We start from the raw sequence: 113,319 nt of genomic DNA on the forward strand, positions 1-113,319 counted from the left end.
CGTCGTCGCCCGGAGGGCGGCCCGGCGGCGTCATGGGGGTGCCCCCTGCTCGAGCGAAGCCGAGAGCTCGGGGGAGCGTGCTCTCGGCGTGCCGGCCCCGGGCCCGCGTACTGGATGTACTCGGGTCTGGGGCCGGTGCGGCGAGAGGGCGTGCATGGCGTCGCCGGGCAGACGGGAATGGTCAGGCAGGCCCTAGGCGCCCGCACCGCCCGAGCCGGGGAGTTCGACCGAGACGTGCGGGGACAGAGCGCGCAGGAAGTCCGGGGCGTCGAAGATCTCGCCGGCCGAGGCGACTCCGACGGTCCTGGTCCGGCCCGTGAGGATCCGGTCGAGCGCCTCGACCACGAGCGGCGCGGTGACGGCGTAGATGTCCCGGCCGCGTGCCACCGCCCGCCGCTCCTCCCCGTCCGAGCGCACCACGACGTCGACGACGAAGGTCTGCCCGGACCGCCCGCTCGCGTCGGCGGCGCTCGGGGCCGGGGTGTCCGGGGCAGCCAGCTCCCCGGCCGCCTCGACGGTCATGTAGGTGCACACCTCCCCGACGGCGAAGTGGCTGGGCACGGTGACCACGTCGGCCATGGAGAACTCGCCGAGGACGGCACGCGGGCCCAGCGGGCCGGGGAACGGCCACTCCAGGGCGGGCAGGGCGCCCTCGACGTACTCGAGCCTTCCCCCGGTGTACCGGACGCGCCGGCCGCCGCGCCGCTCCCGGGACACCGCGCCCGCCGCCCGCGTCCCCGCCGTGGGGTGCCAGCCGCTCAGCCCGTAGGCGACGTGGACCTCCTCGGCCGCGGTCCGGTCGCCCATCGCGGCGGTGACCAGCAGGTCGCCGAAGCCGCCGTAGAAGGCCATCGCGGGGACGACCACCGCTCCCGCCGCCTTCGCACGCTCCGCGAAGCGCGTGAACGTGTCGAGGTTGGCCTCGATCTCGGCCGCCACGTCCAGGTACGGGATCCCGGCGCGCAGGGCCGCCTCGACCACCGGGGCGGCCGTCGTGGCGAAGGGCCCGGCGCAGTTGACCACCGCCACCGACCCGGCCAGCGCGTCGTCCAGCGCGGCCGGGTCGTCGACCGCCGCCGGACGGACGTCCGCGCCCGGCAGGGAGGCCGCCAGGTCCTTCAGCTTCCCCGCGTCCCGGCCGGAGAGGACCGGGGTGAACCCGCGCCGCAGCAGTTCGGCCACCACGAACCGTCCGGTGTGCCCGTACGCGCCGTACACCGTCACTGCCTGCCCCGACTCCATGGGTTCTCCCCCACTCGAAGTGAACTGCCTTGATCCGTCAGGGACATCCTGGCGAGGACAGGCTCCCCGGACGAGTGTCCGGAACGACGTGCCCCGTACAATTCCGGACATGCCCTCTGTCGCCCTGGCCGTCACCGACGGGATGCTGCACTTCGAACTCGGCCTGGCCTGCGAGGTCTTCGGACCGGCGCCGGACGCGGTGCGGGTCCCCTGGTACGACCTCGCGCTCTGCGGACCCGAGCCCGTGCGCGTCGGCCCGTTCCGACTGGAGCCCGGCCACGGCTTCGACCGGCTCGCGCGCGCCGACACGGTGATCGTCCCGGGCTGGGCCGACGTCGACCGGGAACCGCCCGCGGCCCTCGTCGACGCGGTGCGGGCGGCCCACGAGGCGGGCGCGCGCGTGGCCTCGCTGTGCACCGGCGCGTTCGTCCTGGCCGCCGCGGGCCTGCTGGACGGCCGGCGCGCGACCACGCACTGGGCGCACACCCGGGCCCTGGCCGCCCGGTATCCCCGGATCGACGTGGACCCGGACGTCCTCTACGTGGACGACGACGGCGTCCTCACCTCCGCGGGCAAGGCCGCCGCCATGGACCTGTGCCTGCACCTGGTCCGCCTCGACCACGGCTCCTCGGTCGCCAACACCGTCGCCCGCAACCTGGTCGTGCCCCCGCACCGGGACGGCGGCCAGGCCCAGTTCGTCAGCACGCCCGTGCCCGCGCCCGGACAGCACCCGCTCGCCGACCTGCTCCCCTGGGTCGTCGAGCGGCTGGACCGTCCGCTGACCGTGGAGGACCTGGCCCGCCGGGCCGGGATGAGCTCGCGGCACCTGGGCCGCCACTTCAGGGCGGTGACCGGCACCACCCCGCTCCAGTGGCTGCTCGTCCAACGGATCCGTCACGCCCAGGAGTTGCTGGAGACCACCGACGCGGGCGTCGACACCATCGCGGCGGCCACCGGCATGGGTACGGGCACGACCCTGCGCCGGCACTTCAACCGCACGGTCGGCGTGCCGCCGGACGCCTACCGCCGCACCTTCCGCGCACGGACCCGCCCCGGCCCGGCCGACGACGGGGAGCCGCACCCGGCGCACTCCTGAGCGGGCACGGCCGGCCGGCGCTCCTGAGCCGGCACCGACGGCCGGCGGCCTTGGCACGGCGGGCAGCTCCTGAGCCGGCGGGTCGGCGAGCGGCCTCGGCGCGGCGGACCGCACCTGGGCCGACACCGTCGGCGATCGGCCCGGGCGCGGCGGGGACAATGGCTCCATGGCAGCAGAGAGCACCCGCCACCCGGCCCGCGCGGAACTGACGAAGCGCTGGGAGGACACCGTCGCGGCCGCACGGGACGACGCCGAGGGGTCCGGCCCGGCGCCGGGACCCTACGCGGACAACCTCCTGGACCGCTGGGCCGAACCGCAGCGCCGGTACCACACGACCGACCACCTCCTCGCGGTCCTGGACCGCATCGACGAGCTGGAGGCCCACGGGGAGCGCGCCGGGGATCCGGCCGCCGTGCGCCTGGCCGCCTGGTTCCACGACGCCGTCTACCTCCCGGACCGCTCGGAGAACGAGGAACGCTCCGCCCGGCTCGCGGAGCGCGCGCTGGCCGAACTCGGCGTCGCCCCGGACCGCACGGCCGAGGTCGCCCGGCTCGTCCGGCTCACCGTCACCCACGACCCCGCCGAGGGCGACGGCGACGGCGCCGTCCTGTGCGACGCGGACCTCGCGGTCCTGGCCTCGCCCCCGGCCGCGTACGCCGCTTACACGGCCGCCGTCCGCGAGGAGTACGGGTTCGTCCCCGACGACGCCTTCCGCGTCGGCCGGTCGGCGGTACTGCGCCAACTCCTCGACCTGCCGCAGCTGTTCAGGACCCCGTACGGGGAACGCACCTGGACCGGCCCGGCCCACCGCAACATGGAGGACGAACTGAGGGCCCTGACCGGCGCCTGACGCTCCGGCGGCCTGATCCCGGCGCCCGGTTCCCGGCGCACGGATCCCGGCGGCCGGCTCGGCTCCGGGCGCGGCGCTCCGGCGGCGCGTGGGGGGCCAGGCGCTGGGCTCCACCGGCACACCGGACGGCTGTCCGCCGGCATGACCGGCGGGCGGGAAGGCCGTCCGCCGCGCAGAAAGCCAGACACCGCGGACCACGCCGGACACCACGCACCGCCCCCGCCCGCCCGCGCCGCCGACCCGCGGGAAGGCCAGGCACCGCGCACCGCCGGCCCGCCGGGAAGGCCGGGCGCCGGACGCCCATGCCGGCCGCGTGGGAAACGCGTTGGACGGCGGGCGTCCGGGCCCGTACCAAGGAGGCATGCCTCCGAGTCCCGGACCCCTGAAGCCGGACATAGCCGCAGCCCGCCGAGCCTCCGGCCCTCCCTCCCCCGCCCCGGCCGCCGCCGGCCCCGGCCCGGAACCCGCCGACTCAGGCTCCGCGCCGGAACCCGCCGACTCAGGCTCCGCGCCGGAACCCGCCGGCTCAGGCTCCGCGCCGGAACCCGCCGGCTCCGCCGAGGGCAGCGCCGACTTCGGCCCGGACGGCGTCGAGGACGGCGGGCGGCCCCGTATGCCGCTGGCCGTGCACGTCCTCGCCCTGTCCGTCTTCGCCCTCGGCACCAGCGAGTTCATGCTGTCCGGGCTGCTGCCGTCCATCGCGCGGGACCTGGGGGTGACGATCCCGCGGGCGGGCCTGCTGATCTCCGCGTTCGCGATCGGCATGGTCGTCGGCGCGCCGCTGCTCGCCGTGGCCACCCTCCGGCTGCCGCGGCGGACCACCCTCGTCGCCCTGATCGCGGTCTTCGGACTCGGCCAGGTGGCCGGGGCCCTCGCGCCCGGGTACACCGTTCTGTTCGTCTCACGGGTCGTCAGTGCTCTTGCCTGCGCGGGGTTCTGGGCGGTCGGGGCGGCCGTGGCCGTCGCGGCGGTGCCGGTGACCTCGCGGGCGCGGGCGCTCGCCGTGATGATCGGCGGGCTGTCGGTCGCGAACGTGCTCGGGGTGCCCGCGGGCGCGTTCCTCGGCGAGTCGCTCGGCTGGCGGGCCGCGTTCTGGGCCGTCGCGGCGGCGTCCGCCGTCGCGCTCGTCGGCATCGTGACCCTCGTGCCGCCCATCGCACCCCCGCGCGAGCGGCCGCGGCTGCGCCGGGAGCTGCTCGTCTACCGCGACGGCCGGGTCTGGCTGTCCGTCGTCACCATCGCGCTCACCGCGTCCGGGGTCTTCTGCGCCTTCAGCTATCTCGCCCCGCTGCTGACCGAGGTCTCGGGCCTCGACGAGAGCCGGGTCCCGACCGTGCTCGCCCTGTTCGGGGTGGGCGCCATCGCCGGGACGGCGCTCGGCGGGCGGTTCGCGGACGCCCATCCGTTCCGGGTCCTGCTCTGGGGGATGGCGGCCGACATCGTCGTCCTCTGCGCGTTCGCCCTGCTCGGCCGGTACGCCGTCGCGACCGTCCCGCTGTCCTTCCTGCTCGGGGTCGCCTGCTTCAGCACCGCCCCGGCCCTGAACGCCCGGATGTTCCACCTCGCCGCGGCCGCCCCGACCCTGGCGGGCGCCACCACCACCGCCGCCTTCAACCTGGGCAACACGGCCGGTCCCTGGCTCGGCGGCGCCGTCATCGACGCGGGGCTCGGATACCCGGCGACCGCCTGGGTGGGCGCGGCGCTGACCGGCGCCGCCGTCGCGCTGACCCTCGTGGCCCTGCGGACGCACCGCCGCGGCCCAAACGCGCGGGCCGCCGGAAGGGCCGACAATCCCGTACGTTCCCGGGCGTGATCCGTCCTATTCTCGGCGGCATGACTGACATGGGCGGGGACCGGGTCGAAGAGGCCGTCGCAAGCTGCGCCACGCTGCTGCGGGCGGCGGCCGAACGCGACTGGGAGGGGACGCGGGCGGGAAGGCTGGAGTGGAGCTGCCGGCGGACCGCCGAGCACGTCGCCAGTGATCTCATCGCGTACGCGGGCCAGTTGGCGGGGCGGGCGAAGACGGCGTACGTGCCGTTCGAGATCACGCTGGACGAGGGCACCGGCCCCGCGGGGGTGGTCCAGGTGATCGAGACGACCGGCGCCCTGCTCGCCGCCGCCGTCCGCACGACCCCGCGCGAGGTGCGCGCCTTCCACCCGTACCCGTTCCGCAGCGCGAACCGCGAGGGCTTCGCCGCGATGGGCGTCGCCGAGGTCCTGCTGCACACGCACGACATCGCGGAGGGGTTCGGCCTGCCCTACGAGCCGCCGACCGGGCTGTGCACCTGGGTGCTGGCCCGGATCTTCCCGCACGTCCGGCCCGAGCCCGACGCCCCCTGGCGCACGCTTCTGTGGGCCACCGGGCGCGGGGACCTGCCCGGCCGGGAGGCGGTCACCGGGTGGCGCTGGAACAACAACCTGGTGATCGGCACCGAGCGGCTCACCCTCCAGGGGGTCACCCCGGCCGCGGCGGCGGATCTGCGCGCGGGCGGCACGGGCGGCTTCGAGTGGATCGAGGGCGGCCCGTTCCACGGCACCCGGGACGCCGCCGGATCGGTCGTGAACGCCTACGAGAAGGGGGTGCACCGGCCGGAATGGGGGATGTTCGTGCTCGTACGGCGCGAGGACGGTCTCGCGGTCGGCGCGATCGGCTTCCACGGCGTTCCCGACGACGAGGGACGCGCCGAGGTCGGCTACGACCTCGCGGAGAACGCCCGCGGCCGGGGCTACGCAACCGAGGCCCTGCGGGCCCTGGCCGAAGCGGCCCTCGCCCGCGACGACGTCAAGCTGCTGTTCGCCGCCATCGAGCAGGAGAACGCCCCCTCGCAACGGGTCATCGCCCGCGCCGGTTTCACCCGGGCGGGAGAAGAGGTGGAGCGGGTCGCCCACGAACTGCACGGCCTGGAGCCGTCGTTGAGGCTCTACTCCCGCGAGGCCTGAGCCCGTGCGGGGGCCTGAGCCCGGGCGGAGGTCCGAGCCCGTGCCGGGGTCTGCGCCCGCACGGGGACCTGAGCACGTGCAGGCGCCTGACCCCGTGCCGGGGCCGGGCTCCGGAAGCGGCCGCGTCCGGTCACCGCGCCGCACGCTTGCGGCGGCGCAGTCCCGCTCCGTGCAGCAGCCGGACGACCTCCCGGCTGCTCACCTCCACCGCTCCGGCGGCGACCGCGTCGGCGTAGCGGTGCGAGGGGATGTCGTAGTGGTCGCGTTCGAAGGCCCGCGGGGGCGCGCCCAGTTCCTCGGCGAACGCGTGGAGTTCGTCGTAGGAGACGTCGCTGATCAGATGGGACCAGACCCGGCCGTGCCCCGGCCAGGTGGGCGGATCGATGTAGACGGTCACGAGGGCGGGTTCGTGCCGGTCGCCGAGCCGAGGGAGCCCACCGGGGAGATCTTCACGCCCGCCTGGTGGCACACCCAGTGCGGATCGGGGCCCAGTTCGGGCTCGACCTCCAGGGCGTGCGGGTCACCGGTGGAGCACACCGGGCACAGCGGCCACCGTCCGTGCCGCTCCAGGAGCGCGTCCTGCACGTCCTGGGCGACGAGCCCGGCGACGAACTCGGCGCCGTCCGGCCACTGCTCGACCCACCAGCGGCGCTGCACCACCGAGTCCTCGACCAGGGAGACGACGTCCGCCTCGGCGACCCGGCCCGCGACGAGGTCGGCGAGCACACGGGCGCGCGCCGCGTGCAACGCCTGCTCCAAGGGGCTGAGGGGGGTGCCGGAGGGGTCCATGTCCCCATTGTGCGCACCCTTGACCGTGCACCCCAAAGGAAAATATCTTTCATAATGTGACCCAAGACGTGAAGGAAATTTTCGCCGGTGGGGCGCCGCCCGCCCCCGCGGCCCTCGCGGCCAAGGTGCGGACCCTCGCGCCCTCGATGACGCGTTCCATGCAGCGGGTCGCCGAGGCCGTCGCCGGTGACCCGGCCGGCTGCGCGGCCCTCACGGTCACCGGTCTCGCCGAGCTCACCGGCACCAGCGAGGCCACGGTCGTGCGCACGGCCCGGCTCCTCGGCTATCCCGGGTACCGCGACCTGCGCCTCGCGCTCGCCGGGCTCGCCGCCCAGCAGCAGTCGGGCCGGGCGCCCGCCGTCACCGCCGACATAGCGGTGGACGACCCGATCGCCGACGTCGTCGCCAAACTCGCCTACGACGAGCAGCAGACCCTCGCCGACACCGCCGCCGCGCTCGACACCGCCCAGCTCGGCGCCGCCGTGGCCGCGATAGCCGCCGCCCGCCGCGTCGACATCTACGGCGTCGGCGCGTCCGGGCTCGTCGCCCAGGACCTCGTCCAGAAGCTCATGCGGATCGGGGTCATGGCCCACGCGCACAGCGACCCGCACCTCGCGGTGACGGGCGCCGTGCAACTGCGTGCCAAGGACGTGGCGATAGCCATCACGCACTCCGGCTCGACCGGCGACGTCATCGAACCGCTGCGGGTCGCCTTCGAGCACGGCGCGACGACGGTGGCGGTCACCGGCCGTCCGAGCGGACCCGTCACGCAGTACGCCGACCACGTCCTCACCACGTCCGCCGCCCGCGAGAGCGAGCTGCGCCCGGCGGCCATGTCGTCGCGCACCAGCCAGCTCCTGGTGGTGGACTGTCTGTTCGTGGGGGTCGCCCAGCGCACCTACGAGACGGCGGCGCCCGCGCTGTCCGCCTCGTACGAGGCCCTGGCGCACCGCCACTCCCCGCGCACCGGGCGATAGCCGCGCCGCACGACCGACCTCATCGGAAAGAGCCGCCTCTCCATGACCTCCATGTCCGACCACGGCGATCTTCGAGCTGAGCTGGAGACGCTGACCACCGAGGCGTTCCGCCCCGAGCTGTCGGAGATCGACCGGCTGCCCACGCTGGAGATCGCCCGGCTCATGAACGGGGAGGACACGACGGTGCCGGCGGCCGTCGCCGCGCAGCTCCCGCTGATCGCCGCCGCGATCGACGGCATCGCGGACCGCATGGCCCGCGGCGGCCGGCTCATCTACGCGGGCGCCGGGACCGCCGGCCGCCTCGGTGTCCTGGACGCCTCGGAGTGCCCGCCCACGTTCAACACCGATCCCTCGCAGGTCGTCGGGGTGATCGCGGGCGGCCCCTCCGCCATGGTCGCCTCGATCGAGGGCGCCGAGGACTCCCGGGACCTCGCCGCGGCCGACCTGGACGCGCTCGCGCTGACGCCCGACGACACCGTGGTCGGGGTCTCCGCCTCAGGCCGCACCCCGTACGCGGTCGGCGCGGTCGAGCACGCCCGCAAGCAGGGCGCGCTGACGGTCGGGCTGTCCTGCAACGCGCACAGCGCGCTCGCCGCCGCCGCCGACCACGGCATCGAGGTCGTGGTCGGCCCCGAACTGCTCACCGGCTCGACCCGGCTGAAGTCCGGCACCGCGCAGAAGCTCGTCCTCAACATGCTCTCGACGATCACGATGATCCGGCTCGGCAAGACGTTCGGGAACCTGATGGTCGACGTCCGGGCCTCGAACGAGAAGCTGCGGGCCCGCTCCCGCCGGATCGTCGCGCTGGCCACCGGCGCCTCCGACGAGGAGATCGAGCACGCGCTCGCCGCCACCGACGGCGAGGTGAAGAACGCCGTCCTGACGATCCTCGGCGGGGTGGACGGGCCCACGGCCGCCCGCCTTCTGGAGGAGTCGGGGGGCCATCTGCGCGCGGCGCTGGCGGCTTCGGCCGGCTGACCAGCACGCTCGGGGAGTGCGCACACCGGACTCCACCACAGCAGCGGCGATCCTCCCCCTCGTGGGCGGACCCGAGAACGTCCTTTCCGTCGCCCACTGCATGACCCGGCTCCGGCTGGTTCTGCGGGACCCGGACGCGGTGGACGGGGCGGGCCTGCGGGCCCTGCCCGCCGTCCTCGGCCTCGTCGCGGACGGCGGCTCGTGCCAGATCGTGCTGGGCCCCGGCACGGTCGCCCGGGTGACCCGGTCGTTCGAGGCCCTGCTGACCACCGTCGGGCCCGCCCTCCCCGACCCGCCCGCACCCGGCGGAGCGCCGGCCCCGGCTCCCCTCGTCCCGTCCGGCGGCGGACCAGGCACCCCGCCCGGCGCCGGACCCGCGGACCGTTCCGCCCCGCCCGGCACCCGCCCCGGGGCCCAGGAGCCGCCGGCCGCCCCGTTCGGTGCCGGACCCGCGGACACCGCGGGCCTGCTCGCCGCGCGCGGGGCCGAGCTGAAGACGGCCCGAGCCCGCCGCAACGCCACCCCCCTCAAACTGTTCCTGCGGCGGATCGCGGACGTCTTCGTACCGCTGATCCCCGCCCTGATCGGCTGCGGGGTGATCGCCGGCCTCAACGGCCTGCTGGTCAACCTCGGCGTGCTCAGGGGCCTCACCCCCGCCCTGACCGCCATCGCCGCCGGGTTCATGGCGCTCATCGCCGTCTTCGTCGGCCACAACACGGCCAAGGTGTTCGGCGGCACCCCGGTCCTCGGCGGCGCGGTGGCCGCGGTCGTCGTGTACGCGGGCGTCGCGAAGGTCACCGTCCTCGGCGTCACCCTCGCCCCCGGCCAGGGCGGCGTGCTGGGCGCCCTGGCCGCCGCCCTGCTCGGGACGTACGTGGAGAAGTGGTGCCGCACCTGGGTCCCGCCCACCCTGGACGTCCTGGTCACCCCCACCCTCACCGTGCTGCTGACCGGCCTGGTGACGCTGTACGCGCTGATGTACGCGGCCGGCCGGCTCTCCGCCGCCATCGGCACCTCCGCCGCCTGGCTGCTCTCGACCACGGGCGCCTTCGCCGGGCTCGTCCTGGGCGCCCTGTTCCTCCCCCTGGTGATGCTCGGGCTGCACCAGGCCCTCATCCCCATCCACACCACGCTCATCGAGCAGCAGGGCTACACCGTCCTGCTCCCCGTCCTCGCCATGGCGGGCGCCGGCCAGGTCGGCGCGGCCCTCGCGGTCTACGTCCGGCTGCGCCACGACACCTCGCTGCGCACGACGATCCGCTCGGCGCTCCCGGCCGGTCTCCTCGGCGTCGGCGAACCCCTGATCTACGGCGTCTCCCTGCCCCTCGGCCGCCCTTTCGTGACGGCCTGCGCGGGCGGGGCGGCGGGCGGCGCCTTCATCGGCTTCTTCTCGATGCTGGGCGACCGCGTCGGCTCGACGGCCATCGGCCCCTCCGGCCTGGCCCTGTTCCCCCTGCTGTCCGGCAACCGGGGCCTGGCCGTCAGCGCCGCGGTCTACGCGGGCGGCCTGCTGACCGGGTACGCCGTCGGGTTCGCGGCCACCTACCTCTTCGGCCTCCGCGGTATCCCCGCGGACGGCCACGGCGGCGCGCCCGACGGTGACCCGGACGGCGGGTCCCCGGCCCGCCGGACGGAACCGACCGCCGTATAGCCGTGCTGTCGGCGGCGCGTGCGAGGCTGGGGGCATGAACCACGCACAGCTGACCGCCCTCGGCCGCGCCCTGCGGCTGCTCGGGGAGCACGGCGACGCCCTGAACGCCGACACCCCCGACGCCAGGCTGCACGAGGTCAAGGCGGATCTGAAGCGGGCCCTGGACCTGCTCGACGAGACGGTGACGACGGCCGCGCCGACCACCCGCTGCGCCGAGCACCCGAACGGCCCGGTGGACGAGAGCGCCCCCGACCGCTGCCTGCTCTGCGAGACGCGCCGCCGCACCGCCCGCCGCACCGAGGTCAACGACGCGTACGGGCACGGCCGGACCCCGGCCCCGGACGAGGTGCCCGACCGGACGATGTCCCGCTACGGAGTCCGCGGCGACCGCCCCCAGCCCCAGCAGCGCTGGCTCCCGGAGGTCTGGAACGGCCAGACCTGGAACCTGTGCGGCACCCCCCGGCGCGACCGCCAGGAGGCCGAACGCTACCTCGCCGCCGAGCGCCGGGCCCCCCGCCCCGGCATGGCGTACCGCCTGGTCCACGAGTTCACCGACTACGAGGTGCTGCGCATCTGGGGCACCCCGGTCAAGGTCGACATCGAACCGATGGGCAACCTCTAGGCGGGCGGCCCGCGCGGCTCCCCGGTCCGGGACCGGGTCACGGCAGTCGCCCCTCCGCGTTGATCCGCCGCACCCGGGCCCGCAGCACCTCGCCCGGCGGTGCCTCCCCGAGGGCATCCGGCGGACAGTCCCACTCCAGTCCGCCGCCGGGCGGCCGCAGTTGTACGAGGCCGCCCTCGCGTCCCATCACCTGTCCGAGCCGTCCGTCCCGCACGTCGATCGCGTACTCCTCGCCCGAGGTCATCCGCACATCACCGGTCCTTTCACGCTGAGTGTTCCTCATCACCACCCAGCGTGATCGGTGCGCCTGTAGCCTGGCCAGGGTCGGCGCTCCAACAACCCCATCTGTTCGACAGGGAGTCGCCATGCCCGGCCCCAAGGACCTCGACCCCTCCGCCTCCCCCCGCGCGATGATCGGTGCGGAGCTCCGGCACGCCCGGGAGAACGCCGGTCTCAGCCAGTCCGAGCTGGGCGAACCCCTCTTCGTGAGCGGTTCGTTCATCGGCCAGCTGGAGTCCGGGACACGGCGCCTCCAGCTGGAGTACGCCGTCCAGATAGACGGGATTCTCGGGACCAAGGGGTTCTTCGAGCGCAATTGCAGGGCCCTGGCGAGGTCGAAGTACCCGGACCATTTCGTGGAGGCGGCGGAGGCGGAGGCCTTGGCGGCGGCGATCAGGGAGTACGCGACCCTGCTGATTCCAGGGCTGTTGCAGACCCGGGGGTACGCGGAGGAGATCTTCCGCGCCTACCGGCCGACAGCACCGGAGGAGGAGATCGAGGCGCTGGTGACAGCCCGGTTGGATCGCGCGCGACTCATCGGCAATCCAACAAGGCCGTTGTTGTGGGTGGTTCTGGACGAGGCGGTGCTCCGGCGCAGGGTCGGTGGCGGTGCAGTGATGTCCGCAGCCCTCAGGCACATCACGGAACTTGCCCATCGACACCGGATCATTGCTCAGGTGCTGCCGTTCCGCTCTGGAGCCCACGCGTCGATGACGGGCCCGCTGAAGTTGATGGAGTTCGAGGACGCTCCGCCGCTGTCGTTCGTGGAAGGCCCGGACATGGGGAAGCTGCTGGACGATCCGGCAACCGTCGCCCGCCACAACCTGACCTTCAACCTCCTTCAGGCCGCCGCCCTTTCACCGCAGGACTCGCTGGCCCTGATCGAGTCCGTGGCGCAGGATTGCGAGCATGGAGACCAACACCCGTGAGAACGACCTCGCCTCCTTCACCTGGCGCAAAGCCAGCTACAGCGGGGGCGAGGGCGGGAACTGCCTGGAGGTCGCCCAAGGCCACCCCACGCTCGTCCCCGTCCGGGACTCCAAGAACCCGGGACCGGTGATCGCCTTCGGCGCCACCGCCTGGGGTGCCTTCGTCGCGCATCTCGGCTGAGCGCAGGAGCGCAAAAAGGGACGGCGCCCACGTCACGGCGGGCGCCGTCCCTCCCCCGTTCCCCCCGGGGTCACCGGGAAGCCTTGGTCAGCTCAGCGTGCTCAGCGCCGCCGCGTCGTAGGGGGCGAGCTCGTCGAAGCGGCCGGCCAGGACCTTCGCGGCCCACTCGGGGTCCTGGAGCAGCGCGCGGCCGACGGCCACGAGGTCGAACTCGTCGCGCTCCAGGCGGTCGAGGAGGTCGTCGATGCCCTTGACCGGGGAGCCCTCGCCGACGAACGCCTTGATGAAGTCGCCGTCCAGGCCGACCGAGCCGACGGTGATGGCGGTCTTGCCCGTGAGCTTCTTGGTCCAGCCCGCGAGGTTCAGGTCGGAGCCGTCGAACTCGGGCATCCAGTAACGGCGGGTGGAGGCGTGGAAGGCGTCCACACCGGCCGCGGCGAGCGGGCTGAGGATCGCCTCCAGCTCCTCCGGGGTCTCGGCGATGCGGGCCTCGTACGCCTGCTGCTTCCACTGCGAGTAGCGGAAGATGACGGGGAACTCGGGCGAGACCGCGGCGCGCACCGCGGCGACGATCTCCGCCGCGAACTTCGTACGGGCCACCGGGTCGCCGCCGTAGGCGTCCTCGCGGCGGTTGGTGCCGGACCACAGGAACTGGTCGATCAGGTAGCCGTGGGCGCCGTGCAGTTCGACGCCGTCGAAGCCGATGCGCTCGGCGTCCGCCGCGGCCTTGGCGAAGGCCTCGACGACGTCGTCGAGGTCCTGCTGGGTCATGGCCTTGCCGGTGACCTGCGCGCCCTCCTTGTAGAGGCCGGAGGGGCCGACGGGCGGGGCGTCCGCGAAGGGCGGCTCGCCCGCCTTGCGGACCATGCCTATGTGCCACAGCTGCGGGACGATCGTGCCGCCCGCGGCGTGCACGGCGTCGGCGACCCTCGCCCAGCCGGCGAGCTGGTCCTCGCCGTGGAAGCGCGGCACCGCGTCGCTCTGACCGGCGGAGTCGTGGCCGACGTAGGTGCCCTCGGTGACGATCAGACCGACGCCCGCGGCGGCGCGGCGGGAGTAGTAGCCGACCACGTCGTCGCCCGGCACACCGCCCGGCGAGAACATCCGGGTCATCGGGGCCATGGCGATCCGGTTGGGGACGGTCAGGCCGTTGATGGCGACGGGACGGGACAGGATCTCGGCGGCGCGGGACGCGGCGTCAGCGGTCACGTGGGGGCTCCTCGAAGAGGTGGTCGTCAGGGCGTCGAGCGGTCTGCGAGGCAGGAGATCCCGCGCGGTATGTGCACGTGCATCCACTGCTCACCGGGGTCAACCGCTCCATCGGGCGCCGCATTCCGCCGCCCGCGCCCGAGCCCCTGTGATCCGGGCCACCCTCGGTATCCCGCGCGCCCTCCGGCCGCGCCGGACCGGAGCGGGAAACGCCCGAGGGCGGCACCCTCCCCTGGGGGAAGGTGCCGCCCTCGGAACGTCAGGACGGTGATCGACCGGGGTCGATCAGAAGTCCATGTCACCGCCCGGCATGCCGCCCGGAGCGGCCGCGGCGGCCTTCTCCGGCTTGTCGGCGATGACGGCCTCGGTGGTGAGGAACAGCGCGGCGATGGAGGCGGCGTTCTGCAGAGCGGAACGCGTGACCTTCGCCGGGTCGATGATGCCTTCGGCGATCATGTCGACGTACTCACCGGTCGCGGCGTTCAGGCCGTGGCCGACGGGAAGGTTGCGCACCTTCTCGACGATGACGCCACCCTCGAGACCACCGTTGACGGCGATCTGCTTGAGCGGGGCCTCCAGGGCCAGACGCACGGCGTTGGCGCCGGTCGCCTCGTCGCCCGAGAGCTCGAGCTTCTCGAAGACCGAGGAAGCCTGGAGCAGGGCCACGCCACCACCGGCGACGATGCCCTCCTCGACGGCCGCCTTCGCGTTGCGAACGGCGTCCTCGATGCGGTGCTTGCGCTCCTTGAGCTCGACCTCGGTGGCGGCACCGGCCTTGATGACGGCCACGCCGCCGGCCAGCTTCGCCAGACGCTCCTGGAGCTTCTCGCGGTCGTAGTCCGAGTCCGAGTTCTCGATCTCGGCACGGATCTGGTTCACACGGCCGGCGACCTGGTCGGCGGAGCCGGAGCCGTCGACGATCGTGGTCTCGTCCTTGGTGATGACGACCTTGCGGGCGCGGCCCAGCAGGTCCAGACCCGCGTTCTCCAGCTTGAGGCCGACCTCCTCGGAGATGACCTCGCCGCCCGTGAGGATGGCGATGTCGCCGAGCATGGCCTTGCGGCGGTCACCGAAGCCCGGGGCCTTGACGGCGACGGACTTGAAGGTGCCACGGATCTTGTTCACGACCAGGGTCGACAGGGCCTCGCCCTCGACGTCCTCGGCGATGATCAGCAGCGGCTTGCCCGACTGCATGACCTTCTCCAGGAGCGGGAGCAGGTCCTTCACGTTCGCGATCTTGGAGTTCGCGATCAGGATGTACGGGTCGTCGAGGACGGCCTCCATACGCTCCATGTCGGTGGCGAAGTACGCCGAGATGTAGCCCTTGTCGAAGCGCATACCCTCGGTGAGCTCCAGCTCCAGACCGAAGGTCTGGGACTCCTCGACGGTGATGACGCCTTCCTTGCCGACCTTGTCCATCGCCTCGGCGATGAGCTCGCCGATCTGGGTGTCGGCGGCGGAGATGGAGGCCGTCGAAGCGATCTGCTCCTTGGTCTCGACATCCTTCGCCTGCTCCAGCAGGGCACCGGAGACGGCCTCGACGGCCTTCTCGATACCGCGCTTGAGGGCCATCGGGTTGGCACCGGCGGCGACGTTGCGCAGACCCTCGCGGACGAGCGCCTGGGCGAGGACGGTCGCGGTGGTCGTACCGTCACCGGCGACGTCGTCCGTCTTCTTGGCGACTTCCTTGACCAGCTCGGCGCCGATCTTCTCGTACGGGTCCTCGAGCTCGATCTCCTTGGCGATGGAAACACCATCGTTGGTGATCGTGGGCGCGCCCCACTTCTTCTCGAGGACGACGTTGCGGCCCTTGGGGCCGAGGGTGACCTTGACGGCGTCGGCGAGCTGGTTCATCCCGCGCTCGAGACCGCGCCGTGCCTCCTCGTCGAACGCGATGATCTTGGCCATGTGAAGTGGTCCTCCCGGACGGGGTGGATTGCTCCGGATCGCGCCCGCGCCCGCGACGGACGGCCCCCGAGCCCTGTGGTTCCTTGCCCCACAGGCCCGTGGACCTCGCCGGCCCGATCCAAGTTCTGTCACTCTCACTCGGAGAGTGCTAACGCCAATGATTAGCACTCGACCCCTCCGAGTGCAAGGTGCGCTCGCGAAGCGAGCCCGTTGTGGGGTGGTGGTCGGGCGACGGGCGGGCGCAAGGTGCGCTCGCGAAGCGAGCCCTCCGGAACGCACGAGGGGCCCGCATCCCTGGTGGGATGCGGGCCCCTCGTGCGTGAGTGAGTCGGTGGTCGTTCGCGCCCGATCAGACGGCGAGTTTGACCATGTCCGCCTGCGGACCCTTCTGGCCCTGCGAGATCTCGAACTCCACTCGCTGACCCTCTTCAAGGGTGCGGTAGCCGTCCATCTGAATCGCGCTGTAGTGCACGAAGACGTCCGCACCACCGTCGACCGCGATGAAGCCGTACCCCTTCTCCGCGTTGAACCACTTGACGGTGCCCTGAGCCATGCCTAACTCCCCTATTACTGGCCCTTGCACAGATCCACACTTCGCGGATCCGGGTCAGACCTCACCCCCCAACGGTTGGGGGTGTGCGCCGGAACGCGTCGACCGCGGCTGAATGTATCTGTCCAACTGCCCTCTGCAACAGGTCAATCGGACGAGAATTCTGGGCATGGCCGATCATTGATATACGGAGAACCCGCAAGAATACGGGGCAAGTCGGGCCCCGCAAATGCCATAAAATGCCCAAAAAGGTGAGCCAGTTTGGCTACTTCTTGTCGGCGCCCGAACGGTCACTCATATGCGTCCGGCATGAAACCAACATCGAAATCGAAGCGGCTTCCCCAACTCTAGCGCGTTCAACCCTACAGAATTGCCCCCTCCGTTTCTCTCACGGAGGGGGCAATTCGATGAACTCAGCGTGTTCGGCATTACCGAGGGTAACGATCAGCCTCCGGCGACGGCCGGAATGATCGAGACGCCCGCACCGTCCGGGGTCGCCGTCTCCAGGCCCTGCTCGAAGCGCACGTCGTCGTCGTTGACGTACACGTTCACGAAGCGGCGCAGCTTGCCCTGGTCGTCCAGGACGCGCGCGGCGATGCCCGTGTGGTTCTTCTCCAGGTCGGTGATGACCTCGGCGAGGGTCGTGCCCTCGGCCTTCACCTCGGCGGCGCCGCCCGTGTAGGTGCGCAGGATGGTGGGGATGCGGACGTTGACGCTCATGATGCGAGGCCAGCCTCTCGGAAGGAGTCGAGGTTCGGGCGGATGGTCGCGGTCAGTCCGGTGTCGGAGGCCACCGCGTCCAGGGTCTTGAGGCCGTCGCCGGTGTTCAGCACGACCGTCGTCAGGGTCGGGTCCAGGAGACCGTTCTCGATCAGCTTGCGGGTCACGCCGACGGTCACGCCGCCGGCGGTCTCCGCGAAGATGCCCTCGGTACGCGCGAGCAGCTTGATCGCGTCGACGATCTGCCCGTCGTTCACGTCCTCCACCGCGCCGCCGGTGCGCCGCGCGATGTCCAGCACGTACGGACCGTCCGCCGGGTTGCCGATGGCGAGCGACTTGGCGATGGTGTCCGGCTTCTGCGGCCGTACGACGTCATGGCCCGCCTTGTAGGCGACGGAGACCGGGGAGCAGCCCTCGGCCTGGGCACCGAAGATCTTGTACGGCCTGTCCTCGACGAGCCCGAGCTTGATCAGCTCCTGGAGCCCCTTGTCGATCTTCGTGAGCTGGGAGCCGGAGGCGATCGGCACGACGAGCTGGTCGGGGAGCTTCCAGCCGAGCTGCTCGCAGATCTCGTACGCCAGCGTCTTGGAGCCCTCGGCGTAGTAGGGCCGCAGGTTGACGTTGACGAAGCCCCAGCCCTCGCCGGCCGGGTCGCCGATCAGCTCGGAGCAGAAGCGGTTCACGTCGTCGTAGTTGCCCTCGATGCCGACGAGCTCGCCGCCGTAGACAGCGGCCATGACGACCTTGCCCTGCTCCAGGTCGTGCGGGATGAACACGCAGGAACGGAAGCCGGCACGGGCCGCCGCCGCGCCCACCGCTCCGGCGAGGTTGCCGGTGGAGGAGCAGGAGAGGGTGGTGAAGCCGAAGGCGCGGGCCGCCTCGAGGGCCTGGGCGACGACGCGGTCCTTGAAGGAGTGCGTCGGGTTGCCGGAGTCGTCCTTGACGAAGAGCTTCCCGGCGTCGACGCCCAGCTCGCGGGCCAGGTTGTCGGCCTGGACGAGCTTGGTCCAGCCGGGGTTGATGTTCGGCTTGTCCGCCACGTCCGCGGGGACGGGCAGCAGCGGCGCGTAGCGCCAGATGTTCGCGGGTCCCGCTTCGATGCGCTTGCGGAGTTCCTCGGTGTCGTAGGCCGAGAAGTCGTAGGCGATCTCCAGCGGGCCGAAACACTCCTCGCAGGCGAAGAGCGGGCCGAGCGGGACGCGGTGTCCGCACTCGCGGCAGGAAAGCGCCGCGGCCGGACCGAGATCCACCGCGTCGGCGGAGTTCGTGGTGCTTGCAACTGTCTGCGCAGCCATGGAGGCGAGGCCCTTTCTCCTCATCTTCCTCACGACGCACTTCGCCGTGAGACGGATTTGGCACCTTCCCTAGCCGGGAGCCTCGCGACGCGATCGACATCGATCGGTACGAGACCGGCTGGAGGGTTGCCGGGGCTTCATCGGGCCGTATCCCTCTGCCCCTCTGGATGAGCGGTATTTGATTGTTGAACTGTTGAACACGATACGCGCCGACGATCCAGGACATGCGATGGTCATGCGCGTTGTTCAAGACTGTAACCGAAGGCCAGGACAGTTGAGATAGTCGTCCGAACCGCGAGACGAGCCAATCGATCTGCCGCCGGCCGCGGCGGGCACGCCGATGAGAGCGTGAGATCAGACAGTGAGGAGCCGCAGACGGTGCTGAGAGAAGTCGAAAGCTGGCTGAGCACACGCTCCTGGTCCGCGACCGACCGCCCGCTCCACAAGCTCATGGCAGCCAAACGCGTCACCGGGTCGACGGTCAGCGTGGTGCTGCCCGCGCTCAACGAGGAGGAGACGGTCGGCGAGATCGTCTCGATCATCCGGCACGACCTGATGCAGCAGGTGCCCCTCGTCGACGAGATCGTCGTCGTCGACTCCGGTTCGAGCGACCGCACCTCCGCCGTCGCCGCCGCCGCGGGCGCGCGGGTCGTGCACCGCGACGACATCCTGCCGCGGATCCCGGCCGTGCCCGGCAAGGGCGAGGTGCTGTGGCGTTCGCTGCTCGTCACGAGCGGGGACATCGTCTGCTTCGTCGACGCGGACCTCAAGGAGTTCTCCTCCGACTTCGTCTCCGGGATCGTGGGCCCGCTGCTCACCGACCCCGGCGTCGACCTCGTCAAGGCCATGTACGACCGCCCGATGGCCGGCACCGGCGGCCAGGGCGGCCGGGTCACCGAACTCATGGCCCGCCCCCTGCTGAACATGCACTGGCCCCAGCTCGCGGGCTTCGTCCAGCCGCTCGGCGGCGAGTACGCCGCCCGCCGCTCGCTGCTCGAACAGCTCCCCTTCCCCGTCGGCTACGGCGTCGAGCTCGGCATGCTCGTCGACGCCCTGCACCTGGTGGGCCTGGACGCCCTCGCCCAGGTCGACGTCGGAGTGCGCAAGCACCGCCACCAGGACGGCCAGGCGCTCGGCCGCATGGCCGCCGCGATCTACCGCACCGCGCAGCTGCGGCTCGCCCGCGGGCACCTGATCCGCCCCTCCCTCACCCAGTTCGAGCGCGACCGGGACGGTTTCCGGCCGCGCACGTACTCCGTGGACACCGAGGAAAGGCCCCCGATGACCGAAATCTCCGAGTACCAGCGGCGCAAAGCCGCATAGCCGGGCGCCGACGGCCGTCGATCGCATACGGCCGAAGGGCGCGTTTGAGCGTTTCGACACGGGGCTAGGTTTCGAGGCATGGCTTCAACGCATGGCGCCCACAGGATTCTGGTCGCCTCCAACCGCGGCCCGGTCACCTACGAGGTACGGGAGGACGGCTCGCTGCACGCCCGGCGCGGCGGCGGCGGGCTCGTCTCGGGACTCTCGGCGATCGGGCCGGACGCGGGCGCCCTGTGGGTCTGCTCGGCCCTCGGCGACGGCGACCGCGAGGCCGTGCGGCGCGGAGTCGGCGAGGACGGCGTGCGCATGCTGGCCGTCGACGCCGAGGTGCACGCCGACGCCTACAACGGCATCGCCAACTCGGTCCTGTGGTTCGTCCACCACATGCTCTACCAGACCCCGCTGGAGCCGGTCTTCGACGCGGAGTTCCGGCGTCAGTGGGAGTCGTACCGCGCCTACAACCGGGCCTTCGCCGAGGCGCTGGCCGAGGAGGCGGCCGACGGCGCGTCGGTGCTGGTCCAGGACTACCACCTGTGCCTGGTGCCCGGGATGCTCCGGGAACTGCGCCCCGACCTGCGCATCGGCCACTTCTCCCACACCCCCTGGGCGCCGGAGGACTACTTCCGGATGCTCCCCGACGACATCCGTGCGGAGCTGCTCGCGGGCATGCTCGGCGCGGACCGGGTGGCCTTCCTGACCTGGCGCTGGGCCGATGCCTTCCAGCGCTGCGCGGAGACGACGGACCCCGGCCGCTACGTCGCCAGGGCCCCCTCGGGCGGCACCCGCGCGATCGAGCACCTGGACGGCGCCCGGCCGCCCGTGCGCGAGACCCGCATCGGGGTGCACGGCCTCGGCGCGGACGCCGAGTTCCTGCGCGAGCGCTCGCACCGGGAGGACGTCGGGGAACGGATGGCCGCGCTGCGCGAGGAGATCGGCGCGGACCGCAGGACGATCGTGCGCGTGGACCGGACCGAGCTGTCCAAGAACATCGTGCGGGGGCTGCTGGCGTACCGGCAGCTGCTCGACGACCACCCCGAGTGGCGCGAGCGGGTGGTCCACGTGGCCTTCGCCTATCCGTCCCGGCAGGACCTCGCCGTGTACCGGGACTACACGGCCGAGGTGCAGCGTCTCGCCGACGAGATCAACTCCGGTTACGGGACGCCCGGATGGACGCCCGTGGTGCTGCACGTGAAGGACGACTTCGCGCGCTCGCTCGCCGCCTACCGGCTGGCCGACGTCGCCCTCGTCAACCCGATCAGGGACGGCATGAACCTCGTCGCCAAGGAGGTCCCGGTCGTCTCCGACGAGGGCTGCGTGCTGGTCCTGTCCCGGGAGGCGGGCGCGTACGAGGAGCTGGGCGAGGACGCGATCACGGTGAACCCGTACGACATCACCGGCACGGCGCGGGCGCTGCACGAGGCCCTCGTCATGCAGCCCGGCGAACGGGCCGAACGCACCAAACGCCTGACGGCAGCGGCCACGGCCCTCCCCCCGACCCAATGGTTCCTGGACCAACTGCACGCACTGGAGTCCTGAGCAGGAGCGCACGCCGGTTCTCGGGTCCGGGTCCGGTGGGTGGGTCGGGGCCGTGCCGGTGCATCAGCCCGTCGCCGTCGGACAGAGATCTGAACGTTAGTGGCGACGGGCATCGATGTACCGCCACGGCCCCTCGCGCCGAATCCCGGCTGCCGGTAGATCGTGGCTGAGGGTCAGCCCCTCCGGCGTTTGAGGAGCGGGGTCTGGGGCGGAGCCCCAGGTACGGGAAGGGTAGGGGCGGAGGGGGCGAAAAAAATCCCGCCCCCGCCCCGGCCCACGGGTCACCCGGTCCGGCGTCAGGCGATGCGCGCCGCCAGGGCGGCCAAGAGGCGGACGACCCCCGCCGGGCCGTCGACCACCAGGTCGGCCCGTTCGGCGAGCTCGGCCACCTCGGAGCTGCCGCTGCACACCAGGAGCCCGGGAACCCCGTCGGAGCGCAGCTTGTCGACGGCGGCGAAGGCGGGCAGATCGCCCAGATCGTCACCGGCGTACAGAACGGCCTCCGCACCGGTCTCCCGGACGTACTCCGACAGGGCGACCCCCTTGTCCATGCCCGGCGGCCGCAGCTCCAGGACCATGCGCCCCGGCTCGACGATCAGACCGTGCCGGGCGGCGAGTTCGCCCAGCGGCTCCCGCAGCGCCTCGAAGGCGGCCTGCGGATCGTCGGCGCGGCGCGTGTGCACGGCGACCGCCCGCCCCTTCTCCTCGATCCACGTCCCCTGCCAGGCACCGATCCGGTCGAGGAAGCCGGGCAGTTCGGCGCGGACGGCGGCCACACCGGGGTGCGGGGCGGGCGCGGTGACCGTACCGCTCACCGCGTCCCAGCGCTCGGCGCCGTAGTGGCCGAGGACGACGAGGTGCTCCAGTCCGGGCACGCCCGCGAAGCCGCCGTGGCGCACGGCCACACCGGCGGGGCGTCCGGTGACCACGGCGACGGAGGCGACCTCGGGGGCGAGCGCCGCGAGTGCGGGGACCGCGTCGGGGTGCGCGCGGGCGCGGTCGGGGTCGGGGACGATGGGGGCGAGGGTTCCGTCGAAGTCGAGTGCGACGACCGTCCGGGCCGGGCGCGCGAGGATCGCTTCCAGAGCGTCGCGTCCGGCGGGGGTCACCGGGGCCGGCAAGGAGTCCTTGGATTCGGGGTGGCTGCCCATGGGGCGACCCTATCCGGGCGGGCGCGGCCGCACCCGCGACTCATGCCCCGCGGGCGTCCCCGCGGCCGGAATGCCCGGATCCCGCCGCCCGGGCTCACCGCCCCTCCCGGCGGGCCTCCCGCACCCGGCGGAGCCGGTTCACCGTGACGGGGTCGTGCGCCAGCGCGCGCGGGTCGTTCAGCAGCGCGTTGAGCAGCTGGTAGTAGCGGACCGGGGCCAGGCCCAGCTGTTCGCGTATGGCGCGCTCCTTGGCGCCGGGACCGGGGAAGCCGCGGCGCTCCAGGGCGAGAATGCTCCGTTCGCGGGCGGGCAGCTCTTCCATGGACAGCACGGTAGTCCCCGGCACCGACAGCCGCCGGGGGCGGGGCTGGTGGTGCCGGCGGACGCCGGGGGCGGGGGCTCGGACAGGGGCCAAGAGCCGGTGCCGGCGTCCGCCGGGGCGGGAGCCGGAGGGCCGGGGCGGGCGCGTCCGTCCCGGAATGCGGGACGCAAGGCCCTCTATCCCGTGAGTGGACTAGACCTTTCCGTGGTTGAAGGGCGACACTGTCCCCCGTGAGACACGTCATCGCCCTCGATGTGGGCGGCACCGGGATGAAGGCCGCCCTCGTCGGGGTGGACTCCGAGACCTCCCCGGACCGCCCCGACGCGCCGCTGCCGGAGGCCCCCGGGCACCCCGCGCTGCTGCACCAGGCCCGCCGGGCGACCGGCCGTGAGCGCGGGCCCGACGCCGTCGTCGAGGAGATCCTCGACTTCGCCGCCGAACTGCGCGCCTACGGCGAGGAGCGCTTCGGGACGAGCGCGCTGGCCGCCGGCGTCGCCGTCCCCGGCATCGTGGACGCCCGGAACGGCGTCGCGGTCTACGCCGCCAACCTCGGCTGGCGCGACGTCCCGCTGCGCCGGCTCCTCGGCGAGCGGCTCGGCGGCGTGCCCGTCGCGCTCGGCCACGACGTGCGCACCGGCGGACTCGCGGAGGGCCGGATCGGCGCCGGACGCGGGGCGGACCGTTTCCTGTTCGTCCCGCTGGGCACCGGCATCGCGGGCGCCATCGGCATCGACGGCGTCGTCGAGGAGGGCGCGCACGGCTTCGCGGGCGAGATCGGCCACATCGTCGTACGGCCCGGCGGGGCCCCGTGTCCGTGCGGTCAGCGCGGCTGTCTGGAGCGGTTCGCCTCCGCGGCGGCCGTCAGCCAGGCCTGGGCCGAGGCCTCCGGCGACCCCGGGGCGGACGCGGCGGACTGCGCCAAGGCCGTCGAGTCGGGCGACCCGAGGGCGCTGGCCGTCTGGCAGGAGGCCGTCGACGCCCTGGCCGACGGCCTGGTCACCGCGCTCACCCTGCTGGACCCGCGCACGCTGATCATCGGTGGCGGGCTCGCCGAGGCCGGGGAAACCTTGTTCACACCCCTGCGGGCCGCGGTCGAACGGCGCGTGACGTTCCAGAAACTGCCGTCCATCGTCCCCGCGGCCCTCGGGGACACCGCCGGATGCCTCGGTGCCGGGCTCCTCGCCCGGGACCTCCTGAACCCCACTTCTACGACTCCCCGGAGGTAACCACCCGATGGCCCCTAGCAAGGTTCTCGCCGGCGCCCGGGTGGTACTGCCCACCGGGATCGTGCAGGACGGCCGCGTGATCATCGACGGTCCCGTGATCGCCGCCGCGGGTGCCGCCGGGACGCAGCCCGCCGGCGCCCCCGGGGCGGTCCCCGCGGACACGCCCGTGACCGACCTGTCCGGCCACTGGGTGGTCCCCGGCTTCGTCGACCTCCACAACCACGGCGGCGGCGGCGCGTCCTTCACCTCGGGAACCGCCGAGGACGTCCTGCGGGGCATCCACACCCACCGGCTGCACGGCACCACGACCGTGGTCGCCTCGACCGTCACCGGCGACATGCACGGCCTCGCCGAACGCGCGGGGATGCTCTCCGAGCTGGCCGAGCAGGGCGACATCGCGGGCATCCACTTCGAGGGCCCGTTCATCTCGCCGTGCCGCAAGGGCGCCCACTCCGAGGAACTGCTGCGCGACCCGGACCCGGCGGACGTCCGCAAGCTCCTCGACGCGGCGCGCGGCCGGGCCGCCATGGTCACGCTCGCCCCCGAACTGCCGGGCGGACTCGACTCCGTGCGCCTGCTCGCCGAACACGGGGTGATCGCCGCGATCGGGCACACCGACGCGACGTACGAGCAGACGAAGGCGGCCATCGACGCGGGCGCGACCGTGGCGACCCACCTGTTCAACGCGATGCCCGCGCTCGGGCACCGCACCCCCGGCCCCATCGCCGCCCTCCTGGAGGACGAGCGGATCACGGTCGAGCTGATCAACGACGGCACGCATCTGCACCCCGCCTCGCTGGAGCTGGCGTTCCATCACGCGGGTCCCGGCCGGGTCGCGTTCATCACCGACGCGATGGACGCGGCCGGCTTCGGCGACGGCCGCTACATGCTCGGCCCGCTGGAGGTCGAGGTCGCGGACGGCGTCGCCCGCCTGGTGGAGGGCGGTTCGATCGCCGGCTCCACGCTCACCCTCGACCGCGCCTTCCAGCGCGCCGTGACGGTCGACCGGCTGCCCGTCGAGGACGTGGTGGCCGCCCTCTCGGTCAACCCCGCCCGCCTGCTGGGCGCGTACGACCGGGTCGGCTCCCTGGAGCCCGGCAAGGCCGCGGACCTCGTCGTTCTCGACGCCGACTTCGCGCTCAAGGGCGTCATGCGCGGTGGTGAATGGGTGGTCGATCCCCAACTGGGATGATTCACACCTTTGTTGTTCACGGCGGTTGGCCCGGGGGACTGGGCCGACCGCCGTTGTGTTTGGCATGATCGAGCCTCCGGAACCACCGGCGGGCGCCCGAGCGGCGCCCACGTCACAGAACTTCTTCGGGGGAGGTCGTCGCAGGTGATCCTCACGGTCACGCTGAACACCGCCCTCGACATCACCTACCGCGTGCGGGGGCTGCGTCCGCACGGCACCCACCGGGTGAGCGAGGTGACCGAACGGCCGGGCGGCAAGGGCCTGAACGTGGGCCGGGTGCTGGCCGCGCTCGGACACGAGGTGACGGTCACCGGGTTCACCGGCGGCGCGACCGGCCGTACCGTGCGCGACCGGCTGGCCGGGACGCCCGGGGTGGCCGACGCGCTCGTCCCGGTGGAGGGACCCACGCGCCGCACGATCGCCGTGGTCGACACGGCCACCGGCGACACCACCCAGCTCAACGAACCGGGACCGGTGATAGCCCCGGCCGAGTGGTCGGCCTTCCAGGAGCGCTACGAGCATCTGCTGCGCTCCGCCTCCGCGGTGGCCCTGTGCGGCAGCCTGCCCCCGGGCGTCCCGGTGGGCGCCTACGCCCAGCTGGTGCGCACCGCCCGGGCGCTGGCCGTCCCGGTGCTGCTGGACACCAGCGGCGAGCCGCTGCGCCGGGGAGTCGCCGCCCGCCCCGACATCGTCAAGCCGAACGCCGAGGAACTCGCCGAACTCACCGGCTCCCACGACCCGCTCCAGGCGACCCGCTCGGTCCGCCGGCGCGGCGCCCACACCGTCGTGGCCTCCCTGGGGGCCGAGGGGCTGCTCGCGGAGAACGCGGCGGGCCGCTGGCGGGCCGCTCCCCCGAACCGGGTCCACGGCAATCCGACGGGCGCCGGCGACTCCGCGGTCGCGGGTCTGCTGTCGGGGCTGGTCGAGGACCTGCCGTGGCCGGAGCGGCTGGCACGGGCCGTCGCCCTGTCCGCGGCGACCGTACTGGCCCCGACCGCGGGCGAGTTCGACCGCGCGACGTACGAGGCGCTGGCGGCGCAGGTGGCGGTGACGAGCGAGGCGTCGGCCGCGTAGCCGCGTCACCGCGGGAGCCGGCACACCGGCGCCGGGGGAACAGACGTCAGAGGGGCGTCACGACGGTTCCGCCGTCGTGACGCCCCTCTTCGTCCGTCTACCGGCCGTGGACTACTTCCACCCGGACTCGAGCCAGAACTGGTCGAAGTTCGCGTCGCACTGGTTGCCGTCCGCGCAGGAGATCTGGATCGTGTTGGTGCCCTTGTTCAGGGTGATGTCCGCCCAGGTGTTGGTCCAGCCCTTCTGGGCGTCCCCCTCCGCGGCCTTGGCGAAGTTCTTCAGGTTGAGGGGGCGGTCCTGGGCCGTGCCGTTGACCGTCAGGGTCGCGTCGGCGTCCTTGCCGGGCACTCCGTAGTTGACGTTCAGCGAGTACTTGCCGGCCTTCTCGATGCCGCTGACGCTCCAGACGATCGTCGCGCCGACGTGGTTGAACCCCGTGACGTAGACCCCACCGTCCGCCTTGGCGCCCTGGACGTCGGACGCCGTCGTCACGCCGTCGCCCAGCTTCAGCGCCTTCGCGTCGATCTTGGGGAGCTCCGCGGGGGTGTCGGAGGACTTCGTCTCCGAGTCGGTCGGGGACGCGCTCTGGGCGGTCGTGGGCGTCGGGTCGGCCTTGTCGTCCTTCTTGTCGCCGTCACCGCCGCCCATCATGGCCACGCTGATGCCGATCACGACCGCGGCGACCACGGCGATCGCGCCGATGAGCAGACCCTTGGTGTTCGGGCCCCGGCCGCGCCCGCCGCCGTCACCGTGGCCGGGCATCGGCGTCCGCGCCGTCTGCGCGCCGCCGGGAACGGTCTCAGGGGCTCCGTAGTGGGCGTTGGGCTGGCCGTGGCCGCCCTGCTGCGGCACCTGGCCGTACGGGGCCGTGGGGGCCGTCTGCTGGCCGTAGGAGCCCTGGGCGGCCTGCTGGCCGTACCTGCGCTCGCCGACCGCCCGCACCCGGTTGACCGAGCCCGGGTAGCCGTAGCCGCCGCCCCCGGAGGGCGGGGTGGCTCCGTTGGCCTGACCGTCGGCGTACAGGTAGCCGAACGGGTCGTCCTCCTCGGGCGTGCTCGCGCCGTTGTTGCCGGGCGTCATCCCTTGGTCTCCTCAGCGGTGCGGTTCTTCTGCGGTACACGAATGAATGGCGAGCCTACCCGGTCCCGCTGAGCCGAACGGGGGGCCTTCACCGCATCGACCCACCCACCTGGGTCTTATCCGGCGCGCCGGTGCTGTTTGGGACGAGAACGTTTCTCCACGTACATCCGTTCGTCAGCGGATTTCAACACCTCGTCCGCCGTCATTCCGCAGTGGGCCCATCCGATGCCGAAGCTGGCGCCCACGCGGACGGCCCGCCCGTCGACCCTGATGGGCGGGATGATCGCGTTCCGCAGCCGTACGGCGAGGTCCTGGGCGTCCGCGCGGCCGAGGCCGTCGGCGAGCACGACGAACTCGTCACCGCCGAGTCGGGCCACCGTGTCGCCGTCCCGGACCCCGTGGGTGAGGCGGCGGGCGACCTCGATGAGAACCTCGTCACCCGCGTTGTGCCCGAACCGGTCGTTGATGGACTTGAAGCCGTCGAGGTCGCAGAAGAGCACCGCGAGCCCCTTGGTGCCGTCGTCCGTCTCGCCCTCCGGGGCGACGGTGTGGACGTGGTGGTCGAAGGCCTCGAACGCGTCGGCGCCGGCCCGGAAGTCGAAGCCGTGGCCGTTCCCGTCGTAGGCGGGGTGGCCCATGTCGTCGTAGTCGCCGACGAGGTCCGTGTGCCCGTACGCGGCGTCCAGCGAGGCCACCGCGCCCGGCGGCAGGGACTGCGGCCGGCGGCAGAGGCGGGCGCCGAGCCGGGAGCGCAGCTCGGCGGAGTTCGGCAGGCCGGTGAGCGCGTCGTGCGAGGCCCGGTGCGCGAGCTGGAGCTCACGGCGCTTGCGGTCCTCTATGTCCTCGACGTGGGTGAGCAGGAAGCGGGGCCCGTCGGCGGCGTCCGCGACGACGGAGTTGCGCAGATGGACCCAGACGTACGTGCCGTCGCGGCGCCCGAGCCTGAGCTCGGCCCGCCCGCCCTCGGCGGAGGTCCGCAGCAGGGTGCCGATGTCCTCGGGGTGGACGAGGTCGGAGAAGGAGTAGCGGCGCATCGCGGAGGCGGGCCGGCCGAGGAGCCGGCACAGGGCGTCGTTGGTGCGCAGGATGCGGCCGTGCTGGTCGCCGCCCATCTCGGCGATCGCCATGCCGGAGGGGGCGTACTCGAAGGCCTGGCGGAAGGACTCCTCGCTGGCGCGCAGGGCCTGCTGCTCGCGCTCCAGGCGGACCAGGGCGCGCTGCATATTCGCGCGTAGACGGGCGTTGCTGATCGCGATGGCGCCCTGGAAGGCGTACATCTGGAGGGCTTCGCGGCCCCAGGCGCCGGGCCGGCGGCCGTTGCGCGGCTTGTCCACCGACAGGACGCCGATGAGCTCGCCGTGACCGCCGCCGGAGACGTTCGGGGTGTACATCGGGGCGAAGAGGCGGTCGGAGGGGTGCCACTCGTCCTCGAAGCGGGGCGCGGGACCGTCCGTGTACCACTGGGGCACGTCGTCCTCGTCCAGGACCCAGCCCTCGGTGTGGGGTATGAAGCGCAGGTCGCCCCAGGCCTCGCCCATGGTGAGCCGGCGCTCCCAGGAGGTGCGGGAGCCGACGCGGCCGGTGATGAGGGCCTCGGCGGCCGGGTTCCCGGCCAGGGCGACGACGAGGTCTCCGTCGGGGCGTACGAGGTTGACGCAGGCCAGCTCGTAGCCGAGCCCGGTGACCACGCCGTCGGCGACCGTCTGCAGCGTGTCCGCCAGGCTGCGGGCGGTGTTCATGTCCGCCATCACCTGGTGCAGCTGCCGCAGGGTCGCAAGACGGACGTAGGGCTCCGACTCGGTCTCCATTCGCCCTCCCCTCGAGACCTCGCAGCAACTCCAGGGTTGTCTCGGCGTACTGGGTGCTCTTCGGTTCCGTGCCGACTGCCCGGCGCTTCCTGTGGACCCCTTCACGCCTTACTGCTCGGTAGCTTCTCCGCGTAACGCCTCAGCCACTGAATCACAGCGCGCTCCCCACTCGGTACACAGGGTCAACAAAATATGGCCCCTGTGACTCAAGTCACAGCAGAACCTGAGCAATTGAATGGAGTTTCTGCATTTCAGCGTGCGTTTGCCGAACGCATTGTTCGCCGACTGTGGAGATCCTGTGCGCTCCCGGGCCCGTCGAACGGGTCCGGGACGAAGAGAGTAAGGCCTGCCGCTCCGCCGCGGGACCTAGGTCCCGGTTCGGACCGAGGTCCGATGTGGCGCCCCGGGTGCGGAGACTAGCGTTTCGGCGTGCTCACGACTTCCCCCGCCCTCCCCGCCATCCCCTCCGTGCATGCTGAGGGGGTGAGCAACGACGAGTTCCGCGCCGCCATGACCCGGCTGGCCGCGGGTGTGGTCCTGGTGACCGCGCACGAGCCCGCGCTGGCCGCCGACGGGCCGCGCGGCGAGGACGTCGGGATGACCGCGACCGCGTTCATGTCCGTCTCCCTGGACCCGCCGCTCGTCCTGGTCGGTCTGCGCGAGGGGTCGCGGATGGACGACCTGCTGGACGAGCAGCCGCTGTGGGGCGTGTCCGTGCTCGCGGAGAGCCAGCGCCACATCGCCGGCCGCTTCTCGATGAAGGGCCGCATCAGCGACCGGCTCCTGTTCGAGGACATCCCGTACGTCCGCGGCGAGGCGTCCGGGGCGCTCCTGGTGGGCGGCGCCCTGGCCACCCTGGAGTGCGCCACCGAGCAGCGGATCACCGCGGGCGACCACACCCTCGTCATCGGCCGTGTCCTGACGGCCCGGGTACCGAGCGCGGACGGCGGGCCCCTGACGTACTTCAAGGGCCGCTACCGGCAGCTGGGCTGAACCGGCCGGGGTCAGCCCCAGTCGCGGCCCGTGCGGCCGCGCTTGGTCTCGGAGCGCGCCTTCTTCTCGCGCAGCCGGCGTTCGTTGATGCCCCGGGGGATGCGGGTGGGGCGGCGCGGCCGGGGCGGCGGGGCGGTGGCCTCGGCGAGGAGGGACGCGAGCCGCACGGCCGCCGTCTCGCGGTTGCGCCACTGGGAGCGGTGCTCGGAGGAGCGGACGCTGACGACGCCGTCCACGAGCCGTCCCTCCAGCTTCGCGAGGGCGCGTTCCTTCCACACGGGCGGCAGGGCCTCGGTGTTCGCGAGGTCGAAGCGGAGCTCGACCTGGGAGTCGCTGGTGTTCACGTGCTGCCCGCCCGGCCCGCCCGAGCGCGAGAAACGCCACATGAGCTCGGCCTCGGGCAGGGAGACGGAGCCGCGGATGACATAGGGACCGGACATGTGTTCATGGTCGCGCGCCCGGCCGGTCGGCGTCACCCGTTTTTCGGCGTCGCGCGGGGCGAAGAGGTGAGTCCGGGTAAAAAAGGTAAAGACCGGCGGAACCTCGGGTACCCCCCTTGGCGTTCATAGGGGTGACGGTAGCTTCGTCACCGGTACGAAGTCCGTACGTCACGAGGGAAGGGACTCCCAACAATGGCTGTAAGCCTGTCCAAGGGTGGCAACGTCTCGCTCACCAAGGAGGCTCCGGGCCTGACCGCCGTCACCGTGGGCCTCGGCTGGGACGTCCGCACCACCACGGGCACCGACTTCGACCTCGACGCCTCGGCCATCGCGGTCAACACCCAGGGCAAGGTCTACTCGGACGCCCACTTCGTCTTCTTCAACAACAAGCAGACCCCGGACAGCACCATCGTCCACACGGGCGACAACCGCACGGGTGAAGGTGCCGGCGACGACGAGGCGATCAACGTCAACCTGGCGGGCCTCCCCGCCGACATCGAAAAGATCGTCTTCCCGGTCTCCATCTACGACGCGGAGAACCGCTCGCAGAACTTCGGCCAGGTCCGCAACGCCTACATCCGCATCATCAACCAGGCCGGCGGCGCCGAGATCGCCCGCTACGACCTCTCCGAGGACGCGGCCACCGAGACCGCCATGGTCTTCGGCGAGCTCTACCGCAACGGCGCCGAGTGGAAGTTCCGCGCGGTCGGCCAGGGTTACGCCTCGGGCCTGGTCGGCATCGCCCAGGACTTCGGCGTGAACGTCTGAGGGTCCCCCTCCCGCGCCTGACGAGAAGAGCCCCCGGAACCACGGTTCGCCGGGGGCTCCTCTCGTGCGCGGCTCACGGGTTGGCGGGCTTGCCCTTTCCGTACAGCCAGTCCTTCCAGATCCCGCCGAAGTCCTTGTCCGGCGCGGCCTTCTCGACGTACGCGGTGAACTCGGCCGTGTCCGCGTTCGCGTGGCGGTGCGCGGCGGTCCAGCCCTGGACGATGTCGTAGAAGGTGTCGTCGCCCACCAGCTGACGGATCTTCTGGAGGACCATCGCGCCGCGGTAGTAGACCGGCGGGTCGGAGATCTGCGCGGCGCTCGGCGGGTCGGCGGGCGGGAAGGCCCAGACCTCGCTGCTGTCGACCGGTTCGTAGTACTCGCCCTTGTAGAGGGACTCGAAGATCTCCTGGGCCGAGTCGCCGCCGTGGTCCTCCTGCCACAGCCACTCGGCGTAGGTGGCGAAGCCCTCGTTGAGCCACATGTCCTTCCAGGACTTCGGGGTGACCGAGTCGCCGAACCACTGGTGGGCCAGTTCGTGCACCAGGGTCGCGGTGTCGGGGGCGCCGGGGAAGACCGGACGGGTCTGGGTCTCCAGGGCGTAGCCCACGTCGTCGGGGCGGTCCACGATCGCGCCGGTGGAGGAGAAGGGGTACGGGCCGAAGTTGTACTCCTCCCAGTCCATGATCTCGGGGATCTTCCCCAGCACCTTCTTGCTCGCCCCGGTCTGGGTCGGGTCCACCGCCACGTAGACCGGCAGCCCGTTCCTCGCCGTCGAGCGGGTGACGTCGTACCGGCCGATCGCGAGGGTCGCCACATAGCTCGCCATCGGCTGGGCGGTGTGCCAGGTGAAGTTGGTGCGCCCGTTCCTGGTCTCCTCGCTCGTCAACTCCCCGTTGGAGACGGCCTGGAGGCCCTTCGGGACAGTGATCCTGAGGTCGTACGACGCCTTGTCCGAGGGGTGGTGGTCGCCGGGGAACCAGGCCATCGACCCCGTGGGCTCCCCGAGGCCCAGGGCGCCGTCGGCGGTGCGCAGCCAGCCCTCCTTGGAGCCGTCGGCGTCGGTGATCGTCCGGGGGGTGCCCGCGTAGCGGACCGTCGCGCCGAACGTCTCCCCCTTGTCGAGCTCGTCGTGCGGACGCACGGTCAACTCCTGGCCCGCCCGGCTCCATCCGGCCTCGCGGCCCTCGACGGTGACACCGGAGACGTGCATGCCCAGCAGGTCGAGATGGAAGGCGCTGAGGTCCTGCGTCGCCTTCGCGGTGATCTCGGCCGTTCCGGTCAGCCGTCTGCCCCGGGGGTCGTAGGACAGGGTGAGTCCGTAGTGCGTGACGTCGTACCCGCCGTTGCCCATCCGCGGGAAGTACGGGTCGCCGACGCCGGCCGCACCGGGTTTCCCGTGCACGGCGTCCCCGCCGCAGGCGGTGAGCCCGGCGGTCAGTACGAGGGCCAGGGCAAAGGGGACGGTGACGGAGGATCGGGGCACATCCGCGATCCTAGGCGGCCCGTCCCCCGCACGCGGGGCCGAAGGATCCCGAGCGGGCCCGCGGGGCCGGGTCCGACCGGAAACCGCCGCTCACCCGCCCCTGGTCCGGCCGGAAACCGCCGTCCCGGGCCCCAGGTCCCGCCGGGGACCGCCGTCCCGGGCCCCAGGTCCCGCCGGGGACCGCCGTCGCGGCTCCCCGGGTCCGGCCGGGAATTTGCCGTCCCTGCCCCGGGTCCGGCAGGAAGGTCGCGCCCGCGGCCGGCCGGGAGGCGGGCACCGCCCGGCGTGACACCATCACCTCGTGCTCGACATCGGCTACGCCCTCTCCAACCGCTTCCCCGACCCCCCGCAGACCGACTACCGCCGCGCGGACGTCCACGCCCTGCGGCACGACCTGTTCTGCGGCGACGTCTACCTCGCCGACACCAAGAAGGACCGTGAGGTGTCCACGGGCTGGGGCTGGGTGCCGGTGCTCGACTTCGCGTGGGCGCTGTGCGACATCGTGGAGCGGCTCGACCGCGACCCGCTCGGCAGCCGGGCCTCCCGCCCCCAGCAGGCCGAGCTGGACTTCACCGAGTCGACCGACCGCATGCTCTTCGAGCGCCGCTTCGGCTGGGTGGACATCGAGGCCGACTGGATGCCGGGCGACGAGGAGCCGCTGACCTTCTCCCACACCGAGCTGCGCCGCGAGGCCCGCGACTTCCTGCACGACCTGCTCGCGGACCTCACCGACCTGCACGAGGACCTCGGCGAGAACCCGGCGATCTGGACGCTCCAGGCCCGCTTCCCCCGGGTCTCCTAGACCGGTCCGGCCCCGGACGGCCCGGACGGCCGCCGGGCCCGGACGCACCTGGGCCCTGACGGCCGCCGGGCCCGGACACCCGGCACGTAGGGAGGCCCGCAGTGTCCGGACGGCGGCCGCCCGGTCAGGACGCCCGCCGGGACCCGGGGCCGGGGGACCTCAGCCCTCCACTCTGACCCCGAGCGCCGCCGCCAGCACCGGTGCCAGGTCGAGCAGCTGCGCCGTGCTGATGACCGCGCCCGCGAGCCGGTCCACGCCCCGTGCGATGTCCAGTTCGGCCGCCGCGCGCAGGTCCACGTCCACGAGCGTGGCCTCCGCGAGGTCCGCGCCCTTCAGGACGCAGTCCACGAACTCCACCCGCTCCAGACGGGCACCCCCGAAGTCCGGCTCGACCAGCACACAGCCCTCGAAGACGACGTCCTTGAGCCGCGCCTTGCGCAGATTCAGATAGTCGATCTTCCCGCCGCGCACGACCACCCGCTCCAGGACCGAGCCGTGCAGCTGCACCCCGCCGAGCCGGGCGTCGACCAGTTCGACGTCACGCAGCGTCGACTCGGCGAGATCGGTGCCCACGCCCCGGATGCCGGTCAGGACCGAGTCGAGCACGCGCGCGTGGTGCAGCCGCGTCTCGTCCAGCGCGACCCCCGTCAGCGCGCAGTCCATGAAACGGGCTCCCCCGCCGTCCTGCCCGGCGAAGTCGGCCTCCCGGAACTCCAGCCCGTCGTAGTCCCCGTCGGGCTCCAGCTCCCCGCCGTCGAACGGCTCCAGCGGGGGCAGCCGCAGCTCCGGCCGCCGTGCCGCCTTCACCCCCGGCGCCTTCGCACCCGTACCGCCGCGCCCGCCCGTCGCTCTCCTCACCATGTCCCCATCCTGCCCGCCCCCACCGACAACCGGCGCCCACCTGCGGCGACGCCCCGCATGTCACATTCCGGGCCTCCGCTCCGTCGTATCCACGGGAGGACATGCCGGAATCCGACGCGCCTCCCGCCGGGCGAGCCCGGAGCACCGCGGGACCCCCGGGCGCCGGACAGCCGACCCCGAGCAGAGGAGACCTCCAGCCATGCACCGCATCACCGTCATCGGCGGCGGCTTCGCCGGACTCACCGCCGCCGTCACCGCCGCCGAGGCGGGCGCCGAGGTCACCGTGTACGAGGCCCACCACACCCTCGGCGGGCGGGCCAGGACCGCCGAGGGCCCGTACCGGACGAACGAGGGCCCGCACGCCCTCTACAGCGCGGGCCCGCACTGGACCTGGCTCGCGCAGCGGGACCTGATCGGGGCGCTCGCGCCGGTCCCGCCGCTGGAGGCCGCCCGGCTGCGGCTGCGGCACAGGGGTGTGCTGCGCCGCACCCCGCCGTTCGCGATGCTGAAGCTGCTGCGCCGCTCCTGCCGGCGGGCTCCCGAGGACGTCGACTTCATGACCTGGGCGACGGAACAGGCCGGGGAGGAGGGCGCGCGGGCCGCGGCCCACCACGCGGCCGTCTCCCTCTTCCACCACGATCCCGGTTCGCTGTCGGCCGCGTTCGTGCAGGAGCGGCTGCGCCGGACCATGCGGCTGCCGACGGAGGCGCACTGCCCCCGGGGCGGCTGGGCGAGCGTCATCGACCGGATGGCGGGGCGGGCCTGGAACCTCGGGGTGCGGATGGAGACGCTCTCCCGGGTGGACGCCGTCCCCACGGGCCGGGGCCCGGTCGTCGTCGCCACCTCGCTCGACTCCGCGCGCCGTCTGCTCAAGGACGACTCCCTGACCTGGCCGAGCGGCCGCACCGCCCTGGTCGACGTGGCGCTGCGCAGCCGCCGCGGGGACGCCTTCGCCGTCTGCGACCTGGACGCGCCGGGCTGGATCGAGCGCTTCACCGCCCGGGACCGGAGTCTCGCCCCGGCCGGGCAGCAGCTCCTCCAGGGGCAGATCCCGATAGCCCCGGGGGAGACCGGGGCGCACGGGGCCGCCCGCGCCGAGGAGCTGCTCGACCTCGCCTTCGAGGGTTGGCGCGAGCGGGTGACCTGGCGGCGGACGGGCGTGGCGAACGGCCGTACCGGTGCGGTCGACCCGCCCGGCACGACGTGGCGGGACCGTCCGCGTATCGACCGGGCGACGGCGTGTAGCTCGTGGGCGACCAGGTCGCGGCCCCCGGGGTGCTCTCGGAGGTGTCCTTCAACAGCGCGATGGAGGCCGTGGCGCTGGCGCTGCGCATCCGGGACCGCCTTGACCTCAAGCGGGCTTGAGGTTGAACAGTGGAGGCTCCGGCGCCCGCGCGGGGCGCCCGCGCCCGCCTCCCGGACCGCACGAGGCCGGCCCGGGTCCGCCCTCCCGGACCGCACGAGGCCGGACCGGGTCCGTGCCGCGGCGCCGCCGCCCGCCTTCTTCCGATCCTGAGGAGTCCCCGATGCACGCCATCCGTCTGCACGCCTTCGGCCCCGCCGACAACCTCGTCCACGAGCGGACCGAGGACCCCGAGCCGGGTCCCGGACAGGTCCGGATCGCGGTGGCCGCGGCGGGCGTCCATCTCCTGGACACCGCCCTGCGCGAGGGCATGACGGGCGGCCCGGCGCCCCGGCCCGTGCTGCCGACCGTTCCCGGCCGGGAGGTCGCCGGAACCGTCGAGTCCCTCGGCGAGGGCGTCGCCGGGCTCTGGCTGGGCCGGCGCGTCGTCGCCCATCTCGGCTTCGCTCCGGGCGGCTACGCGGAGCTGGCCGTCACGGACGTCGAGCGGCTCCACGAGATCCCCGGGAACCTCGACTTCGCCCAGGCCGTCGCCATGATCGGGTCGGGTCGCACGGCCATGGGGATCGTGCAGTTCGCCGAGTTCGGCCCCGCCGAGGTGGTCGTCGTGCCCGCGGCGGCCGGCGGCATCGGCACGCTCCTGGTGCAGTACGCCCACCACGCGGGCGCCACGGTGGTGGGCCTCGCGGGCGGCCCGGAGAAGGTGGCGCTGGCCCGCGCGAACGGCGCCGACCACGCCGTCGACTACACCGACCCCGGCTGGCCCAAGGAGGTCCGCGCACAGCTCGGCGGCCGGGCCGCGACCCTCGTGCTCGACGGGGTCGGCGGCGCCGTCGCCCGGGACGCGGTCGCGCTCCTCGGCCCCGGCGGCCGGCACCTCGTCTTCGGCTGGTCCGGCGAAGGCGTCCGGAACGGCTCCCCCTACCTCGTGGACGGGGTGTCCGAGCAGGTCCTCGGCCCCGTGATGATGCGCCGGGCGGGCGGCCCCGACCCGGTGCGGACCCTGGAGCTGCGCGCCCTGGCCGAGGCCGCGTCCGGACGCCTCGCCCCCGTGATCACCCGCTTCCCCCTCGCCGAGGCCGCCTCGGCGCACCGGGCCCTGGAGAACAGGGCCACGATCGGAAAGGTGGTGCTGGAACCATGACCACGAGCCGGTGGAACGCGCCCCACGGGGCGAAATCGCCCAAAGATGCGACGCATTCCGATTCATGGTCTTCTGAGCGAATGAGTGTCACCCGGACAGGTGAACCCGAGACGGCCGTGGGTCCCGACCCGCACCGCTGGTGGGCGCTGGTGGTCATCGCACTCGCCCAGCTGATGGTCGTGCTGGACGCGACGATCGTGAACATCGCGCTCCCGTCCGCGCAGCGCGCTCTCGGCATGTCGGACGGCAACCGGCAGTGGGTCATCACGGCCTACACGCTGGCCTTCGGCGGCCTGCTGCTGCTCGGCGGACGGATCGCCGACCTCGTCGGGCGCAAACGCACCTTCGTCATCGGCCTGATCGGCTTCGCGGTGGCCTCGGGCCTCGGCGGCGCGGCCACCACGTCCGGCATGCTCTTCGGCGCCCGCGCGCTCCAGGGCGCCTTCGCCGCGCTGCTCGCGCCCTCGGCGCTGTCCCTGCTGACGACGACCTTCACCGACCCCAAGGAACGCGGCAAGGCGTTCGGCATCTACGGGGCACTGGCCGGCTCGGGCGCGGCGATCGGCTTCATCGTGGGCGGACTGCTGACGGAGTACCTGAACTGGCGCTGGTGCCTGTACGTGAACATCCCCATCGCGGTCATCGCGGTGTTCGGCGCGTTCGGGCTGCTGCGGGACCGTCCCGGACACCGCAACGTCCGGCTGGACGTGCCCGGCGCGGTGCTGGGCTGCGGCGGCCTCGTGGCGATCGTCTACGGGGTCAGCGAGGCGAACTCGCGCGGCTGGTCCGACCCGCTGGTGCTGGGGCTGATCACGGGCGGGATCGCGCTGCTGGCCGTATTCGTGTGGTGGCAGAGCAGGGCTCCGAGTCCGCTGCTGCCGCTGCACATCGTCAAGGACCGCAACCGCGCCGGCTGCTTCCTGACGATGGGGCTCGCCATCATCGGCATGTTCGGTGTGTTCCTGTTCATGACCTACTACCTCCAGGTCATCCTCGGGTACTCGCCGGTGAAGACGGGGCTGGCGTTCCTGCCGCTGACCGTCGCGATCATCATCGGTTCGACGCAGATCTCGGCCCGGCTGCTGCCCCATGTGGCACCGCGGATGCTGATGGTCCCGGGCATGCTCCTCGCCGCCGGCGGGGTCGCGATGTTCACCCGGCTCACCGTCGAGTCCGACTACGCGGGCGAACTGCTGCCCGGTCTGATGCTGATGGGGCTCGGCATGGGCCTGACCTTCATGCCGGTCTTCGCCACGGCGACCGCCGGGGTCGCCCCGCAGGACGCGGGTGTCACCTCCGCGACGGTCAACACCTCGCAGCAGGTCGGTGGTTCGATCGGCACGGCGCTGCTGAACACCATCGCCACCACCGCGAGCACGGCCTACATCACCGCCCATCTGCGCAACCCCGCGCAGAAGGCGCTGATCGTCAAGGAGGGCGTCGTCCACGGGTACACGGTGGCCATCTGGTGGGCCACCGCGATCATGCTGCTGGCCGGACTGGTCGCGGGGCTCATGGTCACGGCCAAGGCGCCCAAGCACGCGACGTCGGGCGCGGCGGTCCCGGAGTCGGTGGCCTGACCACCGCCCTCTGCCGCGCCCCGTACGCCGTTCTCCCCCTTCTCCCGGCCCGGGGGTCAGTGGCGCCCCGCCACCCGGTCCGCGATCCGGGCCAGCCGGGACGACTGCGCGCTGTGGCCGGACAGTTCGCGGCGGTCGGCCGTGCGGTAGGTCGCGTACATGCCGTGGACGCCGATCCAGCGGAAGGGCTCCGGTTCCCACTTGCGGACCTCGTGGCCGACCCAGGGCAGCTCGGTCAGTCCGGTCGCGCCCGCCTCCCCGGAGTCCTGGCGGACGAGGTCGCGCAGGGTGCGGGCGGCGAGGTTGGTGGTGGCGACGCCGGAGCCGACGTAGCCCCCGGCCCAGCCGAGGCCGGTCGAGCGGTCCAGGGTGACGGTGGCGCACCAGTCGCGCGGGACCCCGAGGACGCCCGACCAGGCGTGGGTGACCTGGACACCGGTCAGCGAGGGGAAGAGCCGGACGAGGATCTCGTACAGGGCGTCCACGGTGGACTGCTGGGTGCGGCCGTCGTTGTCGGTGCGCGAGCCGAAGCGGTACGGGACTCCCCGGCCGCCGAGCGCGATACGGCCGTCGGCGGTGCGCTGGGCGTACATGTAGGCGTGCGCCATGTCGCCGAGCGTCTCGCGGCCCTCCCAGCCGATCTCCGCCCACTGCCCGTCCGTCAGCGGCTCGGTCGCGATCATGGACGAGTTCATCGGCAGCCAGGTCCGCTTCTGGCCCTTGAGGTTCGCGGTGAAGCCCTCGGTGCAGCGCAGGACGTAGGGGGCGCGGACGGTGCCGTAGGGGGTCACCGCCTGCCGGGGGCGGATCTCGGTGACCGGCGTCTGTTCGTGGACGGTGACGCCGAGCGCCTCGACGGCCGCGGCGAGACCCTTGACCAGCTTCACCGGGTGCAGCCGGGCGCCGTGCGGGGTCCAGGTCGAACCGACCGCGTCCGCGAGCCGGATCCGCTCGGCGGTCTCCTTCGCTCCGTACAGCTCGCGGTCCTTCTCCTCGTAGGACAGCTCGTGCGCGTGGAACGCCTTCAGCCGCGCGAGCTGGGCCGGCGTGTAGGCCACCTCCAGGACGCCGCCCTGGTGGATGTCGGCCTCGATGCCCTCCTCGGCGGCCACCCGGACGACCTCGTCGACGGTGTCGTTCATGGCCCGCTGGAGCCGTACGGCCGCTTCCCTGCCGTGCAGCCGCGCGTACCGGTCCCGGCCCGCGATGCCGTTGTAGAGCCAGCCGCCGTTGCGCCCGGAGGCCCCGTAGCCGCAGAACTTCTGCTCCAGGACCGTCACCCGCAGGGAGGGGTCCGCCTTCTTCAGGTAGTACGCGGTCCACAGGCCCGTGTAGCCGCCGCCGACCACGACGACGTCGGCGGTCGCGTCGCCGGACAGCGGCTCCCGCGGCGCGGGCAGACCGTCGTCCGCGTACCAGAAGGAGACGCCACCGTTCACGACCTTGCCCGCCGAGCTGCTCATGCCCGGACGTTAACTCCGGGAGGTATCGGCTGTCTCCTTCGGATTCCATGCTTTTCCGCGCCCTCTGGTCAACGGATAACAGGCCAGGCCGAGGAGAACGGAGGTGAAATGCCCGAGATCGGTGAACGTACGGGCGGTGAAGAAGGGAATCCCGTACACCGCCAGGACCGCCGCCAGATACAGATAGCGCCAGGGCGCCGCGATCCGGTAGGTGAGCACGCCGACCACTCCCGCGAGGGCGTAGCTCACCCCGACGTCCAGGGTGTCGACCGCGGAGTGCGGCGCCACTCCGTGCCGGATCGCCCAGAGCAGCGCACCTTCGCTGACCAGCGTCGACACGACGTGGGCGATCGCGTTGACCGCGAGCCAGCGGGCGGTGCCGAGCCAGCGTTCGGCCGGCGCCTGGAAGACGGTGTAGAGCACGGCGTACGGGATCCAGTGCCCGCCGTCGATCCACATCGCGCTCGCGAACAGCACCCGCACCGGATTGTTCGACAGCTCGTGAATGTTCGTCGAGCGCTGCCGCAGGAAGTCCTCTTCGAAATCCGGAGACATGTGGTGCAGGGCCACGGTGGTGACGAAGAGAATCGTCAGCCAGACATAGGTGCCCGGCGCCCCGCGCACATACATCCACACCCTGTGGAAAAACCGCTCACCGCGCATGGCCTGCTTCACCCATGCCGGTAGTGTCCCTTATGCGATCGACATTCCGGACGAGCCGCCCGTACCGGGGAAGCGTTCCCGGCCGGTGACGGACTCCGGCCGGGCCGCCGCCCGGCCGCGCGCAGCGCCTACGCTCGGCCCATGATCCGTATCGCGACCCCCGACGACGTCCCCGTCATCCACGCCCTGGTCCGTGAACTCGCCGAGTACGAGAAGGTGCCGGACGAGGCGCGGGCGACCCCGGAGCAGCTGCACGAGGCGCTGTTCGGACCGCGTCCGGCGGCGTTCGCGCACATCGCCGAGGACGACACCACGGGCGAGACGGTCGGCTTCTCGCTGTGGTTCCTGAACTTCTCGACCTGGCGCGGTGTCCACGGCATCTACCTGGAGGACCTGTACGTACGCCCCGCCGCGCGCGGCGGCGGCCACGGCAAGGCGCTGCTCACGGAGTTGGCACGGATCTGCGTCGAACGCGGCTACCAGCGCCTGGAGTGGTCCGTCCTCGACTGGAACCGGCCGTCCATCGGCTTCTACGAGTCGCTGGGCGCGCGCCCGCAGGACGAGTGGACGGTGTACCGGCTGACGGACGAGGCGCTGGAGAAGCTCGGCGGACGCGGCTGAGACGGGGGTCGGGGGGCGGGCCGACCCGTGCGCCGGGCCGCCGGACGCCGGGTCATCGGGCTCGGCCACCGGCCACCGAGGGCGCGAAGTGTCACGCACATGGCACGAAGCTGTGAAATGGCCGAATCGACCGGGTGTTCGTAGGAGCCCTCGCTACTGTCTGGTGCCGTGAACGTCACTGATGGTGCGGGAGTTCTCCGCTTCTCCCTGCTGGGCCCGCCGCGCGCCTGGCGGGGCGGTACGGAACTGCCCCTCGGCTCACCGCAGCAGCGGGCCGTGCTCGCGGTGCTCCTCCTGCGCCGCGGGCGCGCGGTCGGCGTCGGCGAACTCGTCGACGGCGTCTGGGGACACGACCCGCCGGCCGGCGCCGTCCCCACGCTGCGCACCTATGTGTCGCGGCTGCGCAGGCTGCTGGAGCCCGACCGGCCCCCGGGCGCCCCGCCCCGGCTCCTGGTGTCCCTCGGCGACGGCTACGCACTGCGCACCGAGGAGATCACCGGAGACCTCGGCGACTTCGAGGAGAACCTGGCGCGGGCCGAGCGCCTGCGTGCGCGGGGCGACAGCCGCGGAGCGGCCCGGCTGCTCGACACCACGCTCGCCGGCTGGCAGGGCACGCCCCTGGCCGGCGTTCCCGGCCCGTTCGCCGAGGCGGAGCGGGCCCGTCTGACCGAACGGCGGCTGGCCGCCCTGGAGTACCGGCTCCGCGTGGAACTCGAACTCGGCCGCCACGAGGCGGTGCTGCCCGAACTGGTGGCGCTGCACGAGGCACAGCCGCTGCGCGAGGCCGTGTGCGAGCTGCTGCTGGTGGCCCTTTACCGCTGCGGCCGGCGGGCCGAGGCCCTGGAGGTCTACGCGAGCACCCGCCGCACCCTCGTGGACGAACTCGGCATCGAACCCGGCTCCTCGCTGCGGGCGGCCCACGCGCGGCTGCTGGCCGGGGACCTCGACCTGTCGCCGCCGCCCGTCCCCGTACCCGCCGGTACCGAGGACACGGCGGACGCCGGGGCCCCCGGGGACGTGCCGGAGACGGGGGCGGACGGCTCCGGCGGGGACGGTCCGTCCCGGGCCGCGGGGAACGTCCATCCCTCCCAGCTTCCCGCCGACCTGCCCCTGTTCACCGGGCGGGACGCCGAACTCCGGCGGGTCGACGCACTGTTGCCGGCCGAGGAGCATCCGGACACGGCCGTCATCGGTCTCGTCAACGGCATGGCCGGGGCGGGCAAGACGACCCTGGCCGTGCACTGGGCGCACCGAGTCGCCCACCGCTTCCCCGACGGCAGCCTCTATGTGAACCTGCGCGGCTACGACCAGGGCGGCTCCGTCATGGAGCCCACCGAGGCACTGGAGACCTTCCTCGTCGCGCTCGGCGTGGCCCCGCAGGCCGTCCCCGAGGGGGTCGACGCGCAGGCCGCCCTCTACCGCAGCGTCCTGGCCGGCCGCCGCGTCCTGATCGTGCTGGACAACGCCCGCGACAGCGCGCAGGTACGGCCGCTGCTGCCGGGCACCCCCGGCTGTCCCGTCCTCGTCACCAGCCGCAGCCGACTGACCGGACTGGTGGCGGGCCACGGCGCCCACCCGCTCACCCTGGGCCCGCTGACCGGCGGCGAGGCCCGCGCCATGCTGTCCCGGCGCATCGGCGCCGCGCGCGTGGACGCCGAGCCGGAGGCCGCCGAGGCCATCGTCGGGCTGTGCGCCCGGCTGCCGCTGGCCCTCGCCATCGTGGCCGCGCGGGCCGCCCACCACCCCGGCTTCCGGCTCGCGGACATCGCGGACGAACTCCGCGAGACCCACGGCAGCCTGGACGCGTTCACCGGCGGCGACGCCCAGACGGACGCCCGCGCCGTCTTCTCCTGGTCCTACCACGCGCTGCCGTCCGCCGCCGCGGACCTGTTCCGCCGGCTGTCGCTCCACCCGGGGCCCGACATCGGCACCGCCGCGGCAGCCGCCCTCGCCGGGGCGCCCGTCCGCCCGGTCCGGGCCCTGCTGACCGAACTGACCGGGGCCAGCCTGCTCGGCGAACACGCGCCGGGGCGATTCGCGTTCCACGACCTGCTGCGCGCCTACGCCCGCGAACTGGCCGGCACCGAGGACACCGAGGAGCGGCGCGGCACGGCGCTGCGCCGCATGCACGACCACTACCTGCACACCACCCACCACGCCTCCGCCGTCATCAGCCCGCGCCGCGAGACCCTTCCCCTGCCGCCGAGCACAACGGACGGCGGCGCCGTCCGGTTCACCGGACGCCGTCAGGCCATGCAGTGGCTGCGCACGGAGCGGCACGTGCTGCGGGCGGTCGTCGAGCACGCCGCCGCGCACGGCCACGAGGACCACGCGTGGCGCACCGCGGTCGGTCTCGACCTGTACTTCGACCGGCTCGGTTTCTGGCACGACCTGATGGAGATCAACAGCGCCGCGCTGCGGGCCGCCCGGGCGGTCGGCGACCGCACCGGCGAGGCGCACGCGCTGCGCGGCCTGGGCTTCTTCCACACCCGGTTCGCGCACTCCGCCGAGGCACGGCGGGATCTCGGCCGCGCGCTGGAGCTGTTCCGGGCCGAGGGCGACGGGCCGGGCGAGGCCCGCACCCGGCGCTGCCTGGCCTACCAGGCCAACGGGGAGGGCCGGTTCGCCGTCTCGCTGGACCACTACGCGCACGCCCGGGACCTCTACCGTGCCGAGGGGAACGTCGGCAACGAGGCCCTCGTCCTGAACGAGGTCGGCTGGACGTACATCCTGCTCGGCGAGCACGAGAAGGCGCTGGAGCACTGCGAGAAGGCCGTCGCGCTGCTCCAGGAGATCGGGGACCCGGCCGGCGAGGCCGCGGCGCAGGACAGCGTCGGCTACGCCCATCACCAGCTCGGCCGGTACGAGGCCGCGGTCGGCCCCTTCGAGCGCGCCCTCGCGCTCTACCGCGAGATCGGCGACCACTATCTGGAGGCGGACACCCTGCGCCACATCGCCGACTCCCGGCTCGCCGCCGGCGAACGGGAGGAGGCCGTCGAGGCCTTCCGTGCGGCGCTCGCCCTCCTGGAGGGGCTCTCCCATCCGGAGGCCGCGGACCTGCGGGAGACCCTGCGCGACCTGGACGCCCACGCCCCCTCGGGGAGCGGTCCGGCCTGACCCGGCCGGGCACCTTCGGGCGAGATCGGGGTGGTCGGGCGCGGTGGCGGGTGGGCGCGCGTGGTCGGGGCCGGTCACGGGGCCGGCCGTGGTCAGGCGGCCGTGCGGGCCGGGTCCGGCCGCCGCGACGGGCCGTCCTCGTCCGCGACCGCCCCGTGTTCGCGCAGCGCCAGCCGTAAGACGCGCAGCGCGTAGTACACCCGGGACTTGACCGTGCCCTGCGGGATGCCCAGGAGCTCCGCCGCCTCCTGCGTGGTGCGGTCCTCCAGGAACGTCGCCCGGATCACGTCGCGGTGGGCGGGGGTGAGCGACCGCAGGGCCTCGCGGACCACGACGGACGACAGCATCCGGTCGATGTCGTCCACCTCGGCGCCCAGTTCGCCGAGCCAGGTGGCGCCGCCCGTCTCCAACGGCCGTGCCATCCGCGTCCGGTGCGCGTCGATGACGAGGTTGCGCGCGACCCGGAACATCCAGGGCCGCACCGCCATCCCCTCGTCGTCGACCAGGTTCCGCTTGTTCCAGCAGCGCAGCAGCGTCTCCTGGATGACGTCCTCGGTGCGGTGCGTGTCCCCGCCGAGCATGCGCAGCACGTACGTGTAGAGGGCGGGGCCGTGCTCCAGGTAGAGGTCGCGCAGCGCCCGCTCCTCGGAATCGACCGCGCTCGCCGAGCCGATGACGGTGACGTTCATGGTGTGCTCCTGTTCCTGTGGACGGCCGGACCGGGATGAACCGGAACCCGGACCGCCGGGGGGAACGGAGTGTTCCGAGGGGCGTTCCACGTACGTTTGACGTCGGGTGTACGAAGCGATGGACGAGCAGGTCGCAGCGGGTGCGGGCCCGGACGTCCGGGGGGTTGCGCGGGGCTCGGAGCGGACGTGGGGGGCGGGGAGCTGCGGGGGCGGGGGGTCAGACGTACGCCTCCAGGGCTTCGACCTGTCCGCGGACCTGCCCGACGAGTGCCGCGTGGCCGGGGGGCAGCAGACCGTCGCGTTCCAGCACGGCCCACATGTGCAGCAGTTCGCGTCCGTGGGCGACGAGGGCCCGGTCGTCGTCGAGCTGCTGCCAGGCCGCCGCGGCCCGCGCCACGTCGGCGGGTGCCCGGCCGTCACCGGCCCCGCAGCGGATCCGGGCCACGGCCAGCGCCAGCACGACGGCCTCCCGGTGGTCCCCGCGCAGATGCGCGAGGTACGCCTCGACCGCCCGCGCCTCCACGGCGTACGGGTGCCCGGCGCCCAGTGTGTCCGTCAGGTCCTCGCGCAGCGCGGTCGCGCCGGCGTACGCCTCGTCGAGCCGGTCGTCGGCGGCCAGCGCGTTGACCCGGCCGAGCCGTGCGGTGAGGTCGGCGGGCAGGGCGGAGCGGACGGCGGGAGCCGCGACGCCGGCCTGGTCCTTCGCCTCGGCGCGGGCGGTGGCCGGGTCCCCCGCCTCGGCGCGGGCGGCGGCCGTGGCGCGGGCCCGCGCCACGGCGGTGGCGACGGCGGAACCCCCGGCGGCGGGGGCGGGGACCACGACGGTCGGGGCGGGGGCCACCACGGTCGGGGCGGGGACCACCACGGCGGATGCGGGGGCCACGGCCGGCACGGGGGCCACGGCGGGCGGAGCCGTGGGGGGCCCGGGCTCCCCGGCCGTGTCCTCCCCGGGTTCCAGGACACTGCTGGACCCGTCGGGAAGCACCCGGAGCAGGAACCGGGCCGCGGCGGGACCGTCGTGGACCGTCGCCACGACGGCTCCGCCGTTCTCCTGTGCGTACCCCTCCAGCCGGTCGAGGACGACCTCGTGCACGGACAGGCCGGGCTCGGGGACCAGGGTGTGTCCGTCGATCTCGGCGATCCCGTCGCCGGAGATGTACACGTCGAAGCGGGCCATGCCGTCCTCCTCAGGTGGTGGTCGGCGCGGGGCCGGCCGTGGTCGCGTCCGGGTCGGGCGTGACGCCCGGAGTGGCACCCGAGGGAGGGGCGCCGATGCCCTGGTACTTCGCGAACTGGGCGCGGACGGCCAGGACATAGCCCTGGGCCTCGTTCGTCCGCGGCACTCCCCTGGCCGCGCGGACGGCGTCCATCCCGACGTCGTAGCCGGCCAGCGCGAGGTCCAGGACGGTGTTGGTGGTGCCGTTCCCGTCGCTCTGGTCCACCTCGCCCGCGTCGATCATCTGCTGCCCCTGCTTGGCCAGTTCGCACAGGTAGCGGCCCTGCGCCATGATCGAGTCCTTCGCGTCCAGGGCGGAGGTCTTGCCGTTGTCGTCGTCGTCCTTGCCGTACTGGGTGAAGACGTCGGGCGGCAGCTGTGAGAGGCCCTTCTCCCCGTTCGGGCCGACCAGGGCGCTGTTGAAGCCGGACTCCTTCTCGATCTGCGAGGCGATGACGATCGGGCCGATCGCGCCGCACAGTTCGCCCGCCTTCTGGATCGGGTCCGCCAGGTCCGCGGGGACCGTCGAGGTGTCCAGCTCGCCCTTGCCGTCGCCCTGGAAGATGCCGAGGGACTGGTCCGCGGTCTCCTGACTGGGGGGATCGCCCCCGCCGCCGTGGAACAGCAGGTACAGCGCGATGAGCGGGGCGAGCAGGACCCCGAACCCGCCCATGATCACCACGACGACCAGCGTTCCGGCCAGGGCCAGCGGCGACAGCAGGCAGCCGCAGCCGGTCCCCGCGATGATCCCGTTCCTGACGGCGGTCGACGAACCGCCCTCCCCGCCCTCTCCGCTCATGGCACCCGCCTTCTTCCCCTCGCCTTGAACCGCTGCGGCCACACGGCCCGTTGTGCTGTCCGACGGGCTCGACAGACCCAAACGGGCCCCGGCGCAAATAAGTTCAAACCAGTGGAAACCAGATGATCGAGAGCAGCCGATCACCGAGCGAAGAGGGGGGCGGGGCACCTATGGGCACTCCTTCGGCGATGCCGTCGGGCCCGGGGTCCTGGGTACGGGGGCCGAAGAACCCGCAGCGGACGCCACCACCGGCGGGGCCCGCCGCCGGCCCGGACGACACCGGCGGGCCGACGGCCCCCACCGACGCGTACGCCCCGGCCCCGGGAGGCGCCACTGCCGCCCCGGCGGCACCGGGGACCGGTGGGCCGACGGCTCCCGGCGCCGGTCCGGCGCCTGCTCCCGTTCCCGCGGGCCACACCGTGCCCGGCGCGGCCTCCCCCGCCCGGCCCGCGCCCGACCGGACGCCCCCGGCGCACACCACGCCGGGCGCGACCCCGGGCGGCCTGCCCGCACCGGCTCAAGTCCCCGCGGGACAGGTCGCGTTGCACGCGCATCCCGGGGGCCGGGGTGCCGGGGCGGGCGAGATCCGGGACCGGGGTGTCCCGGCGCGGGCCGCCGGGCGGGGGCGCACCGCGCCGGGAAGCGCGACCGAGCCCTCCTGGGGCCGGCCGAAGCGGCCCGGGACGGCGCGCGCCGCGTCACGGGACACGGTCGGCTGGGTCAAGGCGCACGGCGGCTCCGGCGCGACCTCGCTCGCCGAGCTGTTCGGCGGAGTGGAAGTGGGAACCCGCTGGCCGGACCCCGCCCGCGGCGAACCGCGCCGGGTCGTCCTGGTCGGCCGGACCGGCGCGCGCGGACTGCGGTCCGTCTCCCAGGCACTCGGCGCGCTCCAGGACGGCGACGCCCCCCAGGGGCTCGAACTGCTGGCCGTGGTCCTCGTCGCCGACGCTCCCGGGCGGCTGCCGCTCGCCCTGCTGCGCCGCATCCGCGTGCTCCGCTCCGTCGCCCGCGTGCACCGCGTGCCGTGGATTCCGGCCTGGCGCACGGGCGGCCGCCCCGCTTCCGTTCCCCGCCAACTCGCCGCCCTCGCCCGCCTGGTGGGCGCGGAGGCACACACCGAGGGGGCCGCGTCGTGACCCGGACCCTCCTCGCCGCGCCGTACCTGGCCGCCTACACCCCGCCCGTGCAGGCCGACACCATCCTCGGCCTGCTCGCCTGGTGCGCCTCCGCGTGCGGAGTCGGCGGGCTGATCATCGTCGGCATCCAGATGGCGCTCCAGCTGCGCCGCGGCGACCCCGGCGAGGGCGGCGAGCACTTCCGCGGCGTCTTCTTCGTCACCCTCAGCTGTCTGATCGCCACCTGCGCCGGTCCGCTCGTCGCGGCCCTCGGCAGCCTCCAGCTCCTCGGGCCCTGACCGCGGCCCACCGTCCCGACACCCCAGTCACCCTCCCGCCCACCGCTCGCGCGGGCGCCGAATCCCTCGGAGATCCTCATGTCCTCTCTGCTCCAGGCAGCCTCCAGCATCCTCGCCGCCGGCGTCCCGCAGCCCGCGGCCAACGCCCCCGGCGAGCTCACCGCCAAGGTCAACACGGTCCTCGGCATAGCCGCCTGGGCCGGTACCGCGGCCGGGGTCGCCGGCGTGCTGATCACCGGCGCGATGATGGCCGTCTCCGTCAAGCGGGGCGAGAGTTCGGAGCACATGAGCCGGCTCGGCATGGTGCTCGGCGGCTGTGTCCTCGTGGCCACCGCGGGCCCCCTGGTCAGCTTCGTCTTCGCGTAGGCCGGGCGGTCGGTCGTGATGTTCAAACGCAGGGAGCGCCGGCTCGCGGAGTCCGGGCCCTACTACAGACAGCGCAGCTGGCAGCTGTCGGCGGGATTCCTCGCCGTTGTGGCCGTGGTGGGCGGGGTCGTCACCCTGCTGTCCGGTCCGGACACCACCGCGGCCCACGCGAGCGGCGCGGCCACCGCCGGCCCGCTGGCCGGCCAGGCGACGAAGGACGGCCGCCCCCGCGGCTGCCGCACCGACGACGCCACGGGCGCCGAACTGCCCAAGAAGGCTCCGGGGGACGTCGGCTGGCGCACCCTCGGGGTCGCGCGGGTGCCCGTCTCCCCCTCCGCGGGACCGACCCGCATCCAGGGAGCCCTGTGGTGGTGCTACGCGCACACGCCCACCGGGGCCGTGATCGCCGCCCACGTCATCCCCTCCCAGATGAGCGGATCCGACTGGCGCACCGTCACCGAGCAGCAGGTCGTCCCCGGCCGGGGACGCGAGATGTTCGAGTTCCAGCGCGCCACCGTCCAGAGCACCGACGGCCGGGACAGCGGCACGGCCGTCGCCTCGTACGCGGGCTTCTCGGTGAGCTCGTACACCGGCACGGCGGCGACGGTCCGGCTGCTCCTCAAGAGCGCCCAGGGCTACGCGGCGACCGACATCTCCCTGCGCTGGAGCGGCGGCGACTGGAAGGTCCGCCCCGACGACAACGGTTCGCTGCACTCGCCGGTGTCGGCCGTCCAGAGCACCAACGGCTTCGTCCTGTGGGGGGTCTGACGTGAACTGCACGTCCGGGAATCCGGTCATCGACCTGGTGAAGGGGTTCTTCAGCTTTCTCGGCGATCCCATCGGGACCATCGTCGACCTGATCGCCAAGACCATCCTCGCGGGCGCGGTCGCGGTGTTCGCCGCGCTGACCACCAACGTCCCGACGCTGGAACAGACCCAGACGTCGAAGGACATCAGCAGCGACACCCAGTGGATCGTGGTCTACCTGGCCGTCGGCTCGCTGCTCTTCGCCGCCTGCCGCATGGCCATCGAGCGCAAGGGCGACGCGGGCCGCACCGCCCTGAAGGGCATCATGCGGGTGGTGCTCGTCTCGGGCGCCGCCACCACCGTCGTCGTGGCCGCCGCGGCCGTCGGGGACAGCTACTCCAACTACCTGTTCAACAGCGCCGTACAGGACTCGCTGAACAACGTCGGGGCGTGCTCGGACGGCAGCGGGATCCAGTCCTTCCTGCTGCTGGTCCTCGCCTTCCTGCTGCTGATCGCGGGCATCGTGCACACGGTCCTGATGTACATCCGGCTCGGCGTGATGATGCTGCTGCTGGGCACCCTGCCGCTGGCCGCCGCCGCCTCGATGACCGACTGGGGCGCCGGCTGGTGGCGCAAGCACATCGGCTGGATGATCGCCTGGCTGCTCTACAAACCCGCCGTCGCCCTCGTCCTCAACGCCGGTATGGCGATGATCAATTCGGGGAAGAGCAGCGGCACCGGTGACGTCGCCACCATCAACACCCGGATCGCCGGCATCGGCGTCATGCTGCTCTCCGCCATCGCCCTGCCCGCGCTGCTGAAGCTCATCGTGCCGGCGACCGCGGCCATGGGCACCGGCAACCCGATGTCCTCGATGGGGCAGGCGGGCTCCAGCCTGGCCAGCGGTGCGGTGCAGCTCGGCGGCGGCCGGGGCGCCTCCGGCGGCGGCGGGGGGATGGGCCCGAGCGGCGCGACCGGCTCCGCCGGTTCGGGCGGTTCCTCCGGCGCCGGCGGCGCCGCGGGGGCACCCGGCTCGGGCGGCGAGGCCGGTGCCACCGGCTCCGGCGGCGCGGCCGCGGCGGGCCGGGCCGGCGCCTCGGGTGCCTCCGGCGCCTCGGCGGCGGGCGGCGCGGCGGCGGCCGGACCGGCGGGTGTCGCCGTCCTCGCGGCGGTGGCCGCGGCCCAGGTCGCCGGCTCCACGGTGACCGGCGCGGTCGAGGGAGCGGACGGCGAACTGGGCCACAACAAGTGACCCCGGTACCTCGCCGCTCCTGACTCTCCTCCCCTGAACGGCCGTCGGGTCCCCGCTCCCCCCGCGGGGACCCGGCGGTCCCCCTCGCCACCCCGGCGCACCCCGTCAACCCCACCTCGTCCCACGAAGGGAAACCGGACCCATGTCCACGGAAGCCGTCATCCATCCGACCTACGGGAACTGGCGCAGGCCACGCCGGCCGGGCCTCGGACCGCTCGGACTCGTCGGCACCTTCGGGGTCTTCGGCGGGCTGATCGTCACCCTGCTGGCGTCGCTGATCTCGCTGTACGCGGCGCTGGTCGTGCTCGTACCGACCGTGGTGCTCCTGGCGCCGCTCGCCGTCCGCACCCAGGACGGGCGCAACGTCTACCAGTTGATCACCCTGCGCGTCGGCTGGTGGCGCCGCAAGGCGAAGGGCGCGCACCTGTACGTCTCCGGTCCGCTGTCCGCCCGGCCCGGCGGCCGGTTCCGCCCGCCGGGGCTGCTCAACAAGGTCAGCGCGTCGGAGGGGCGGGACGCCTACGACCGTCCGTTCGGCGTCCTGCACCACCCCGTCCGCAACCTGTACACGATCGTCCTCGGCTGCGACCCGGACGGCGGTTCGCTCATCGACCCCGACCAGGTCGACGTGTGGGTCGCGCTGTGGGGCGAGTGGCTGGCGCGGCTCGCCCACGAACCCGGCCTGCGCGGCGCCACCGTCATCGTGGAGACCGCCCCCGACCCGGGCACCCGGCTCGCCCACGAGGTGCTGCCCCGCATCCATCCCGACGCCCCGCCGGCCGCCCGCGCGGTCATGGAGGAGGTCGTCGAGCGCTACCCGAGCGCGTCCTCCGAGATGCACACCTACATCACCCTGACCTACGGCGTCCCGCCGGGCCAGAAGCGCAAGAAGGAGGACGTGATCGCGGATCTCGCCATCCGCATCCCGGGCCTGCTCAGCGGGCTCGTCGCGGCGGGCGGCGGTGCCGCGTACCCGCTGTCGGCCGAGCGGATCGCCGAGGTCGTCCGCGTCGCCTACGACCCCGCCGTGGCCGCCGACGTCCTCAACGCCCGTGCCCAGGAGGGCGGTACGGGCCTGGAGTGGGACGACGCGGGCCCCGCCGCCGCCGTCGAGACCGTCAACAGCTACCAGCACGACTCCGGCGTCTCCCGGACCTGGCTGCTGACCCTCGCGCCGCGCGGCACCATCCGCTCCTCGGTGCTCCGGGGCATGCTGGAGGCGGCCCCCGGCACCCGCCGCAAGCGCGTCGCCCTCGTCTACCGGCCCATCGACCCCGCCACCTCGGCCCGCATCGTCGAGGCGGACCGGCGCAGCGCCCAGTTCATGGCCTCGTCCGGCAAGGGCATGGTGCAGGCCCGCGCGGCCTCCGAGGTACGCGCTGCCGAGCAGACCGCCGCCGAGGAGGCCTCGGGCGCGGGGCTCGTGGAGTTCTCGCTGATGCTGACGGTCACCGTCGACAGCATGGAGGAGCTCGCCGACGCGAGCGTCACCGTCCGCAATCTGACGGCGGCCTCCCGCGTGCTGATGCGGCCCGCGGACCGGATGCAGGCGGCGGCGTTCAGCTGCACCCTGCCGGCCGGGATCCTCCCCTGGGAGCAGACCCTCGTCCCGCACGAAATCCAGGAGGCGCTGTGAGCCGGCGCGAGCGGAAGCGGGCCGAGCGGGCCGACCGGCTGGCCGAGGAGCGGCAGACGCTCACGGCCCCGGACGGGGGCCACCCGGAGCGGGAGGAGCACGGGGAGCGGGCGCCGTCGAGGGGTGCCGCGGGATCCTCCCTGAAGTCCGCCGCGAAATCCTCCGCGAAGGACATGCCGGGGATCCCGGCGAAGGGTGCGTCGAAGACCCCGGCGAAGGGTGCGTCCAAGGCTCCCGCCAAACCCAAGGAGCTGTTCGTCCCGCACCGCGGCTGGTACGGGGTCGGCGGCGGGCGCGTCGGCTATATGGATCCGCCCACCATGTGGCGGGCCACCACCGTGCAGGCATGCGGCATGTGGCCCTTCGCGGCCGGTTCCGGATCGCCCATGACCGGGGTGCCGCTCGGGCAGCACCTGTTCACCGGCGCCACCGTCTGCGGCGACCCGCTGAACTGGTTCACCCGGGCCCGCTACATCTCCAACCCCTCCCTGTTCATGCTCGGCATGCCGGGCCTCGGCAAGTCCACCCTGGTCAACCGCATGCTGATCGGACTCGCCGCGACCGGTGTCGTCCCGCTCGTCCTCGGCGACCTCAAGCCCGACTACGCCGACACCGTCCGCGCGCTCGGCGGCCAGGTCATCTCCATCGGCCGCGGCCGGGGCGGCATCAACGTCCTCGACCCCGGTGCCATGGGCGAGGCCGCCGCGAAGATCGGCGGCGAGGCCGGCGAGGTGCTGCGGGCCGAGGCCCACGGCCGGGTGCTGAACATGGTCGCCGCCCTCGTCACCATCGTCCGCGGCCGGCCCATGGACGACCACGAGCAGTCCGTCCTGTCCGCCGTGCTGCACCATCTGCGCGAACGGACCCCCGAGGGACGGACGATCCTGCTGCCCGACGTGCTGCGGGTACTGACCGAGGGCCCGCCCCGGGTCCGCTCGGTCACCCTCGACCGCGGGGACGACGCCCGCTACCGGGACGCCGTCGACCCGCTGCACCGGTCCCTGCTCGGCATCCTCGACGGCCCGCTCGGCGACACCTTCGCCTCCGAGACCTCCACCCGTATCGACCCGAACGCGCCCGCCGTGTGCATCGACATCTCCGGCATCGGCGAGGCCGACACCCAGCTGACCGCCGCCGCGATGCTCGCCGCCTGGTCCGACGGGCTCGGCACGGTCGCCGCCTCGCACGCCCTCGCGGACGCCGGACTCGCGCCCCGGCGCTGGTTCTTCACCGTCCTCGACGAACTGTGGCGACCGCTGCGCGCCGCCTCCGGCATCGTCGACCGCATCGACGCGCTGACCCGGCTGAACCGCTCGCTCGGCCTCGGCGACGCGAAGATCACCCACACCCTCAAGGACGCCGAGGCCCTCGGCACCGACGCCGACCGGGCCAAGGCCCGCGGCTTCGTCGAGCGCGCCGGCATGGTGGTGTGCGCCGGGCTGCCGAAGACGGAGATGGAGGACCTCGGCAAGGTGGTCGGCCTGTCCCGGCGCGAGATCGAACTCGTGTCGTCCTGGTCCTCGCCGCCCGGCTGGGGCGTCGACGGCGACAACGAGGAACCGCCCGGCCGAGGCCGCTTCCTCATCAAGGTCGGCGGCCGCCCCGGCATCCCCATCAAGGTCGCCATCACCGATGCCGAGCGCCGGCTGCACAACACCAACACCCGCTGGACGCCGAACGAGGACGCCGTCGAGAAGGCCGCCGCCCGCGCCGCCGAACAGGTGGCACGGGCCGCGCGCGAGGGCCTCGGCGGATTCGGCGCCGACTCGGCGGCCGGGCGGTGGACCGCGTGAGCGCCTCCCGCGGCGGCGACGCCCACGATCTGCTGCCCTGGGCCGTCGTCGCGGTCGTCGGCACCGGCCTGCTGCTGTTCACCGTCGCCTGGTCCGGCGGCACCCTCGGGGCCGGTCTGGCCGGCGACGGCTGGGCCGCCCCGCCCTTCGCCCTGTCCACGGTCACCCGGCTGGTCGACGGCGGGCCGCGGGCGCTGTGGCCCGGCACACCGCCCGCCGCCGTCTACGGGGGCATGCTCGGTCTGCTCGTCCTGGTCACCGTGCCCGTCGCCCTCGTCGTCCGGCTCCTCGTGGACCGGTCGGCCCGCCCCAAGGGCCTGGCCGGACGGCGGGAACTGGCGGGCCTGTGCCCCAAGGGCGTCGAGGCCCGCGCCCGCGAGCTGCGCCCCGCCCTCGAGGGCCGCGACCGGGTCCACCCCGACGAGACCGGCAACCTCCTCGGCGACCTGGAGCCCAAGGGCCCCGAGCTGCGCAGCAGTTACGAAGACGTGGAACTCGACCTCATGGCGCCCCGCGCCGGCAAGTCGACCGGGATCGCCGTGCCCCGGGTGCTGCGCGCCCAGGGCGCCGTCCTGCTCACCTCCAACAAGGCCGACGTGTACGCCGTCACGCGGGCCGAGCGCGCGAAGGCCGGCGCGGTCTGGACGTTCGATCCGCAGGGCATCGCCCACACCCCGCGCGCGATGTGGTGGAACATCCTCGGCGAGTGCCACACCATCGAGGGCGCCCGCCGGATGGCCGGGCACTTCGTCGCCTCCGTCAACGACGACAGCGCGAAGAAGGACTTCTGGATCTCGGCCGCCCAGAACACCCTCACCGCGCTGTTCCTCGCCGCGGCCCGGAGCCGCAGCCCGCTGACCGACCTCCTGCGCTGGCTCGCCGACCCCGCCGACCGCACCCCGGTCGACCTGCTCCGCGAGGTCGGGCTCACCGCGATGGCCGAGCAGTTGCAGGGAACCGTGCGGGGCGCGGTGGAGACCCGGGACGGCATCTACGAGACCGCCCGGCAGACCGTCTCCTGCCTCCTCGACCCGGAGATCCTCGCCTGGGTCACCCCCGATCCCGACCTGCCCGAGTTCCGCCCCGACCTGCACGTCCTCGGCCACGACACGCTCTACCTGCTGTCCAAGGACGGCGGCGGCTCGGCGGCCGGGGTCATCGCGGGGCTCGCGGACGCGACGATGCGGGCCGGTGTCGTGGCCGCCGAGCGCATGGGCGGCCGGCTCGACCCGCCGCTGACCGCGGTGCTCGACGAGGCGGCGAACGTCTGCCGCATCGCCGATCTCCCCGACCTGTACTCGCACTTCGGCTCCCGCGGCATCAACGTCGTGACCCTGCTCCAGAGTTACCGCCAGGGCGCCCGGGTCTGGGGCGAGGTCGGCATGGACGCGCTGTGGAGCGCGGCGACCGTCAAACTCCTCGGAGCGGGCCTGGACGACGCCGACTTCGTCCAGAAGATCTCCACCCTGGTCGGCCAGCACGACGTGCGCACCCCGAGCGTCTCCCGGAGCAAGGACGGCACGTCACGGTCGTACTCCTACCGCCAGGAGGCCGTCCTGCCGCCGGACCGGATCCGCGCGCTGCCGAAGGGAACCGCGCTGCTCCTCGCGACCGGCGTCAGGCCCGCCCTGATCCGGCTGCGCCCCTGGTACAAGGAGCCCGGCGCCGGGGCCATCGCGGCGGCGGCGAAGGCGGAGACGGCGGCGATCACCCGCCGGGCGGCGGGCCGGGCGGCGCCCGGCGTGGACCTGGGAAAGCCGGAACCGGGCCTGGACACGGCACCGGCGTGATCCCGAGCGACGCCTGGCGGGGCGCCTGTCGGGGGCGCCGGTGCGGCGTCTGGCGGGGGCGCCGGTGCGGCGTCTTGCGGGGAGCCCGTCAGGGGCGTCGGGGCGACCCCTGACGGGACACCCATCAGGGGCGCCGGGTGGCGGGCGCGGGACGCACCGGGCGCCGGGCGGGGCCAGAGGGCCGCCCCGGGCGCTTACGGCCCCTGGCCCTGGCGCCGACTCCGGCCCCCGGCCTGGGTACCGGCCTCGTTACCTGCCCTGGCCCCGTATCGGCTCCGCCCCCAACCGGGTGCCGGCTCCGGCTTCGGTGTCGGCTCAGGGCTTCGCTTCGGCACCGGCTCCGGCTTCGGCAACTCCGGCCCCGACTCCGGTGCCAGCGCTGGCTCCGAATCCGGCTCCGGCTCCGGCCTCGGCCTCGGCCTCGGCTTCGGCTTCGGCTTCTGCTTCTGCTTCTGCTTCGGCTCACGAAGGGGCCACGACGCCGGGCCCGGCTCTCGGCTCACGAAGGGGCCACACCGGTGCTCCGGCCCCGCTCACGAAGAGAGCATCACGCCCGTGCCGAACGCCAGGGTCGCGGACAGGAACCAACCGAACGACGGCGCCAGCAGATACCGCAGCGTCCACAGCCGGGCCGTGGCCGGCCGGTTCTGCGCGTAGACCACGGGCACGCTGCCGCCGACCGGTGGAAGCCCGCACAGCGGCCCCCGCCACCCCGGGTCGAGGACCAGCCCGCGGCCCAGGTGGTCGGAGAACGCCACGAGTCCGCCCCGGCGCCGGTCCGAGACGGCGCGGGGCGTCACCCGGCCCATGACCCGCAGCCCGCGCACCCACAGCCGTACGGCCTCCAGCGCCGACCGGGTCGCCAGCGTCAGGAAGCCGAGGCCGAACCCCGTGCACAGCGCCAGCAGCACCAACTCCGCGCCCATACCGATCCCTTCGTCCGCGAACCGCACCCGGGACGCACAACGGGAGGCGCGTCCCACCGGTTCATGCCCACGCCCTGAACCGCCGGACACCACCGCCCCGTTGTGGGGACGAAACCGCCCCGCACAGCTCACACCTTCCACGAAAGGAGACCCGGCACCGATGAGACGGATCCTGCGCGCACCCGGCCGGCGGACGGCGGCGACCGTCACCCTGGCCCTCGCCCTGGCGGCGGCCGCCCCGCAGCCGGCCCGGGCCGAGCCCGGCACCCTCACCGAGGTGCGCGCCGAACTCGAACGGCTCTACCACGACGCGGAGGTCGCCACGAACCGGTACGACGCGGCCGACGAGAAGGTGACCGCGCAGGTGAAGCGCGTCCACGCGCTGCGGTCCCGGATCGGGGCGGCCGAGACGCGGCTGGGCCGCCTCACCTCCCTGGCGGGAGCCGCGGCCCGCGCCCAGTACCGGGGGGACAGCCTGCCCGCCGAGATGCAGTTCGCCCTCTCCGGCAATCCCGAACGCGCCCTGGACGACGCGTCCTTGGTCCGGCAGGCACAGCGGGCCACCCAGGGGGTGCTGACCGCGCTGAGCGCCACCCGCGAGGACCTGGGAACCCGTACGGAGGAGGCCGCGGCCGAGCTGAAGCGGCTGCGGGCGAGCCGTCGCGACCGTGACACCGAGCGCCGGACGATCGAGAAGCACATCGCCGAGGCGAAGAGCCTGGAGTCCCGGCTGGAGAAGAAGGAGGTCGAACGGATCGCCGCCCTGGAGAAGAAGGAGGCCGACGACGCCCAGGCCACCTGGGTGGGCACGGGCATCCTCGACAAGGTCGGCACCGAGGCGACGCCGGCCGGCCGGAAGGCGATCGCGTTCGCCACCCGCCAGCTCGGCAAGCCCTATGTGTGGGGCGCCGAGGGCCCCGACTCCTACGACTGCTCGGGTCTCACCTCGGGGGCATGGCTCGCGGCGGGCCACCCCATCCCCCGCACCTCGGAGGAGCAGTGGCGCCTGCTGAAGCACGTGCCCGTCGAGAAGATGCGGCCGGGCGACCTCATCATCTACTTCGCCGACGCCAGCCACGTCGCCCTCTACATCGGCGACGGAAAGATCATCCAGGCGCCCCGGCCGGGCCGCTGGGTGTACGTCTCCCCGGCCGCGTCGATGGAGATCCTCGGCGTGGTCCGCCCGGACGCCTGAGACACGGACCCGAGTGGACCCGGGTGAGGTGATGCGGGACCGGCGCGGTCCGCCCCTCACCTCACCCGGGAGGCGGTCCGAACGGATCGGCGGCGTCCACGGTGGGCACCTCCTTCGGGCGGTGCCCCCCGGGCCTGCATCCGGCGAACACCCCGGACGGGTCCCGCAGGTTCTGCATGATCGGCCCCAGGAAGTCCCGGTGCCAGGCCGCCGGGCCGCTCGCCCCGGCCTCGGAGCCGGTGTCGCTCAGCTCCCCCCAGGCCAGCCACAGCCCGTGCAGCTGGGCGACCGCCTCCGGGTGCTCCCACCAGCGCGAGCACCAGGGAGCCATGGAGGTGACCTCCCGGCCGTAGACCGGGAGCAGCACGTGGTGCACCCACAGGGTCAGCCCCCGAAGCGCCCGGCCGTACTCCGGCCCCTCCAGGTAGAGGATGAACTTCGGTGCCGTGTCCGCCTGTTCGGCGTCGGACGCCTCGACCGTCATGGCGCTCCTTCCTGATGCGCGGCGGGAGCCGCGTCGGACAGTGCTGCCGGGGCGGTCGCGGACCCGGGGACTCCGCCCGCCCCGGCACCACAACGCACCCGTGCCGTACGCGGTTCACGGGCGCCCCGCTCCGCCGGGGCCGGCGCCGGGTTGAACCGCCCGGAGCCCGCGTCCGTTGCAGCTGTCACGGCCGTCGGGACGATCCGGGAGCGACCGGCCGGCGGTTCGACAGCGCGAGTGGACGGCAGTCGCTCGCCACCGGCGAGGAGGACCTCACGATGGCGCTTTTCGACGAGACGAAGTTCCGGTCCGACGAGGCGGAGATGCGGGCGGAGGTGAAGAAGTACGGCCTGCACCACGACAAGGCCTTCATGAAGGCCTTCGACGGCTACGTCGACCAGCTCTATCTGAACGGCACCTGGCTCAACCAGGGGCACACCCCGAACCCGGGCTGGTCCGCGGACGCGGCGACCAATCTGATCTCCGAGTTCGACCGGATCAACGCCCTGCACGTCCCGGCCTCCTGGTGGCGGGCGAACAAGCGGGAGAAGAACTTCGCGGCGATGCGGGACGCGAAGGCGCAGGAGACCCTGAGCAAGAAGTACCTGTGGAGCAAGACGGAGCCGTACTACCCGGCGCGGCAGGCCGCGGCGGCCGGCGGTCTCATCCTGGAGTCGTCACCGCCGGGAAGGATCTTCAACGGACGGAACTGCGGGTTCACCAACTGGTCGGACGCTCCGGTGCAGGCCGAGCTGTGGACGCACATGTCCAGCCACTACGTGGACGGGGCACGGGGGCCGGTCGAGGCGGTGATCCTCGAGGGCAAGGTGGACAACAGCGTCCTGACCGCGCACGAGTGGCCCCACCTGAAGAAGCGCATCGAGGCCGGCCAGGTCTCCAACATGCACGTCAAGGTCATGGGGATCAGGGGCGACTCGCAGGACTCGTCCACGTGGTCGCTGCAGACGAGGGCGACGTTCAACGTCCACTCGCAGAAGTCGTTCGACCAGATCCCCTCCCCGGACGACCCGAATTTCGCGGCCAAGCAGAACCGCTGGCGCGACCGGGAGAAGGCCCGGAACGCCTCCAAGTCCTCCAAGTCCTCGACCAGCTCGTCGAGTTCGCAGGACAGCGCGTCGAGCAGCCACTCGCTCAAGACCTTCCACGAGGTCTTCGACGACCCGAACGCGGTTGTCGTCCTGGCCGACCCCGCCACGAGCGGCGCCACGGCCGCGGAGAGCCCGAAGGACCTGTCCGGGACCGTGAACCGTCAGCTCACCCGGGCCGCGACCAACGCCTCCCTCCAGGGCGCGAGCCGGGCGGCCACCGAGGCCGCCGTCCTGACCGCGCTGAACGAACAGGCGGCGGCAGCGGTCTCCCTGGAGAGCAAGCTGACGGCCTTCCGGGCGGAGCAGGTACGGCGGGCGAGCACCTCCCAGTGGCCGGGCGCGCAGAACTACGGCGACCAGCTGGCCCAGGGGGTGTCCACGCTGGGTCTCGGTCACTCGGCCGCCGACTACTCGCCGACGTCGTCGGTGCCCGGGGCCGGGGGCAGCTACTTCCCCCAGGGGGCCACGTACACCACGGCGCCCCAGTACGCCTACACGGCCCGGCCGGTCGCCGTCGACACGTCGTACTCCATGCCACGTACGGAGTCCCCGGTCGAGAGCGCCTCGCTCTTCGAGCCTCCGTCGCCGCCCGTGCACGACGCCGGGTCGTTCCACCCCTCGTACACGAACACCCAGGAGCGCACGCCGAGCACCGGTTCGGCCTCCTCGGACTTCGGAGCACCGCTGGAGCACGCTCCGCGGAATCCCAGCCCGCCGTCCGAGGTCCCGGTGCAGACGTCGTCGGGGAAGCAGAAGGCGAAGGAGCCGAAGAAGGAGGCCAAGCAGGCGAAGTCGGGCGGCGGCCTGGCGGCGTGGGTCAGGGGCGACCAGTACAGGAAGAAGCCCGGCGGCCCCAGCAAGCGCTGACGGACCCGGGGGCCGCGGGAAGCGCGCACGGCCGCGCCCCCCGGGCTCCCGGGGCTTCGCACCCCGGACGGATCCGTCACAACTCCTGGCCGTTGCGTTGAACCGCCGTACCCAAGCGGCCCGTTGTGCTGTACGAACCCGTGCCGGCGTCCGGCCGGCACCGCACGGCCGAGAGACCGGGAAGGTGTACCCATGTCCACTGCCCGTACGAGGCGGTTCGCTCCGGGGGGTCTGCTGGAACGGCGCGGGTCCGCGCCGGCCGCGAACGGGTGCTACGGCCGTACGGATCCGCCGCGTCCGGCCGCCGGCTCCCCCTGGTTCCCCGACGCTCCCCTGCCCCCGGCCCTGCTGCGGCTGCCCGCCGGATTCGAACCGCGCGGGAGCTGACCGGGCCGACCGCGGGGAGGCGGTCGCACGAGCGGACCACAGGCACCGGAGGCACCCACGACCCCGAGGAGACGCATGTCAGACGGCCGGCTCCGGCTCGTCGTCCCCCGGGGCCGCACGGGCGCCGGGCGTGCCCTCGCCCCGGGCGTCACGGGTGTCGTGCGGGCCGTCCGGCAGCCGGCCGAGCCGGGCGCGCACCTTCTCGGCGTCCGGATGGTCGAACTCCGCGAAGATCGACAGGGCCTCGCGCCAGCTGTCCCGCGCGGCGTCCGGCTCGTCGGCGTCCAGATGGACGTCCCCGAGGTTGCCCAGGGTGTGGCCCTCTCCCCAGCGGTTGCCGATGTCCCGGTGGGTCTTCAGCGCCTGGAGGTGGTACTCGACGGCGGCGCCGTATTGCCCCAGACGGCGGTGGACGGTGCCGAGGATGTCGAGGGTGACGCCTTCGACCCAGCGGTTGCCGCTCGCGCGCAGCACGGCCAGCGCCCGCTCGAGACAGTCGACGGCATCCTCGAACCGGCCCTGCCGCTGGTAGGCGTCACCGAGGTTGTTCAGGGCGATCCCCTCGCCCCAGGCGCCGCCGATGACCCGCTCGATCGCCAGCCCCCGGCGGGTGTACTCGACGGCCTTGGCGAGCTGCCCGGACTGGAGGTAGGCGTCACCCAGGTTCGACACGGCCGACCCCCTGCCGTCGTGGTCCCCGAGATCGCGGTAGGCGACCATCGCCCGGTGCAGATGGTCGATCGTCTCGCCGAGCCGGCCCGAACTGCGCAGGGCCGCCGCCAGGTCCGCGAGCCCCTGCGCCTCGCCCCAGCGGTCGCCCGCCGCGCGGGCGGCGGCGAGCCCCGTACCGGCGGTGTCGAGCCAGTCGTGCATGTGGCTGCGGAGGTAGAAGAACCCCCACAGGACCGCGGGCAGCCGCCAGGCGATGCCGTGCCGCCCGTGCGCGGCGGCCGTGTGCACCGCGCTGACCAGATTGCTGCGCTCCCGCTCGCACCAGCCGAGGGCCTCGTCGTACGTCGTGAACGTGAGCGGCCGGCACAGCGCGGGCGGCGGATCGAGCGGGATCGGACGCCGGCGTGGGGTGATGTGCGGATAGGCGGCGTCCGCGGTGTGCAGGTACCAGGACAGCAGCCGTTCCAGCGCCAACTCCCGCTCCTCGGGGCTCTCGTCGGCCTCGACGCGCTCGGCGGCGTACACCCGGAGCAGGTCGTGCAGGGTGTAGCGGCCCGGGAAGTGCTCGGTGAGCAGATGGGCCCGGGTCAGCTCGACGAGCAGGCCGCGGGTCTCCCGCGCCGGCAGCCCGGCGAGCGCGGCCGCGGCGGGCGCGGAGATGTCGGGCCCGGAGTGCAGGCCCAGCAGATGGAAGAGGCGGGCGGCCGGGGCCGACAGCGCCCGGTACGACCAGGAGAAGACGGCCCGTACGTCCGTGGTGATGTCCTCGCCGCCGGTGAACGCGTCGAGGCTGCCGTGGCTCTCGCGCAGTTCGTCGACGATGGCGCTGAGCGGGAAGCCGGGGTGCGCGGCGGCGTGGGCGGCGACGATGGACAGCGCCAGCGGCAGCCGGGCGCACCGCGTGATGATCTCGTCGGCCGCGTCCGGTTCCGCCGCCGGCCGTTCGGTGCCGAGCCGGCGGGCCAGCAGGTCGTGCGCCTCCTCGGGTGTGAGCTGGTCCAGGGTCAGCGGGTAGGCGCCCTCCGCGGCGACCAGTCCGGTGAGCTGGTTGCGGCTGGTGACGATGACCAGGCAGCCCGGGGCGCCGGGCAGCAGCGGACGGACCTGCTCGGTGTCGCGCGCGTTGTCGAGCAGGACGAGCACCCGGCGCCGGGCGAGCATGCTGCGGTAGAGCGCCGCCTGCGCGTCGAGACCGGCGGGGATCCGCATCGGGGGGACGCCGAGCGCGTCGAGGAAGGTCCGGATGGCGTCCTCGGGCGCCACGACCACGCCGGTCGGGTCGAAGCCGCGCAGATTGACGTAGAGCTGTCCGTCGGGGAAGCGGCCGGCCATCTCGTGGGCCCAGTGCACGGCCAGGGTGGTCTTGCCGATCCCCGCCATGCCGCCGATCGCACTGATCACCACGGAGTCCGGTGCGTGGCCCGTCCCGGGCAACAGGGCACGTACGCGCTCGAGTTCGGCCTCCCGCCCGGCGAACGTCGGCAGATCGGCGGGAAGCTGAGCCGGAACGGCCGCTTGCGGGGCGGAGGGCAGGACGGGCTTGGCGGCCGGGGCGGGGGGTTCGGAGGGAGCGGGGCCGGGAGGACCGGGTGCCGGGGCGCCTCCGGGCGCGGGGGCCGCGGGGCGCGCGGGTGGCGCGGACGGCGCGGGAGACCCGGGGGCCCCGGCAGGACCGGGTGCGGGAGATCCGGGTGCGGACGGCCCCTGTTCGGAGGGCCCGGGTGCGGCCGACGGGACCGGCGGGGGCGGCACGATGTCCCCGGAGGGTCCGGCAGTGCCCGAGGGTCCGGTGCCAGCAGGCGGTCCGACGTCCACGGGCGGACCGATGTCCGTACGCGATCCGATGCCCGTACGCGATCCGATGCCGGCGGAGGGCCCCGTGCCCGCAGGGGGTCCGATGTCCGCGGGCGATCCGACGCCCGTGGGCGATCCGGTGCCCGCGGAGGGCCCCATGCCTGTAGGGGGTCCGGTGTCCACGGGCGGTCCCCCGTCCACGGGCAGGTCCCGGTGCGCGGAGGGTCCGACGTCCGGCCGGGATTCGGCGGCCGGGAACGGCGGCGCACCACCCGGGGACGGGCGGGCGTCCAAGGTCGGATCCGCGGCCAGGATGCGGTCGTTGAGGTCCCTCAGCGCCGCACCGGGTTCGACGCCAAGCTCGGCCACCAGCGTGGCGCGCGTCCCGCGGTAGGCGGCCAGCGCCTCGGCCTGCCGCCCGGACCGGTACAGCGCCAGCATGAGCAGCCGGCACAGCCCCTCCCGCAGCGGATGCCTCCCGGTGAGCGAGACCAGTTCGCCGATCACCTCACCGTGGCGGCCGAGTTCGACCTCGACCTCCAGCCGCAGCTCCGTCGCGGCCAGCCGCTGCTCGTCCAGCCGGGCGCCCTCGGACGCGGCGAGCGGTCCGGGCACGCCGGCCAGGGCCGATCCCTGCCAGCCCGCGAGCGCGACACGCAGCAGTTCCGCAGCCGCGGACGGATCACCGGCGGCGCGCAGTTTCCCGGCCTCGGCGACCCGCCGCTCGAACACCCCGAGATCCAGGGTGCCTTCGGGAATCCGCAGCACGTACCCGTCCCCGACCGACACGATCACCCGAGGGGCGTCGGCGGTGTCGCGTTCCGGTTCCAGGGCCTTGCGCAGCCGTGACGCGTAGGTCCGTACGACCGACACGGCCGCCGCGGGCTGCTCCTCGCCCCAGACCGCGTCGAGGAGTTCGCCGAGCATGACGGGGCGCCCCCGCCGGAGGAGCAGCGCCGCCAGCACCGCCCGCTGCTGCGGGGAACCGACGTCCACCTCCCGTTCCCCACGCCATGCCCGGACCGGTCCCAGGACGGCGAAACGCACGGATTCCTCGTAGCCGTTCACTCTCCGCACTCTACTGAACACCCCTTTGCGCTCAGGGCTGTTGGGAGTGTGGAAGGGGCCACACCTCCGTTCCGGATACGGCTCGGACACGGCTCGGGCGGGCCGGGGATTGAACCGTTCCGCGGCGGGGCCCGTTGCGCTACGAGGACCCGAGGCGACGGGCCCGGCCGACGTCACGGGGCCGGGAGCGTCAGGAAGGAAGCGCCATGAGCGGAGCCGAGCAGACACCCGGACCGGCCGGGGAGGACGACCCCGGAGCGCCCGCCGAACCGGCCCTCCGCTTCGCGGTGGTCATCTCCGGCGACGGCTCGGCCGCCATCGACGGCGAGCCCGTACCGTCCGCGGACGGGGTGACGGTCGACGCCGCGATCCTCGACGTGCTCCAGGGCCACGCGCGGGACCACGGGACCGCGGTGACCGCCACGATCTCGGACCCCGCCGCGGGCTATGTGGCCCGCATCGAGGTGTCCCCGGACGGTTCGAGCACCCTCGTGGACCAGAGCGAACACCCACCGACGGAACCGGCCCCGTCAACGCCCCCCGAAGCGACCGCCACCGCCGACGAGCCCGAGGACGACGACGCCGAGCTCGATGTCGCCGTCGACATCGACGGCGACGGCGACGGCGACGGCGACGGCGACGGCGACGGCGACGGCGACGGCGACGGCGACTTCGACATGGAGGCGTACACACGGGAGCGGCAGCACCGACGGGAGGCCACGACCCCGCCGCCCCCTCCCCTGCCTTCGGGCCCGGCACCGGACGCCGACGAGGACCGGCACCCGGACCCCGCCCTCGAAGCGGACGCCGCCCTGCCCCCCGCCGGGAACCGCGGCCCCGAGCTCACCGCCTGGGGAGACGACTCCACGCCCCGTCCCGGGGCCACCCCCCGCTCCGACACCACGGCGCACTCCGAGGCCCCCGCCGCCCGGCCCCGTCCCCAGCTGGTCCGCCGGCCCGGTTCCCGCCAGTCGGACGACGAGTACGAGGGCCCCGGCCTGCTGCACCGGCCGCTGGTCGTCGGCCCGGTCGCCCTGGTCGCGGCCGCCCTGGTCGTCGTCCCGCTGGTGATGCTCGGCACCGGCGGGTCGGACGACGGCGGCCGCCGCGAGGAGGCCGCCCGGTCGAGCCGCGAGACGAGCCCAGGCCCGGAGACGGGTGGACCGGGGCCGGTCTCCACCGTGTCCCCGTCCGCCTCGCCGTCGCCGGACTCCTCGGCCTCCCCGACGGGCGGCTCGAAGAAGCCGAAGGGCGGGAAGGGGTCCAAGGACGCCAAGGGCGCCGGGGGCACCGGTGACGGGAAGGGTCCGGGAGGCGGCGGGACGGTCACCGTGACCGTCACCGCCAGGCCGCCGCGGGCCACGGTGACCGCGAAGCCCGCGCAGGACACCGCCGCGACCGCGGTGAACCGTCTCGCCCGCAACGATCCCTCGGGCCGGCACATCTGCTACCGCGCCTACGTCTCCGGACAGGGCTGGCAGAAGCCGGTGTGCGACGGCACGATGGCCGGCACCTCGGGCCGGAACAACCCGATCAAGGCGCTGAACATCGCGGTGTCCGGCAGCGGAGGCTCGGCGGCGAACGCCTTCGTCCACAACCCCGACTCGACCGACGGCCGCGGCACCTGGGAACCCGCGTGGACGGCCGTGATCGCCGACGGCAGGAACAACTACATCGGCAGTACGAAGAAGAGCGCGCCGGTGATGTCGGGCTTCGCCATCAACATCGGCAGCGGCCGCGTCTGCCAGACGGCCAAGGTCCACGGCTTCGACTGGGGCGCCCAGGGCTGCGCGGACGCCCGCCCGGGATACGTCTTCGGCGGCGCCCTGGAGAACGACCGCTGGCTGGAAGCGGTCAGATTCACGGTCTGACCCACCCGAAGAACCGGACAGGTCCGACCCACCCGAAGATTCCGGACAGCAGAAGGGCCGGGCCGCGATCACGCCCGGCCCTCGCCCGCCCTTGTCGGTCAGCTACAGGGCGGGGATTTCCCTGATCAGGCGCGAGCTCCAGTCGCACCAGACCAGGCCCGGCAGGAAGGGGCCGCCGGCCTCGTCGACGTTGTCCTCGACGTAGGGGATGGTCGCGTCGCAGACTTCGAAGGCCTGGTCGAAGAACTGCGTGGTGTCGGGGTTGGTGTGGAAGCTCCAGCGCGGGTTGTAGGGGGCCGTCCGCTTGACGATCCGCGCGACCACGTGGGGACGGTCGGTGGTCTCCCCGGTGACGAGTTCCCGGGCGTGCTCGATGTCCTCGGGCTTGGTCAGTTTGATGACGAACTGCTCGTGCGTGACGTCGGTCATCACGAAGTACGCGGAGCTCTCGGCGGCGTGGCCGGGCTGCCTGCCGAGGGTTTCGGCCTGGGTGGGCTGCGCCGTGGCGAGGGCCAGCACCCCGACAGCGGCCAGGCCGACCGCCTTCATGAGCATGCGTCGCATGGGAGTTCTCTCCTTGGTTACAGGCGTCGTGCACGTCACGACTAGTGACCAAGCGGATTGAATCAGTAACTTTGAGTAATCAAGCCGAGGGCGCGCTGAGCTTTTCCGCATATGCCAATGGCCTCATGCCGCCACCGCCGCTTCGGAGTATCGCCACCACCCTCGGCCACGCCTTGACCGAGCGGCACCGGCGTGGCGACCGACACGAACGGGCGACCCAAGGCCGCGAGGCGACCGCCCCCAAGGCGGCCCGCTCCCGCCGTCGCGCCCCACTGAACGCGAAAGCCCAGCTCGGACACAGTCCGAGCTGGGCTTGCAAGGGAGCCCCCTGTCGGATTCGAACCGACGACCTACGCATTACAAGTGCGTTGCTCTGGCCATCTGAGCTAAGGAGGCCTGCCGCGCGCCCGGGGGCGTGCGTGCCCGTGCAGTGTACCCACGTCGCCGCGGGGGGCTGTCGAGAGTTTCCGCGAACTTCACCGGGCTCCGGGTGCTGACAGAACACATGAACGCCAGGTAGCGTCCTGTCCCAGTTCACTCGTATGGACTACACCACTATGGGCGTTTCCATAGTGGATCACCACCTTTACAACGGATCGTCCGGCACGTTCCTGCCGGTGAAGGGGGCCCATCACCATGGCCACTGTCTCGTTCGACAAGGCGACCCGGATCTACCCGGGTTCCGACAAGCCCGCCGTCGACGGCCTGGACATCGAGATCGCCGACGGCGAGTTCCTCGTCCTCGTCGGTCCGTCCGGCTGCGGCAAGTCCACCTCGCTCCGCATGCTCGCGGGGCTCGAGGACGTCAATGGCGGCGCCATCCGCATCGGCGACCGCGACGTCACGCACCTGCCGCCCAAGGACCGGGACATCGCGATGGTGTTCCAGAACTACGCGCTCTACCCGCACATGACCGTCGCCGACAACATGGGCTTCGCGCTCAAGATCGCCGGCGTCAACAAGGCCGAGATCCGCCAGAAGGTCGAGGACGCGGCGAAGATCCTCGACCTCACCGAGTACCTCGGCCGCAAGCCGAAGGCCCTCTCCGGCGGCCAGCGCCAGCGCGTCGCCATGGGCCGCGCCATCGTGCGCGAACCCCAGGTCTTCCTCATGGACGAGCCGCTGTCCAACCTGGACGCCAAGCTCCGTGTCTCGACGCGTACCCAGATCGCCTCGCTCCAGCGCCGCCTCGGCATCACCACCGTCTACGTCACCCACGACCAGGTCGAGGCCATGACCATGGGCGACCGTGTGGCCGTGCTCAAGGACGGTCTGCTCCAGCAGGTCGACTCGCCGCGCAACATGTACGACCGCCCGGCCAACCTCTTCGTCGCCGGCTTCATCGGCTCCCCGGCCATGAACCTGGTCGAGGTCCCGATCACCGACGGCGGCGTGAAGTTCGGCAACAGCGTCGTCCCGGTCAGCCGCGAGGCCCTCCAGGCCGCCGCCGACAAGGGCGACCGCACGGTCACCGTCGGCGTCCGCCCCGAGCACTTCGACGTCGTCGAGCACAACGGCGAGGCCGCCAAGTCGCTCTCGAAGGACACCGAGGACGCCCCGGCCGGTCTGGCCGTCTCCGTGAACGTCGTCGAGGAGCTCGGCGCCGACGGCTACGTCTACGGCTCCGCCAAGGTCGGCGACGACCACAAGGACCTCGTCGTCCGCGTCAGCGGCCGTGCCGTCCCGGACAAGGGCGCCACGCTGCACGTCGTCCCGCGTCCGGGCGAGATCCACGTGTTCTCCACCTCGACGGGCGAGCGCCTGTCCGACTGACGTCCGCGTCAGCCGGGTGCCCGCGCGCACCCCATAAGGGTCTAATTCACCCACGTTGACGAAGAGGGCCCCGCGGTCGACCGCGGGGCCCTCTTCGTTGTCGACAAATATCCCGTCAGACCGGGCAAATCGATCGCGGCATCCACCTCTCGCGGCCCCCGCACGAGCCCGTCCGTCAACTCGCTACCCAGAAAAACCAGCTTTCCCGTCCCCCGAACCGGTGACTAAATGTCGCCAAATCATCACCCCGCGCTACCCTCACTCGCGTGAAGCACTCCACCACTAACCAGCGGACCCGGCGTGGCCGTGGCCCCGCCCGCCAGATCGGCCGCACCCTCGCCCTCGTTCTGCCTGTCGTCCTGGTGCTCTCCGGGACCCTCGCGGTCACCCAGGTCGACTGGTCGGGGAACCCCTCGGGCTCGGTGCTCACCGCGTCCTCCGAGGAGGTCTCCACGCGGGCCGTCTCCCGGGCCCCGCAGGACGTCCTGCGCGACAAGCTGCTCCTGGAACTCCAGGAGAAGAACCCGGGCGTGGCCCTCACCCACCTCCAGCAGGCGGTGAACGGCCGTCCGTCGCTCGCGAAGCACTGCGTCTCCATCGCCCGTGCCCTGGGCCGCGCCGCGGTCCGCGCGTACGGTCCGACCCGCGCCCAGTCCTTCGCCCGGCCGGTCTGCGACACGTCGTTCGCCTCGGGGGTCGCGACGACCCATTTCTGAGGTCACCGAGCGCCACGCCCGGACCCCGGCCCCCAGGGCCCTGACCCCCGCCCGTGTCCGGGCCCGCGCACGGGCCGATTCCCCTCGAAGCGCACCTCGTCCTCCGAGGGGCGCAGGCAGAGGTACAGCCAGGGGCACAGGCCTTCCCGGGCCGGCCGGTAACAGCTCATTAAGGAACGGTTGCCACGGGAAGCGCCGTGCCGGGCGCCACGTACAGTTCCAGCATGACCGATCCGAACGCCGCGTCGCGCCCCGTTCAAGCCGTCGTCCTGGCCGGCGGCCAGGGCTCCCGGCTGCGTCCCTACACCGACGACCGGCCCAAGCCGATGGTCGAGATCCCCGGCACCGGGACACCGATCATCGGCCACCAGCTCACCTGGCTCGCCGAGGAGGGCGTCACCGACGTCGTCGTCTCCTGCGGTCACCTCGCCGACGTCCTGCAGAAGTGGCTGGACTCGGCCGACCTGCCGCTGTCCGTCACCACGGTCGTCGAGACGGAGCCGCTCGGCCGCGGCGGCGGCCTCAAGTACGCCGCCGCGCACCTGCCGCACCCCGACCAGCCCTGGTACGCGACGAACGGTGACATCTGGACCCGTTTCTCGCTGCGCGACATGGCGGACTTCCACACCGAGCGCGACGCCGTCGCGACGCTCGCGCTGGCCCGCCCCCGCATCCCGTGGGGCGCCGTGAAGACGGACGGTTTCGGTCACATCACGGACTTCATCGAGGCCCCGCCCTCCACGTTCGAGATCAACGCGGGCGTCTACGTCTTCTCGCCCGAGTTCACCGACATGCTCCCCGAGCGCGGGGACCACGAGCGCACCACGTTCCCGCGCCTGGCCCGCGAGCGCCGGCTGTCCGGCTTCCCGATCCCGCAGGGCGCCTACTGGCGCGCCATCGACACGGCCAAGGACCTCACGGAGGCGGCGAAGGAACTCGCCGCCCTGGGCCGCTAGGGCGTGTTGCCCTAGCGCCGCCGGGAACACCCTCACGGCCTACGGGAGCCGCCTCCCGCCGGCAGCACCCCCGCAGCACCATGCGGCCCGGAGACCGGACGCGTGAGCCACGCCGAAGCCCGCAGCGTCACGCGGAACGGAGCACAGGCCACACGCCCCCGGACGCGACGGCAGGGCCCCGCACACCCTGTGCGGGGCCCTGCCGTCGTGTCCGCCCGGGCGGGCGGTGGGTGTCAGCCCAGCAGGCCGCCCACCAGACCCGGCTGGCCCGTGGACGAGCTCCCACCGGTGGAGGTGCCGCTCCCGGCGCCCGTACCGCCGGTGCCCGAGGAGCCGCCGCTGCTGCCGCCCGTCGCCGTACCGCCGGTGCTGGAGGGGCCCGAGCTGGTGCTCGGGGCCCGGCCGACCGGGGAGGACTGCTGGGGCGGGGCCTGGCCGCTGCCCTGGGTCTGGCTGGGCTGCTGTCCGCTGCCCGAGGGGTCGGTCCCCTGTGTCGCGCCCGGCGTGCCGGCCGTCTGCGACGGGGTCGCGGAACTGCTGTGGGTGGGCGGGACGGAGGCCGACGGGGTGGCCTCGTGGTGCCGCCGGCCGGGCGTCTCCGGCAGCGGGGAGCCGGGCAGTTCGTTGCGCGGGGCCTCCCCGGGACCGGGGACGACGACCCGGCTGGAGTCGCGGACGGCGCCGCCGAGGAGCGAACCGACGAGCAGGGTCAGCCCCACGACCACGGCGGTGAGCAGCGCGCCGCGCCGCAGCACACGGGCCCGCAGGTCCCAGATGTCGGCGCGCGGACCGAGCGTCCGCCAGGCCTCGCTGGAGAGCCGTCCGTCGGCGGAGTAGACCGGGGCGCCCGCGATGATCAGCGGGGACCAGGCGGCGAGGATGATGATGTCGGGCGCGTCGTAGACCGGGACCGTCTTCCAGCTGACGGTGACGATGAGCGCCGCCGACAGCATCGCGCCGACGGCCGCCGCCACCCGCTGCCACAGCCCGAGGACGGTCAGGACGCCGACGATGACCTGGAAGAAGGCGATGACGAGCCCGGAGCCGATGGGGTGGTGGAGCGCGAACTGCCGCAGCGGCTCGGCCACTTCCCACGGGTGCAGCGTGTTGAGCCACTTCACCATGGAGCCGCGCTTGCCGCCGTCGAAGTAGACGGGGTCGCAGAGCTTGCCCATGCCGGCGTAGACGGAGATGAAGCCGAGGAAGACGCGCAGCGGGAGCAGCACGACACCGAGGTTCATCCGGCGCCCGGGGTGATAGGCGTGCCGGACCGAGTCGGAGCCGCGGCGCCGGACAGGAGTCTCGCGCTCCGTCTCCTCGAGGGGGTCGCCCTCGAAGTCGCCCTCGTCCCCGAAGTCGGCGTCCGGATAGGCGTGTTGACCGTACGGCGGCTCGCCGTACGACGGCCGGGCGTAGCGCGGTTCGTCGTAGGCGCTGCCCACGCCACGCATCTGCGGCAGCAGTCGCTGCTCGTCGCCGTGGGGCGCGCGCTGGCTGCCGACGAGGGGCGTCTCGACCGTGTCGACGGTCAGATCGCCCGCGTAGCCGGGCTGTTCACCGATCCGCGGGATGACCTGGGTCGAACCGCCGTCGGCCGTCGGCCCGGTGGCGCCGTGGGGCACGCCCGCGCTCCGTACGGCCTGGAGCAGACGGTGGGCGCCGGTGTCGTCCGGCGCGGACTTGCCGCTCCAGACGACGGGGGCGCGGCGGCGGGCCCCGCCGGCCGGACCGGCCCCGCCCGCTCGGCCCGGCGCGCCGATGCCGGGAGAGCCCAGGTGCCGCGCGATGCGCGGGGACGGGCCCCGTGACGCACCAGCCAACTGGACGCGGAAGCTCGCATGGTTGACGATGACCTGCGCCGGATCGCTCGGCACCTTCACCATGCTCAGCGCGGGAACGTCGTCGAATCCCGACGAGCGGTCCCCCGTGGGTGTGCGGGGTGTTCTGGTGTCCACACTCATCTAACCGAGTGACGCGAGGTTAGGACACTGCTTTGACCACGCCGAACTGTCCGGACCGCGTCAAGATCGTTCCGAACGGCCCGGTGGCACCCCGGGGGTGACCGCCCGTGCGCGTGTTCAGGCGCGGCGGCGCGAGGCCTCGTACAGCACAACTCCCGCAGCCACACCGGCGTTCAGCGACTCCGTGCCGCCGGGCATCGGAATCCGCACCCGGAAGTCGCAGGTCTCGCCGACGAGCCGGGACAGGCCCTTGCCCTCGCTGCCGACGACGATGACGACCGGGCCGCCGAGCGCCTCCAGGTCACCGACCTCGGCCTCGCCGTCCGCGGCCAGACCGACCACCACGAGGCCGGCCTTCTTGTAGGCCTCCAGGGCGCGCGTCAGGTTCGCGGCGCGCGCGACGGGCGTACGGGCGGCGGCGCCGGCCGACGTCTTCCAGGCACCGGCGGTCATGCCGGCCGCGCGGCGCTCGGGCACGACCACGCCGTGGCCGCCGAACGCGGAGGCGGAACGGACGACCGCGCCGAGGTTGCGCGGGTCGGTCACCCCGTCGAGCGCGACGATCAGCGGGTCCTCGCCCTCGTCGTACGCGGCGGCGGCGAGGTCCTCCGGGTGCGCGTACTCGTACGGCGGGACCTGGAGGACGAGACCCTGGTGGTTGAGCCCGTTGGTCATGCGGTCGAGCTCGGGGCGCGGGGCCTCCATCAGGTGGATGCCGCCGCGGTCGGCGACGAGCTGGAGCGCCTCGCGGACCCGCTCGTCGTTGTCGATGAACTGCTGGACGTAGAGCGTGGTCGCGGGGACGCCCTCGCGCAGCGCCTCGACCACGGGGTTGCGGCCGACGACCATCTCGGACGTGCCCTTGCCGCCGCGGCCGCGGGGCGCGGGACGGCGGACGGCCTGCTTCGCCTTGGCGTTGGCGACGCGGTTCTTCTTGTGGCCCTTGCGCATCTCGGCGGGCGGGGTCGGACCCTTGCCCTCCAGGCCCCGGCGCCGCTGGCCGCCACTGCCGACCTGCGCGCCCTTCTTGCCGGACATGCGGCGGTTGTTAGCAGCCATGACCTACCTGTCTGTGAGACGTGCGTGCGTACGTATATGAAGTGTGCCGCCCGGAGGTCCGGGCGGCACAATCGATCAAGGCCGACCGGGGTCGGCCGGAATCGCCGGAGCGGGTGCTCAGCGCGGTCCGAGCGTCCAGCGCGGCCCCTGCGGACTGTCCTCGATGACCAGGCCGGACTGGTTGAGCTGGTCGCGGATGGCGTCCGCGGCGGCCCAGTCCTTGCGGCCGCGGGCGGCCTCGCGCTGGTCGAGGACCAGATGGACGAGGGTGTCGACGACCCCGTGCAGATCGTCGCCGCGGTCACCGTCGTCGGCCCACTGCGGGTCGAGCGGGTCGAGTCCGAGGACGCCGAGCATGGCCCGTACCTCGGCGAGGCGGGCGACGGCGGCTTCCTTGTCGTCGGCGGCCAGGGCGGAGTTGCCCTGCCGGACCGTCGTGTGCACGATGGCGAGCGCCTGCGGGACGCCCAGGTCGTCGTCCATCGCCTCGGCGAACGCCGGCGGCACCTCGGCGGCGGGCTCGACGACGCCCCCCGCCTTCTCGACCACCCGCTGCACGAAGCCCTCGATGCGCGCGAACGCCGACTCGGCGTCGCGCAGGGCCTCCGTGCTGTACTCGATCATCGAGCGGTAGTGCGGGGTGCCGAGGTAGTACCGCAGCACGATGGGCCGCCACGTCTTGACCATCTCGGAGACGAGGACCGAGTTCCCGAGGGACTTCGACATCTTCTCGCCCTTGAGGGTGACCCAGGCGTTGTGCACCCAGTACGTCGCGAACTCGTCCCCGAAGGCCTTGGCCTGCGCGATCTCGTTCTCGTGGTGCGGGAAGATCAGGTCGATGCCGCCGCCGTGGATGTCGAAGGCGGTGCCCAGGTACTTGTGGGCCATGGCCGAGCACTCCAGGTGCCAGCCCGGACGGCCGCGGCCCCAGGGCGTCTCCCAGCTCGGCTCGCCCGGCTTCACGGCCTTCCACATGGCGAAGTCACGCGGGTCGCGCTTGCCGGTCTCGCCCTCGCCGGACGGCTGGAGCAGGTTGTCCAGTTCCTGGTTGGACAGCTGGAGGTAGCCGTCGAACGACCGCACGTCGAAGTAGACGTTGCCGTCGGCCGCGTAGGCGTGCCCGCGCTCGATGAGCCCGCGCATCATCTCGATCATCTCGGGGACATGACCGGTGGCACGGGGTTCGTACGTGGGCGGCAGGCAGCCGAGCACGTCGTAACCGTCGTTGAAGGCGCGCTCGTTCTCGTAGCCGATGGACCACCAGGGGCGGCCCTGGTCGGCCGACTTGGCGATGATCTTGTCGTCGATGTCCGTGACGTTCCTGATGAACGTCACGTCGTAGCCGCGGTAGTCGAACCAGCGGCGCATGATGTCGAAGTTGAGGCCCGAGCGGATGTGCCCGATGTGCGGTGCCGCCTGCACGGTGGCGCCACACAGGTAGATCGAGACGCAACCCGGCACGAGCGGGGCGAAGTCACGGATCTGCCGGGCGCTGGTGTCGTACAGGCGAATAGTCACCACTCCAGGGTAGTGGGCGCGGGGCAGTGCCCCACGCCCCTTCCCCCTGCAAGGCCATGTATTCGTGACATACGGGGGAGCCAGGGGGTGCGCCGAGGAGCACCGGGGGGACGGCCCGGCGGTCCCGGGGCACCCGGGCGACGGTCCGTGCCCGAAATGCCCGGCCCGCTCAGCCCGCCCGGACCACCAGCGCCGTCGCCACCGCCATCAGCCCCTCGTCGCGGCCCGGGAACCCGAGCCCGTCCGTCGTGGCGCCCGACACCGACACCGGCGCTCCGACCGCCTCGGAGAGGATCTTCTGGGCCTCGTCCCGCCGCTTGCCGATCTTCGGACGGGGTCCGACGACCTGGACCGCGACGTTGCCGACGACGAATCCGGCCTCGCGCACGATCCGCGCCGCCTCCGTCAGCAGCACGACGCCCGGCGCCCCGGCCCACTCCGGGCGCCCGGTGCCGAAGTGGGCCCCGAGGTCACCGAGGCCGGCCGCCGAGAAGAGCGCGTTGCACGCGGCGTGCGCGACGACGTCGGCGTCGGAGTGCCCGGCGAGCCCGGGCCCCTCCCCCTCCCACTTCAGGCCGGCGCACCAGAGCTCCCGCCCTTCCTCGAAGGCGTGGATGTCGGTGCCGATCCCGACCAGCGGGAGCACCAGCCCCGGGACCGGGCCCTGACCCGGCGTCCGGCCCGGCGTCCGGTCCTGCGGCCGCTCCTGCCCGGATCCGTCGGTCCGCTCCGGTGTCTCAGAACCCATCGTTGAGCCTCCGCCGTGCGAGAACCGCCTCCGCCAGCACCAGGTCCAGCGGGCGCGTCACCTTGAACGCCTCCTCGTGGCCCGGCACGACCACGACCGGCACGCCCAGCTGCTCGACCATGCTCGCGTCGTCGGTCACGTCCTCGGTCACGCTCTCGTGGGCCCGCAGCAGCGTCGCGCGGTCGAAGCCCTGGGGGGTCTGCACGGCACGCAGCCGCGCCCGCTCGGGCGTGGCCACGACCGGCTCGCTCTGCCCGGCGAGGGCCGCGGGCTCGACCTCCTTGACGGTGTCGGCGAGCGGCACCGCCGGCACGACGGCGGGTGCGCCGTCCCGGACGGCCTCGATGACCGCGTCCACGGTGTCGACGGGCACGAGCGGCCGGGCCGCGTCGTGGACCAGGACGATGTCGAAGCCGGGGGGCAGCGCGTCGAGGCCGTACTTCACGGACTCCTGGCGGCTGTCACCGCCCGGGACGACGACGAAGTCGGTGCGCTCGGGCAGCGCGTGCGCGTCGAGCAGCGTCTTGACCTCGGCGGTGCCGTCCGGCGGTGCCACGACGACGACCAGGGAGACGGCCCGGGAGGCGGCCATGGCGCGGACCGCGTGGATGAGCATGGGCGTGCCGTTCAGCGCGCGGAGCGCCTTGGGGGCGCCCGGACCGAGGCGCACACCTCGTCCGGCGGCCGGGATCACGGCGGCGGTGCGGGCCTCCGACGGCGAAGGGAGCGAAACGTCAGACATCGGTTCCTGTCAGGTTTGTGTGCTCGACCCTGATGGGTATGGCCTGGGGGTACCCCCTGCTCGGAGAGCTGGGGGAGCGCCGGGCGCGACGCCTTGACCGGACCCTTCCGTGACATCCGGTCAGGCCGACTGCCCGGCTCGGCATCTCGAGTATCGGATACGCCGGTATACCTCGGGAAAGCCGATGCCGGGTGAACGCACGGTTTACCGAATGGGTGCGGGTACGAACATGCCGCAGCGCCCGGCGACAGCAATACGGTAATTGCGTCATCGGGCACCGCGGCATTTTCATTGCGCTGCTGCGCGGGCTTGGGCGTGCGTCAAGACGGGTGGCGTCTCGGCGACTGAGCCGGCGTCAGGACGCGAGAACCTCGTCGAGCAGGGCCTCGGCCTTGTCCTCGTTGGTGTTCTCCGCGAGGGCGAGCTCGCTCACCAGAATCTGGCGAGCCTTGGCGAGCATGCGCTTCTCACCCGCGGAGAGTCCGCGCTCGCGCTCACGACGCCACAGGTCACGCACGACTTCCGCGACCTTGATGACATCGCCGGAGGCGAGCTTCTCCAGATTTGCCTTGTAGCGACGCGACCAGTTCGTGGGCTCCTCGGCGTACGGTGCACGCAGCACCTCGAAGACCCGGTCCAGCCCGTCCTGACCGACCACATCACGCACGCCGACGAACTCCGCATTGTCCGCTGGCACACGTACCGTCAGGTCACCCTGGGCGACCTTCAGCACCAAGTAGGTCTTGTCCACGCCTTTGATCTGGCGAGTTTCGATGGCCTCGATCAGCGCGGCCCCGTGATGGGGATAGACCACGGTGTCGCCAACCTTGAACGTCATGTGACAGGTACCCCTTCCGTGGCTATCCAGAGTAACACGGAAACGGCGTCTTCTGAATGGCGTTTTCGCAGGTCAGGGCATATCTCGGGGCTTGACAACCGCAACAGGAACGTGCTGCGAGGGGCGAGCGGAAGAGGGTATTCGCAGGTCGGAGCCGCTGTCCAGGCGGAGTGAAACGCGTACGTTACACACACCCGGAGCCCGTCGCCAGGGTCTGAACATCCCGTTTTGTCCTGCTCCACGAGCGCGACTTCCGCTACTCCGTTCGACGGGCGGAGCCGAGTACGAGCCGATTCCGGAATTGATCAAGAAGTCCGGTGATCAGAGACCGATCGGCCCCGGACGACCCGGTGATCCATTTCCCGGAGAGCCCGGCATTCATTCCCCTAAATGCGCAAGCCGAAGTCGGTGGAACAGTCTGCGGAACTTATGTGAATGGCGGACGGGCGCGATCAAAGTAGCGGACGGGCCGCCGGCGGTGGAGGGGGCCGGACGGGGCGCACACACGGCGCACCGGAGCCCACGGGCGCATCCCGGGCGCGTCGCACCCGCCGCACCCGACCCGGCGCACTTCCGTCCGCCACGCCGGTGACGTGGGCGCCGCACGTTGCGGGACGTGGGCGGCGGCCCCTGTGACGCGCCCGGTGCGGCGCCGCCGCGAGGCCCCGTGCGGCGCCTGGGGCCCAGTGCGGCACCGCTTCAGGACCCGGTGCGCCGCCGCACCGTGGCACGCCGGTGCGGCACCCGCCGCGGGACCTCGTGCGGCGCCCTGCGGGGCCAGTACGGCGCCGCTTCAGCACCCAGTGCGCGCCCGGCCGCGACACCCCGGTGCCGCAACCCCCGTGGGGCCCGGTGCGGCCCGCCCGTGGCTCCCAGTGCGGCACCCCCGTGGCACGCCCGTGCCGTGCCCGCCGCAAGGCCGGGTGCTGCGCCCCCGCGACACCCTGGTGCCGCACCCCTTTGGGTTCCGGTGCGGCACGCCCGTGGGTCCCGGTGCGGCACGCCCGTGGGGCCCGGTGCGGCGCCCCGTGGCACGTCCCGTGCCGTGCCCGCCGCAAGGCCCGGCATGCCGCACCCTCGCGGCATACCGGGCCGGGCCGCCGCAGGACCCGGGCCGCCGCCGCAGGACCCGGGCCGGTGCCGCCATAAGGCCCGCGGCGGCGTTCCTCTTTCCCCCCGGACGGGCAAAGTCGGCGGCTTGGGGAGGGTCGGGTGCGGTCGCGCGGGAACGGATCGGTAACCTAAGGCCGCTGACAGACCCTTAGGGCGGCTTTACACAGAGGTCGTCCTGCTTCGACCACGTTCAAGGAGATGCCGCCGCCGTGAGCAGCAGCCTTCGACGCGGCACTCTCGCCGCCGCCGTCATCGCGTTCTCGATCGCCTCGCTCGCCGCGTGCGGTGCCGGCAGCGACGCCCAGACGCTGGAGGTCAAGCCGGACAACGCGGCCACCTCCGTCGGCGTGATCAAGGTCCAGAACGCGCTCGTCATCACCCAGCCCGACGTGAAGACCGGTCCCGCGGTGATCTCCGCGACGCTGTTCAACAACGGCACCACCGCGCAGACGCTGGACTCGGTGAACGTCGAGGGCGAGGGCGCCGCCCAGATCACGCCCGCCGGCGGCAAGGGCAAGCTGACGGTCCCGGCCGGCGGCTCGATCGTCCTCGGCGGCAAGGGCAACGCCTCCGCGGCGCTGGCCAGCCCCTCCGAGACGCTCCTGAACGGCAGCGTCCACAAGGTCACCTTCTCCTTCAGCGAGACGGGTGCCGTGAGCCTCGGCTCCTACGTCGTCCCGGCCGAGAGCTACTTCTCCAAGTGGGGCCCGAGCGACATCCCCTCGGCCCCGGCCACCACCTCGGCCCCGGCCACCTCGCCGTCCGAGTCGGCCACGGGCTCCCCGTCCGCCTCGGAGTCCGCCTCGGGCAAGCCCGGCACCAGCGCGTCCTCCAGCGCCACCGCCACCGCGTCGGCCTCCGCCTCCCAGTGACCGCGCACACGCCCTAGGCCCGGACGCGGGGCCCGCCCGGTACACCGCCGGCGCCCCGCGCGGCCGACCGCGCGTGACCGTCTTGTCGTACGCCGAAGGGCGGGTTCCCTCTCCGGAGAGGGAACCCGCCCTTCGGCGTAACGCTGTCCTGCCGGGACCGGCCGGGCCGGTCTACGGCTCGAACTTGTAGCCGAGACCGCGGACCGTCACCAGGTACCGGGGCGCGCCCGGGTCCGGCTCGATCTTCGCGCGCAGGCGCTTGACGTGGACGTCGAGGGTCTTGGTGTCACCGACGTAGTCGGCGCCCCAGACCCGGTCGATGAGCTGCATCCGGGTCAGCACGCGTCCCGCGTTGCGCAGCAGCATCTCCAGGAGGTCGAACTCCTTCAGCGGGAGGTCGACCTTGCCGCCGGAGACGGTGACGACGTGACGGTCGACGTCCATCCGGACGGGACCGGCCTCCAGGGCGGCCGGGGCGACCTCCTCCGGCTCCCCGCGGCGGCGCAGGACGGCCCGGATCCGGGCGACCAGCTCACGGGAGGAGAAGGGCTTGGTGACGTAGTCGTCGGCTCCTATCTCCAGCCCGACGACCTTGTCGATCTCGCTGTCCTTGGCGGTGACCATGATCACCGGGACGTTGGAGCGGCCGCGCAGCTGACGGCAGACCTCGGTGCCGGGCAGCCCCGGCAGCATCAGGTCGAGGAGGACGAGGTCGGCGCCGTTGCGCTCGAACTCGTCCAGGCCGTCGGGCCCGGTGGTCGCGATGGCGACCTCGAAGCCCTCCTTGCGAAGCATGTACGACAGGGCGTCGGAGAACGACTCCTCGTCCTCGACGACGAGCACACGGGTCACGGAAGGACCTCCGGGGCAGGAAGCGGTTCGTACGGGGATGTGACGGTGGTCGTCCCGTCGGGCTGCCCGGTCTCGTCCTCTTCGTCGAGTCCGGGCATGTGGTGATCGGTGACGCGCTCGCGGGCCGCACTCGCCTCCGGCAGCCGCAGGGTGAACGTGGAGCCCTGACCCTCGGAGCTCCACACCGTGACCTCCCCGCCGTGCGAGGCGGCCACGTGCTTGACGATCGCCAGCCCGAGGCCCGTACCGCCGGTGGCACGGGAGCGGGCGGGATCGACACGGTAGAAGCGCTCGAAGATGCGCTCCTTGTCCTTGTCCGAGATGCCGATGCCCTGGTCGGTCACGGCGATCTCGATGTGCTCCCCGCCGGGCGCGGTCACCCGGCGGGCGGCTATGCCGACCCGGGTGCGGGCGGGCGAGTAGTTGACGGCGTTCTCGACGAGGTTGCCGAGGGCCGCGGCGAGCTGGCCCCGGTTCCCCCACAGGCTGAGGTCGGCGGTGCCGCCGGCGGCCATGGTGATCTGCTTCGTGCCGGCCTGATGGCGGCAGCGGTCGATCGCCTCGGCCACCAGTTCGTCGACCCGGACCGGCTCGGCGTCCTCCAGCGGGTCGTCGTTCTGCACCCGCGAGAGGTCGATGAGCTCCTGGACGAGGTTGGTGAGCCGGGTCGCCTCTATCTGCATGCGCCCGGCGAACCGCTCGACGGCCTCCGGGTCGTCCGAGGCGTCCATGACGGCCTCGGAGAGCAGGGAGAGGGCTCCTACGGGGGTCTTGAGCTCGTGACTCACGTTCGCGACGAAGTCCCGGCGCACCGCCTCGATGCGGCGCGCCTCCGTCAGGTCCTCCACGAGCAGGAGGACCAGCCTCGATCCGAGGGGAGCCACTCTGGCCGAGACGGCGAGTGCCTCGCCCCGGCCCGTGCCCCTTCTCGGCAGGTCCAGTTCCACCTGGCGTATCTCCCCGTCACGACGGGTGTCACGCGCCATGTTGAGCATCGGTTCCACGGCCAGTTTGCCGCCGCGCACCAGGCCCAGGGCGTACGCCGCCGAGCTCGCCTTGACCACGGCGTCCGCTTCGTCGAGCACGACCGCCGAGGACCGGAGCACGGAGAGCACGGTGTCGACGCCGGGCGGAAGCACCGCGTCCGTGTGCAGGGAGGTGCGGGTGGGGCGTTTCTGGTCGCGCTCGCTCCAGCGGAACGCCAGCATGGCGATGACACCGGTGAGCACTCCGGCGATCGCTGCCGCTGCGGCGACCGCCGCGTTCACGTCCATGCACCCAGGTTAGGCATGGCGTAGCTCCTGGCCACAGCCATCCGTGTGCGAGCTCGAACACTCGTCGCCCAGAGTTCACCCAGGAGCCAGTGCTGATTCACTTGAGATGCCGGAAACGGACGCGTACGGGGCCGAACGTGGGAGCGTGGGGTTCACGGGTCCCTCCGGCGGCAGAGGCTGCCAGGTCCCGGACCCCGGACCCCGGAAGCTGACGTACGAGAGGGACGACCACATGCGTGACGCGTATCACGAGGAACTTGACTCGATCGGCGACGGCCTGGTCGAGATGGCCCGGCTCGTCGGGTCGGCGATCGGGCGCGCCACGACGGCCATACTCGACTCCGACCTGAAGCTGGCCGAGAGCGTGATCGCCGCGGACCAGCGGGTCGACGACCTCCAGCACGAGCTGGAGGCCCGCGCGATAGCCCTGCTGGCCCGCCAGCAGCCGGTGGCGACGGACCTCCGTATCGTCGTGACCTCGCTCCGCATGTCGGCCGACCTGGAGCGGTCCGGCGACCTGGCCCAGCACGTGGCCAAGCTGGCCCGGCTGCGTTTCCCGGACCGTGCGATCCCGCACGACCTGCACGCCACGATCCTGGAGATGGGCCAGCTCGCGCAGCGCCTGATGGCCAAGGCGGCCGAGGTCATCATCACCAAGGACGTCGACCTGGCTCTGCAGCTGGAGCAGGACGACGACGAGATGGACCTGCTGCACCGCACGCTCTTCCAGCACCTGCTGGACGACAAGTGGAAGCACGGCATCGAGACGGCCGTCGACGTGACCCTCCTCGGCCGCTACTACGAGCGCTTCGCCGACCACGCGGTCTCGGTCGCCAAGCGCGTCGTCTACCTGGTCACGGGCGAACACGCCGACGAACTCCAGTCGGACATCCAGCCGGTCACGGGGGTCGAGGGCGCATAGCCCTACCGGGCGCCCACCAGCCCCCGGCCCACCGCCCCTCGGACCAGCGAGGGAGCCACGCCCTGCCGGAACACGGGCCGGGGGCGCCCTGCCCAAGACGGGACGGTCCAGCCCCTCCCACCGGCGGAACGGCTGGGCCTCGGGGTCCGGAACGGGTCGGCCCGGTGACCGCGGGCGGCCGGCCCTGTGCTCCTCCCCGGGCCGGGGCGCGGCCTCCGGCACGGCGGGACGGCGCGGGCCGGATCCCGGGCGCCCGCGTGGAACGCGCGCCCCTGGCGTGCAAGACGCCTCAGTGCGCCGTTGATGCGCCCGCCGGGCTGGGCATGAGATGGGCGACAGGAGCCGTGCGGCGCGGTGTGCGCCGACGCTTCCGTGTCTGAAGGAGGGACCCATGGCCGAATCCCCCAGCACGCCCGACCCGACCCAGGACCGCGACACCCAACAGCCAGCCGACATCAAAAGCCTCCCTTTGTTCGGCGCCTGCGGCTGCGGCTCGGGCTGCGGCTGCGGCTGCCAGTCCGGCAACCCCTGCCAGTGCGGCTGAGCACACCCGTACGTACGGAAGGGCCCCGTCACCACGCACCACGACGGGGCCCTTCCGCTGCCCCCGACCTCTCGGCCTCTCGGCCTCTCCCGGTGTGCGCCTGCCCTCTCCGCCCCGCCCCCCGGCCCTCCCCGCCCGCGCGAACCCGTGCGGGTGAGGACCGGATCCGCCCGGACCCGACCGAAATCTGCGCGATTGTGGTGCTGTTGTCCGATTGACCGTGGTCTGACGGGCGAACTCTGCTACCTCTGGGACAGGGGAGGCGGGCCCTGGCCCGCGGCGGCGCGAGGTGCGTCGCCAGGAGGGGACACACGTGAGCACCACACCACGGGACGCGGTCATCGCCGTCGAGCAGAAGGCCGTCGACCGCGCCTACGACTGCTACGAGGCCCGGCTCGCGGAGATGGCGGCGCCGTCGGCGACCGCCTGCGCGAGCGGCAAGGACGGCATGGCGGTCCGCGAGACGGCCGAGAGCGCCGCGGAGGAGTACGGCGGTCTCGAAGGCGAGGCCCTGGTCATCAGCCGTGTCGACGTCCAGGACGAGGGCGACACCGAACCGGAGACGTTCTACGTCGGACGACGCCACGTCTTCGACACCGAGACCCGCGACCAGGTCGTGGTCTCCTGGACGAACCCGCTGGCCGTGAGCTGGCACAACGCCCTGCCCGAGACACCGGGCGAGGTACGGCTGAGACGCCGGTTACGGTGCGCCGGGCGCCGCGTCGAGGACTTCCTGGACGAGATCACCCCGGCCGGTGACCCGTACGACGGCTCGCCGGACGCCGTACAGGAGGCCGCCTCGCCGCCCGCCTTCGAGGACGAGCCCGCTCCCCTCGAAGACCCGGCCCCCCTCGAAGGCCGGGACCTCCCCGACACCCACGACGGCGGGGAGCCGAAGGAGGAGGACGGCACCGCCGGCCAGCCCGCCGGAGGCCGCCACGCACGGCCGCGCGCCATCCCCGCGCAGCGCCACCCCGCCGGTCGACGGCGCCAGAAGCCGCAGCCGGTCGACGAGTTCCTCCTGCGGGAACTGCGCCGCTCCCGCAACGGCCGGATGCGCGACATCGTCGAGACGATCCGCCGCGACCAGATGGCCCTGGTCACCCGCTCCCCCGCCGACGTCCTGGTCATCCAGGGCGGCCCCGGCACCGGAAAGTCCGCGGTGGGTCTGCACCGGGTGACCTGGCTGGTCAGCAACGACCACTTCCGCGCCGAGGACGTCCTGGTCGTGGGCCCGCACCAGCACTTCCTGGAGTACGTGGGGCGCGTCCTGCCCACGCTCGGCACCCGGAACGTCACGGCCGTGCAGCTGTCCCGCCTCTGGGAGGGGCCGGTCCGCGGCACGGACTCCCCCGCCGCGCGGCTGGTGAAGTCCGACGAGCGGATGGCGGCCGTCCTGCGCAGGCGCGTCCAGAACGAGTGCCGGCCCGAGGCCCTCGACACCGTCGTCTCCGCGCCCTCCCACGCCCAGGACGAACCGGCGTTCGTCGTGGTCGTCGGCGGTACGTCCCTGCGGCTGCCGCGTACGGTCGTACTCGCCCTCCTTCAGGACGCCCGGGCCGGAACCGAGGGTTACCGGGCGCGCAGGGACCGGTTCCGCACCCTGCTCGTGGACCGGCTGCTCGGTGAGCTCGTGGAGATCGCCCCGCAGCGCGGCAGGGACGCGACCGTGCGCCGCGACCTGGAGCGCAACCGGCAGGTCACGACCCTCGTCGACCGGATCTGGCCCGCGCTGAGCCCCGAGGAGGCGCTGCGCACCCTGCTCAACTCCCCTACACGCCTGCGTGAATGCGCCGGCGGCGTCCTCGACCCGGACGAACAGGCCTGTCTGCAACGGCCGAAGGCCGACAGCGCCGCCGAAGAGCCGTGGACCCCGGACGACTTGGTGTGCCTCGAGGAGCTGCGTTTCCTCATCGCCGGCGAGACCCCGCGCCGCTACCGGCACATCGTCGTCGACGAGGCGCAGGACCTCACCCCGATGCAGGCGAGGTCGCTGCGCCGACGGTGCCCGACCGGTTCGATGACCGTGCTCGGCGACCTGGCCCAGGCCACCGGGCCGCACTCCTACACCAGTTGGAAGCAGCTGGGCTCGATCCTGTCCGCGCGGGGCGAGTGGCGCGTGGCCGAGCTGAACACCAGCTACCGCGTCCCCGCGGAGATCATGGACTTCGTGGCCCCGCTGGCCCGCACCGTCGCACCCTCGCTGCCCTACCCGACGGCCGTCCGGCTGGTCGGCGACGGGGCGGTCCGGCTCGTCGCCACGACGCCCTGGGAACTGCTGGACGACGCGGCGACCCGTGCGGCACGCCTCGCGGGCACCAACGACGGCCGGTCACCACGGTCGATCGCCGTCGTGGTCCCCGACGGCTCGGACTGGCTCGAGGAGGTGCGCCGACGCGTCGACCTCGTGGACGGCATGACCGAGGAGACCCTGCGGACCGTGTCGGTGCTCCCCGCCGCCCAGGCCAAGGGCATGGAGTTCGACCACGTCCTGGTCCTGGAGCCGGCCGCCGTCGCCGACGGAGGACCCGCCGGACTGCGCAGGCTGTACGTGGCCCTGACCCGCAGCACCCAGACCCTGACCGTCCTGCACACGACACCGCTCCCGGCCGAACTCGGCACGCCCGCTGACGACGCCGACGGTGATGCCGCCTCCGTCTACGCGTACTTGACGCCCACCACGGCGGGACCGGAGAACGGGAAGGGTCCCGGCGCCCCCGCCGACGGCACCTCCGGCCCGGCGGACGGCTCCGCACCGGGCGACGACCTGCCGGTGGGCACCCCGGTCAAGGTGCGGGTGCTCGGGCCCGGCCCGGGATCCCATCTGAAGGTGAAGGTCCTCGCCCCCGCCACGGAGCGAACCGTCCTCCTGGTCCCGCGGCACGGCGAACCCACCCCGGCCGCGGGCTCCCGGCTGGACGGCTGGGTGACCCGGAACGAGGGCCAGTTGAGCCTGGTCTCGGCCGGCGACTTCGGCCGCCGCCCCATCTCGTCCCGGATGGCTCCCCGTTACGAGGCCGCGCTCGGCGTCCTGCGGGACCTCGCGCACGGCGACGGCACCGCCGCACCGGAGACGGCGGCCCTCCTCTCCGAACTGAAGGGCATGGCCGCCCGCTGCCTCCGCCGCGACCGGATCGACTGGCTGAGCGTCTGGCGCCTGCTGGGTTCCGCCGACCGCGACCGGCTGGGCGACCTGGCCGACCTCGCCCAGCGCACCCGCCGGGCGGTCGGGTCGGAGGCGCCCGGCCTGCCGGCGGCCCTGACGGACGACCCGACGTTCCGGCACTGGGCCGACGCGCTCGACCGGGCCCGGGACGAACTCCGCCACCGGATCGACACGGGCCCGGAGACCGGAGCGGAACCCGAGCCCCCTGCCGGGCCCGCACACCCGGTCGAACCCACGGAACCGGGCACCCCGGCAGAACCAGGCACCGCCGCCGAACCAGTCCCCCCGGCCGATCTCCGCGTCCCGGCCGAACCAGCCCGCCCGGCCGATCTCCGCGCCCCGGTCGACCCCCGCATCCCCGCAGACCCCCGCGTCCCGGCCGATCCGCCCACGCAGACCCTTCGGCCCGATCCACCCATCCAGGCCAGTCAGGCCAGTCAGGCCACCCAGGCCGATCAGGCCGGTCAGGCCGGCCCCCCATCCCCTCCGGATCCCCGCACCCCGGCGGCCGGCATCGCACACCCCACGACGATCACGGCGCCATCGGCCGAGCTCCCCGCCGAACCGCACGGAACACTCGAACAGAAGGACAAGGACACCGACCTCATGAACACTGCCGCTCTCCTGGAGATCGAGCCCGCCCAGTCCGAGGGGCGGGCGGCGTGGAACGAGGCACTCGCGCGGAAGCTGGACGTCGAGGCGCAGGCCGACCGGGACTGCAACACGCACGAGGCCGTGCGCTACGAGCTCAAGGCCGCACTCCTGCGCGCGGGACTGCGCCCCTCGGACTCCAGGGTCTCGGACGCGACCCTGGAGGGCCCGGAGGGCTTCTTCCGGTACGAGGTGCTCGGCGCCGACCGTTGCGGCTACCCGCACCTGAGGGCCGGAGCCGTCCGCCTCCTGGAACTCGACCGGGTGGAGACCCGCTCGGCGGACACCCGGTACCTGGTCCTGGCCGAGGCGCCCACGGAGGACTGGGCCCCCGACGCGATCCGAGAGGCGTTCGGCGTGCACGTCGTGTGGCGGACCGCGGCGGGCTGGCACGGCCCGGACGTACGAACGGCCCTGCGCCTGACCGACTGACCGCTCCCTGCCTACCTGCCCGCCTGCCCATCAACGGGATTGACCCCGGACGGCCCGGTCGTTTGACTGGTGTGTCGGGGACGGCACCGGCCGCCCCCGACACACCAGGGAACACGGTGGAACGCCCGATCCTCTTCCTCGACGTCGACGGCCCGCTCATCCCGTTCGGCCCGGCGTTCGCGCACGAGGCGCCCTCGGCCGCGGGCCCCGGCGCCCTACCCGCCCCCGTACCCGGCGCCGAAGCCCTACCCGGCCACGGGAACCCGCTGCTGGAGCGGCTCGACCCCACGGTGGGCCCGCGCCTGACGGCGCTGGGGTGCCGACTCGTCTGGGCCACGACGTGGATGGACGAGGCGAACGAGGTCGTCGCCCCACGGATCGGCCTGCCCCGGCTGCCAGTGGTGGAGTGGCCCGAGAGCATCGCCGAGGCGGGCCCGCGGGGCCTGCACTGGAAGACCCGCCCCCTCGTCGAATGGGCCGCCGGCCACCCGTTCATCTGGGTCGACGACGAGATCACCCCCATGGACCGCCTCTGGGTCGAGGCCCAACACGAGGCCCCCGCCCTCCTGCACCGCGTCCCCCCGTCCAAGGGCCTGACGGAGACCGACTTCCACGAGCTCACCGACTGGCTCGCCACCGCCGGCATGGGGCGCTCCGGAGAACCGAGCTGACGAACATCCCGCCAACGGGCCTGCTGGGCAACGAAGTTGTCGGCCATACGCAACACGGCCGAGCAGGGCAAGCGTTCCCGCGTGGACCCTCCCACCCATCGTTCAACGATCTTCACAGTTACCTCATAGTTCTACACAACCCGCCCTCCCGAGTCGGCTCACCACCCCCTGGCGCGCCACACCCACCCGCCGCACGAGACCTCAAACACCCCTCCCACCTGCCGAGATTCAACGCCGAAGACGTGTCTCGCAGAGTGATCAAGAAAGTGTGAAGGGTATTCACATTCTCTTCACGGCGTGATTATGATCAGCGCGCTTGTCGAGGTCCTGCCAGGACTCGACAGGACCTCAGCCTTGGGAGAGTCATGCGCATGCGAGCGCGCGCCGGTTCCGGCGTGCCGTCGAAGACATCGTTGTCGACGACAGCAGTCGTTCGGTGACCGCGGCGGTTCCGCTGCCGGTTACACGTGCCATCTGACACTCAAGTCCCCTGCCGCGCGCCCGGGTTACGGGGCCGCGGCCCACGGCTCCGAGGATCCGCTCGCGGCGACCGCCGGGCGGCACCCGCCTTTCCCGACTTCCGTCCCCGCATGCCCGGGGCCCAACAGTTTCCCCCCCAACACCCAACCGAGCGAGAAGAGGAATGCGATGAGCACCGACGAGAACAACGGCCGCCGGAACCTCGCGAACGCCATCACCAGCGAGGTGGCCGCCGGATTCCGCGTCGAGTCCCAGACCGACGCCCAGGCCGTGCTGGTCAAGGGCACCGGCGTCAACCACATGCTCCAGCTGGTCCTGAGCCTGGTCACCTGCGGCGCCTGGGCGATCGTCTGGGCGATCATGTACTTCGTGGCGAAGCCGAAGCGCCTGATCCTCACGCTCGACGAGTTCGGCAACGTCCTCCGCCAGGAGATCAAGTAACACGAACCCGACGCACACGGCAGGCGGAACCCCCCGTGCCCCGAGGGGCCGACGGGGTCCGCCTGCCGTCTCGGCCTCTACCAGCCGAACCCTCCCTCCAGTGAACCGCATCGAGCGCTCCCGAGCCCGACGCGGAACTGACCTTCTGGAGCTGATGGGTTGACGCCAGATGTGGACGTCAGCCGCTGCGGGGAACGATGCTCACCGCCCGGTAGTCGTACCCGTCCTGCTTGAACCCGGGAGCCTCCCAGGTGAGATCGACCTGCTGTCCGGGGGACAGCGTGCGGAAGCCGGGCGCCTGGATGTCGGAGTAGTGCCCGAAGCACCCTCCAGGAGTCTCGGGCGAGTCGAGAACGCCCCATCCCTCCTCGTCCCGCCACTCACGCACGGTCGCGATCACACCCGGGGCAGCCTTGCGCACCCCTCTACGACGGCTCATCCACCTATCCCTTCCTGGTCCTTTTCCTCTTCATCCGACGCAGCCATGACGAGCCCGGAGGACACCGCGCCCTCGTCGTCGATCCCGAGCCGCTGGAGCAGGGCCCAGCGGTCGAGGTGTGTGCAGGCCCAGGCGGGGTCATAGGCCGCCGTGGGCAGTTGGGGGATGCGTTTGCGGCCCGTCTCGTCGAGTCGGTAAGGAACCTCGAACGCCTCGTCCCACCGGACCAGGTCCGCGGTGAAACGGGCCTCGGCCTCCGACGGCTCGATGCCCAGATAGCCGGCGATGTCCGCCCAGGAGGCGCCCCGCTCACGCTCGTAGACCACGGCCGAGACGAGCGCGCGTTCGGCGAGGTCGATGAGCCACCGAGCCTGACTCACCCTGCCGCCGGGGCCCGTATCGGGGTCGTGGCGGGTGGCGACCAGTCCCCTGGCGCTGTCGGCGACGTCCACGGCGTGGTCACAGAGGACCAGACGCGCCAGCGCCTGCCGGGAGAATCGCGCACGATCGACGTCGTAGGGGGTCGCCTCAGCCATACCCCCAGCGTCCCAGGCCCCACCCGTTCCCCGAACCTCATTTTCCGGGCACCGCCGACACACCCGCCGCTCCAGCCTGCCAAGAGCCGCCCCGTGAGCACCTGTTCGCCGCCTGTCATGATCGACGGGTGACCAGCGAACCCTCGCGGCCGGGCCGCACGAAGTACGTCCTGTTCGACGTCGACGGCACGTTGATCGACGCGGTGAGCAACCAGCGCCGGGTCTGGGGAACCTGGGCGGAGCGCTACGGGCTGGACGCGGACGAGGTCTACCGGGTGGCTCTGCGGACCCGGCCGATGGAGACGTTCGCCCAGGTCGCGGCGGACCGGGATCCGCGCGAGTGCCTGGCCGCGCTGCACGAACTGGAGGACGACGACGTCCGGTCCGGCGCCTATGCGGCCTTCGACGGCGCGTCGGAACTGCTGCACGGCCTGCCGTCGGGGTCGTGGGCGCTGGTGACCTCGAACTACGAGCACCGGGTGCGCGGCCGTTTCCTGCGGACGGGCCTGCCGGTGCCGGGGGTGATCGTGGACGCGGCTTCCGTCGAGGAGGGCAAGCCCTCTCCCGTCCCGTATCTGTCGGCCGCCGAGCAGCTCGGTGCCGAGCCGGGAGACTGCCTGGTGGTCGAGGACGCCCCGTCCGGAGTGCGGTCCGGTCGGGACGCAGGGATGACGGTGTGGGGAGTGAACGGCGCCGACGCGGTGGAGGGCGTGCACCGCCACTTCACCAGCCTGCGCGAGGCGGTCCCCCACATCCTGGCTTTCACAGACCGCGGCCTCGTCAATCCCTGACGAAGTCCCCGAGAACAAGGATGAGGAAGCCCTCGCCAACTCCCAGGAGAGCACCCAGGAAGCCGATGAAGGCGAGCGGCACGAGGATGATCAACAGGATCAGCATGAGCTTCCGCGCCAGGCGGGTACCAGCCTCGTGGAACCTGCTCTCCGCCGGCCCTTCATCCGTCATGATCCCCTCCCCCGCCCGGGCCGTACGACGCGAGCGGCGCGGCGAGGTCGGCCGGGAACCGCTGCGCGGCGAGCGATCGTACGTCATGAGCCATGGCGGCCCACAGACGGCCCAGCCCCACCAAAAAGCCCCCGCCCTGCCGAGTCACGGCAGGTCGGGGGCTTGCTGGTGGTTCGTTACTTCCTCTTGCCATGGGTTTCGACCGCCCGGTTTTTGGGGCTGGTCGGCGGGGTGCTCACCCCAACTGACCTGTCGCCGGGCCGTCGTTGGTTGTCGTTGTCGCTGACGGTTGACCTCGGAGGTTCCACAGAGGTTCCAGGATTCGGCCCGACTCGGCGCCCGCTCTGCTGCTGACGCTAGAGGCAGGAATCGCTGGTGCTGTGACCGCGAACGTTCGCCGGGTTGGTGGCCTGTCAGCGGCGGCCTGATCGGCTGGGAGGTGAGTCACCGAGACTGTTCGGCGGCGTTTGCCCGATAGCGTTCCAGCACACCGACGGACAGTGCCGATGCGGCCATCAGTCCGAACACGATCGAGCTCGAAGCGCCTCCGTGGCCCCGCTCCCAGACACGGAATCCGACTGCCAGGACAACGACTCCGAACAGCAGGGCCTGTATCCACCTGACGGCCACGGCCCGCTGGCCGTGGCCATCAGCGATGCTGTCTCTTGCGCGCACCGGGGCTCCTCTGCTCCTTGTAGTGCGCCGACCGTACTGCCGCTGGGAGCCATCGAGATGACCCACCCGGTGAACCTTCGTGGTCACAGCACTAGCCGTCCGCGCGACCTTCAAGGCTCGCTGCGCTCGCTCGCTCGACGTCGTCAGGAACTCCCAGCTGGCGACTGCCCCCTCGATGCGAACCATGGGCACGGTGGTCACTGAGGCCCGCGAGGCACGCCAGACGGTCGCCCACGGCCGATGGCAGTGGGGGCTGGCCGTGATGGTTGCTGTACCTCGCTGCTGTACAGCCACCTGCCTGCTGGCCGGCCACCGCTTTAGGAGCGAGGTTGGGTAGTTCAGGTCTGACCTGTGGGTTTCCATCCTTGGCACGGCATGGGGCCGTGGACTGGCCAGTCAGATGTCCAGCCGCTGCGGATCACCGGGGACCGTCCGTATCCAGGAGCGCAGTTTCCAGCAGACTGCGACGGGCCCTACAAGCATTGAAAGCATCCACAGGCCCACGCTGGCAGGGGAGATCATGTAGTACTCCCACCGCTCCGGAAGCAGGGCTGGAAGGGCGATCGCCACCACGAGGGCAAGCCATGTGCCTATCACCGTGAGCACGGCCTTAGACACGATTACTGCTCTCCGCATTGAACCCCCGCCTTCGATGTTCTCCCCCGGCCGTAGGTTACATCGCAATTATTGAGGTCTGGCCTCATCTTTATCAGGTCGATCGCAGAGCGCCGTCGACAGCGGCCAACCAGCTCGGCGCTTGGGGTGAGCGTCCGCCAAGTCTCATCGCAGACCGCCGTTGTTCGCGCTTGTTGGTGTCAGCCGCTGATGTCAGCCCACTGCAACAACCTTTTGCCCCGGGACCTATCGGGTCGGCCCCTGACAGGCCCGGCCGACGAGGGCCCGGTTCATATCCGAGGCGCGTGGAAACTGGGATGCCCCGGCCGTGCGCCGCTGCGAAACTGACCGCCGTGACGCGACCTGAACTCTCCGAACTCGACCACCTGCGAGAAATAGAACGGCTCGCCGGCGTGGTCGCGGGCGCCGCCTCGGCCGAGGGCTGGCTCTCGTATCAACCCGAAGCAGACGACGCGACACCCCTGCAGCGGGCGGTGAACGCGCTGGCCCGGGGACTTCGCCACTACCACTTTCCCGGGGACGGCTGCCTCGACTATGAGACGGATCGCCCCGAGCTGAAGCTCGCAGGCGTGGTGGTTCTGCGTCCCGGGGCGATGCCGGACGGCATGGAGGAGACCTACGAGGAGGCGTGCGCCCGTCTCGGAGTCGAGGCCCGGCCCGAGGGGTGGGCCCTGTGGAACACATGGGGCGACGGGAAGCTCCAGGTGACGATGGTCGTCTCCGCGGTCGACACCACCGAGGGCCTGCTCGCGAACTGGTCGCGGGGCAAGGCCGTCTATCCGCTGACGCCAATGCCGTCCCAGATAGCTCTCATCCACCACGGCTGGGCTGCCCATATGGTCTTCTCCCCGTTCGGAGTGAAGAAGCTCGGGCTCGGCGGACAGCCGTGACATCGCGTCACCTCGACCACCGGTCCTCCACCCCCGGCTCGGCCGGTGCTCGGCTTTGACTGCTGCGCAAACCCCTCTTGCTCAACCCACTACCCTCCCCAGCTCCCATCCCGGAGCGCGCGTCGGCTCAGCGTGGGCGGAGCGGGCCGGAGGCAGGAGCGGCGCCCGGCGCGGAGCCGGGAGCGCGCCCGGCGGAGCGGAGCGCAGCCGGGGCTTGATGAGGTAGAGAAATCCGTAACCCTGGTCTCCCTGTGGTCCGCGTTCAGCCCTCTGCCTTGTCGCTTGTCGCTTGTCTTATCGCTCATCGGCTCGCAGGTCAGAGCGTGTTTCGACTACCGCGCAGTGGGGCGCTACCTCGTCACGACAAGCGACAAGCGACAAGCGCCGAGGGCATCGCGTGTGCCGCCGTGCGGGGCGGGTTGCGGACGCCAGCCCCGAGTTGGGACAGCAGAAGAGGCCACCTCACGCGGGTGAGGGTGGCCTCTTTAACGCCTGCCGACGACGCGGCGGGGAACTGCAACACGCGGGGATGCGGTCGCTTGTCCAACGGCTGGCGCAAAACCAAGAGGAGCACGCCTGGCGAGCGGTGCTCTTCTTGCTTGTCCGCCGGGCCAGCGGGAAGTGCACAACGATGCCCAGCGAGCTGCCAACAGCCGCGCCGGCGTGGGCCGCTCCTTCTATCACCCTCGGTGACAGCGGCTGACAGTCGAGGCAGGTGCTCCGGCGGACGCCGGGCGGGGGTGCCGGCGGACGCGGCCCGGGTCAGCCCTTGGCGGGTTCCCCGGCCTCGATTCCGGCGAAGAACTCGTCCGCGAGGGCGCGTGCACCGATCAGGTTGTCGAGGGGTTCGCCGATGATGCGGCTCGCCAGCTCGGTGGCCAGTGTGAAGATGTCCTCACGCAGTTCGGCCTCCGCGATGATCCGGTCGGCCTCCAGTTGCGCCTTGGCCGACGCCACGAGGTCCTCGCGCTCCCTGACGCCCTCGGCGCGCAGGGCCGCGAGAAGGGCGGCTCCCTCTTCGGTCGCGGTCCCGCGGAGCCGGGCTGCTTCGTGGCGGGCAGTGCTGATTTCGGCCTGGTACTCGGAGAGGATGCGACGCGCTTCCTCGTTCAGTGCGACGGCCCGCTCGGCGGTGCCTTCGATCGCCTCGTCACGTGCCGCAAGAATTTTCTCCATGCGCGGAACCAGGACTTTCGCGAAGACGGCGAAGACCAGGGCGAAACTGATGAGTCCGACTATGAGTTCAGGGTGTGGCGGATTCAGAGGTCCCATGTGACGGATCGTACAGCGAGCGGGATCGAACAGGGACGGCGCCCTGACTTTTGATGTTCCCAACTTCCTTTTAATGTCGCGGAATTGGCTAGACATTGACCCGGCTGTATGGATGTGTATCCGGCCCCCTCAGGGCGTCGACGCTGCCCGATAGAGTGAGTCACTGTTTTATGGACGCCAACCAAAACGTTTAGCGTCCAGGCATGTATCGGCATGCATTGTCGCCAAGTGTCCATTTCCGCAGGTCACGGCGACTCTTAGCGATTTGCGGGTTGTGGGCGTCGGGTCCACCGCGAAAGCCGAAGAGGCCACCCTGGCCTAGGCGGAGGTGGCCTCTTCGGTACTGCTGATCACGTGCCGGGAAGGTTGAGGCAGCGGGTGTTCCAGCCGCGGTACGAAAGGGCGTCGGCTCGTTCGGCAAGCTCCAAGAGTTCGGCCGGCGCGTTCCTGCCTGCGATGAGCACCAGCTCGCGGATGCACTCTCGGACTGCGATGTGCGTGCGCACCGACTCCGGTGCCAGCTCCTCGGCGCGCAACAGGCAGTCGTGGCCTCCCCGATGTGACGCCGCTGAGTGTGGGCACGGCCCATGACCCTTCCCGCGCATTGGGTCACGACAGCTCGGGTCGTTCCAGCGGAGGAGTACGCGCACCTCATGCCGAGCAGCCGCGACCTGGCCCGCAAGACTCTCGGTCAGGCACTTCGACCGCCGCAGGACCCGCCGCGCTGAGGTCCCACAGAGGGCCCAGGCCGTAAAAATGCCCCCGCCCCGCGCCTTATGCGCAGGTCGGGGGCATGATCACGTTCTCTACTTCTTCTTGCCCTGGTTCTTGACCGCCTCGATCGCGGCCGCGGCCGCCTCCGGGTCGAGGTAGGTGCCGCCCGGGTTCAGGGGCTTGAAGTCGGCGTCGAGCTCGTAGGAGAGCGGGATGCCGGTGGGGATGTTCAGGCCCGCGATGTCGGCGTCGGAGATGCCGTCGAGGTGCTTGACCAGGGCGCGCAGCGAGTTGCCGTGGGCCGCGACCAGGACCGTGCGGCCGGTCAGCAGGTCCGGGACGATGCCGTCGAACCAGTACGGGAGCATGCGGACGACGACGTCCTTCAGGCACTCCGTCTGCGGACGCAGCTCCGGCGGCAGCGAGGCGTAGCGCGCGTCGTCGAACTGGGAGTACTCGGAGTCGCGGTCCAGCGCCGGCGGCGGGGTGTCGTACGAGCGGCGCCACAGCATGAACTGCTCCTCGCCGAACTCGGCGAGCGTCTGGGCCTTGTCCTTGCCCTGGAGGGCACCGTAGTGACGCTCGTTCAGGCGCCAGCTGCGGTGGACCGGGATCCAGTGGCGGTCCGCGGACTCCAGGGCGAGCTGCGCGGTGCGGATCGCGCGCTTCTGGAGCGAGGTGTGGACGACGTCGGGCAGCAGGCCGGCGTCCTTCAGCAGCTCACCGCCGCGGACAGCCTCCTTCTCGCCCTTCTCGTTGAGGTTGACGTCCACCCATCCGGTGAACAGGTTCTTCGCGTTCCATTCGCTCTCGCCGTGGCGGAGGAGGATCAGCTTGTACGGTGCGTCGGCCATGGCTCCGAGCGTAATCGAACCCCGCGACCCCTCGCTCCTCCGGCCATCAGTCGGACACCGGAGCCCCCGTACGGCCGTCCCCCGCCCGCTCCGGCGCCGTTCAGTTGACGGCATCTGTTAATTGAGTGGCTCTGCGAGGCGGGCGCCTCGTAAGTTGTGCTCACCGCCCGAGCCGCTTACATCCGTGGGGGACCCATGCCAGCCGCCGTCATGAGACGTGCCGTCCGCGAGACCGTCTCAGGACTCCCCCGCGAGTTCTGGTGGCTGTGGACCAGCACCCTCATCAACCGGCTCGGCGCCTTCGTCGCCACCTTCATGGCCCTGTACCTGACGCTCGACCGCGGCTACTCCGCCTCGTACGCGGGTCTCGTCGCCTCCCTGCACGGCCTCGGCGGTGTCATCTCCTCGCTCGTCGCGGGTGTCATGACCGACCGGTTCGGGCGGCGCCCCACGCTGCTCGTCGCGCAGGTGTCGACCGCGGCCTCGGTCGCCCTGCTCGGGTTCATGCACGACCCCGTGGCCATCGCCGCCGTCGCCTTCCTCGTCGGCATGGCCAGCAACGCCTCCCGGCCCGCCGTGCAGGCGATGATGGCCGACATCGTCCGGCCCGAGGACCGCGTCCGCGCCTTCTCGCTCAACTACTGGGCCATCAACCTCGGTTTCGCCGTCTCCTCGATGGGCGCCGGCTTCATCGCCGAGTTCAGCTACCTCGCGGGCTTCCTCATCGAGGCCGGCATGACCCTCGCCTGCGCGATCGTCGTCTTCGCCAAGCTCCCCGAGTCCAAGCCGGTGCAGGCCGCCAGGGACGCGGAGGCCCCGGTCGGACTCGGGACCGTGCTGCGCGACGGGCGGTTCATGAGCGTGGTCGGGCTGTCGTTCCTGGTCGCCCTCGTCTTCCAGCAGGGCGCCGTCGGACTGCCGGTCGCCATGGGCCGGGCCGGTTTCACCCCGGCCGACTACGGCACGGCGATCGCCGTCAACGGCGTCATGATCGTCGCCCTGCAGATCCCGGTCGGCCGCTTCATCGAGCACCGCGACCCCAAGTGGCTGCTCGTGATCTCGTCCCTGCTCGCCGGGTACGGGTTCGGGCTCACCGCCTTCGCCGGGTCGGTCGGCGTCTTCACGCTCACCGTCTGCGTGTGGACCCTCGCCGAGATCGTCAACGCGCCGACCCAGACCGGTCTCGTCGTCCGCCTCTCCCCCGTCCACGGACGCGGCCGTTACCAGGGCATGTACACCCTCTCCTGGGCCCTCGCCTCGCTCATCGCCCCGGTGATGTCCGGCGTCGTCATCGACCGCTTCGGCGCGGCCTGGCTCTGGGGCCTGTGCGCGGTGGTCGGCACGGCGGCGGGTCTCGGCTACGGACTGCTCATGCGCCGCCTCCCGGCGGAGGAGCCGGTACGGGAGACGGTCATGGAGTCGATTCCGGAGGCGGTACGGGAGTCCGTTCCGGAGGCGGTACGGGAATCGGTGGTACGCGATGTCGTGGTCCGGGAACCGGCGCGGGAGTCCACCCAGGCCGAGGCGAGCCGGGCCTGAGGCGCTCCCCGCGGGCCCGGCGGGCGCTCCCCGCGGACCCAGCGGGCGCGGCCCGGGCCTCGGGCTTACGGGCTCGCCCCACTTGACGGGCGTCGGGCACGATCGGCTCCGCCCCGACAGGCGCAGCCCCAGCTGGGGTGCCCCGGAGGCAGAGGCCCCGGCCCAAGGGCCCGGGGCCGACAAAGCCCCCGGCCAGGGCCTGCCGCGCCCGGGCACCCCGGACCACAGACGCCCCTGACGACCCCGGGGGCCACCTCACGGATGCATCCGCGCCCCCTTGACCACCTTGTCCACCGCGTTCCGCGGCCCGTACACCGCGAGTCCCACCAGGTCCAGCTCGGCGGTCGGCACCGCCCGTACCGCCGCGCGGTTGTCCCGGTCGTTGCCCGTGGCGAAGAGGTCCGACGTGAAGACCGCGCGCGGGAGCGCCCGGGACAGGGCGCGGGCGTGGGCGGCGGTCAGTGTCTCCTTCGACGCCTCCAGGACCAGGACCGGCTGCCGGAACATCGGCAGGTAGGAGACCCCGTCGGCGTCCTCGTACGGTTGCCCGATCACCTCGGGGACGGTGGTCCCCAGGCCGCTGACGAGGAAGGCGGTCACATTGAGCCGCTGCCAGGGCTCCAGGTCGTCACGCAGGACGACGGTGATCTTGGTGTCGAAGCGGACGGGTGCGGCCTCCGCAAGGCCCGTCCCACCCACCGCACCGCGCGCGGGCCCACCCACCGCACCGGGTGCGGGCCCGCTCGTCGTACCGGGCACAGGCCCATTCGTTCCGCCGCTCGCACCGTCACCGACCGGGCTCGTCTCGTTCTCGCTACTCATGCCATGAGACTGCCGACCTGCGTACGCCGTCGTCTTGTACGTTCTTTGCGTGACCACTCGGCGTGAGACCTCCGCGTGGCGCCCCGGCGTCCCGGGTGTCGTCGAGGTCTTCCACGCGCACTACACCGGGTACGCGTACCCGATGCACGTGCACGAGGCGTGGACCCTGCTGATCGTCGACGACGGCGCCGTCCGCTACGACCTCGACCGGCACGAGCACGGCACCCCGCGCGACACGGTGACCCTGCTGCCCCCGCACATCCCGCACAACGGCGCACCCGCCACCGAGCACGGTTTCCGCAAGCGGGTCCTCTACCTCGACGGCTCACGCCTGGCCGACGACCTCATCGGCCCCGCGGTGGACGGGCCCGATCTGGCGGACCCCGTCCTGCGGAGCCGCGTCGCCCGGCTGCACACGGCGCTCGCCCACCCCGGGGACGAACTGGAGGCGGACAGCAGGCTGACGCTGATCGCCGACCGGCTGCGCGGGCTGCTCCGCCCGCGGACGCCCCTCCCCACCCCGTACGAGGACCGGCCGCTGGCCCGCCGGCTGCGTGAACTCCTCGACGAACGGGTCGTGGAGGGGATCGCCCTGGAGGAGGCAGCCCGGCTCGTGCACGCCCATCCCGCGCACCTGGTACGGGCGTTCAGCGGCGCGTTCGGCATCGCCCCGCACCAGTACCTGATGTCCCGTCGCGTGGACCGCGCCCGCCGTCTGCTCCTCGACGGACGCCCGCCGGGCGAGGTCGCCGCCCTGACCGGCTTCTACGACCAGTCCCATCTCACCCGGCATTTCCGCCGGTTGGTGGGAGTGACCCCGGGACGCTACGCCCGCCCGTGAGATGGGGCAGAACCTCCCTGGGCGCGGGGGGTCAGCTGCTGGGGCGCTGCGTCAGGTTCGCGAACGCGTCCAGATTGCGCGTCGACTCACCCCGGGACACCCGCCAGGCGTACTCCTTGCGGATCGCGGAGGCGAACCCGAGTTCCAGCAGGGTGTTGAAGGCACCGTCGGCGGCTTCGAGGACGGACCCGAGGAGACGGTCCACCTCTTCCGGGATGACGGCGGCCAGCGGCAGCTTGCCGGTCAGATAGACGTCCCCGAGCGGGTCGACCGCGTAGGCGACCCCGTAGAGCTTGAGATTGCGCTCCAGGAGCCAGCGGTGGACCGCCGCGTGGTTCTCGTCCGGGTGGCGGATCACGAACGCGTTCAGCGACAGGGAGTGCTTGCCGACGATCAGCGAGACCGTCGTCGAGAGCTTGCGGGTGCCGGGCAGTTTCACGACGTACGAGCCCGCCGCGGGACTCTCCCACTCCAGCTCGGCCTCGGTGAGAACCCGCTCGATGATCGACCCTGCGTCAGCCATGGCCCGAGCGTACGTGACCGGCACCGGGGGCGACGCGCCCGGTGGCACGTGCGGGGACGGTGGCCGATGTCGGGGGTGCGTTCGGGGCTTGCCGACGGCGTGGGGGTGCGTGCGTTGCGCTCGTGGGGCGGGGTGGGTCCCGGGGGCGGGGCCGGTGGTCCCGGCCCCCACCCGTGTCAGGCGTGGTGGGGCCGCAGGCGGCACCCGTGGTCCCGGGCCGCCGGGCGCGTCAGGCGTGGTGGGCCCGGACTGCCCCGCGCGTCAGGCGTGATGAGCGCTCAGACGGCACCCGTCGCCCCGGACCGCCCCGCGCATCAGGCGTGATGCGCCCGCAGACGGCGCCGGTGGTCCTGGGTCGCCGCCGCGTACACGTCCGCCGTCTCCGCCGCCGCGGTGTCCCAGCCGAAGCGTTCCGCGTGCCGCGCCGCGGCGGCGCCCATCCGGGGCACCAGGCTCTCGTCGTCGGCGAACGCGCGCAGCACGCGCGCGTAGTCCGCGGGATGGTGGCCCTGGACGAGGAAGCCGGTCTCCTGGTCGCGCACGGCCACCGGCAGACCTCCGACCTCGGCCGCGAGCACCGGCGTACCGGCCGCCTGCGCCTCGATGGCCACCAGCCCGAAGGACTCGCTGTACGAGGGCATGACCAGCACCGAGGCGGCCCGGAACCAGTCCGCGAGCTGGTCCTGGCCGACGGGCGGCCGGAATCGCACGACGTCGGCGATGCCCAGCCGCGCGGCCAGTTTCTGGAGCCCTTCCGGCTTGGCGAGTCCGCTGCCACTCGGACCGCCCACCACGGGGACGACGATCCGGCCGCGCAGGTCGGGCCGCTCGTCGAGCAGCACGGCGACCGCGCGCAGCAGCACGTCGGGAGCCTTCAGGGGCTGTATGCGGCCCGCGAAGAGGGGGATCAGCGCGTCCTGCGGGAGACCGAGCCGCGCACGGGCGGCGGCACGGCCGTCGGCGGGACGGAAGCGGTCGAGGTTGACGCCCGGGTGGACGACGGCGACGCTGCCGGCCGCCGCCCCGTAGTGGCGTACGAGCTCGTCGGCCTCCTCCGCGGTGTTCGCGATGAGGCGGTCGGCCGCGCGGACGATCTGGGTCTCGCCGATGACACGGGCGGCGGGCTCGGGAGTGTCGCCCTCGGCCAGCGCCGCGTTCTTGACCTTGGCCATGGTGTGCATCGCGTGCACGAGGGGCGCGCCCCAGCGTTCCGCGGCCAGCCAGCCGACGTGGCCCGAGAGCCAGTAGTGGGAGTGCACGAGGTCGTAGTAACCGGGGCGGTGCCCGGCCCAGGCCTGCATGACGCCATGGGTGAAGGCGCACAGCTGGGCGGGGAGGTCCTCCTTGGCGAGGCCCTCGTACGGGCCCGCGTCGACGTGCCGGACGAGGACGCCCGGAGCCAGTTCGACGGCCGGGGGAAGGGCCCCGGTCGTGGCTCGCGTGAAGATCTCGACCTCGATGTTGATCGCGGCGAGCCGCTGGGCGAGTTCGACGATGTAGACGTTCATGCCGCCCGCGTCGCCCGTGCCGGGCTGGTGCAGGGGCGAGGTGTGCACGGAGAGCATGGCCACGCGCCGGGGCCTGCGGTGCAGTCTGAGCCGCGAGGCCGCCGCAGGTGAGCGACGCCCGAGCCTGCTGACGTACTGGCTCACGTGGCGGTCCTCCTCGCTTGCGGGCATGCCGGTCGGAGGACGTGTCACGCCCTCCAGCAGGTGGAACGCCACGGAGGCCCGCCCCATTTCCCCTTTGCCGAATCATTACCCCTTATCGCTCAACCGTTCGAGGTTCGGGTGCGTCTGCTTCTCCGTTCGCCCAGGTCACCGCCGGAGGCTTTCGGGGTCCGCCGCCCGGGGCGGGGGCCTGGTGCGGGGACCCGGGGCAAGGACAGGGGCGGGGGCAGGGGATCCGCCGAGGGGGCCGAGGTGGGCCGCCGCGGTGCGCGGCCGGTGGCGAGGCGCGGGGCCGAGGTCGAGGTGCGCCGCCGGGGCCGAGGTGCGGATCCGAGGTCGGCCGAGGTGCGGATCCGAGGTCGGCCGAGTGCGGCCGGCGGGTCGGTTTTCCACAGGGGCGGTCGCGTCGCGCCGAGGGTTGTCCACAGGGTCACCGGGCCTCGCCGGGGCCGCCTACTCTCGTACGCATGACGACCCGTCCCGCATCCCTCCCCCACTCTCGGCCCCGCTCGAGCGCGAGCACCGCCGTGGTGGGCACGGTGACGCGCGGGACGACGAACCCCAACCGCCTGCGCCGCATGGACCGCTGGATCGCGGCGGTGCACGGCGCCGAACTCCGCAGGGCGGCGGATCCGGTGGCCGTCGACCTCGGGTACGGCGCCGCGCCCTGGACCGCGGTCGAGCTGCTGACCCGTCTGCGCACCGCCGCGCCCCGCACCCGGGTCGTCGGCATCGAGATCGAACCGGCCCGCGTCGCCGCCGCCCGTCCGTACGAACGCGAGGGCCTCGCGTTCCGGCACGGCGGCTTCGAGGTCCCGGTACCGGGCCGGCCGCAGCTGATCCGGGCGGCGAACGTCCTGCGCCAGTACGACGAGGAGCAGGTCGCCGAGGTCTGGCGGCGGCTCTGCGCGAGGCTCGCGCCGGCCGGTCCCGGCACCCGGGGCGGACTGCTGGTCGAGGGCACCTGCGACGAGATCGGCCGTCGGCACGTATGGGTCGCGCTCGGCCCGGAAGGACCGCGCACGGTCACCTTCGCCACCCGGCTCGGGTCGCTGGACCGTCCGTCCGACCTCGCCGAGCGGCTGCCGAAGGCGCTCATCCACCGCAATGTGCCGGGCGAGCCCGTGCACTCCTTCCTGCGCGACTTCGACCGCGCCTGGGCTGCGGCCGCGCCGTACGCCTCGTACGGCGCGCGGCAGCGCTGGATACGGACGGTCCGCGACCTGACGGCCGACTGGCCGGTCGTGGACCGGAGCACCCGCTGGCGCCAGGGCGAAGTGACGCTTCGCTGGGAGGCGTTGGCGCCCAGGGTCTGACACTGCGCGCGCGTGCCGAGGGATGCCCGCGTGCCGCGGGCCCGGCGGGGACGCGGTGGCGTCCGGGAGACGGCCGGCGTGTGACCTGCGGGGAACGATCTCGGTGAGTCGCACGTCACACAGGCCGGGGGGTGAGATCGTCATGCCGACGGGGGCCCCGGGGAAGGGAGTTCCCGCCCTCCTCGCGCGCGAGGGGAAGGGAGTTCTTGCCCGGCTCTGTCGCATTGCGCGCCGACATGGCACGATCCCTCAGGCATCCACAAGTTACTGACGGTAAATCAGATGGGGGCGGGGATGGGATCCGGCAAGTGGAGTCTGACCACGGCGGCCATGGCGCTGGCCTGCGCATGCGCCTGCGTGGTGCTGGCGTCGCCAGGGACGGCCTACGCCACACCGGAACCGAAGCCTGCGCCGACCAGGACGCCCTCGGCGACCCCGACACCCGTCAGCAACAAGGACCTTGAAGCGGTCCGCAAGAAGCTCGACAAGCTCTACCACGACGCGGCGGTCGCCACGGACGCGTACAACGCGGCCGAGGAGAAGACCCGGAAGCAGTCCGCCGAGATCGTCGGGCTGGCCCAGCAGATCGTCAAGGGCCAGGCGAAGCTGGACGCGTTGAAGGACCGCGCCGGTGCCGCGGCCCGCGCGCAGTACCGGGGCGGCGGGCTGCCGCCCGAGGCGCGGCTGTGGCTGAGCGACGACCCCCAGCAGTTCCTGGACGGCGCGGGCCGGGTGCGGATGGGCGAGCACGCCACCAAGGGGCTGCTCGACGAGATGGCGCGCACCCAGCAGGACTTGCGCCAGTACGCGAAGGACGCCTCCACGCAGTGGCGGAAGCTGGAGGCCGACCGCGAGGTCAGGGCCGAGGCCAAGAAGAAGATCAAGCAGCGGATCTCCGACGCCGAGAAGCTGGAGTCCCGGCTGGAGAAGAAGGAGAAGGAGCGGCTCGCCAAGCTGGAGGAGGAGGCCGCCCACCAGGCGCAGACCGTCTGGCTGAGCTCCGGCGTCCTCTCCGACATCAAGAGCGACGCGTCCGAGCAGGGCAAGAAGGCCGTGAAATACGCGACCGATCAGATCGGCAAGCCATACGAGTGGGGCGCCGAGGGCCCGAAGACGTACGACTGCTCGGGGCTCACCTCCCAGGCCTGGGCCGCGGCCGGCCACCCCATCCCCCGCACCTCGCAGGAGCAGTGGAAGCAGCTCAAGCACGTCGACATCAAGGACATGCGCCCCGGCGACCTCATCATCTACTTCGACGACGCCAGCCATGTCGGGATGTACATCGGGGACGGCGCGATCGTCCACGCCCCGCGCCCCGGACGCACGGTGACGATCACGGGGGCGGGTTCCATGCAGATCCTGGGGGTTGTCCGGCCGGACGCGTAGTCCCGGTCGGGTGGTTCCGGTGCGTGGTCTTGGACGCGTGGCCGGGTGCGGTGCGTGGCCGGGTGCGGTGCCTGGCCGAGCGGGTGGCCGGGCTCCCGGACGCGTGGCCGGGTGCGTGGCCGGGCGGGTGGTCCGCGTGTGGCTGGGTGAGTCGCCCGGCAGGCGGCTGGGCCTGTGATCCGGCGCGCGTCGGGGCGCGCGGCCGGGCCGGTGGTCCGACTTGTGCGGCAGCGCAGGGGCGGCGCGTGACGCACCGCACGTGACCTGCGGCACGGCGGCTTCCGCTCCTCGTCCCCGGGGACGTGACCTTCGTCATCCCGGCAGGAGCCGCGTCCTGTCCAAGTGCGGTACGGGATGCGGCATATGACGGTGGCCCTTTGCCCGGCGCCGCGCCGTACGCCATTCCGCTGCGGCACCGGCGGGCGCTATGGTCCCCGTCGGTGGGTCGAGGTCCTTCGCCCACCACGCCCTCGGGGGGAGGGAAGGAACCCAGACGATGCCCGTACCCGTACCGCGGCAGAGAGCGATCCCGGCCGTGGAGAGTGGTCAGGCTCAAGCCGTGTTCTCACCCGGCGGCCCATCCGGAGACATCACCGGCGGCCCCGCCGGCACCGCAACGGAAGCCCGCGCCACGACCTCGATCACCGGCACCACCCATCTGACCCTCCTCGTCATCGAAGACGACCCGGCGGGTTCGCTCGGCGTGCCCGAGATGCTCGACGCGGCCGGCAAGCCGATCCGCGTCCGGACCGCCCGCAACCTCACCGAGGCCGAGCGGCTGCTCACCGACGACGTCCACTGCATCCTGCTCGACCTCGCGCTGCCCGCGCCGGGCCGGGCGGCGGAGGGCACCGACGAGCTGGCGACGCTCAAGCACGTCCTGCGGCTCGCCCCCGGCCACGCCGTCCTCGCGCTCACCGCGTCCGGCGACGCCGAGCGCGGCACGGAGGCGGTGCGCGTCGGCGCCCAGGACTATCTCTTCCGCGACGAGCTGGACAGCCGGCTGCTGAGCCGCGCGATCCGGTACGCGGTCGAGCGGAAACGTTCCGACAAGGCCGAACGCCGGCTCACCGAGTCCAAGCTCCGCGCTCAGGAGAACGCCCGCCTCGAGCGCGGGCTGCTGCCGACCCCGCTCCTGGAGGGCTCCTCGCTGCGCTTCGCCGCGCGCTACCGCCCGGGCCGCTCGCGCGCGCTGCTCGGCGGCGACTTCTACGACACCGTGCGCACGGCCGACGGCACGGTGCACGCGATGATCGGTGACGTCTGCGGGCACGGTCCTGACGAGGCGGCGCTCGGTGTGGAGCTGCGCATCGCCTGGCGCGCGCTGACGTTCGCGGGGCTGTGCGGGGACGAACTGCTCTCCACCCTCCAGCAGGTGCTGGAGCACGAGCGCGAGAACGACGAGATCTTCGCGACGCTGTGCACCGTGGACATCGCGCCGGACGGCCGCCGTGCGGGGCTCTGTCTCGCCGGGCACCCGGCGCCGCTGATCGCCCGGCCGGGCCGGCGCGCCGAGCTGCTGCCGTACGAGAACAACGGGCCCGCGCTCGGTCTGCTCCCGAACGCGCGCTGGCCGCGCATGCAGGTGGAACTCGGTGCCGCGTGGAGTCTGATGCTCTACACCGACGGTCTGATCGAGGGGCACACCGGCGTGGGCAAGGAGCGGCTGGGGCTGGACGGCATGGTGGACATGGTCCGGCGCCAGCTCGCGCAGGGGCTGCAGGGGGAGGATCTGCTGCGGGCTGCGGTGAACGAGGCGCGCGAGCTCAATGGTGGGGAGCTGGCGGACGACGTGGCGGTGCTGCTGCTGGACCGGCTCCCTGGCCGTCGCTGACGTCGGGCTCGGCGGTTCGGGTCCGGTGCGGGTCCGGGCCGGTTGCGTCGCGGGTCCGGGCCGGTGGGTGGGTCGGGGCCGCGCCGGTACATCCGCCCGTGTCCGAATGGATCCCAGGGGCGTTGTGAGGCGCGGGTTGCTTCCGATCCGTCCGGATACGGGCATCTGATGTACCGGCACGTCCCCTCGCGCCGGATCCCGGCTGCGGGTGCGCGGTGGCTGACGCCCGTCGTGACGGGGTCGTGGGCTTCGCGTGGGCGCCCGGCTGCGGGTGAGTGGTGGTGAGCGTGCTCAGTCCGTCCCGGGCCCGGAAAGGGTTTACCTGCCGCCGTTGTACGGGCCGTACGGGCCGTCGCTGCTGCTGCCGCCTCGGCGGCCTCGGCCGCCGCCGGAGACCTGGCGCAGGGCGGGGCGGACGTCGACGAAGAAGACGATCGTGGCGACCAGGCCCGCGAGCTGCAGGAAGAGGTACGGCGCCAGCAGGTTCACCGCGACGGTGACGCCGAGGATGATCAGCCAGAACATCTTGTTCTGCTTGTCGGCGGCGCGGTAGGCGTCCTCGCGGGCGATGGCGGCCAGGACGAAGGCCACCACGGCGAGTACGAGGATGGCTGTGAAGATCAGCCACATCAGACCGCCGAATGCCGTCATCAGCACAATGCCCACCGCCCCGATCGAGTCGTCTGTACGGCCACCGTACCCGGAGAACGGGCCGGGAACTCAGAGAGTGCCCGGCCCGTCCGCGCACGGCGGAATCATGTCTCCGCGCTCGGCTACTTCGCGGGCGGAGTCGTCTTCTTGGCGACCGGCTTGCGAACCGGGGCCTTCTTCACCGGGCTCTTCTTGGCGGGGGCGTCCTCGGCGGCGGCCGCCGGCTTCGCCTCTTCCTTGACCTCGACCGGCTCGGCCTTCGGCTCGACGGCGATGGCGAAGTCCTCGATCTCCTCGGCGGCCTCGCCGCGCCAGGTCCGCACGGTCTGCTCGCCGTGCTCGGCGACCTTCTCGTACGTCTCGCGGGCCTTCACGGCGTACTCGGCGGCGACGCCGACACCGCGCAGGGCGAAGTCCTGGGCGGACTCGCCGAGCTTCTTCAGGTCGGTGTCGAGGGTGCTGAGGATCTCCGTCACCTTGGCCTGCAGGCTCTCCTGCGCCACCTTGGCGCGGGCGGTGGCCTTCTCCTGGACGGCGTTGGGGTCGATGTTCTTCACGTTGTCGATCCGGCCCGGGGCCTCGGCGCGGATCTGCTCCACGATGCCGGGGACCTTCTTCGCCTGCTGAACGGCCAGGTCGGCGGTGCCGGCGAGGAAGTAGAGCGGGGTCGGGTCCGTGGCGGCCTTGCGGATGTCGTCGGTGATGGCCATGGCGATGGTCCTCCCGTGATCGCTTTCAGCTGAGGGTTTGATTGGTCCGCAACGCGGTCAACTCGCGGTCTGCTGCGGACCGGCATCGCTGCCGTCGGCCGTGCGGGGGCCTCGGACGGCGGTGTCCGGTGAAGGCTGGGTGTCCTGCGTGTCCTGAGTACCGGGTGCGCCGGTGCCGTGACCGGTCTCGTCCGCCGGCGCGACCTCGAATCCGTTCTCCTTGCGGAAGGACTCGTAGATCTGGAGCAGCACCTGCTTCTGCCGCTCGTTCAGCGTGGGATCGGCGAGGATGACTGCACGCGTCTCCACCTCGTCCCGGTCCCGCTCGGCGTCGAGGATGCCGGCCCGCACGTACAGCGTCTCGGCGGAGATCCGCAGCGCCTTGGCGACCTGCTGGAGCACCTCCGCGCTCGGCTTGCGCAGCCCGCGCTCGATCTGGCTCAGATACGGATTGGACACCCCGGCGGCGTCGGCGAGCTGCCGCAGCGACAGCTGCGCGCTGCGCCGCTGTTCCCGCAGGTACTCACCGAGATTGCCGACGTTGAGCGATGCCATGCCCCCACCATGCCCCACCCTCGCTAACTTTTGCAAGCACCCGCTTGCAAAAGTGTGTCACGCCTCCAGGGCACGGCCGCCCTCTCTCACTCCAGTGCCTGGTCAGGGCCCCTGCGGGTCAAAATCCAAGTGCCTGTGAGCCGTTCCTCACTCCTATACTCGTGCGAGTTCATGGACGGGGAGGTGGAGACGGTGAAGCTTGCCGAGGCACTGGCGGAACGTGCGGAGGCGACGCGCCGCGTAGAACAGTTGCGAGCGCGCGTCGTCAGCAGTGCGCGGTACCAGGAGGGGGAGACACCCGCCGAGGATGCCGCCCAGTTGTTGGCTGAGGCCGGTGAGGTGCTGAGCACTCTGGAAACGTTGATCCGGCGGATCAACCGGACCAACGCCACGGTGGAGATGGGTCCCGACGGGACGCTCACCGATGCCCTCGCACGCCGGGATGTCCTGCGGTTGCGTCACTCCGTGGTCACCGCGGCGGCGGATGCGGCAGCGGGTAGCGGCGAGCGGGGATACGGCCGGCAGCTCCGGTCGGAGCTGATGATGCTTTCCGCGCTTCCGGTCGCGGAACTGCGCGGTCAGGCAGATGCCCTCGCGCGGGAGATCCGCGAGGTCGACGTGCGGATCCAGCGCACGAACTGGGAGGTGGATCTGCTGGACTGAGTAGCCCAGCAGACAAGGACGATGTGGAGCAGGTAGCCGCTTCGGAGGCGTGCACACACCGAGGGCCGGCGGATTTCCGGCCCACTCCTGGCGCGTGAAGAGCAACGCGGGGGTTCGACTCCCCATCAACAGTGCAGCTCAGCATGGCGTACAGGTAAAGGTGCACATCGCACAGCACATCACCACGTGCAGATCCGAAGCGGTGAGGGCGGGTTCGGGGCTTTCCACATCGCAGCACCATGGACAGCTGAGCCGTCCCTTGCACCTTCACGCCTACCGGGCCAGTGGCCGGAGGGGAAACATCACGCTCAGCCTGGGCAGTTTGCGCATCGCCTCGTCTTCGCATCGCACGTCCCACCGCTCGCCTCGGGGCCCTGGATCGTCGGCTGCAGCGCCCTGCTCGACTTCGACGGCTTCATGGAATGCGTCGCCGCACTCGTCATCAGTGCCGGTGAGCAGTCCATAGGCCTCCATGGCGACGTAGTCGAGACACTCCCAAGCAGTCCGGGAACGGACAGCGGCGGAACCTGTACAACTGTTCGATGTCGGCGTGGGTCTGGACTACGGAACTGCGACACCCGCAATTCGCCTTCTGTTTCCCCCACTTCATCCCAGAGGTCGCCGCATGCCCCGCTCCGGACCCACCCTCCGCACCCTTCGCACGGCCGTCGGCGTTCTCGGCGCCGGTGCGCTGATGACGTTGGGCAGCGCGCCCTGCGCCATGGCCGACGGCTCCGGGACCGGGCTGGTGCTGAACGTCTCGCCCGTCGACGGAGTGAAGCCGGGAAGCACCTTCGATGCGCCGGCCACCTTCGGCACCACGGGCGCCAAGGCGCTGGACAAGGTCTATGCGTGGTACTACGTCACCCGGGGGCTGGACTTCGCCGACGTGCCCTCGAACTGCGTGCGGTGGGACATCGGCGAGTACGACGAGTTGCCGCCCAGAACCCTGCTGACCTGCGAGTTCGACCAGACCGTCGAGCCCGGTGTCGTCTACGCCCCCGACAAGCTGCCCATCAAGGCCCTCGACAAGGCGCTGCACGACCGGCTCACCGTCGAACTCTGGGACTACGAATACCCCGGCGGCGATGAGTACGCCCACAGGCCCGTGCGCGGAACCGCTCCTGCATCGAAGCTGGTGGAGCGGCCCGGCGCCGTTCTGTCCGGCAGCGGCTCGGAGGGCCACGCCGCGGCCCGGGTGTGGGTGAACGCGGTGAACACGGCCGACTACCAGGTGTCCGGAACGGAACTGAAGGGCCGGGTCGGCGACACGGTCGACGTCAACGTGAAGTTCACCAACGCCGGTCCCGCGTGGGTGCTGAGCATGCCGGACCTGGTGCCGACCAGGACCGTGATCAAGATCCCGGCGGGTACGACCGTGGTCAAGGGACTCAAGTACTGCGACACCCCGGCAGCCGGTACCTACTCCTGCGGCGTCGCTCAGTTCTGGGTGAACGAGGGCCAGGTGAACACCTACTCCTTCAAGCTGAAGATCAACAAAGCGGTGGCGGGAGCCAAGGGCTCGGTGGCCCTCAACGCCGAATCCCGCCCGTACGACGTGAACAAGGCGAACGACAAGGCCGACATCCTGCTCCGCGTCGAGGGCGGCAGCGGGACGACGGGTGGCAGCGGATCGGCGGGCGGTGGCTCGGCGGGGGGTTCCGGGGCGACCGGCGGGAGCGGCGGGAGCGGCTCCGCGGGCGGGTCGGGCTCCACCGGCGGGAGCGGGACGACCGGGGGATCCGGGACGGCCGGCGGCGGTTCGGGAACCACCGGCGGCTCCTCGGCCAACGGATCCTCGGGGAGCACCTCCGCCACGGGTGGCGACCTCGCCGCCACCGGTTCCGGACCGGCGCTGCCGCTCGTGGGCGCCGCGGCGGCGGCCGTGGCGGCCGGTGCGGGCGCGGTCGTGCTCGTACGTCGCCGCGCGGCCCGGCGGTAACCAGTACGGCGCGCGGACCCGAGGGCGTCCCGTCCAGGGCGGGACACCGGCAGTCGGCCGGCCTGTCCCACCCTGGACACGCCGGAAGTCGGCCGGCCGGCCCTGGGCACGGGCCACGTCAGGGTCACCAGGGCAGCGGGCGGGCGTGGATCACGTCCAGGCGCGAGACCGCGCGGGTCAGCACCACGTAGAGCCGGTGCAGACCGCGCGCCTCGGCCTCCGCGATCGCTGCCGGTTCCACCGCCACGACATGGTCGTACTCCAGGCCCTTGGCCAGACTCGCGGGCAGCACCGCGATCCGGGCGCCGGGCTCGTCGGCCCCGGCGAAGGGGATTCCGGCCGCCGCGAGCGCCTCCCGCACCCTCGCGGTGTCCGCCTCCGCCGCGATGACCCCGACGGACCCCTCGGAGCCCAGGGCCTCCCGTACCGCCGCGACGGTCTCGGCCGGCAGGTCGGACGTCGGCCGGATCCTCAACTCGCCGTCCCTGCGCAGCGACCGGGCCGGGGGGACGGCCACGTCCAGAAGGCCGAGCACCCGGTTGGCGAGTTCGACGACGGCCCCGGGCACCCGGAACCCGACCGTCAGCGGAACGACCGCCGCGTCCGGCTTGCCCAGATGGGCGAGGAGTTCGCCCCAGTCCCGCGCCGCCCAGGGGGTCGTGCCCTGCGCGAGGTCCCCGAGTACGGTCAGCGATCCGAAGGACGCCCGCCGCGCGATGGCCCGGCATTCCATCGGCGACAGGTCCTGCGCCTCGTCGATCACCAAGTGGCCGTATCCCTCGGGGTGTTCGATCAGCCCGGCGATCTCGTCGAGCAGGACGAGATCGGCGGCCGACCACCGCGCGGACTTCCACGACCGCGGCGGCTTCGCCCACAGCACCGCCTCCCGCTCCTGCGCGTCGAGGATCCCCCCGGCCGCCCGCTCCAGCGCCCCGGCGTCGGTGAGGAGCCGGGCGAGCAGTTCTTCGGGGCGCACCCGGGGCCACACCGCGTCGACGTACGCGCCGACCGGACGGGCCCGCGAGATCCGCTGCGCCCAGGCGTTCGTCTGCGGCCCGGCCCGCAGTTCGGCCCGCTCCCGCACGTACCGCACGACCCGGGTCCGCACCCGCTCGCGCCCGACGGCGTACGGCGGTTCCTCGGCGCGTACGTCGTCCACGATGCGGTGCAGTACGGCGACGGGGACGCGCCAGCGGTACGTCCCGTCCGGCACGGCGAGGTCGTCGACGGGTGTCCCGATGTTGCCGTAGAGGGCCCGGCGCAGCACCCGTGCCATCCGGGCGTCGTGCTTGACGGCCGCGGCCCGTTCGCCGTCCTCTCCGGTCACCGGACGGACGGCGATCTCCTCCCCGATCGTCGACTGGCGCACGCCGGTCTCCCCGAGCGAGGGGAGGACCTCCGCGATGTACGACAGGAACGTGCGGTTGGGGCCGAGGATCAGCAGGCCGCCGCGCCGTACGCGCTGCGGGTGGGTGTAGAGGAGGTAGGCGGCGCGGTGCAGGCCGACGGCCGTCTTGCCGGTGCCCGGGGCTCCCTGCACACAGACCGAGGAGGCCAGTTCGGCCCGTACGAGGTCGTCCTGTTCGGGCTGGATGGTGGCGGCGATGTCCCGCATGGGGCCGACGCGGGGGCGCTCGATCTCCTCGGCGAGGATCGAGCCCGCCGGTGCCCCGGCCACGCCCTCGGCGCTCCCGCCCACGGCCGATTCCGTCGGCCCGGCCGCGAGGGGTTCGTCCTCGAGACCCGTGAGGTCGGCCGAGTTCCCGCTGCCGCCGGGGGCCCAGCCGAAGCGGCGACGGACGGCGACGCCCTGCGGGTCGCGGGCGCCCGCCTGGTAGAAGGCGCGCGACACGGGGGCCCGCCAGTCGACGACGAGGGGAGGGGCGGCCGGGTGCTCCCTGATCCGCAGCCGCCCGATGTGATAGCTCTGCCCGGCGTGGTCGCCGGCCGCGCCGGGCGTGTTCTGGAAGTCCAGCCGGCCGAAGAACAGCGGACCCCGGGGCAGCTCCCGCATCTCCTTGGCCTTGCTGCGCAGCTGATACCCGAGCACTTCGGCGTCGGCGCCCGAGGCGGAGACGTCCTCCCCGGTGACGACGTGCTCCTGCGCACCGTCGACCATCGCGGCGAGCGCCGCCCGGCAGACCTCGTGGTACGCGCGTTCGCGGGCGAGGGAGCGGGCGAGCGAGCGGTCGGCGGACGGGAGGTCCGGGGCGGGGAGGCCCGGGGCAGGCCGCGGGGCGGGGCCAGGGTCGGGAAACGTCATTCCATCCACCGTACCGGAATACTTAACCGGGTAACACTTTTAACCCAGTCACATCATAGTGGGTGGTGGTCGGGACGGGTGGGGGCATGAGTGGGGCCCAGCCCGGTGCGGGGCGGGTGCGGGTGCCGTAGGGCGGGGGTGCGCGCCGGTGGGACATGAGGGGTCGGGCGGAACGGACGCCGAAGCGCGGGGCGGGTCCGGCGAGGCGCCGGACAGGCGACGGAGACGCGGAGTCGCGGAGTCGCGGAGTCGCCGAGTCGCGGATCAGGCGAGCTCGGGGAAGGCCGCCGCCAGCCGGGCGAAGGCCTGCTCGGCCGCCGCCTCCGCGCCCGGGCGTACGGCCGCCACCGGTTCCCCCGCCGCGATCCGCCGCAGGTTCTGCTCGGCGAGGATGCGGCGCACGGCCGTGATCTGCCCGGCGGCGAGCCGCGCGTCGGACCCGGAACCCAGGGGCTCGGCGAGAGCTTCGGCGAGCGCGGCCTCGGACCGCTCCAGGTAGCCGTACATGCGCGCCACCAGCGACGGCGTCCCGTAGAGCAGCTGGTGGAAGGCGAGAACGGCGGGGTGATCGTTGAGACCGGTGACGGGGTCCTCGCGGCGCAGACCGTCGAGGAAGTGCGCGCGCAGGGCGTCGATCGCGGAAAGCCCGGCGACCCGGCCCTCCCCGACGACCCGTGCGGCCTCGGTCTCGTGGTCCGCGAACCGGTGGAGGACCAGATCCTCCTTGGACGGGAAGTACCGGAAGAGCGTCGGCTTGGAGATCTCGGCGGCGGCCGCGACCTCGGCGACGGACACGGCGTCGAACCCCTTCTCCAGGAAGAGGCCGATGGCGATGTCGGAGACGGACTGGTACATCCGCCGCCTCTTGCGCTCGCGCAGTCCGGTGTCACTCATACCCACGAGCCTACGCACCGGTCGGGGCGCGGACGGCTACCGCGCGTCGGGACTCTGGGCCCGAGCCTCGAGCCACTCGCCCAGTGAGGTGGTGACCTTCTCCATGGGCGGCACCTCGCTCCCCAGCGGTTCCGCCC

The 113,319-nt window shown here is 72.7% G+C and carries 101 protein-coding genes, 1 tRNA gene, 1 pseudogene and 1 riboswitch (1 of these 104 only partly in view); of the genes and pseudogenes, 53 read left to right on the top strand and 50 right to left on the bottom strand.

Features of this window, described 5'->3' with window-relative positions; genetic code table 11:
• Positions 1-192: 192 nt before the first annotated feature.
• The gene (locus IO36_RS21955; RefSeq protein ID WP_037622275.1) at positions 193-1,242 is read right to left on the bottom strand and encodes a saccharopine dehydrogenase family protein; all 1,050 of its coding nucleotides are present in this window, start codon (positions 1,240-1,242) and stop codon (positions 193-195) included.
• Between the two features lie 109 nt (positions 1,243-1,351).
• On the opposite strand from IO36_RS21955, the gene IO36_RS21960 reads away from it, so the two are divergent.
• From IO36_RS21960 to IO36_RS21975, 4 genes are all read left to right on the top strand, one after another.
• On the top strand, positions 1,352-2,338 hold the full coding sequence (locus tag IO36_RS21960; RefSeq protein WP_037622276.1) for a helix-turn-helix domain-containing protein: 987 nt from the start codon (positions 1,352-1,354) through the stop codon (positions 2,336-2,338).
• 166 nt (positions 2,339-2,504) lie between these two features.
• Entirely contained in the window at positions 2,505-3,188 is a 684-nt protein-coding gene (locus IO36_RS21965) for an HD domain-containing protein (protein WP_037622277.1), read from the top strand.
• A gap of 613 nt (positions 3,189-3,801) precedes the next feature.
• On the top strand, positions 3,802-5,001 hold the full coding sequence (locus IO36_RS21970) for a Cmx/CmrA family chloramphenicol efflux MFS transporter (protein ID WP_037622447.1): 1,200 nt from the start codon (positions 3,802-3,804) through the stop codon (positions 4,999-5,001).
• A gap of 20 nt (positions 5,002-5,021) precedes the next feature.
• A complete protein-coding gene (locus tag IO36_RS21975) occupies positions 5,022-6,128 on the top strand; it encodes a GNAT family N-acetyltransferase (RefSeq protein ID WP_051900807.1) in 1,107 nt (368 codons plus the stop codon).
• A 130-nt stretch (positions 6,129-6,258) separates the two neighbouring features.
• Here IO36_RS21975 and IO36_RS21980 read toward each other — a convergent pair whose 3' ends face one another.
• Together IO36_RS21980 and IO36_RS21985 are read right to left on the bottom strand one after the other, a co-directional pair.
• Positions 6,259-6,525: a DUF4031 domain-containing protein gene (locus IO36_RS21980; RefSeq protein WP_037622278.1), complete on the bottom strand. Its 267-nt coding sequence runs from the start codon at positions 6,523-6,525 to the stop codon at positions 6,259-6,261.
• Entirely contained in the window at positions 6,522-6,917 is a 396-nt protein-coding gene (locus IO36_RS21985; RefSeq protein ID WP_037622279.1) for a hypothetical protein, read from the bottom strand. Before IO36_RS21985 ends, IO36_RS21980 begins: the two co-directional genes overlap by 4 nt.
• A 56-nt stretch (positions 6,918-6,973) precedes the next feature.
• Between IO36_RS21985 and IO36_RS21990 the strand changes: the two genes are divergently transcribed.
• From IO36_RS21990 to IO36_RS22005, 4 genes are read left to right on the top strand one after another with little or no spacing between them, the layout of a single operon-like run.
• Positions 6,974-7,894, top strand: coding sequence for a MurR/RpiR family transcriptional regulator (locus IO36_RS21990; RefSeq protein WP_078943362.1), 921 nt, complete (start codon positions 6,974-6,976; stop codon positions 7,892-7,894).
• Positions 7,895-7,936: 42 nt separating this feature from the next.
• Positions 7,937-8,872, top strand: a complete 936-nt coding sequence (gene murQ / locus IO36_RS21995) for an N-acetylmuramic acid 6-phosphate etherase (RefSeq protein ID WP_037622281.1) — start codon at positions 7,937-7,939, stop codon at positions 8,870-8,872.
• A 16-nt stretch (positions 8,873-8,888) separates the two neighbouring features.
• Positions 8,889-10,523, top strand: a complete 1,635-nt coding sequence (locus tag IO36_RS22000) for a PTS transporter subunit EIIC (RefSeq protein WP_051900808.1) — start codon at positions 8,889-8,891, stop codon at positions 10,521-10,523.
• A 34-nt stretch (positions 10,524-10,557) separates the two neighbouring features.
• The gene (locus tag IO36_RS22005) at positions 10,558-11,145 is read left to right on the top strand and encodes a hypothetical protein (protein WP_037622282.1); all 588 of its coding nucleotides are present in this window, start codon (positions 10,558-10,560) and stop codon (positions 11,143-11,145) included.
• Between the two features lie 37 nt (positions 11,146-11,182).
• Here IO36_RS22005 and IO36_RS22010 read toward each other — a convergent pair whose 3' ends face one another.
• A complete protein-coding gene (locus tag IO36_RS22010; RefSeq protein WP_037622283.1) occupies positions 11,183-11,389 on the bottom strand; it encodes a hypothetical protein in 207 nt (68 codons plus the stop codon).
• A gap of 121 nt (positions 11,390-11,510) precedes the next feature.
• Between IO36_RS22010 and IO36_RS22015 the strand changes: the two genes are divergently transcribed.
• Positions 11,511-12,353: a helix-turn-helix domain-containing protein gene (locus IO36_RS22015; protein WP_037622284.1), complete on the top strand. Its 843-nt coding sequence runs from the start codon at positions 11,511-11,513 to the stop codon at positions 12,351-12,353.
• A complete protein-coding gene (locus IO36_RS22020; protein ID WP_037622285.1) occupies positions 12,334-12,534 on the top strand; it encodes a DUF397 domain-containing protein in 201 nt (66 codons plus the stop codon). The genes IO36_RS22015 and IO36_RS22020 overlap by 20 nt, the downstream gene beginning before the upstream one ends.
• Positions 12,535-12,621: 87 nt before the next feature.
• On the opposite strand, the gene IO36_RS22025 is transcribed toward IO36_RS22020, so the two are convergent.
• From IO36_RS22025 to thrC, 5 genes are all read right to left on the bottom strand, one after another.
• The gene (locus IO36_RS22025) at positions 12,622-13,743 is read right to left on the bottom strand and encodes an NADH:flavin oxidoreductase (RefSeq protein ID WP_037622286.1); all 1,122 of its coding nucleotides are present in this window, start codon (positions 13,741-13,743) and stop codon (positions 12,622-12,624) included.
• A gap of 285 nt (positions 13,744-14,028) precedes the next feature.
• A complete protein-coding gene (gene groL / locus IO36_RS22030) occupies positions 14,029-15,651 on the bottom strand; it encodes a chaperonin GroEL (protein WP_037622287.1) in 1,623 nt (540 codons plus the stop codon).
• A 349-nt stretch (positions 15,652-16,000) separates the two neighbouring features.
• Positions 16,001-16,204: a cold-shock protein gene (locus IO36_RS22035; protein WP_005315736.1), complete on the bottom strand. Its 204-nt coding sequence runs from the start codon at positions 16,202-16,204 to the stop codon at positions 16,001-16,003.
• A 441-nt stretch (positions 16,205-16,645) separates the two neighbouring features.
• Positions 16,646-16,921, bottom strand: coding sequence for a MoaD/ThiS family protein (locus tag IO36_RS22040; protein ID WP_037622289.1), 276 nt, complete (start codon positions 16,919-16,921; stop codon positions 16,646-16,648).
• Positions 16,918-18,216: a threonine synthase gene (gene thrC, locus IO36_RS22045; protein WP_037622290.1), complete on the bottom strand. Its 1,299-nt coding sequence runs from the start codon at positions 18,214-18,216 to the stop codon at positions 16,918-16,920. Before thrC ends, IO36_RS22040 begins: the two co-directional genes overlap by 4 nt.
• A gap of 17 nt (positions 18,217-18,233) precedes the next feature.
• Positions 18,234-18,390: riboswitch (SAM riboswitch) on the bottom strand.
• Positions 18,391-18,594: 204 nt separating this feature from the next.
• Here thrC and IO36_RS22050 point away from each other — a divergent pair.
• Both IO36_RS22050 and IO36_RS22055 read left to right on the top strand, forming a co-directional pair.
• The gene (locus IO36_RS22050; protein WP_037622291.1) at positions 18,595-19,539 is read left to right on the top strand and encodes a glucosyl-3-phosphoglycerate synthase; all 945 of its coding nucleotides are present in this window, start codon (positions 18,595-18,597) and stop codon (positions 19,537-19,539) included.
• A 78-nt stretch (positions 19,540-19,617) separates the two neighbouring features.
• Positions 19,618-21,075 carry an alpha,alpha-trehalose-phosphate synthase (UDP-forming) gene (locus IO36_RS22055; RefSeq protein ID WP_037622292.1) on the top strand — a complete coding sequence of 486 codons (1,458 nt, stop codon included), beginning with the start codon at positions 19,618-19,620 and terminating at the stop codon, positions 21,073-21,075.
• Positions 21,076-21,371: 296 nt separating this feature from the next.
• Here the strand turns inward: IO36_RS22055 and otsB are convergent, their stop codons facing one another.
• The gene (gene otsB, locus IO36_RS22060; RefSeq protein ID WP_037622293.1) at positions 21,372-22,226 is read right to left on the bottom strand and encodes a trehalose-phosphatase; all 855 of its coding nucleotides are present in this window, start codon (positions 22,224-22,226) and stop codon (positions 21,372-21,374) included.
• A 94-nt stretch (positions 22,227-22,320) separates the two neighbouring features.
• On the bottom strand, positions 22,321-22,548 hold the full coding sequence (locus IO36_RS22065; protein WP_037622453.1) for a DUF3263 domain-containing protein: 228 nt from the start codon (positions 22,546-22,548) through the stop codon (positions 22,321-22,323).
• Between the two features lie 230 nt (positions 22,549-22,778).
• Here IO36_RS22065 and IO36_RS22070 point away from each other — a divergent pair, with 230 nt between their 5' ends.
• From IO36_RS22070 to IO36_RS22080, 3 genes are all read left to right on the top strand, one after another.
• Positions 22,779-23,774: an ROK family protein gene (locus IO36_RS22070; RefSeq protein WP_037622294.1), complete on the top strand. Its 996-nt coding sequence runs from the start codon at positions 22,779-22,781 to the stop codon at positions 23,772-23,774.
• Positions 23,775-23,781: 7 nt separating this feature from the next.
• Positions 23,782-24,966, top strand: a complete 1,185-nt coding sequence (gene nagA / locus IO36_RS22075) for an N-acetylglucosamine-6-phosphate deacetylase (protein ID WP_037622295.1) — start codon at positions 23,782-23,784, stop codon at positions 24,964-24,966.
• 144 nt (positions 24,967-25,110) lie between these two features.
• Positions 25,111-26,040, top strand: a complete 930-nt coding sequence (locus IO36_RS22080) for a 1-phosphofructokinase family hexose kinase (RefSeq protein ID WP_037622296.1) — start codon at positions 25,111-25,113, stop codon at positions 26,038-26,040.
• Between the two features lie 111 nt (positions 26,041-26,151).
• Here IO36_RS22080 and IO36_RS22085 read toward each other — a convergent pair whose 3' ends face one another.
• Both IO36_RS22085 and cdgB read right to left on the bottom strand, forming a co-directional pair.
• A complete protein-coding gene (locus IO36_RS22085; RefSeq protein WP_037622297.1) occupies positions 26,152-27,120 on the bottom strand; it encodes a CBM35 domain-containing protein in 969 nt (322 codons plus the stop codon).
• Positions 27,121-27,236: 116 nt separating this feature from the next.
• Complete coding sequence (gene cdgB / locus IO36_RS22090; protein ID WP_037622299.1) at positions 27,237-28,928, bottom strand: diguanylate cyclase CdgB; 1,692 nt, start codon at positions 28,926-28,928, stop codon at positions 27,237-27,239.
• 510 nt (positions 28,929-29,438) lie between these two features.
• Between cdgB and IO36_RS22095 the strand changes: the two genes are divergently transcribed.
• The gene (locus IO36_RS22095) at positions 29,439-29,921 is read left to right on the top strand and encodes a flavin reductase family protein (protein ID WP_107065778.1); all 483 of its coding nucleotides are present in this window, start codon (positions 29,439-29,441) and stop codon (positions 29,919-29,921) included.
• A gap of 11 nt (positions 29,922-29,932) precedes the next feature.
• Here IO36_RS22095 and arfB read toward each other — a convergent pair whose 3' ends face one another.
• Complete coding sequence (gene arfB / locus IO36_RS22100; protein WP_037622301.1) at positions 29,933-30,361, bottom strand: alternative ribosome rescue aminoacyl-tRNA hydrolase ArfB; 429 nt, start codon at positions 30,359-30,361, stop codon at positions 29,933-29,935.
• 192 nt (positions 30,362-30,553) lie between these two features.
• Between arfB and IO36_RS22105 the strand changes: the two genes are divergently transcribed.
• The gene (locus IO36_RS22105; protein ID WP_037622302.1) at positions 30,554-31,129 is read left to right on the top strand and encodes a TerD family protein; all 576 of its coding nucleotides are present in this window, start codon (positions 30,554-30,556) and stop codon (positions 31,127-31,129) included.
• Between the two features lie 73 nt (positions 31,130-31,202).
• Here IO36_RS22105 and IO36_RS22110 read toward each other — a convergent pair whose 3' ends face one another.
• Positions 31,203-32,612, bottom strand: coding sequence for a M1 family metallopeptidase (locus tag IO36_RS22110; protein WP_051900809.1), 1,410 nt, complete (start codon positions 32,610-32,612; stop codon positions 31,203-31,205).
• A 301-nt stretch (positions 32,613-32,913) separates the two neighbouring features.
• Between IO36_RS22110 and IO36_RS22115 the strand changes: the two genes are divergently transcribed.
• A complete protein-coding gene (locus tag IO36_RS22115; RefSeq protein WP_037622303.1) occupies positions 32,914-33,414 on the top strand; it encodes a hypothetical protein in 501 nt (166 codons plus the stop codon).
• A 159-nt stretch (positions 33,415-33,573) separates the two neighbouring features.
• On the opposite strand, the gene IO36_RS22120 is transcribed toward IO36_RS22115, so the two are convergent.
• Positions 33,574-34,275, bottom strand: a complete 702-nt coding sequence (locus IO36_RS22120; RefSeq protein ID WP_107065774.1) for a pentapeptide repeat-containing protein — start codon at positions 34,273-34,275, stop codon at positions 33,574-33,576.
• Positions 34,276-34,474: 199 nt separating this feature from the next.
• Between IO36_RS22120 and IO36_RS22125 the strand changes: the two are divergent.
• The 3 genes and pseudogenes from IO36_RS22125 to IO36_RS22135 all read left to right on the top strand — a co-directional run bounded on the left by IO36_RS22125 (position 34,475) and on the right by IO36_RS22135 (position 38,362).
• Positions 34,475-35,640: pseudogene (locus IO36_RS22125) on the top strand (NAD(P)-binding protein).
• Between the two features lie 161 nt (positions 35,641-35,801).
• Positions 35,802-36,782: a zinc-binding dehydrogenase gene (locus IO36_RS22130; protein WP_037622304.1), complete on the top strand. Its 981-nt coding sequence runs from the start codon at positions 35,802-35,804 to the stop codon at positions 36,780-36,782.
• Between the two features lie 80 nt (positions 36,783-36,862).
• A complete protein-coding gene (locus tag IO36_RS22135) occupies positions 36,863-38,362 on the top strand; it encodes an MFS transporter (RefSeq protein WP_037622305.1) in 1,500 nt (499 codons plus the stop codon).
• Positions 38,363-38,418: 56 nt separating this feature from the next.
• Here the strand turns inward: IO36_RS22135 and IO36_RS22140 are convergent, their stop codons facing one another.
• Positions 38,419-39,825, bottom strand: a complete 1,407-nt coding sequence (locus IO36_RS22140; protein WP_037622306.1) for an NAD(P)/FAD-dependent oxidoreductase — start codon at positions 39,823-39,825, stop codon at positions 38,419-38,421.
• Positions 39,826-39,834: 9 nt separating this feature from the next.
• Complete coding sequence (locus IO36_RS22145) at positions 39,835-40,488, bottom strand: rhomboid-like protein (protein WP_209441250.1); 654 nt, start codon at positions 40,486-40,488, stop codon at positions 39,835-39,837.
• A gap of 141 nt (positions 40,489-40,629) precedes the next feature.
• Here IO36_RS22145 and IO36_RS22150 point away from each other — a divergent pair, with 141 nt between their 5' ends.
• Together IO36_RS22150 and IO36_RS22155 are read left to right on the top strand one after the other, a co-directional pair.
• Positions 40,630-41,109, top strand: coding sequence for a GNAT family N-acetyltransferase (locus tag IO36_RS22150; RefSeq protein WP_037622307.1), 480 nt, complete (start codon positions 40,630-40,632; stop codon positions 41,107-41,109).
• Between the two features lie 168 nt (positions 41,110-41,277).
• On the top strand, positions 41,278-44,226 hold the full coding sequence (locus tag IO36_RS22155; protein WP_037622308.1) for an AfsR/SARP family transcriptional regulator: 2,949 nt from the start codon (positions 41,278-41,280) through the stop codon (positions 44,224-44,226).
• 92 nt (positions 44,227-44,318) lie between these two features.
• Here IO36_RS22155 and IO36_RS22160 read toward each other — a convergent pair whose 3' ends face one another.
• The 3 genes from IO36_RS22160 to IO36_RS22170 all read right to left on the bottom strand — a co-directional run bounded on the left by IO36_RS22160 (position 44,319) and on the right by IO36_RS22170 (position 46,930).
• Entirely contained in the window at positions 44,319-44,915 is a 597-nt protein-coding gene (locus IO36_RS22160) for a sigma-70 family RNA polymerase sigma factor (protein WP_051900810.1), read from the bottom strand.
• A gap of 217 nt (positions 44,916-45,132) precedes the next feature.
• Complete coding sequence (locus IO36_RS43220) at positions 45,133-46,092, bottom strand: hypothetical protein (protein WP_051900811.1); 960 nt, start codon at positions 46,090-46,092, stop codon at positions 45,133-45,135.
• 10 nt (positions 46,093-46,102) lie between these two features.
• Positions 46,103-46,930: a lytic transglycosylase domain-containing protein gene (locus tag IO36_RS22170; RefSeq protein ID WP_037622309.1), complete on the bottom strand. Its 828-nt coding sequence runs from the start codon at positions 46,928-46,930 to the stop codon at positions 46,103-46,105.
• 419 nt (positions 46,931-47,349) lie between these two features.
• Here IO36_RS22170 and IO36_RS22175 point away from each other — a divergent pair, with 419 nt between their 5' ends.
• From IO36_RS22175 to IO36_RS22210, 8 genes are all read left to right on the top strand, one after another.
• Positions 47,350-48,066 carry a DUF6668 family protein gene (locus IO36_RS22175; RefSeq protein ID WP_245173410.1) on the top strand — a complete coding sequence of 239 codons (717 nt, stop codon included), beginning with the start codon at positions 47,350-47,352 and terminating at the stop codon, positions 48,064-48,066.
• Positions 48,063-48,344: a hypothetical protein gene (locus tag IO36_RS22180; RefSeq protein WP_037622310.1), complete on the top strand. Its 282-nt coding sequence runs from the start codon at positions 48,063-48,065 to the stop codon at positions 48,342-48,344. The genes IO36_RS22175 and IO36_RS22180 overlap by 4 nt, the downstream gene beginning before the upstream one ends.
• Before the next feature lie 78 nt (positions 48,345-48,422).
• Entirely contained in the window at positions 48,423-48,710 is a 288-nt protein-coding gene (locus IO36_RS22185; RefSeq protein WP_107065775.1) for a hypothetical protein, read from the top strand.
• 18 nt (positions 48,711-48,728) lie between these two features.
• Positions 48,729-49,478 (top strand): DUF8175 domain-containg protein, encoded by a 750-nt coding sequence (locus IO36_RS22190; RefSeq protein WP_037622312.1) that lies wholly within the window; start codon positions 48,729-48,731, stop codon positions 49,476-49,478.
• 1 nt (position 49,479) lies between these two features.
• Positions 49,480-50,709 carry a hypothetical protein gene (locus IO36_RS22195; RefSeq protein ID WP_037622313.1) on the top strand — a complete coding sequence of 410 codons (1,230 nt, stop codon included), beginning with the start codon at positions 49,480-49,482 and terminating at the stop codon, positions 50,707-50,709.
• Between the two features lie 142 nt (positions 50,710-50,851).
• Positions 50,852-52,345 carry an SCO6880 family protein gene (locus IO36_RS22200; protein WP_037622314.1) on the top strand — a complete coding sequence of 498 codons (1,494 nt, stop codon included), beginning with the start codon at positions 50,852-50,854 and terminating at the stop codon, positions 52,343-52,345.
• A gap of 305 nt (positions 52,346-52,650) precedes the next feature.
• On the top strand, positions 52,651-54,138 hold the full coding sequence (locus tag IO36_RS22205; protein ID WP_425535545.1) for an ATP/GTP-binding protein: 1,488 nt from the start codon (positions 52,651-52,653) through the stop codon (positions 54,136-54,138).
• Positions 54,126-55,928, top strand: a complete 1,803-nt coding sequence (locus tag IO36_RS22210; RefSeq protein WP_051900813.1) for a type IV secretory system conjugative DNA transfer family protein — start codon at positions 54,126-54,128, stop codon at positions 55,926-55,928. The genes IO36_RS22205 and IO36_RS22210 overlap by 13 nt, the downstream gene beginning before the upstream one ends.
• A gap of 533 nt (positions 55,929-56,461) precedes the next feature.
• Here the strand turns inward: IO36_RS22210 and IO36_RS22220 are convergent.
• Positions 56,462-56,854, bottom strand: coding sequence for a hypothetical protein (locus IO36_RS22220; RefSeq protein WP_037622468.1), 393 nt, complete (start codon positions 56,852-56,854; stop codon positions 56,462-56,464).
• A gap of 160 nt (positions 56,855-57,014) precedes the next feature.
• On the opposite strand from IO36_RS22220, the gene IO36_RS22225 reads away from it, so the two are divergent.
• Positions 57,015-58,049 carry a C40 family peptidase gene (locus IO36_RS22225; protein ID WP_037622317.1) on the top strand — a complete coding sequence of 345 codons (1,035 nt, stop codon included), beginning with the start codon at positions 57,015-57,017 and terminating at the stop codon, positions 58,047-58,049.
• 61 nt (positions 58,050-58,110) lie between these two features.
• Here the strand turns inward: IO36_RS22225 and IO36_RS22230 are convergent, their stop codons facing one another.
• Entirely contained in the window at positions 58,111-58,533 is a 423-nt protein-coding gene (locus IO36_RS22230) for a DUF4913 domain-containing protein (protein ID WP_037622318.1), read from the bottom strand.
• 278 nt (positions 58,534-58,811) lie between these two features.
• Here IO36_RS22230 and IO36_RS22235 point away from each other — a divergent pair, with 278 nt between their 5' ends.
• Entirely contained in the window at positions 58,812-60,509 is a 1,698-nt protein-coding gene (locus IO36_RS22235) for a hypothetical protein (RefSeq protein WP_037622320.1), read from the top strand.
• Between the two features lie 192 nt (positions 60,510-60,701).
• Positions 60,702-60,896, top strand: a complete 195-nt coding sequence (locus tag IO36_RS22240) for a hypothetical protein (protein WP_037622321.1) — start codon at positions 60,702-60,704, stop codon at positions 60,894-60,896.
• Between the two features lie 78 nt (positions 60,897-60,974).
• Here IO36_RS22240 and IO36_RS43225 read toward each other — a convergent pair whose 3' ends face one another.
• A complete protein-coding gene (locus tag IO36_RS43225; protein WP_245173412.1) occupies positions 60,975-64,430 on the bottom strand; it encodes an AfsR/SARP family transcriptional regulator in 3,456 nt (1,151 codons plus the stop codon).
• A gap of 206 nt (positions 64,431-64,636) precedes the next feature.
• Here IO36_RS43225 and IO36_RS48275 point away from each other — a divergent pair, with 206 nt between their 5' ends.
• A complete protein-coding gene (locus IO36_RS48275) occupies positions 64,637-66,301 on the top strand; it encodes a hypothetical protein (RefSeq protein WP_051900814.1) in 1,665 nt (554 codons plus the stop codon).
• Between the two features lie 102 nt (positions 66,302-66,403).
• On the opposite strand, the gene IO36_RS22255 is transcribed toward IO36_RS48275, so the two are convergent.
• Entirely contained in the window at positions 66,404-66,865 is a 462-nt protein-coding gene (locus IO36_RS22255) for a BP74-related protein (RefSeq protein WP_037622322.1), read from the bottom strand.
• Between the two features lie 322 nt (positions 66,866-67,187).
• Positions 67,188-67,261, bottom strand: a tRNA-Thr gene (locus IO36_RS22260).
• Positions 67,262-67,501: 240 nt separating this feature from the next.
• Between IO36_RS22260 and IO36_RS22265 the strand changes: the two genes are divergently transcribed.
• From IO36_RS22265 to IO36_RS22275, 3 genes are all read left to right on the top strand, one after another.
• Positions 67,502-68,638: an ABC transporter ATP-binding protein gene (locus IO36_RS22265; RefSeq protein WP_037622323.1), complete on the top strand. Its 1,137-nt coding sequence runs from the start codon at positions 67,502-67,504 to the stop codon at positions 68,636-68,638.
• A gap of 266 nt (positions 68,639-68,904) precedes the next feature.
• A complete protein-coding gene (locus tag IO36_RS22270; protein ID WP_037622324.1) occupies positions 68,905-69,354 on the top strand; it encodes a hypothetical protein in 450 nt (149 codons plus the stop codon).
• 224 nt (positions 69,355-69,578) lie between these two features.
• Positions 69,579-70,310, top strand: coding sequence for a nucleotidyltransferase family protein (locus IO36_RS22275; RefSeq protein WP_037622475.1), 732 nt, complete (start codon positions 69,579-69,581; stop codon positions 70,308-70,310).
• A 233-nt stretch (positions 70,311-70,543) separates the two neighbouring features.
• Here IO36_RS22275 and IO36_RS22280 read toward each other — a convergent pair whose 3' ends face one another.
• The 6 genes from IO36_RS22280 to IO36_RS22305 all read right to left on the bottom strand — a co-directional run bounded on the left by IO36_RS22280 (position 70,544) and on the right by IO36_RS22305 (position 77,176).
• A complete protein-coding gene (locus tag IO36_RS22280) occupies positions 70,544-72,271 on the bottom strand; it encodes a DoxX family protein (protein ID WP_245173414.1) in 1,728 nt (575 codons plus the stop codon).
• A 117-nt stretch (positions 72,272-72,388) separates the two neighbouring features.
• A complete protein-coding gene (gene rlmB / locus IO36_RS22285) occupies positions 72,389-73,330 on the bottom strand; it encodes a 23S rRNA (guanosine(2251)-2'-O)-methyltransferase RlmB (RefSeq protein WP_037622326.1) in 942 nt (313 codons plus the stop codon).
• A 117-nt stretch (positions 73,331-73,447) separates the two neighbouring features.
• A complete protein-coding gene (cysS, locus tag IO36_RS22290) occupies positions 73,448-74,848 on the bottom strand; it encodes a cysteine--tRNA ligase (RefSeq protein ID WP_037622327.1) in 1,401 nt (466 codons plus the stop codon).
• A gap of 169 nt (positions 74,849-75,017) precedes the next feature.
• A complete protein-coding gene (ispF, locus tag IO36_RS22295; RefSeq protein WP_037622328.1) occupies positions 75,018-75,596 on the bottom strand; it encodes a 2-C-methyl-D-erythritol 2,4-cyclodiphosphate synthase in 579 nt (192 codons plus the stop codon).
• The gene (gene ispD / locus IO36_RS22300) at positions 75,586-76,338 is read right to left on the bottom strand and encodes a 2-C-methyl-D-erythritol 4-phosphate cytidylyltransferase (RefSeq protein ID WP_037622329.1); all 753 of its coding nucleotides are present in this window, start codon (positions 76,336-76,338) and stop codon (positions 75,586-75,588) included. Before ispD ends, ispF begins: the two co-directional genes overlap by 11 nt.
• A gap of 355 nt (positions 76,339-76,693) precedes the next feature.
• Positions 76,694-77,176 (bottom strand): CarD family transcriptional regulator, encoded by a 483-nt coding sequence (locus tag IO36_RS22305; protein WP_003953493.1) that lies wholly within the window; start codon positions 77,174-77,176, stop codon positions 76,694-76,696.
• Positions 77,177-78,498: 1,322 nt separating this feature from the next.
• Here IO36_RS22305 and IO36_RS22310 point away from each other — a divergent pair.
• On the top strand, positions 78,499-79,161 hold the full coding sequence (locus IO36_RS22310) for a copper chaperone PCu(A)C domain-containing protein (protein WP_037622330.1): 663 nt from the start codon (positions 78,499-78,501) through the stop codon (positions 79,159-79,161).
• Positions 79,162-79,332: 171 nt separating this feature from the next.
• On the opposite strand, the gene IO36_RS22315 is transcribed toward IO36_RS22310, so the two are convergent.
• Both IO36_RS22315 and IO36_RS22320 read right to left on the bottom strand, forming a co-directional pair.
• Positions 79,333-80,013 (bottom strand): two-component system response regulator PhoP, encoded by a 681-nt coding sequence (locus IO36_RS22315; protein WP_037622332.1) that lies wholly within the window; start codon positions 80,011-80,013, stop codon positions 79,333-79,335.
• Positions 80,010-81,287: a two-component system sensor histidine kinase PhoR gene (locus IO36_RS22320; RefSeq protein ID WP_037622333.1), complete on the bottom strand. Its 1,278-nt coding sequence runs from the start codon at positions 81,285-81,287 to the stop codon at positions 80,010-80,012. Before IO36_RS22320 ends, IO36_RS22315 begins: the two co-directional genes overlap by 4 nt.
• Before the next feature lie 232 nt (positions 81,288-81,519).
• Here IO36_RS22320 and phoU point away from each other — a divergent pair, with 232 nt between their 5' ends.
• The 5 genes from phoU to IO36_RS22340 all read left to right on the top strand — a co-directional run bounded on the left by phoU (position 81,520) and on the right by IO36_RS22340 (position 88,594).
• Positions 81,520-82,209: a phosphate signaling complex protein PhoU gene (phoU, locus tag IO36_RS22325; protein WP_037622477.1), complete on the top strand. Its 690-nt coding sequence runs from the start codon at positions 81,520-81,522 to the stop codon at positions 82,207-82,209.
• 391 nt (positions 82,210-82,600) lie between these two features.
• Positions 82,601-82,753, top strand: a complete 153-nt coding sequence (locus IO36_RS47420) for a hypothetical protein (RefSeq protein ID WP_167347409.1) — start codon at positions 82,601-82,603, stop codon at positions 82,751-82,753.
• Between the two features lie 313 nt (positions 82,754-83,066).
• The gene (locus IO36_RS22330; protein WP_037622334.1) at positions 83,067-87,002 is read left to right on the top strand and encodes a HelD family protein; all 3,936 of its coding nucleotides are present in this window, start codon (positions 83,067-83,069) and stop codon (positions 87,000-87,002) included.
• 116 nt (positions 87,003-87,118) lie between these two features.
• Positions 87,119-87,673: an HAD domain-containing protein gene (locus IO36_RS22335; protein WP_037622335.1), complete on the top strand. Its 555-nt coding sequence runs from the start codon at positions 87,119-87,121 to the stop codon at positions 87,671-87,673.
• Positions 87,674-88,321: 648 nt separating this feature from the next.
• A complete protein-coding gene (locus IO36_RS22340) occupies positions 88,322-88,594 on the top strand; it encodes a DUF4234 domain-containing protein (RefSeq protein ID WP_051900816.1) in 273 nt (90 codons plus the stop codon).
• Positions 88,595-88,772: 178 nt separating this feature from the next.
• Here IO36_RS22340 and IO36_RS22345 read toward each other — a convergent pair whose 3' ends face one another.
• The gene (locus IO36_RS22345; RefSeq protein WP_051900817.1) at positions 88,773-89,033 is read right to left on the bottom strand and encodes a S1 domain-containing protein; all 261 of its coding nucleotides are present in this window, start codon (positions 89,031-89,033) and stop codon (positions 88,773-88,775) included.
• Positions 89,030-89,569, bottom strand: coding sequence for a hypothetical protein (locus IO36_RS22350; RefSeq protein WP_037622336.1), 540 nt, complete (start codon positions 89,567-89,569; stop codon positions 89,030-89,032). The genes IO36_RS22345 and IO36_RS22350 overlap by 4 nt, the downstream gene beginning before the upstream one ends.
• A 128-nt stretch (positions 89,570-89,697) precedes the next feature.
• On the opposite strand from IO36_RS22350, the gene IO36_RS22355 reads away from it, so the two are divergent.
• Complete coding sequence (locus IO36_RS22355; RefSeq protein ID WP_037622337.1) at positions 89,698-90,360, top strand: HAD family hydrolase; 663 nt, start codon at positions 89,698-89,700, stop codon at positions 90,358-90,360.
• Here the strand turns inward: IO36_RS22355 and IO36_RS22360 are convergent.
• Both IO36_RS22360 and IO36_RS47735 read right to left on the bottom strand, forming a co-directional pair.
• Positions 90,350-90,532 (bottom strand): hypothetical protein, encoded by a 183-nt coding sequence (locus tag IO36_RS22360; RefSeq protein ID WP_037622339.1) that lies wholly within the window; start codon positions 90,530-90,532, stop codon positions 90,350-90,352. The genes IO36_RS22355 and IO36_RS22360 overlap by 11 nt on opposite strands.
• Positions 90,533-91,603: 1,071 nt before the next feature.
• Positions 91,604-91,825 (bottom strand): hypothetical protein, encoded by a 222-nt coding sequence (locus IO36_RS47735; protein WP_245173415.1) that lies wholly within the window; start codon positions 91,823-91,825, stop codon positions 91,604-91,606.
• A gap of 350 nt (positions 91,826-92,175) precedes the next feature.
• On the opposite strand from IO36_RS47735, the gene IO36_RS22370 reads away from it, so the two are divergent.
• A complete protein-coding gene (locus tag IO36_RS22370) occupies positions 92,176-92,733 on the top strand; it encodes a hypothetical protein (protein WP_158997431.1) in 558 nt (185 codons plus the stop codon).
• Positions 92,734-93,495: 762 nt separating this feature from the next.
• Here the strand turns inward: IO36_RS22370 and IO36_RS22375 are convergent.
• The 3 genes from IO36_RS22375 to IO36_RS22385 form a co-directional block, all read right to left on the bottom strand.
• The gene (locus IO36_RS22375; RefSeq protein WP_051900818.1) at positions 93,496-94,005 is read right to left on the bottom strand and encodes a F0F1 ATP synthase subunit B family protein; all 510 of its coding nucleotides are present in this window, start codon (positions 94,003-94,005) and stop codon (positions 93,496-93,498) included.
• Positions 94,006-94,355: 350 nt separating this feature from the next.
• Positions 94,356-94,541 (bottom strand): hypothetical protein, encoded by a 186-nt coding sequence (locus IO36_RS22380; RefSeq protein ID WP_037622344.1) that lies wholly within the window; start codon positions 94,539-94,541, stop codon positions 94,356-94,358.
• 270 nt (positions 94,542-94,811) lie between these two features.
• A complete protein-coding gene (locus tag IO36_RS22385; protein ID WP_037622345.1) occupies positions 94,812-95,573 on the bottom strand; it encodes a phosphoglyceromutase in 762 nt (253 codons plus the stop codon).
• Positions 95,574-95,768: 195 nt separating this feature from the next.
• On the opposite strand from IO36_RS22385, the gene IO36_RS22390 reads away from it, so the two are divergent.
• On the top strand, positions 95,769-97,112 hold the full coding sequence (locus IO36_RS22390) for an MDR family MFS transporter (RefSeq protein WP_209441247.1): 1,344 nt from the start codon (positions 95,769-95,771) through the stop codon (positions 97,110-97,112).
• Between the two features lie 255 nt (positions 97,113-97,367).
• Here IO36_RS22390 and IO36_RS22395 read toward each other — a convergent pair whose 3' ends face one another.
• Complete coding sequence (locus IO36_RS22395; protein WP_037622347.1) at positions 97,368-97,811, bottom strand: DUF2000 domain-containing protein; 444 nt, start codon at positions 97,809-97,811, stop codon at positions 97,368-97,370.
• A gap of 172 nt (positions 97,812-97,983) precedes the next feature.
• Here IO36_RS22395 and IO36_RS22400 point away from each other — a divergent pair, with 172 nt between their 5' ends.
• Entirely contained in the window at positions 97,984-98,775 is a 792-nt protein-coding gene (locus tag IO36_RS22400) for a helix-turn-helix transcriptional regulator (RefSeq protein ID WP_037622348.1), read from the top strand.
• A gap of 31 nt (positions 98,776-98,806) precedes the next feature.
• Here the strand turns inward: IO36_RS22400 and IO36_RS22405 are convergent, their stop codons facing one another.
• Entirely contained in the window at positions 98,807-99,298 is a 492-nt protein-coding gene (locus IO36_RS22405) for a type III secretion system chaperone family protein (RefSeq protein WP_037622349.1), read from the bottom strand.
• A 314-nt stretch (positions 99,299-99,612) separates the two neighbouring features.
• On the bottom strand, positions 99,613-100,950 hold the full coding sequence (gene mshA / locus IO36_RS22410; RefSeq protein ID WP_209441248.1) for a D-inositol-3-phosphate glycosyltransferase: 1,338 nt from the start codon (positions 100,948-100,950) through the stop codon (positions 99,613-99,615).
• A gap of 596 nt (positions 100,951-101,546) precedes the next feature.
• Between mshA and IO36_RS22415 the strand changes: the two genes are divergently transcribed.
• The 3 genes from IO36_RS22415 to IO36_RS22425 all read left to right on the top strand — a co-directional run bounded on the left by IO36_RS22415 (position 101,547) and on the right by IO36_RS22425 (position 105,504).
• On the top strand, positions 101,547-102,284 hold the full coding sequence (locus tag IO36_RS22415) for a class I SAM-dependent methyltransferase (protein ID WP_245173425.1): 738 nt from the start codon (positions 101,547-101,549) through the stop codon (positions 102,282-102,284).
• Positions 102,285-102,578: 294 nt separating this feature from the next.
• On the top strand, positions 102,579-103,670 hold the full coding sequence (locus IO36_RS22420; RefSeq protein WP_037622350.1) for a C40 family peptidase: 1,092 nt from the start codon (positions 102,579-102,581) through the stop codon (positions 103,668-103,670).
• A 496-nt stretch (positions 103,671-104,166) separates the two neighbouring features.
• Positions 104,167-105,504 (top strand): PP2C family protein-serine/threonine phosphatase, encoded by a 1,338-nt coding sequence (locus tag IO36_RS22425; protein WP_037622351.1) that lies wholly within the window; start codon positions 104,167-104,169, stop codon positions 105,502-105,504.
• A 318-nt stretch (positions 105,505-105,822) separates the two neighbouring features.
• Here the strand turns inward: IO36_RS22425 and IO36_RS22430 are convergent, their stop codons facing one another.
• The 3 genes from IO36_RS22430 to IO36_RS22440 form a co-directional block, all read right to left on the bottom strand.
• Positions 105,823-106,161 (bottom strand): DUF2516 family protein, encoded by a 339-nt coding sequence (locus tag IO36_RS22430; RefSeq protein ID WP_037622352.1) that lies wholly within the window; start codon positions 106,159-106,161, stop codon positions 105,823-105,825.
• Between the two features lie 116 nt (positions 106,162-106,277).
• Positions 106,278-106,865, bottom strand: coding sequence for an ATP-grasp domain-containing protein (locus tag IO36_RS22435; protein WP_037622353.1), 588 nt, complete (start codon positions 106,863-106,865; stop codon positions 106,278-106,280).
• A gap of 57 nt (positions 106,866-106,922) precedes the next feature.
• The gene (locus IO36_RS22440) at positions 106,923-107,420 is read right to left on the bottom strand and encodes a helix-turn-helix domain-containing protein (RefSeq protein WP_037622354.1); all 498 of its coding nucleotides are present in this window, start codon (positions 107,418-107,420) and stop codon (positions 106,923-106,925) included.
• A gap of 192 nt (positions 107,421-107,612) precedes the next feature.
• Here IO36_RS22440 and IO36_RS22445 point away from each other — a divergent pair, with 192 nt between their 5' ends.
• Together IO36_RS22445 and IO36_RS22450 are read left to right on the top strand one after the other, a co-directional pair.
• Complete coding sequence (locus IO36_RS22445; protein WP_037622487.1) at positions 107,613-108,083, top strand: DIP1984 family protein; 471 nt, start codon at positions 107,613-107,615, stop codon at positions 108,081-108,083.
• Between the two features lie 625 nt (positions 108,084-108,708).
• A complete protein-coding gene (locus IO36_RS22450) occupies positions 108,709-110,025 on the top strand; it encodes a hypothetical protein (RefSeq protein ID WP_037622355.1) in 1,317 nt (438 codons plus the stop codon).
• Positions 110,026-110,149: 124 nt separating this feature from the next.
• Here IO36_RS22450 and IO36_RS22455 read toward each other — a convergent pair whose 3' ends face one another.
• The 3 genes from IO36_RS22455 to IO36_RS22465 all read right to left on the bottom strand — a co-directional run.
• Entirely contained in the window at positions 110,150-112,288 is a 2,139-nt protein-coding gene (locus IO36_RS22455; RefSeq protein WP_051900820.1) for a HelD family protein, read from the bottom strand.
• A gap of 264 nt (positions 112,289-112,552) precedes the next feature.
• Complete coding sequence (locus IO36_RS22460) at positions 112,553-113,182, bottom strand: TetR family transcriptional regulator (RefSeq protein WP_037622356.1); 630 nt, start codon at positions 113,180-113,182, stop codon at positions 112,553-112,555.
• A 36-nt stretch (positions 113,183-113,218) separates the two neighbouring features.
• Positions 113,219-113,319, bottom strand: partial view of a phosphotransferase gene (locus IO36_RS22465; RefSeq protein WP_245173416.1) — the end only. 949 nt of this gene lie beyond the right edge of the window; only the last 101 of its 1,050 coding nucleotides appear in the window; its start codon lies off the right edge, out of view; its stop codon occupies positions 113,219-113,221.

The organism is Streptomyces aureus, from assembly GCF_000725495.1.
GTDB classification, from domain to species: domain Bacteria; phylum Actinomycetota; class Actinomycetes; order Streptomycetales; family Streptomycetaceae; genus Streptomyces; species Streptomyces aureus_B.

Bases quoted from the DNA above. Each gene is read 5' to 3' on its own strand.
- IO36_RS22305 (WP_003953493.1), bottom strand. From the start codon at position 77,176: ATGACGTTCAAGGTTGGCGACACCGTGGTCTATCCCCATCACGGGGCC.
- IO36_RS22145 (WP_209441250.1), bottom strand. From the start codon at position 40,488: ATGCGCGGTGAGCGGTTTTTCCACAGGGTGTGGATGTATGTGCGCGGG.
- IO36_RS22010 (WP_037622283.1), bottom strand. From the start codon at position 11,389: ATGACCTCGGGCGAGGAGTACGCGATCGACGTGCGGGACGGACGGCTC.
- IO36_RS22035 (WP_005315736.1), bottom strand. From the start codon at position 16,204: ATGGCTCAGGGCACCGTCAAGTGGTTCAACGCGGAGAAGGGGTACGGC.
- IO36_RS22345 (WP_051900817.1), bottom strand. From the start codon at position 89,033: ATGAGCCGTCGTAGAGGGGTGCGCAAGGCTGCCCCGGGTGTGATCGCG.
- IO36_RS22265 (WP_037622323.1), top strand. From the start codon at position 67,502: ATGGCCACTGTCTCGTTCGACAAGGCGACCCGGATCTACCCGGGTTCC.
- IO36_RS22420 (WP_037622350.1), top strand. From the start codon at position 102,579: ATGGGATCCGGCAAGTGGAGTCTGACCACGGCGGCCATGGCGCTGGCC.
- nagA (WP_037622295.1), top strand. From the start codon at position 23,782: ATGGCCCCTAGCAAGGTTCTCGCCGGCGCCCGGGTGGTACTGCCCACC.
- IO36_RS22360 (WP_037622339.1), bottom strand. From the start codon at position 90,532: ATGACGGATGAAGGGCCGGCGGAGAGCAGGTTCCACGAGGCTGGTACC.
- IO36_RS21975 (WP_051900807.1), top strand. From the start codon at position 5,022: ATGACTGACATGGGCGGGGACCGGGTCGAAGAGGCCGTCGCAAGCTGC.
- groL (WP_037622287.1), bottom strand. From the start codon at position 15,651: ATGGCCAAGATCATCGCGTTCGACGAGGAGGCACGGCGCGGTCTCGAG.
- IO36_RS22130 (WP_037622304.1), top strand. From the start codon at position 35,802: ATGCACGCCATCCGTCTGCACGCCTTCGGCCCCGCCGACAACCTCGTC.
- IO36_RS22150 (WP_037622307.1), top strand. From the start codon at position 40,630: ATGATCCGTATCGCGACCCCCGACGACGTCCCCGTCATCCACGCCCTG.
- IO36_RS22160 (WP_051900810.1), bottom strand. From the start codon at position 44,915: ATGAACGTCACCGTCATCGGCTCGGCGAGCGCGGTCGATTCCGAGGAG.
- cdgB (WP_037622299.1), bottom strand. From the start codon at position 28,928: ATGGAGACCGAGTCGGAGCCCTACGTCCGTCTTGCGACCCTGCGGCAG.
- IO36_RS21955 (WP_037622275.1), bottom strand. From the start codon at position 1,242: ATGGAGTCGGGGCAGGCAGTGACGGTGTACGGCGCGTACGGGCACACC.
- IO36_RS22190 (WP_037622312.1), top strand. From the start codon at position 48,729: ATGTTCAAACGCAGGGAGCGCCGGCTCGCGGAGTCCGGGCCCTACTAC.
- IO36_RS22385 (WP_037622345.1), bottom strand. From the start codon at position 95,573: ATGGCCGACGCACCGTACAAGCTGATCCTCCTCCGCCACGGCGAGAGC.
- IO36_RS22055 (WP_037622292.1), top strand. From the start codon at position 19,618: ATGGCTTCAACGCATGGCGCCCACAGGATTCTGGTCGCCTCCAACCGC.
- IO36_RS22135 (WP_037622305.1), top strand. From the start codon at position 36,863: ATGAGTGTCACCCGGACAGGTGAACCCGAGACGGCCGTGGGTCCCGAC.
- IO36_RS22350 (WP_037622336.1), bottom strand. From the start codon at position 89,569: ATGGCTGAGGCGACCCCCTACGACGTCGATCGTGCGCGATTCTCCCGG.
- IO36_RS22435 (WP_037622353.1), bottom strand. From the start codon at position 106,865: ATGGCCATCACCGACGACATCCGCAAGGCCGCCACGGACCCGACCCCG.
- IO36_RS22405 (WP_037622349.1), bottom strand. From the start codon at position 99,298: ATGGCTGACGCAGGGTCGATCATCGAGCGGGTTCTCACCGAGGCCGAG.
- IO36_RS22085 (WP_037622297.1), bottom strand. From the start codon at position 27,120: ATGACGCCCGGCAACAACGGCGCGAGCACGCCCGAGGAGGACGACCCG.
- IO36_RS22340 (WP_051900816.1), top strand. From the start codon at position 88,322: ATGAGCACCGACGAGAACAACGGCCGCCGGAACCTCGCGAACGCCATC.
- IO36_RS22095 (WP_107065778.1), top strand. From the start codon at position 29,439: ATGACCCGGCTGGCCGCGGGTGTGGTCCTGGTGACCGCGCACGAGCCC.
- IO36_RS22015 (WP_037622284.1), top strand. From the start codon at position 11,511: ATGCCCGGCCCCAAGGACCTCGACCCCTCCGCCTCCCCCCGCGCGATG.
- IO36_RS22375 (WP_051900818.1), bottom strand. From the start codon at position 94,005: ATGGGACCTCTGAATCCGCCACACCCTGAACTCATAGTCGGACTCATC.
- IO36_RS22220 (WP_037622468.1), bottom strand. From the start codon at position 56,854: ATGGGCGCGGAGTTGGTGCTGCTGGCGCTGTGCACGGGGTTCGGCCTC.
- IO36_RS21970 (WP_037622447.1), top strand. From the start codon at position 3,802: ATGCCGCTGGCCGTGCACGTCCTCGCCCTGTCCGTCTTCGCCCTCGGC.
- thrC (WP_037622290.1), bottom strand. From the start codon at position 18,216: ATGGCTGCGCAGACAGTTGCAAGCACCACGAACTCCGCCGACGCGGTG.
- IO36_RS22205 (WP_425535545.1), top strand. From the start codon at position 52,651: ATGGATCCGCCCACCATGTGGCGGGCCACCACCGTGCAGGCATGCGGC.
- IO36_RS48275 (WP_051900814.1), top strand. From the start codon at position 64,637: ATGAGCGGAGCCGAGCAGACACCCGGACCGGCCGGGGAGGACGACCCC.
- IO36_RS22415 (WP_245173425.1), top strand. From the start codon at position 101,547: ATGGACCGCTGGATCGCGGCGGTGCACGGCGCCGAACTCCGCAGGGCG.
- IO36_RS22425 (WP_037622351.1), top strand. From the start codon at position 104,167: ATGCCCGTACCCGTACCGCGGCAGAGAGCGATCCCGGCCGTGGAGAGT.
- rlmB (WP_037622326.1), bottom strand. From the start codon at position 73,330: ATGGCTGCTAACAACCGCCGCATGTCCGGCAAGAAGGGCGCGCAGGTC.
- murQ (WP_037622281.1), top strand. From the start codon at position 7,937: ATGACCTCCATGTCCGACCACGGCGATCTTCGAGCTGAGCTGGAGACG.
- IO36_RS22200 (WP_037622314.1), top strand. From the start codon at position 50,852: ATGTCCACGGAAGCCGTCATCCATCCGACCTACGGGAACTGGCGCAGG.
- IO36_RS22230 (WP_037622318.1), bottom strand. From the start codon at position 58,533: ATGACGGTCGAGGCGTCCGACGCCGAACAGGCGGACACGGCACCGAAG.
- IO36_RS22450 (WP_037622355.1), top strand. From the start codon at position 108,709: ATGCCCCGCTCCGGACCCACCCTCCGCACCCTTCGCACGGCCGTCGGC.
- IO36_RS22460 (WP_037622356.1), bottom strand. From the start codon at position 113,182: ATGAGTGACACCGGACTGCGCGAGCGCAAGAGGCGGCGGATGTACCAG.
- IO36_RS22455 (WP_051900820.1), bottom strand. From the start codon at position 112,288: ATGACGTTTCCCGACCCTGGCCCCGCCCCGCGGCCTGCCCCGGGCCTC.
- IO36_RS22390 (WP_209441247.1), top strand. From the start codon at position 95,769: ATGCCAGCCGCCGTCATGAGACGTGCCGTCCGCGAGACCGTCTCAGGA.
- IO36_RS22240 (WP_037622321.1), top strand. From the start codon at position 60,702: ATGTCCACTGCCCGTACGAGGCGGTTCGCTCCGGGGGGTCTGCTGGAA.
- IO36_RS22440 (WP_037622354.1), bottom strand. From the start codon at position 107,420: ATGGCATCGCTCAACGTCGGCAATCTCGGTGAGTACCTGCGGGAACAG.
- IO36_RS43220 (WP_051900811.1), bottom strand. From the start codon at position 46,092: ATGGCCCGCTTCGACGTGTACATCTCCGGCGACGGGATCGCCGAGATC.
- otsB (WP_037622293.1), bottom strand. From the start codon at position 22,226: ATGGGCAGCCACCCCGAATCCAAGGACTCCTTGCCGGCCCCGGTGACC.
- IO36_RS22235 (WP_037622320.1), top strand. From the start codon at position 58,812: ATGGCGCTTTTCGACGAGACGAAGTTCCGGTCCGACGAGGCGGAGATG.
- phoU (WP_037622477.1), top strand. From the start codon at position 81,520: ATGCGTGACGCGTATCACGAGGAACTTGACTCGATCGGCGACGGCCTG.
- arfB (WP_037622301.1), bottom strand. From the start codon at position 30,361: ATGTCCGGTCCCTATGTCATCCGCGGCTCCGTCTCCCTGCCCGAGGCC.
- IO36_RS22105 (WP_037622302.1), top strand. From the start codon at position 30,554: ATGGCTGTAAGCCTGTCCAAGGGTGGCAACGTCTCGCTCACCAAGGAG.
- IO36_RS22040 (WP_037622289.1), bottom strand. From the start codon at position 16,921: ATGAGCGTCAACGTCCGCATCCCCACCATCCTGCGCACCTACACGGGC.
- IO36_RS22020 (WP_037622285.1), top strand. From the start codon at position 12,334: ATGGAGACCAACACCCGTGAGAACGACCTCGCCTCCTTCACCTGGCGC.
- IO36_RS22280 (WP_245173414.1), bottom strand. From the start codon at position 72,271: ATGAGTGTGGACACCAGAACACCCCGCACACCCACGGGGGACCGCTCG.
- IO36_RS21965 (WP_037622277.1), top strand. From the start codon at position 2,505: ATGGCAGCAGAGAGCACCCGCCACCCGGCCCGCGCGGAACTGACGAAG.
- ispD (WP_037622329.1), bottom strand. From the start codon at position 76,338: ATGTCTGACGTTTCGCTCCCTTCGCCGTCGGAGGCCCGCACCGCCGCC.
- IO36_RS22170 (WP_037622309.1), bottom strand. From the start codon at position 46,930: ATGAGCGGAGAGGGCGGGGAGGGCGGTTCGTCGACCGCCGTCAGGAAC.
- IO36_RS22185 (WP_107065775.1), top strand. From the start codon at position 48,423: ATGTCCTCTCTGCTCCAGGCAGCCTCCAGCATCCTCGCCGCCGGCGTC.
- IO36_RS22065 (WP_037622453.1), bottom strand. From the start codon at position 22,548: ATGGAAGAGCTGCCCGCCCGCGAACGGAGCATTCTCGCCCTGGAGCGC.
- IO36_RS47420 (WP_167347409.1), top strand. From the start codon at position 82,601: ATGGCCGAATCCCCCAGCACGCCCGACCCGACCCAGGACCGCGACACC.
- IO36_RS22275 (WP_037622475.1), top strand. From the start codon at position 69,579: ATGACCGATCCGAACGCCGCGTCGCGCCCCGTTCAAGCCGTCGTCCTG.
- IO36_RS22140 (WP_037622306.1), bottom strand. From the start codon at position 39,825: ATGAGCAGCTCGGCGGGCAAGGTCGTGAACGGTGGCGTCTCCTTCTGG.
- IO36_RS22255 (WP_037622322.1), bottom strand. From the start codon at position 66,865: ATGCGACGCATGCTCATGAAGGCGGTCGGCCTGGCCGCTGTCGGGGTG.
- IO36_RS22005 (WP_037622282.1), top strand. From the start codon at position 10,558: ATGAACCACGCACAGCTGACCGCCCTCGGCCGCGCCCTGCGGCTGCTC.
- IO36_RS22320 (WP_037622333.1), bottom strand. From the start codon at position 81,287: ATGGACGTGAACGCGGCGGTCGCCGCAGCGGCAGCGATCGCCGGAGTG.
- IO36_RS21960 (WP_037622276.1), top strand. From the start codon at position 1,352: ATGCCCTCTGTCGCCCTGGCCGTCACCGACGGGATGCTGCACTTCGAA.
- IO36_RS22120 (WP_107065774.1), bottom strand. From the start codon at position 34,275: ATGGTGAGGAGAGCGACGGGCGGGCGCGGCGGTACGGGTGCGAAGGCG.
- IO36_RS21985 (WP_037622279.1), bottom strand. From the start codon at position 6,917: ATGGACCCCTCCGGCACCCCCCTCAGCCCCTTGGAGCAGGCGTTGCAC.
- IO36_RS22225 (WP_037622317.1), top strand. From the start codon at position 57,015: ATGAGACGGATCCTGCGCGCACCCGGCCGGCGGACGGCGGCGACCGTC.
- ispF (WP_037622328.1), bottom strand. From the start codon at position 75,596: ATGGGTTCTGAGACACCGGAGCGGACCGACGGATCCGGGCAGGAGCGG.